101 protein-coding genes, 3 tRNA genes, 5 pseudogenes and 2 CRISPR repeat arrays (2 of these 111 only partly in view) are annotated in these 113,771 nt (G+C 70.7%); of the genes and pseudogenes, 50 read left to right on the top strand and 59 right to left on the bottom strand.

Annotated elements, in window-relative coordinates; all coding sequences use genetic code 11:
• The 7 genes from ACIBTX_RS04015 to ACIBTX_RS03985 all read right to left on the bottom strand — a co-directional run.
• Positions 1-147, bottom strand: the 5' end (the start) of a protein-coding gene (locus ACIBTX_RS04015) for a hypothetical protein (protein WP_357132226.1). 198 nt of this gene lie to the left of the window's left edge; 147 of the gene's 345 nt are visible here — the first part of the coding sequence; it begins with the start codon at positions 145-147; its stop codon lies off the left edge, out of view.
• A gap of 159 nt (positions 148-306) precedes the next feature.
• Positions 307-1,440, bottom strand: coding sequence for a DUF932 domain-containing protein (locus tag ACIBTX_RS04010; protein WP_357132223.1), 1,134 nt, complete (start codon positions 1,438-1,440; stop codon positions 307-309).
• Positions 1,441-1,502: 62 nt separating this feature from the next.
• The gene (locus ACIBTX_RS04005) at positions 1,503-1,940 is read right to left on the bottom strand and encodes a hypothetical protein (protein WP_396832023.1); all 438 of its coding nucleotides are present in this window, start codon (positions 1,938-1,940) and stop codon (positions 1,503-1,505) included.
• Between the two features lie 145 nt (positions 1,941-2,085).
• Positions 2,086-3,753: a ParB/RepB/Spo0J family partition protein gene (locus ACIBTX_RS04000; protein WP_357132217.1), complete on the bottom strand. Its 1,668-nt coding sequence runs from the start codon at positions 3,751-3,753 to the stop codon at positions 2,086-2,088.
• A gap of 761 nt (positions 3,754-4,514) precedes the next feature.
• The gene (locus ACIBTX_RS03995) at positions 4,515-5,702 is read right to left on the bottom strand and encodes a DNA adenine methylase (RefSeq protein WP_357132214.1); all 1,188 of its coding nucleotides are present in this window, start codon (positions 5,700-5,702) and stop codon (positions 4,515-4,517) included.
• A complete protein-coding gene (locus tag ACIBTX_RS03990) occupies positions 5,699-7,084 on the bottom strand; it encodes a hypothetical protein (protein ID WP_357132211.1) in 1,386 nt (461 codons plus the stop codon). Before ACIBTX_RS03990 ends, ACIBTX_RS03995 begins: the two co-directional genes overlap by 4 nt.
• Positions 7,084-9,132 (bottom strand): helicase HerA domain-containing protein, encoded by a 2,049-nt coding sequence (locus ACIBTX_RS03985; RefSeq protein WP_357132208.1) that lies wholly within the window; start codon positions 9,130-9,132, stop codon positions 7,084-7,086. Before ACIBTX_RS03985 ends, ACIBTX_RS03990 begins: the two co-directional genes overlap by 1 nt.
• A gap of 85 nt (positions 9,133-9,217) precedes the next feature.
• Between ACIBTX_RS03985 and ACIBTX_RS03980 the strand changes: the two are divergent.
• Positions 9,218-9,562, top strand: a pseudogene (locus ACIBTX_RS03980) (transposase family protein); the annotation flags it as partial.
• A 335-nt stretch (positions 9,563-9,897) separates the two neighbouring features.
• Positions 9,898-11,088, top strand: coding sequence for a hypothetical protein (locus tag ACIBTX_RS03975; protein ID WP_357132205.1), 1,191 nt, complete (start codon positions 9,898-9,900; stop codon positions 11,086-11,088).
• Between the two features lie 113 nt (positions 11,089-11,201).
• Here ACIBTX_RS03975 and ACIBTX_RS03970 read toward each other — a convergent pair whose 3' ends face one another.
• Together ACIBTX_RS03970 and ACIBTX_RS03965 are read right to left on the bottom strand one after the other, a co-directional pair.
• Positions 11,202-12,458, bottom strand: a complete 1,257-nt coding sequence (locus ACIBTX_RS03970; RefSeq protein WP_357132202.1) for a site-specific integrase — start codon at positions 12,456-12,458, stop codon at positions 11,202-11,204.
• Positions 12,459-12,715: 257 nt separating this feature from the next.
• Positions 12,716-13,273 carry a helix-turn-helix domain-containing protein gene (locus ACIBTX_RS03965; protein WP_396832022.1) on the bottom strand — a complete coding sequence of 186 codons (558 nt, stop codon included), beginning with the start codon at positions 13,271-13,273 and terminating at the stop codon, positions 12,716-12,718.
• Positions 13,274-13,426: 153 nt separating this feature from the next.
• On the opposite strand from ACIBTX_RS03965, the gene ACIBTX_RS03960 reads away from it, so the two are divergent.
• Both ACIBTX_RS03960 and ACIBTX_RS03955 read left to right on the top strand, forming a co-directional pair.
• Positions 13,427-13,618 carry a helix-turn-helix transcriptional regulator gene (locus ACIBTX_RS03960; RefSeq protein ID WP_396832021.1) on the top strand — a complete coding sequence of 64 codons (192 nt, stop codon included), beginning with the start codon at positions 13,427-13,429 and terminating at the stop codon, positions 13,616-13,618.
• Between the two features lie 47 nt (positions 13,619-13,665).
• A complete protein-coding gene (locus ACIBTX_RS03955) occupies positions 13,666-14,364 on the top strand; it encodes a DUF3800 domain-containing protein (RefSeq protein ID WP_357132193.1) in 699 nt (232 codons plus the stop codon).
• 649 nt (positions 14,365-15,013) lie between these two features.
• Positions 15,014-15,616: direct repeats of the CRISPR family, unit length 19 nt; unit sequence GCTGCAACGGAGACCGGCC.
• Positions 15,617-15,997: 381 nt separating this feature from the next.
• Positions 15,998-18,029: direct repeats of the CRISPR family, unit length 19 nt; unit sequence GCTGCAACGGAGACCGGCC.
• 664 nt (positions 18,030-18,693) lie between these two features.
• Here the strand turns inward: ACIBTX_RS03955 and ACIBTX_RS03950 are convergent.
• Positions 18,694-19,905, bottom strand: a complete 1,212-nt coding sequence (locus ACIBTX_RS03950; protein ID WP_357132190.1) for an acyl-CoA dehydrogenase family protein — start codon at positions 19,903-19,905, stop codon at positions 18,694-18,696.
• 1 nt (position 19,906) lies between these two features.
• Positions 19,907-20,359, bottom strand: coding sequence for an SCP2 sterol-binding domain-containing protein (locus ACIBTX_RS03945; protein WP_355048433.1), 453 nt, complete (start codon positions 20,357-20,359; stop codon positions 19,907-19,909).
• Positions 20,360-20,427: 68 nt separating this feature from the next.
• Between ACIBTX_RS03945 and ACIBTX_RS03940 the strand changes: the two genes are divergently transcribed.
• Positions 20,428-21,066 carry a TetR/AcrR family transcriptional regulator gene (locus ACIBTX_RS03940; protein ID WP_355048432.1) on the top strand — a complete coding sequence of 213 codons (639 nt, stop codon included), beginning with the start codon at positions 20,428-20,430 and terminating at the stop codon, positions 21,064-21,066.
• Here ACIBTX_RS03940 and ACIBTX_RS03935 read toward each other — a convergent pair.
• Positions 21,041-21,694, bottom strand: coding sequence for a DedA family protein (locus ACIBTX_RS03935; RefSeq protein WP_396832020.1), 654 nt, complete (start codon positions 21,692-21,694; stop codon positions 21,041-21,043). The genes ACIBTX_RS03940 and ACIBTX_RS03935 overlap by 26 nt on opposite strands.
• Before the next feature lie 170 nt (positions 21,695-21,864).
• On the opposite strand from ACIBTX_RS03935, the gene ACIBTX_RS03930 reads away from it, so the two are divergent.
• A complete protein-coding gene (locus ACIBTX_RS03930; protein ID WP_357395036.1) occupies positions 21,865-23,016 on the top strand; it encodes a histidine kinase in 1,152 nt (383 codons plus the stop codon).
• Positions 23,013-23,654, top strand: coding sequence for a response regulator transcription factor (locus ACIBTX_RS03925; protein WP_357132182.1), 642 nt, complete (start codon positions 23,013-23,015; stop codon positions 23,652-23,654). Before ACIBTX_RS03930 ends, ACIBTX_RS03925 begins: the two co-directional genes overlap by 4 nt.
• Before the next feature lie 24 nt (positions 23,655-23,678).
• On the opposite strand, the gene ACIBTX_RS03920 is transcribed toward ACIBTX_RS03925, so the two are convergent.
• Both ACIBTX_RS03920 and ACIBTX_RS03915 read right to left on the bottom strand, forming a co-directional pair.
• Positions 23,679-24,299 carry a DedA family protein gene (locus ACIBTX_RS03920; protein WP_355048429.1) on the bottom strand — a complete coding sequence of 207 codons (621 nt, stop codon included), beginning with the start codon at positions 24,297-24,299 and terminating at the stop codon, positions 23,679-23,681.
• Positions 24,300-24,421: 122 nt separating this feature from the next.
• Positions 24,422-25,351, bottom strand: a complete 930-nt coding sequence (locus ACIBTX_RS03915; protein WP_357132276.1) for an SMP-30/gluconolactonase/LRE family protein — start codon at positions 25,349-25,351, stop codon at positions 24,422-24,424.
• Positions 25,352-25,461: 110 nt separating this feature from the next.
• Between ACIBTX_RS03915 and ACIBTX_RS03910 the strand changes: the two genes are divergently transcribed.
• Positions 25,462-25,956, top strand: a complete 495-nt coding sequence (locus ACIBTX_RS03910; protein WP_396832133.1) for an Lrp/AsnC family transcriptional regulator — start codon at positions 25,462-25,464, stop codon at positions 25,954-25,956.
• On the opposite strand, the gene ACIBTX_RS03905 is transcribed toward ACIBTX_RS03910, so the two are convergent.
• The 6 genes from ACIBTX_RS03905 to ACIBTX_RS03880 all read right to left on the bottom strand — a co-directional run bounded on the left by ACIBTX_RS03905 (position 25,948) and on the right by ACIBTX_RS03880 (position 32,384).
• A complete protein-coding gene (locus tag ACIBTX_RS03905; RefSeq protein ID WP_396832019.1) occupies positions 25,948-27,216 on the bottom strand; it encodes an adenylosuccinate synthetase in 1,269 nt (422 codons plus the stop codon). The genes ACIBTX_RS03910 and ACIBTX_RS03905 overlap by 9 nt on opposite strands.
• A complete protein-coding gene (locus tag ACIBTX_RS03900; protein ID WP_357171672.1) occupies positions 27,213-28,172 on the bottom strand; it encodes a hypothetical protein in 960 nt (319 codons plus the stop codon). Before ACIBTX_RS03900 ends, ACIBTX_RS03905 begins: the two co-directional genes overlap by 4 nt.
• Positions 28,173-28,182: 10 nt before the next feature.
• Entirely contained in the window at positions 28,183-29,148 is a 966-nt protein-coding gene (locus ACIBTX_RS03895; RefSeq protein WP_357395039.1) for a serine/threonine protein kinase, read from the bottom strand.
• Positions 29,145-29,900 carry an NUDIX domain-containing protein gene (locus ACIBTX_RS03890; protein WP_396832018.1) on the bottom strand — a complete coding sequence of 252 codons (756 nt, stop codon included), beginning with the start codon at positions 29,898-29,900 and terminating at the stop codon, positions 29,145-29,147. Before ACIBTX_RS03890 ends, ACIBTX_RS03895 begins: the two co-directional genes overlap by 4 nt.
• 88 nt (positions 29,901-29,988) lie before the next feature.
• A complete protein-coding gene (locus ACIBTX_RS03885) occupies positions 29,989-31,038 on the bottom strand; it encodes a MaoC/PaaZ C-terminal domain-containing protein (RefSeq protein ID WP_396832017.1) in 1,050 nt (349 codons plus the stop codon).
• A complete protein-coding gene (locus ACIBTX_RS03880; RefSeq protein WP_357171668.1) occupies positions 31,038-32,384 on the bottom strand; it encodes a 3-oxoacyl-ACP reductase in 1,347 nt (448 codons plus the stop codon). The genes ACIBTX_RS03885 and ACIBTX_RS03880 overlap by 1 nt, the downstream gene beginning before the upstream one ends.
• A gap of 54 nt (positions 32,385-32,438) precedes the next feature.
• Here ACIBTX_RS03880 and ACIBTX_RS03875 point away from each other — a divergent pair, with 54 nt between their 5' ends.
• From ACIBTX_RS03875 to purB, 4 genes are all read left to right on the top strand, one after another.
• Positions 32,439-33,731, top strand: a complete 1,293-nt coding sequence (locus ACIBTX_RS03875; RefSeq protein WP_396832016.1) for an acetyl-CoA C-acetyltransferase — start codon at positions 32,439-32,441, stop codon at positions 33,729-33,731.
• Positions 33,732-33,889: 158 nt separating this feature from the next.
• On the top strand, positions 33,890-34,903 hold the full coding sequence (locus ACIBTX_RS03870) for a glycosyltransferase family 2 protein (protein ID WP_357395041.1): 1,014 nt from the start codon (positions 33,890-33,892) through the stop codon (positions 34,901-34,903).
• On the top strand, positions 34,857-37,292 hold the full coding sequence (locus ACIBTX_RS03865; RefSeq protein WP_396832015.1) for a hypothetical protein: 2,436 nt from the start codon (positions 34,857-34,859) through the stop codon (positions 37,290-37,292). The genes ACIBTX_RS03870 and ACIBTX_RS03865 overlap by 47 nt, the downstream gene beginning before the upstream one ends.
• A gap of 60 nt (positions 37,293-37,352) precedes the next feature.
• Complete coding sequence (purB, locus tag ACIBTX_RS03860) at positions 37,353-38,777, top strand: adenylosuccinate lyase (protein ID WP_396832014.1); 1,425 nt, start codon at positions 37,353-37,355, stop codon at positions 38,775-38,777.
• Positions 38,778-38,941: 164 nt separating this feature from the next.
• Here purB and ACIBTX_RS03855 read toward each other — a convergent pair whose 3' ends face one another.
• Both ACIBTX_RS03855 and ACIBTX_RS03850 read right to left on the bottom strand, forming a co-directional pair.
• Positions 38,942-39,505: a YbjQ family protein gene (locus ACIBTX_RS03855; RefSeq protein WP_357132148.1), complete on the bottom strand. Its 564-nt coding sequence runs from the start codon at positions 39,503-39,505 to the stop codon at positions 38,942-38,944.
• A 23-nt stretch (positions 39,506-39,528) separates the two neighbouring features.
• Positions 39,529-40,212 carry a trypsin-like serine protease gene (locus ACIBTX_RS03850; RefSeq protein WP_355245595.1) on the bottom strand — a complete coding sequence of 228 codons (684 nt, stop codon included), beginning with the start codon at positions 40,210-40,212 and terminating at the stop codon, positions 39,529-39,531.
• A 356-nt stretch (positions 40,213-40,568) separates the two neighbouring features.
• Here ACIBTX_RS03850 and purS point away from each other — a divergent pair, with 356 nt between their 5' ends.
• The 4 genes from purS to ACIBTX_RS03830 are packed head-to-tail and all read left to right on the top strand — an operon-like array spanning position 40,569 to position 45,024.
• The gene (gene purS / locus ACIBTX_RS03845; protein WP_007454310.1) at positions 40,569-40,832 is read left to right on the top strand and encodes a phosphoribosylformylglycinamidine synthase subunit PurS; all 264 of its coding nucleotides are present in this window, start codon (positions 40,569-40,571) and stop codon (positions 40,830-40,832) included.
• Positions 40,829-41,512: a phosphoribosylformylglycinamidine synthase subunit PurQ gene (purQ, locus tag ACIBTX_RS03840; protein ID WP_355048413.1), complete on the top strand. Its 684-nt coding sequence runs from the start codon at positions 40,829-40,831 to the stop codon at positions 41,510-41,512. The genes purS and purQ overlap by 4 nt, the downstream gene beginning before the upstream one ends.
• A 55-nt stretch (positions 41,513-41,567) precedes the next feature.
• Positions 41,568-44,264, top strand: coding sequence for a phosphoribosylformylglycinamidine synthase subunit PurL (gene purL / locus ACIBTX_RS03835; RefSeq protein ID WP_357132140.1), 2,697 nt, complete (start codon positions 41,568-41,570; stop codon positions 44,262-44,264).
• Between the two features lie 4 nt (positions 44,265-44,268).
• On the top strand, positions 44,269-45,024 hold the full coding sequence (locus ACIBTX_RS03830) for a 2-phosphosulfolactate phosphatase (protein ID WP_357132267.1): 756 nt from the start codon (positions 44,269-44,271) through the stop codon (positions 45,022-45,024).
• Between the two features lie 255 nt (positions 45,025-45,279).
• Here ACIBTX_RS03830 and ACIBTX_RS03825 read toward each other — a convergent pair whose 3' ends face one another.
• Positions 45,280-47,031 (bottom strand): carboxypeptidase-like regulatory domain-containing protein, encoded by a 1,752-nt coding sequence (locus tag ACIBTX_RS03825; protein ID WP_357171664.1) that lies wholly within the window; start codon positions 47,029-47,031, stop codon positions 45,280-45,282.
• A 427-nt stretch (positions 47,032-47,458) separates the two neighbouring features.
• On the opposite strand from ACIBTX_RS03825, the gene ACIBTX_RS03820 reads away from it, so the two are divergent.
• The 5 genes from ACIBTX_RS03820 (at position 47,459) to amcA (ending at position 52,171) form a co-directional block, all read left to right on the top strand.
• A complete protein-coding gene (locus ACIBTX_RS03820) occupies positions 47,459-47,812 on the top strand; it encodes a sterol carrier family protein (RefSeq protein WP_357132134.1) in 354 nt (117 codons plus the stop codon).
• 168 nt (positions 47,813-47,980) lie between these two features.
• Positions 47,981-49,519, top strand: a complete 1,539-nt coding sequence (purF, locus tag ACIBTX_RS03815) for an amidophosphoribosyltransferase (protein ID WP_396832013.1) — start codon at positions 47,981-47,983, stop codon at positions 49,517-49,519.
• Positions 49,520-49,581: 62 nt separating this feature from the next.
• Entirely contained in the window at positions 49,582-50,736 is a 1,155-nt protein-coding gene (gene purM / locus ACIBTX_RS03810; RefSeq protein ID WP_355048408.1) for a phosphoribosylformylglycinamidine cyclo-ligase, read from the top strand.
• A gap of 126 nt (positions 50,737-50,862) precedes the next feature.
• Positions 50,863-51,966: a cyclophane-forming radical SAM peptide maturase AmcB gene (gene amcB / locus ACIBTX_RS03805; RefSeq protein WP_357132264.1), complete on the top strand. Its 1,104-nt coding sequence runs from the start codon at positions 50,863-50,865 to the stop codon at positions 51,964-51,966.
• Positions 51,935-52,171, top strand: a complete 237-nt coding sequence (gene amcA / locus ACIBTX_RS03800; protein ID WP_396832012.1) for a multiple cyclophane-containing RiPP AmcA — start codon at positions 51,935-51,937, stop codon at positions 52,169-52,171. The genes amcB and amcA overlap by 32 nt, the downstream gene beginning before the upstream one ends.
• Positions 52,172-52,313: 142 nt before the next feature.
• Here amcA and ACIBTX_RS03795 read toward each other — a convergent pair whose 3' ends face one another.
• Positions 52,314-52,529 carry a DUF3073 domain-containing protein gene (locus ACIBTX_RS03795; RefSeq protein ID WP_007454329.1) on the bottom strand — a complete coding sequence of 72 codons (216 nt, stop codon included), beginning with the start codon at positions 52,527-52,529 and terminating at the stop codon, positions 52,314-52,316.
• Between the two features lie 302 nt (positions 52,530-52,831).
• A complete protein-coding gene (locus tag ACIBTX_RS03790) occupies positions 52,832-53,914 on the bottom strand; it encodes a Glu/Leu/Phe/Val dehydrogenase (protein WP_357132126.1) in 1,083 nt (360 codons plus the stop codon).
• A gap of 195 nt (positions 53,915-54,109) precedes the next feature.
• Here ACIBTX_RS03790 and ACIBTX_RS03785 point away from each other — a divergent pair, with 195 nt between their 5' ends.
• The gene (locus ACIBTX_RS03785) at positions 54,110-54,949 is read left to right on the top strand and encodes a hypothetical protein (RefSeq protein WP_357132123.1); all 840 of its coding nucleotides are present in this window, start codon (positions 54,110-54,112) and stop codon (positions 54,947-54,949) included.
• Positions 54,950-55,200: 251 nt separating this feature from the next.
• Positions 55,201-55,410 (top strand): BldC family transcriptional regulator, encoded by a 210-nt coding sequence (locus ACIBTX_RS03780; RefSeq protein ID WP_007073996.1) that lies wholly within the window; start codon positions 55,201-55,203, stop codon positions 55,408-55,410.
• An 82-nt stretch (positions 55,411-55,492) separates the two neighbouring features.
• Here the strand turns inward: ACIBTX_RS03780 and ACIBTX_RS03775 are convergent, their stop codons facing one another.
• On the bottom strand, positions 55,493-55,885 hold the full coding sequence (locus tag ACIBTX_RS03775; RefSeq protein ID WP_357132120.1) for a PPOX class F420-dependent oxidoreductase: 393 nt from the start codon (positions 55,883-55,885) through the stop codon (positions 55,493-55,495).
• Between the two features lie 53 nt (positions 55,886-55,938).
• On the opposite strand from ACIBTX_RS03775, the gene ACIBTX_RS03770 reads away from it, so the two are divergent.
• Positions 55,939-56,718 carry a class I SAM-dependent methyltransferase gene (locus ACIBTX_RS03770; protein ID WP_357132117.1) on the top strand — a complete coding sequence of 260 codons (780 nt, stop codon included), beginning with the start codon at positions 55,939-55,941 and terminating at the stop codon, positions 56,716-56,718.
• Between the two features lie 45 nt (positions 56,719-56,763).
• Here ACIBTX_RS03770 and ACIBTX_RS03765 read toward each other — a convergent pair whose 3' ends face one another.
• Entirely contained in the window at positions 56,764-57,054 is a 291-nt protein-coding gene (locus tag ACIBTX_RS03765; RefSeq protein ID WP_357132114.1) for a hypothetical protein, read from the bottom strand.
• A gap of 178 nt (positions 57,055-57,232) precedes the next feature.
• On the opposite strand from ACIBTX_RS03765, the gene ACIBTX_RS03760 reads away from it, so the two are divergent.
• Both ACIBTX_RS03760 and ACIBTX_RS03755 read left to right on the top strand, forming a co-directional pair.
• Positions 57,233-58,090 carry a 3-hydroxyacyl-CoA dehydrogenase family protein gene (locus ACIBTX_RS03760; protein WP_357132261.1) on the top strand — a complete coding sequence of 286 codons (858 nt, stop codon included), beginning with the start codon at positions 57,233-57,235 and terminating at the stop codon, positions 58,088-58,090.
• Complete coding sequence (locus ACIBTX_RS03755; protein ID WP_363660414.1) at positions 58,087-58,830, top strand: enoyl-CoA hydratase/isomerase family protein; 744 nt, start codon at positions 58,087-58,089, stop codon at positions 58,828-58,830. Before ACIBTX_RS03760 ends, ACIBTX_RS03755 begins: the two co-directional genes overlap by 4 nt.
• A gap of 68 nt (positions 58,831-58,898) precedes the next feature.
• On the opposite strand, the gene ACIBTX_RS03750 is transcribed toward ACIBTX_RS03755, so the two are convergent.
• Positions 58,899-60,242 carry an ABC transporter substrate-binding protein gene (locus ACIBTX_RS03750; RefSeq protein ID WP_363660413.1) on the bottom strand — a complete coding sequence of 448 codons (1,344 nt, stop codon included), beginning with the start codon at positions 60,240-60,242 and terminating at the stop codon, positions 58,899-58,901.
• Between the two features lie 155 nt (positions 60,243-60,397).
• Between ACIBTX_RS03750 and ACIBTX_RS03745 the strand changes: the two genes are divergently transcribed.
• On the top strand, positions 60,398-60,787 hold the full coding sequence (locus tag ACIBTX_RS03745; RefSeq protein WP_363660412.1) for a hypothetical protein: 390 nt from the start codon (positions 60,398-60,400) through the stop codon (positions 60,785-60,787).
• A 40-nt stretch (positions 60,788-60,827) separates the two neighbouring features.
• Here ACIBTX_RS03745 and ACIBTX_RS03740 read toward each other — a convergent pair whose 3' ends face one another.
• Positions 60,828-61,277, bottom strand: coding sequence for a hypothetical protein (locus ACIBTX_RS03740; RefSeq protein WP_357171662.1), 450 nt, complete (start codon positions 61,275-61,277; stop codon positions 60,828-60,830).
• Between the two features lie 128 nt (positions 61,278-61,405).
• Between ACIBTX_RS03740 and ACIBTX_RS03735 the strand changes: the two genes are divergently transcribed.
• On the top strand, positions 61,406-62,110 hold the full coding sequence (locus ACIBTX_RS03735; protein ID WP_357171661.1) for a DUF2786 domain-containing protein: 705 nt from the start codon (positions 61,406-61,408) through the stop codon (positions 62,108-62,110).
• A gap of 97 nt (positions 62,111-62,207) precedes the next feature.
• Here ACIBTX_RS03735 and ACIBTX_RS03730 read toward each other — a convergent pair whose 3' ends face one another.
• Positions 62,208-62,732, bottom strand: a complete 525-nt coding sequence (locus ACIBTX_RS03730) for an SRPBCC family protein (RefSeq protein WP_355048395.1) — start codon at positions 62,730-62,732, stop codon at positions 62,208-62,210.
• A 166-nt stretch (positions 62,733-62,898) separates the two neighbouring features.
• Between ACIBTX_RS03730 and ACIBTX_RS03725 the strand changes: the two genes are divergently transcribed.
• Positions 62,899-63,891 (top strand): hypothetical protein, encoded by a 993-nt coding sequence (locus ACIBTX_RS03725; RefSeq protein ID WP_363660410.1) that lies wholly within the window; start codon positions 62,899-62,901, stop codon positions 63,889-63,891.
• 140 nt (positions 63,892-64,031) lie between these two features.
• Positions 64,032-64,358, top strand: a complete 327-nt coding sequence (locus ACIBTX_RS03720) for a hypothetical protein (protein ID WP_363660409.1) — start codon at positions 64,032-64,034, stop codon at positions 64,356-64,358.
• A 126-nt stretch (positions 64,359-64,484) separates the two neighbouring features.
• Here the strand turns inward: ACIBTX_RS03720 and ACIBTX_RS03715 are convergent.
• The 8 genes from ACIBTX_RS03715 to ACIBTX_RS03680 form a co-directional block, all read right to left on the bottom strand.
• A tRNA-Phe gene (locus ACIBTX_RS03715) sits at positions 64,485-64,558 on the bottom strand.
• A gap of 99 nt (positions 64,559-64,657) precedes the next feature.
• Positions 64,658-64,731, bottom strand: a tRNA-Asp gene (locus ACIBTX_RS03710).
• Between the two features lie 31 nt (positions 64,732-64,762).
• A tRNA-Glu gene (locus ACIBTX_RS03705) sits at positions 64,763-64,835 on the bottom strand.
• 143 nt (positions 64,836-64,978) lie between these two features.
• Positions 64,979-65,779: a polysaccharide deacetylase family protein gene (locus ACIBTX_RS03700; protein ID WP_357132069.1), complete on the bottom strand. Its 801-nt coding sequence runs from the start codon at positions 65,777-65,779 to the stop codon at positions 64,979-64,981.
• A gap of 76 nt (positions 65,780-65,855) precedes the next feature.
• A complete protein-coding gene (locus tag ACIBTX_RS03695; protein ID WP_357171658.1) occupies positions 65,856-66,800 on the bottom strand; it encodes a MerR family transcriptional regulator in 945 nt (314 codons plus the stop codon).
• A complete protein-coding gene (gene idi, locus ACIBTX_RS03690; RefSeq protein WP_357132063.1) occupies positions 66,790-67,413 on the bottom strand; it encodes an isopentenyl-diphosphate Delta-isomerase in 624 nt (207 codons plus the stop codon). The genes ACIBTX_RS03695 and idi overlap by 11 nt, the downstream gene beginning before the upstream one ends.
• Positions 67,410-68,891: a phytoene desaturase family protein gene (gene crtI / locus ACIBTX_RS03685; RefSeq protein WP_363660408.1), complete on the bottom strand. Its 1,482-nt coding sequence runs from the start codon at positions 68,889-68,891 to the stop codon at positions 67,410-67,412. The genes idi and crtI overlap by 4 nt, the downstream gene beginning before the upstream one ends.
• Positions 68,892-68,919: 28 nt before the next feature.
• The gene (locus ACIBTX_RS03680) at positions 68,920-70,062 is read right to left on the bottom strand and encodes a polyprenyl synthetase family protein (RefSeq protein WP_357132057.1); all 1,143 of its coding nucleotides are present in this window, start codon (positions 70,060-70,062) and stop codon (positions 68,920-68,922) included.
• Between the two features lie 64 nt (positions 70,063-70,126).
• Between ACIBTX_RS03680 and ACIBTX_RS03675 the strand changes: the two genes are divergently transcribed.
• Both ACIBTX_RS03675 and ACIBTX_RS03670 read left to right on the top strand, forming a co-directional pair.
• Entirely contained in the window at positions 70,127-71,050 is a 924-nt protein-coding gene (locus tag ACIBTX_RS03675) for a phytoene/squalene synthase family protein (protein WP_363660407.1), read from the top strand.
• Entirely contained in the window at positions 71,047-72,372 is a 1,326-nt protein-coding gene (locus ACIBTX_RS03670) for a deoxyribodipyrimidine photo-lyase (protein WP_357132051.1), read from the top strand. The genes ACIBTX_RS03675 and ACIBTX_RS03670 overlap by 4 nt, the downstream gene beginning before the upstream one ends.
• On the opposite strand, the gene ACIBTX_RS03665 is transcribed toward ACIBTX_RS03670, so the two are convergent.
• Entirely contained in the window at positions 72,373-73,449 is a 1,077-nt protein-coding gene (locus tag ACIBTX_RS03665) for a serine hydrolase domain-containing protein (RefSeq protein WP_357171655.1), read from the bottom strand.
• A gap of 89 nt (positions 73,450-73,538) precedes the next feature.
• On the opposite strand from ACIBTX_RS03665, the pseudogene ACIBTX_RS03660 reads away from it, so the two are divergent.
• From ACIBTX_RS03660 to ACIBTX_RS03620, 9 genes and pseudogenes are all read left to right on the top strand, one after another.
• Positions 73,539-74,523: pseudogene (locus ACIBTX_RS03660) on the top strand (dihydrolipoyl dehydrogenase family protein); the annotation flags it as partial.
• A 113-nt stretch (positions 74,524-74,636) separates the two neighbouring features.
• Positions 74,637-75,014 (top strand): annotated as a pseudogene (locus tag ACIBTX_RS03655) (NAD(P)/FAD-dependent oxidoreductase); the annotation flags it as partial.
• 101 nt (positions 75,015-75,115) lie between these two features.
• Entirely contained in the window at positions 75,116-76,120 is a 1,005-nt protein-coding gene (locus tag ACIBTX_RS03650) for a LacI family DNA-binding transcriptional regulator (protein ID WP_357171652.1), read from the top strand.
• A gap of 294 nt (positions 76,121-76,414) precedes the next feature.
• Positions 76,415-77,794 (top strand): extracellular solute-binding protein, encoded by a 1,380-nt coding sequence (locus ACIBTX_RS03645; protein ID WP_363660406.1) that lies wholly within the window; start codon positions 76,415-76,417, stop codon positions 77,792-77,794.
• A gap of 83 nt (positions 77,795-77,877) precedes the next feature.
• The gene (locus ACIBTX_RS03640; protein WP_357132035.1) at positions 77,878-78,837 is read left to right on the top strand and encodes a sugar ABC transporter permease; all 960 of its coding nucleotides are present in this window, start codon (positions 77,878-77,880) and stop codon (positions 78,835-78,837) included.
• A gap of 11 nt (positions 78,838-78,848) precedes the next feature.
• On the top strand, positions 78,849-79,736 hold the full coding sequence (locus ACIBTX_RS03635; RefSeq protein ID WP_357132032.1) for a carbohydrate ABC transporter permease: 888 nt from the start codon (positions 78,849-78,851) through the stop codon (positions 79,734-79,736).
• Between the two features lie 98 nt (positions 79,737-79,834).
• Positions 79,835-81,496 (top strand): glycoside hydrolase family 13 protein, encoded by a 1,662-nt coding sequence (locus tag ACIBTX_RS03630; RefSeq protein WP_363660405.1) that lies wholly within the window; start codon positions 79,835-79,837, stop codon positions 81,494-81,496.
• Positions 81,497-81,638: 142 nt separating this feature from the next.
• Positions 81,639-84,557, top strand: coding sequence for a discoidin domain-containing protein (locus ACIBTX_RS03625; protein WP_363660404.1), 2,919 nt, complete (start codon positions 81,639-81,641; stop codon positions 84,555-84,557).
• A gap of 133 nt (positions 84,558-84,690) precedes the next feature.
• Positions 84,691-88,395, top strand: coding sequence for a discoidin domain-containing protein (locus ACIBTX_RS03620; protein WP_396832011.1), 3,705 nt, complete (start codon positions 84,691-84,693; stop codon positions 88,393-88,395).
• A gap of 1 nt (position 88,396) precedes the next feature.
• Here ACIBTX_RS03620 and ACIBTX_RS03615 read toward each other — a convergent pair whose 3' ends face one another.
• Positions 88,397-89,197 carry a crotonase/enoyl-CoA hydratase family protein gene (locus ACIBTX_RS03615; protein ID WP_396832010.1) on the bottom strand — a complete coding sequence of 267 codons (801 nt, stop codon included), beginning with the start codon at positions 89,195-89,197 and terminating at the stop codon, positions 88,397-88,399.
• Positions 89,198-89,275: 78 nt separating this feature from the next.
• On the opposite strand from ACIBTX_RS03615, the gene ACIBTX_RS03610 reads away from it, so the two are divergent.
• Positions 89,276-90,130, top strand: a complete 855-nt coding sequence (locus tag ACIBTX_RS03610; protein ID WP_357132017.1) for a DUF2231 domain-containing protein — start codon at positions 89,276-89,278, stop codon at positions 90,128-90,130.
• Positions 90,131-90,702: 572 nt separating this feature from the next.
• Here the strand turns inward: ACIBTX_RS03610 and ACIBTX_RS03605 are convergent.
• From ACIBTX_RS03605 to ACIBTX_RS03550, 12 genes and pseudogenes are all read right to left on the bottom strand, one after another.
• Positions 90,703-91,797, bottom strand: a pseudogene (locus ACIBTX_RS03605) (LysM peptidoglycan-binding domain-containing protein); the annotation flags it as partial.
• A 14-nt stretch (positions 91,798-91,811) separates the two neighbouring features.
• Complete coding sequence (locus tag ACIBTX_RS03600) at positions 91,812-92,258, bottom strand: pilus assembly protein TadG-related protein (protein WP_357132014.1); 447 nt, start codon at positions 92,256-92,258, stop codon at positions 91,812-91,814.
• Complete coding sequence (locus tag ACIBTX_RS03595; protein ID WP_396832009.1) at positions 92,255-92,722, bottom strand: TadE/TadG family type IV pilus assembly protein; 468 nt, start codon at positions 92,720-92,722, stop codon at positions 92,255-92,257. The genes ACIBTX_RS03600 and ACIBTX_RS03595 overlap by 4 nt, the downstream gene beginning before the upstream one ends.
• Positions 92,719-93,165 (bottom strand): TadE family protein, encoded by a 447-nt coding sequence (locus ACIBTX_RS03590; RefSeq protein WP_357171646.1) that lies wholly within the window; start codon positions 93,163-93,165, stop codon positions 92,719-92,721. The genes ACIBTX_RS03595 and ACIBTX_RS03590 overlap by 4 nt, the downstream gene beginning before the upstream one ends.
• 5 nt (positions 93,166-93,170) lie before the next feature.
• Positions 93,171-93,374, bottom strand: a complete 204-nt coding sequence (locus tag ACIBTX_RS03585) for a hypothetical protein (protein ID WP_357132005.1) — start codon at positions 93,372-93,374, stop codon at positions 93,171-93,173.
• 24 nt (positions 93,375-93,398) lie between these two features.
• Positions 93,399-94,268: a type II secretion system F family protein gene (locus ACIBTX_RS03580; RefSeq protein ID WP_357171824.1), complete on the bottom strand. Its 870-nt coding sequence runs from the start codon at positions 94,266-94,268 to the stop codon at positions 93,399-93,401.
• 37 nt (positions 94,269-94,305) lie between these two features.
• Positions 94,306-95,252, bottom strand: a pseudogene (locus ACIBTX_RS03575) (type II secretion system F family protein).
• Entirely contained in the window at positions 95,213-96,748 is a 1,536-nt protein-coding gene (locus ACIBTX_RS03570) for a CpaF/VirB11 family protein (protein WP_357131999.1), read from the bottom strand. Before ACIBTX_RS03570 ends, ACIBTX_RS03575 begins: the two are co-directional and overlap by 40 nt.
• Positions 96,738-97,538 carry a ParA family protein gene (locus ACIBTX_RS03565; RefSeq protein ID WP_357131996.1) on the bottom strand — a complete coding sequence of 267 codons (801 nt, stop codon included), beginning with the start codon at positions 97,536-97,538 and terminating at the stop codon, positions 96,738-96,740. The genes ACIBTX_RS03570 and ACIBTX_RS03565 overlap by 11 nt, the downstream gene beginning before the upstream one ends.
• Positions 97,539-97,540: 2 nt before the next feature.
• Positions 97,541-98,200: an SAF domain-containing protein gene (locus ACIBTX_RS03560; protein WP_355048367.1), complete on the bottom strand. Its 660-nt coding sequence runs from the start codon at positions 98,198-98,200 to the stop codon at positions 97,541-97,543.
• Positions 98,201-98,246: 46 nt separating this feature from the next.
• On the bottom strand, positions 98,247-99,125 hold the full coding sequence (locus tag ACIBTX_RS03555) for a hypothetical protein (protein WP_357132255.1): 879 nt from the start codon (positions 99,123-99,125) through the stop codon (positions 98,247-98,249).
• A gap of 32 nt (positions 99,126-99,157) precedes the next feature.
• The gene (locus ACIBTX_RS03550) at positions 99,158-99,724 is read right to left on the bottom strand and encodes a hypothetical protein (protein ID WP_363660402.1); all 567 of its coding nucleotides are present in this window, start codon (positions 99,722-99,724) and stop codon (positions 99,158-99,160) included.
• A gap of 632 nt (positions 99,725-100,356) precedes the next feature.
• Between ACIBTX_RS03550 and ACIBTX_RS03545 the strand changes: the two genes are divergently transcribed.
• On the top strand, positions 100,357-101,106 hold the full coding sequence (locus ACIBTX_RS03545) for a prepilin peptidase (protein ID WP_396832132.1): 750 nt from the start codon (positions 100,357-100,359) through the stop codon (positions 101,104-101,106).
• Positions 101,107-101,109: 3 nt separating this feature from the next.
• Here the strand turns inward: ACIBTX_RS03545 and ACIBTX_RS03540 are convergent, their stop codons facing one another.
• Together ACIBTX_RS03540 and ACIBTX_RS03535 are read right to left on the bottom strand one after the other, a co-directional pair.
• Positions 101,110-101,736 (bottom strand): phosphatase PAP2 family protein, encoded by a 627-nt coding sequence (locus ACIBTX_RS03540; protein ID WP_357131993.1) that lies wholly within the window; start codon positions 101,734-101,736, stop codon positions 101,110-101,112.
• A gap of 101 nt (positions 101,737-101,837) precedes the next feature.
• Positions 101,838-102,332, bottom strand: a complete 495-nt coding sequence (locus ACIBTX_RS03535; RefSeq protein WP_357392551.1) for a hypothetical protein — start codon at positions 102,330-102,332, stop codon at positions 101,838-101,840.
• Positions 102,333-102,475: 143 nt separating this feature from the next.
• On the opposite strand from ACIBTX_RS03535, the gene ACIBTX_RS03530 reads away from it, so the two are divergent.
• Together ACIBTX_RS03530 and ACIBTX_RS03525 are read left to right on the top strand one after the other, a co-directional pair.
• Positions 102,476-103,273 (top strand): SAM-dependent methyltransferase, encoded by a 798-nt coding sequence (locus ACIBTX_RS03530; protein WP_357131987.1) that lies wholly within the window; start codon positions 102,476-102,478, stop codon positions 103,271-103,273.
• A 191-nt stretch (positions 103,274-103,464) separates the two neighbouring features.
• Positions 103,465-104,364, top strand: a complete 900-nt coding sequence (locus ACIBTX_RS03525) for a CDP-diacylglycerol diphosphatase (protein WP_396832008.1) — start codon at positions 103,465-103,467, stop codon at positions 104,362-104,364.
• Positions 104,365-104,374: 10 nt separating this feature from the next.
• Here ACIBTX_RS03525 and ACIBTX_RS03520 read toward each other — a convergent pair whose 3' ends face one another.
• The 5 genes from ACIBTX_RS03520 to ACIBTX_RS03500 all read right to left on the bottom strand — a co-directional run bounded on the left by ACIBTX_RS03520 (position 104,375) and on the right by ACIBTX_RS03500 (position 110,276).
• On the bottom strand, positions 104,375-106,291 hold the full coding sequence (locus ACIBTX_RS03520; protein ID WP_396832007.1) for an ABC transporter permease subunit: 1,917 nt from the start codon (positions 106,289-106,291) through the stop codon (positions 104,375-104,377).
• A 101-nt stretch (positions 106,292-106,392) separates the two neighbouring features.
• A complete protein-coding gene (locus tag ACIBTX_RS03515; protein ID WP_357171639.1) occupies positions 106,393-107,823 on the bottom strand; it encodes an extracellular solute-binding protein in 1,431 nt (476 codons plus the stop codon).
• A gap of 441 nt (positions 107,824-108,264) precedes the next feature.
• Positions 108,265-109,035: an IclR family transcriptional regulator gene (locus ACIBTX_RS03510; RefSeq protein WP_396832006.1), complete on the bottom strand. Its 771-nt coding sequence runs from the start codon at positions 109,033-109,035 to the stop codon at positions 108,265-108,267.
• 176 nt (positions 109,036-109,211) lie between these two features.
• Entirely contained in the window at positions 109,212-109,514 is a 303-nt protein-coding gene (locus tag ACIBTX_RS03505) for a hypothetical protein (RefSeq protein ID WP_357131972.1), read from the bottom strand.
• Positions 109,515-109,538: 24 nt separating this feature from the next.
• On the bottom strand, positions 109,539-110,276 hold the full coding sequence (locus ACIBTX_RS03500; protein ID WP_396832005.1) for an SDR family oxidoreductase: 738 nt from the start codon (positions 110,274-110,276) through the stop codon (positions 109,539-109,541).
• 240 nt (positions 110,277-110,516) lie between these two features.
• Here ACIBTX_RS03500 and ACIBTX_RS03495 point away from each other — a divergent pair, with 240 nt between their 5' ends.
• The 5 genes in view from ACIBTX_RS03495 to ACIBTX_RS03475 are tightly spaced (at most 55 nt apart) and all read left to right on the top strand, a layout consistent with a single transcriptional unit that may run on beyond the window.
• A complete protein-coding gene (locus tag ACIBTX_RS03495; RefSeq protein WP_357131966.1) occupies positions 110,517-111,341 on the top strand; it encodes a helix-turn-helix transcriptional regulator in 825 nt (274 codons plus the stop codon).
• A 55-nt stretch (positions 111,342-111,396) separates the two neighbouring features.
• Positions 111,397-111,948 carry a sigma-70 family RNA polymerase sigma factor gene (locus ACIBTX_RS03490; protein WP_363660398.1) on the top strand — a complete coding sequence of 184 codons (552 nt, stop codon included), beginning with the start codon at positions 111,397-111,399 and terminating at the stop codon, positions 111,946-111,948.
• Positions 111,945-112,751 (top strand): zf-HC2 domain-containing protein, encoded by an 807-nt coding sequence (locus ACIBTX_RS03485; RefSeq protein WP_396832004.1) that lies wholly within the window; start codon positions 111,945-111,947, stop codon positions 112,749-112,751. The genes ACIBTX_RS03490 and ACIBTX_RS03485 overlap by 4 nt, the downstream gene beginning before the upstream one ends.
• An 11-nt stretch (positions 112,752-112,762) precedes the next feature.
• Complete coding sequence (locus tag ACIBTX_RS03480; protein ID WP_357131957.1) at positions 112,763-113,560, top strand: ATP-binding cassette domain-containing protein; 798 nt, start codon at positions 112,763-112,765, stop codon at positions 113,558-113,560.
• A protein-coding gene (locus ACIBTX_RS03475; RefSeq protein ID WP_357131954.1) for a hypothetical protein crosses the window boundary here: on the top strand, positions 113,557-113,771 show its start. 1,108 nt of this gene lie beyond the right edge of the window; the window shows 215 of its 1,323 coding nt (coding positions 1-215); it begins with the start codon at positions 113,557-113,559; its stop codon lies off the right edge, out of view. The genes ACIBTX_RS03480 and ACIBTX_RS03475 overlap by 4 nt, the downstream gene beginning before the upstream one ends.

The raw sequence follows: 113,771 nt of genomic DNA, 5'->3' as shown, positions 1-113,771 counted from the left end.
CCGGTCGTTGTCGTAGGTCAGCTGATATACGGCCCCGTCGTCGCCGACCACGGTGAGCAGCGCAGGTCCGTCCGTGGTGAACAGGATTCGGTCGACGCGGGCAGGACCGTGCGCCAGGGCCGCGCCGACGGCGAGACGGAACTGCATCCAATCCATGATCACGAACGGCTCCGTGTCCTGCTGTCGGGCGTCGTCGGATCGGGGGCGAGTAGATGTGTGGTTCATGAGGATGGCTCCTGGGCGAATACACGGCGCGCCCGGACCTGCGGATGGGTCCGGGCGCGCGAATGTGCGAGAGAGGTGGTTTCAGGCGGTGGTGGCGGCGAGGTGCAGGGCCTGGATGGCCGTGGCCTCGAGACCGTGGGCGGCGTCAGCGTCGGAAAGGGTCTGGGCGACGGAGGTGACGGCGTGCATGACCCCACCGGCGGTGGGGTCGGCGCCAGCGATGAAGTGGGTGAGGATGTCGCGTTGCTGGTCCTCGGAGTACTTCAAGCGTTGCCCGACGATCTTGAGGGTGGTGCTGGGGTCGGTGATGGGGGTGCCGGCGGCGTTGTCGAGTTCGCGCAGAACCTCGGCGATGTAGTCGGCGTCGAGGAAGGCGGTGACCGCGTCGGTGGTGCGGGAGGTGATCAGGTCGAGGGTGCGGCGGGTGGTCTCCTCGGAGGCGGTGACGACCCCGTCTCCGCCGGTCATGCGGGAGCCGATGTGGGTACGACGCAGGGCGTTGCGGCGGATGACCATGCCGTTGCGGCACACCTCGAAGCGCACCCACGGAGCGATGCTGAACGCACCCGCCCCGGTCTCCGAGTTCGAGATCAGGAACCCGGCTGAGACGATCGGCAGTTCGGAGCCGGCCCGCCCGTCGAACGGGGACCGGTAGCGGGCCAGCAGGCGGGGCGCGGCGACCTGCGCCTGAGGGGAGTAGACCCGCAGGTACATCCGCCGGTCGGTCAAGTCGCAGCCGGCGAACTGGACCCGCACGTTCGCGCGCCGGATCCCGTCGAGAGCGGCGAAAAGGACATCGAGGTTGTCGATGCGGTGGTACCGGTCGGACAGAACCGCCCGCACAATGCCACCGCCGGTGTCATTGCGCAGGCAGCGGATGAGGAAGCTGCGGGGGTCGCGGGCAAGCCAGCCGTTGACGTTGTGGTCGAACAGGTCGGGGTGTTCGGCGGCGAGGCGCCGTAGGTACGCGACGGGGATGCCGAGCTTGTCGGCGAGGCCGGCGGTGGCGACGTCGTTGACTGTGTACGTGCCGGAGGTCATCGTCACCCCCTCCGGGCCGAGTTGCGGCTCGGTGCCGTCCAGGACGAGGTTGCCGGCGACGGCGCGCATCCGTCCGGCGCCGGCCTTGACGTCCAGGGCGCGGGTGGACTGGTCGGTGAGCATTCGGCGCAGCTCGTCGAGTTCGACGTTACGGTGCGCCGGAACAGTGATCATCGAAGACATGAGGGATGGATCCCTTCGAGAAGAGTCTGGAGATGGGGAGTTCGTTGAGGGGGTCAGCGGCCGGCGTCGGCGGCGGTTATGACGGCCAGGCGTAGTCGCTCCCACTGCTCGGGGCCGAGGGTGCCGAGCGCGTGGGCCTCGTCGAGGAGGTCAAGGGCGGCGGCGGTGTCGCCGGCGGTGAACGCGGCGTCGGCGGCGCGGAACGCCGCTTCGCCCTGCTCGCGGCGCAGCTGTCGCCACTGCAAGGGGTTGCGGGCCGGCCCAGCCTGGATCAGCACCTCGGGATGGGTCCGGGCATGGGCGTAGATCCACTCCCACTCGGCGGGGGTGGCGTTGACGATCTCGGCGACGTACCGGCAGCCGTCGCCGGTGACCCGGTGATAGCCGGGCCCGTACTCCTCGAACGCCAGCAGGATCTCCCGCTGGCGGATCAGCGCCAGACGGCGCTCAGGGTCATCGACCTCGGACACCAAGTCGGCGTCAGTGGACACGGGGCTCCAATCGGGAATGTCGAGAGCTGGCGCGGTGAGTGACCTCTTTCCGCTGCGGAGTCGGGTCGGCACGCGAGTCGGCGGGGGCCTACGCGCAGTGCGTGGACCCCCGCCGATAGCGGATCTTCAGATCAGGACTCGTTGCTCACAGGCTCGTCGTCAGGGTCTGCCTCTCGACGTCGGCCAGTTCATCGGCGTCCGAGAGGTCATCGGCCTCGGGGCCCGCTGCCTCCGGCTCCGTCGCCTCGGGCTCGGGCTCCTGCGCGGTGTGCGGTGCGGCGAGCACGTCGTCGTCCGCAGCGACGCCGTCGGCCTGCTCGGTCTCCGCATCGACATCGGCGAAGTCGGGATCCTCGGCGTCTGCGGTCGTGGACTCGTCGGTGTCTTCGTCGTTGGGCAGCTCGTCCTGCGGGTCACGGCCGAGCGAATCCCGCAGCGTCGTCTCCGCCTCGGAGAGGGTGTAGCCGTCGGCGATGAGCTGGTCGAGCCACGCCACTGCCGCCTCGTCATCCAATGCCCACGTCTCGTCGCGGGCCGCGTAGCCGAGGTTGCGTTCCTGGACGCAGATCCACTGCGCCACCAGGCAGCGGCGCAGCTTGTCCTCGCGAGCCATCGCGGCTGCGGCGCCGTCTACGCCACCAAGAGTTGCGTACAGGCCGTCGACGTCGTGGAACCGCAGCCCGTCCACGATGGTGGCCCGAAGTGCCTCCAGGAAGAGCCGCTTCACTGCCCGCGTGGACCCGTATGCGGTGCGGTAGAACTCCCGCCGTACCTCTGCCGCGACTGTCAGACCAGCGAGGTACTCGGCGCGGGCCTGCTCGGCTGCCTCCCGGCGGGCGCGCTCCTCTTCCGTGACCCCCCGACGGCTGCCGTAGCTCAGGCGCTGGTAGCCATGCCGGTCCGGCTCCGCGCAGTAGAAAGTCGTTTGGGCATGGTCGCCGATCTTCTCAACGAACGCTGCGATCCCCGCCAACGTGGGAAACATCTCTGGGTCGAGCGGGTTGCCGTTGGCGTCGGCGAGTTGCGTGGCGGCCACGGCCGTACCGCTGTAGGGGTAGCCCTTCGGCTTGGACGTCACCTTCACCCCGGCGAGCACCAACTCCGCCTTCGCCCGCTCCTTCGCCGCCGCGAAGGTCCGCTTCGACCGCTCGGCGGCGATGGCGTGCCGGAATCCCCAACTCGACCCGGTGCCCTTCAGGATTCGATCCAGGGCTGCCGGGTCCTCGGTGAACTCGGTGAGCGCAGAGGCATCCTCCAGCGTCAGGGTGCCGGCGTCGGCCGCGCCGCGCGCCGCCTGCGGCAACTCCCGCAGCTTCAAGGTCTGCTTCACCTTGGCCATTGGGATCGCCCGCACGGTGGCGATCTGCTCGGGCGACCAGTCCAGCAACGTCAGCTGGTGAAACGCCTCAGCCTCCTCCGTAGGAGTCAGTCCCACCCGGTGGCCGTTCTCGGCAAGCTGCGCGACGATCTGCGCCGCAGCACCTTCGTCGGAGGCGACCCACACCGGCACCTGCTCCATGCCGAGCTCGATCGCCGCGTACTTCCGGCGATGCCCGATGATCAACTGATACGCATCCGGCTGCTCCGGCACCGGAATGACGATCAACGGGCAGAGAACTCCCACGACCGCCATCGAGGCGGCCAGATCGCTCAGGTCCCCGACGTCCGTACGCAGGTTGCGTGGGTTATCGACCAGCTCACGGGGGTCAAGGTACTGGGCCCGGACCAGCAGGCTCGCAGGGTCCGCGAGGGCGGTGACCTCGGCGACGCTGAGCTCGTCCGGTACGGGTCGGGACAACAGAGTGGTCGTCATAACAAAGAACGTCCTTTCCAAGACCACAAGGACGCCCTACCCGGCGCGGGAACGACCGGGTGGGCGGTGCTGGCCCGATCCGCCCGGCCGGCCGATCGGCGCAGCCCCGCACAGGCCCACCCCACGCTCCTTACGACGCGCAGACGCGGCTGCGACGGTGGGCCTTGCGGAGCCAGCCGCGGCCGGCCAGGATCGAGGGCCAGCAACCGCAGCCCGGTCTGCCGCATGAGGGCAAGTCGGGCATCGACGATCAAGCTGCAACCGGTTGCCGACGTTGAGCAGAAGGCCTGCTAGACGCCGAGAGGACGCCCAGCGACCTGATATTGGAGGCCCGGCTGCCCGCCGCCGAGCCGGTTATAAACTTCGACGACTACCGCTGCCTGATTCGAGCGACTTCGTTGATAGTGAGGATGGCTACCTCACCGCCTCAACCGCCGCGCGCAGGGTGCCATGAGCGTGCCGCATTCCGCTAACCCTTGCAGCGTTCCGCGCGTATTTCGATGGAGCGACGCGCCGCTTAAGCGAGGTTATGCGACACGATGGTCTGTCGAGCTTCAGGCTCGAATTTCGCCGTCAATTTCCATCGACGGCTGTTGTGTTAGACCTACCTTGCGGATTCGTACGTCAGGATCCCAGCGGACCTACTGAGGTCGGATCCTGCTGCCGCGAGTGCTGCCCACGTGGCCCAAAGGCGTCAGGCCATGGCTGACATGCGGATTCTGGCCAGCGCGATGATCAGTCGCGCGTAGACCCGCCCGCGATCAGTCGGGCGATGCGGCTAGCAGCCTCTCGTTAGTTGGCACTGTTGCCGGTGGCAGCGTGGTGAGGAGGAGTTCCTGTGCCGGGCCGCGTCCGGTCCGCGAGGAGGCGGTGTAGTTCAGTGTCACGATGCGTTTGCTGATCCGCCAGGACTTGACACCGTTCAGGTCGCGACTGGCCCTCGATGGGTGCATCGCCTTCGCTGCATACAACGCGTTCTCCGTGAGCAGTCGCTCGTCGTAGTCGTACGACAGAATCCAGCGGTACTGCATCTCTTGCCGGAGGTACTCCGCCAGGTGATGATGTTGGAGCGTGCCCATCCAATCGAGATCTTTGCCCGCCTGCGCTGCCTGACCATCAACCGACCCCCGGTAAAGCTTGCCCGATTTCGAAAGGTAAGGCGGGTCGAGGTATGCGACAACGCGGTCGGGGAGCAGCGTCTTATAGTGCGAGGCGACGCCGTGGAGCGTGGTCTTCCAGTCCGATCGCCAGACGTCCGCGATCCTTCTCGTGTCGTAGAGGTGACCGATGTATTCGAGCCGCTCGACTAAGCTCTTGAGGTTGAATCGGCAACCAATGCCGTACTCCGAGGTCTGTGCGCGACCGCCGATAGGGCCGGCCTGACCGTGGAGGATCCCTGAGAAGGTGGTTCGGTTTAGGAACATGCACTTCGTGGCGAGTTCGAGGTCCTCAGTTGAACGACTGGTGCCAGGAGCCGCTGACCAGGCGCGCCAATAGTCCCAGCGTGCCAGTGCTGTCGCCCCGCCAGCGGCGACGTGAGTCGTGTGCTCGTCAGTGATGCGCTCGACAAGCTCCTGCGTGCGTGAGGCAGCCACCTGCCAGAAGGCCGCCACCATCGGATCTGCGTCCGCAAGTAGCGCCCGCTCGACGATGCCTGCGCCGACCAGTCTGAGAGTGGTCGACGCACCGCCAGCGAAGGGCTCTACCAGGAGGTCGACTCGCCTGACTTGAGCGGACCGCTGAGCGGCTGCGATGAGTTCGCCGATCACGTTCGATAGTCCACTTTTGGCGCCCGGGTAGCGCAGCGGACTTTGGTACCGGCCCGCGGCTAGAGAGTGCGTGACCTCGGCCGGAGCATGGTCGATCTTGCGTGGTGTCGTTCCAACCGGAACCAGAATTTCCGCACGCGCCGAACCTTGATCGCGTACGGCAGCTATCACGGTGATCATGGTATCAGGTTGGTGCTGTGGGCCGTTCCGTCGAGACCAAGCCGTTTGGTGGCCACCAGGCGCAGTACGTCGGTGCCGACGCCGATGGGAAACGCTGCCTTCCCATGTGCGGCCGCCACCGGGATGACCCCGTCGATGTACATGGAGGAGCCTGTCCGATCGATAACGTCGAGGATTGCTGGGAGCGTCGGGTAGTCCTTTGGGTCTGGCTGTCCCCCGTTCACGTCGTAGGGCGCACCGGACGGTGGCATGACCGTCGGAACCACTACCCGCCCGTCGAGCGCCCGATAGACGAATTTGCGTCCCCAGTAGGTCTCCTTGCCGTATGCACGAGCATTGGTCGCGTTGGTGACGCGAGCGATGATCTGCTCGTCGCAAACAAGCAGGTCGCCAGGGGTCAATACCTCATGGCGAGCCAACTGACGCGCATAGTCGACCATGGCACCGGTCTTTTCGATACCACAGACGAATGGACCCACGCCCGGTGTGGTTGCAGCCATCGCTTGGAAAAAGTCGAGGGCGCGGCCACGCAGCTTGGCTGGAGGACCGTACACAGCAAGCGGCCCATCGACGATAAAGAGCGTGCTAGGCAGTAGGTCCTGACGGGACTGCTCCCACAGAAGGGTGGCCAGCCCGACGAGCACAAGGAGTTCGACAACCGACATGAGCCGGCCGAGGGCGGACTGGTTGCTTCCCTCCTCGCCCACTTCCTCGTGGATGCGTAGGACATCGGTGGGCAATAGCCAACTGCCGCACGCGTCGCAGGCGACTCCGGCCGGCGGGACGCGGACGTCCTTGCTGCAATTTTCGGTCGGGCAGTTCACGGGCACCGTTGACGCAGGCACGCCCGGCTTGCCGTGTAACAGGAAGAGCAGCTCCAGCAAGGTCTGATTCAGACGGTTGACTTCGACCTTCTTCGTACGGAAGAGCTGGTCGATCGCCTCTCGCCACGAGGTCGCGATGTCTACACCCTCGCGGGTGTAGGCGCCGGCGACCGGGAGGTCGAGCGTCACGAGCGCCGTGTTAACGGCTCTCGCGATCTCGTACGGGTCGACAAACCGCTGTGCCTTTTGCGTCTCAAGGATGCTGAGGTCGAGATACGCAGCCGCAGCTTGCGCGAACCCGTACAGTACCGACGGCAGCCCGTCCCGCACCCGCTCGACAACGTACGACCCGTCAACGGCGAGCGCAGACGACAGCGACGGTGCGGAGGAGTTGAAGTCGCTGCGGTGCCGGACTTGCTTGCGGATCTCCTCGACATCGCGCAGCACCTCGGCCGGGACGTGAAACGTGCGTTGATCAGCGATGGCGCGGACCGCAGCGGTCGAGTGCCCGAGGCGTGAGGCGAGTTCGTGCGTCCCTGCGACGGTCTCGTATGACATCAGGCAGCTGACCCCTCATCGTTCGGAGTCAACGGAGGATCACCTGCGGCCGCGCGGGCTTCGTTGACGAGTTCCAGGTCGTAGCGATCGATTTGCACCGGAACGATGTACGGCGACGACAGGGTCTTGAGCCTTACGTAGCCGCGGTCCTCGGAGGCGATGATGGCGTCGGAGAACGAGCCGAAGTCGTAAAACTGGGCGAGCTCACGAACTTCTTTTGTGTTGTTCAGGTGCGCGACCACCCAGTTGGCGGTGTTGGCCTTCACCTGGTGCGCGACGCCCGAAACCTCTTGGGTCGCGTACGTCATACCGAGGTTCAACTTGCTCGCCTCCTTGGCGAGCTTGACCCAGATGTCTCGATCATCCTTATAGCGGTCCGACGAGAAAAGGTTGTGGGCCTCTTCGAGCATCACCTGAATGGGCGGAGGCTCCTGCCCGGCCGTGAAGACGGAGGTCTGGCGCTCAAGCAGCCGGGCGGTGATCGATTCGCTCAGCGCCTTGGTGATCGCGCTCGCTCCGACGTGAAGGTCGACGATGACGATGCGTCCTCGAACGAGTTCGTCATAGATCTCGATTGCGGGGTCATTCAGCGTCAGAGGGCTGTGGAATGGGCGAAGCGGGTTGAGGTTCTTCCAGCCGCGGACGTTGCGGTTTTGGCTCTTCGTCGTGAAGATCGGCTCCACGCTTGTCCACCGGACGTTCTTCGTGAAGTCCACGGCGTTGGCGTCACCCGCCTCGCGAAGCGCCACGATTGCATCCACGACGGCTTCCACGTCCGAGGCACCCACGGTCACCATGTTGGCCGTCGATCCTGCCTGGGTGAACGGATTACGGCGAAGCTTGTCCGTAATGGCCTGCTGAAACTCGGCCTTCATGTTGATGCGAGCTCGAAACTCAGGCGGCACTTCGAAGCCTGCGCGCATGAGCGCTCCGTAGAGGACGAGTCTCGCACGCTGCGCATGCGTGGTAGCGGACCGATCGTTACGAACGTCCGCGTAGGACGCTCCCGCGAAGTCCTTCACATAGCCCGCGTCGTCGGTGCTGAGCTCGCCGGAGATGAGGCTCTGAACCGCGTCGATCTGGTTCTCGGAGAAAAAGTTGATTGAGAGGGGCTTGACGTGCGGCTGCGACCCGTCCGCTCCGAACTTAAAGATTCGGACATGGTTCGCGCCGATCGCGGCGATCTCGGTGCCGTCCTGGGTGTTCGGGTTCGCGTACTCACCCTGCGGGTCGAAGATCAACTGTCCCACGGGAGGCTTGCCCACTGAGCGCTGACGCTCCGAGATGGCGAACGTACGAGCAATGATGATCTTCGCGGTGTTTGACTTGCCCATCCGGGTCATGCCCAAGAGGGCGGTCTTGTGACCGATGAAATCACGGATGTTGACCTCGACAGCGGCCGTGGCCTGCTTCGATGCCTTCGCCCGGCGACGAGTCGCCGAGTACCGAACAGCGCCGATGCGGACGCGTTCCACGGGGCGATCCGTCGGTTTCAGGTACGACGCGATCGCCGAGAGGCCCTCGCCGACCGGCTTCAGTACCCGGTAGGTGGATGTGGCGTAGAAGTTGTCGACATCGGCGCCGAACTCGAGCACCTTCTGGCCTTCGACGTCATCCTCGTAGAAGGTGCCGAGGATTCTGCAGCGTAGCCCGGTGAAGGAGACGCGGTTCTTCGTGAACGGGTCCATCTCCACGTCTAGCACAACGGACGGCGATGGGTTCTGGCTGTTTGAGAGGGCGGCGCGGAGAGACTCCTCGCGCACGGCGTGAAGGTCACTCTCCATCGACAACGGCGACGTCCCCTCGACACGCAGCAGCAGGACTTCGTCGTCATCGACCTGCGGGGTGTTGATGTCCTGGGCCGTGGCGAGCAGGAACGAGTGCTGGGGAATACCGCCCGCATCGAACTTCCAACTGTCATGCGTGAGCACGATCGCCTCGGTGTAGCCGATCCGGTAGACCGCGCCAATCCGAGTAGATCGATCATCAGCTAACAACTGCGAGTTCAGCAACGAGCCTGCGCCGACACCGGGTATGAGATTGGTCACGCGGGCTCCTCTGCGCGATCGAAATTCCTAGCCTGATGGACGTCTCGTAACGCGGTAGCTGGTCCATGATGGATCGTATCGGCTTCTGGGTGATCACGACGGCCCGCCCGGCGTGGGCTTTCCGTTCACCGGGCTGCAGCCCACTCAGTCCCGCACGCTGGTCCGGCTGGTCATTGAACGTGACGGGGACGCAGTCGATGATGGCCGGCCGGTACGGCAGTAGTCTCTCGACGTCGCCGATCGGGTGCTGGTGGTCGCCGCTCACTGGCACACGAACCTGACTATGCGCCAGATCGGCCCGCTGTTCGGAGGGGGTGTCGCACTCCGCCGCGCGTAGGGTCAGAGAGACACTTGACTTCTACTCGCTTTGGCCCCGGTACGCCGGCGCCGGGTCGACCAGATCGCCATCGTCGACGCCCGCCGACAACCGTAACCGCTGCGTGCCAGCGTCTCACCGCCGCAGGATCTCGTTGATCGAGGCAAACAGGCTCGCAGCGGTGGCAATGCCGACCGCCCACGCTGCGTCGTGCGCGGCCACGACTCCGGCAATCGTGGCACTTGCAGCCGTTACTATCATGGCCCATCGCTGCGGCCCACTCTGAGTAGGTGTCGGTGACCCGGGTGTGCAGGTCATGAACTGTTCGCTCCTTGTTTGCAGTGAGGCTCAGCGCCTTAGGTGCCACCAGCAGACCAGTTCGCGACAGCTCCGTTCTCGACAAACTCGCGGGGCTCCAAAGCTCGCGCCGGTCGGTACGGTCACAAGCCATGGCCCGTAAACAAGCCAGCGCCGCCGATGCCGCCTTGATCGCCGCCACGGGCGAGTGCGGAGCGGCACCTACTCCCACTCAGCTCGAACGGTGGCGTGCGGGGGGTCTGCTGCCGCGTAACGTGCAGCACGGCGCTGGCCAGGGTCGCGGAAGCGTCTCCACCGTCCCGCCCGGGGCCGTCGAGCTGGCGATCTGGCTGACTGCTCACGCCCGCCCGGGCCGCCGTCCCGACGACCTCGCGCTGGAAGCGTTCGCAGCCGGCCTGCCGGTCCCTGAGCCAACCGTCCGTGCGGCCTTGGTTGCGGCGTCCACCGACTTTCGTCTGGATGTCCCGCCAGAGCCAGACACAGGAGCGATGGTCGGTCGCAGCGACTGGATCGCCGAGGTTGCACAGGAGTACGCCGCCGAGCATGGCGGAAGGAGCGTGCTGCTGCCGCGCCGGATTCGCGACATTGACGCTCGCATCGCCGGTGCGGGCATCCCCTTTGCGCTGCCCGAACTGGCTCCCTTCGACAAGGGCACCTACGACACGGAGCCCTACACCAGTCGAGACCTTCTCACCACGGCCGTCGCTGCTGTCTTAGGAGGCACCAGCGAGTTGGCCGAAGGGGATCTCGCCGCGATTTCGCGGGCAATGGCCCCGCCCGGCGCGGCCGTCCCAATTGCATCCATGCTCGAGTACCCCGACGACGCCCCTCGGCTGGCAGACATCAATGATGGGCATGGCCTGACCCTCCTGCCGGCTGGCGACGCGCGCGAGGAGTTGAAGCGGGTCATCGCTGAGGCGTCACTCGCACAGTTGCGAGCCGCCTGGCAGGCCGTTGACGAGATGCAGCGGTGGGCGGTGTCGTTGTGTGACGCCGTCGAGGCTGAGCTCGACGGGCTGGCCGCCAAGCAACCCTTGCCGGCGTACCCAGGTCTTCACGGCTGGTTCATTGGCATCACGTTCGGCCTCAACCGGATGCTGCTGCGCCTTGCCCTGATCGAGCCGGAACCGACCACGAAGGCCCGAGCGGCCACCGCGATGATGTTGCTGAACATGGCCACCGGAATGAGCCGCTTGCGGGTCATGCTGCCCGATAGCAGGTTTGACTTGATGCCGCAGCTCCTGCCGCCGTTCCTGCAGCACCTAGACGAACTCGTCGCTGCGAACCTGCCTGTTAGCTTGCGCCCATCGAAGGTGGTCTGACGACTCCTTGAAGTCGCGCTGGTGCTGCCGGGCGTCGCAGGGCTGGGTCTGCTTGGTGTTACGGTCGGTGTGCGGACCTGCCCCACGTTTGTGGATTGGCAGGTCCTGCTTCTTTATGCTGCTGTCTCTGACCCGTCGCCGTCCCCCGTGGCGTCGGGGTCCGGTGTGATGGTCGTTGGGTGGGTCCGGGTGGTGATGACCTTCTTGCCGGACTGGCCGGTCATGACGCTGTCGATGGCGGTCCTGCCGCGGTCGGGCGCGTCGGGCATGAGGTGGCCGTAGTACTCGAAGGTGATGTCGGGGCTGCTGTGGCCCAGCCAGACCGCGACATCGGTGATCGGTACGCCGTTGGCGAGCATGGAGGAGGCGAAGAAGTGCCGCAGCGCGTGGGTCTTGGAGAACGAGATCTTCGACCGCGTGAGTGCCGGGCGCCAGACCTGGTAACGGAAGTAGTACTGGTACAGCAGGCCGGTGCGGCTGTGGTTAGGAAAGAGGAGCTGGACCTCGCCCTGGCTGCTCTGCCATGCGACGGTGCCGTACTTCTTCAGATGCGCGCGCAGGACCACGGCGACGATCTTGGGCAGCGGCACGGTGCGGCCGGGAGACTCGGCGTCGCGGTGTTTGGTGTACATCTTCAGCTGTAGGCCGGCGTTCTTGCCGCTGTCGCTCTCGCCGTCCTCGGTGATCTGCCGGTTGATGTGCAGCAGTCCTCGGCGGAAGTCGATCTGGTCTCGGCATAGACCCGTCGCCTCGGCGACGCGCAGTCCGCAGCCGGCCATCAGCCAAAGCATCGCGGCGTATCGGGGATCGAAGGCAGCGATGAGCGCTTCGATCTCGGCCAGCGTCGGGACGACGATCTTCTCTTTCACCACGCGGCGTACGTTCGCGCGTCGGCCGGGAAGCTTGGCCCGCTTGGCCGGGTTGCGGCCGAGTTCGTCGTTGTCGACCGCCCATTGCAGCGCAGAGCTTAGATAACCGAAACGTATCTGAATGGTCTGCGGTTGATACTTCTTGGTGTCGCGCATCCACAAGATCCACGCCTGGATGTCGGCGAGCTTGAGCGCGCCGGTCGTCTTCGCCTTGAAGTAGGGCTTGATCGCCTGGTTGAGCACGTACCGGTACTGCCGGATGCTGGAGCTCTCCAGGCCCCGGGAAGTGCCCCACCGCTCGAACAGTGCTGCGACGGTTTCGGTGCCCCGCTCGGCCTCCAGGTACGTGCCCGTGTCGAGTTCACGCTCCTTGCGGGTCCGAAAGTTCTGCGCATCGACCTTGCGGCGGAACGTCTTCTGCCGTTGCCGACGGTCGGGGTCCAGCCAGAAACAGGTGTAGCCGGGGCCATCGGTGCTGGGGCTTATCCATGCTCGTGCCATGAGGGGGACTCCTTGGGGCGGTGCAGGCTTGCCGGGGTCAGGGCGCACGTCATCGCCCCGGATCGCGCACGGCGAGCGGATTGAGGACAGGAGGTATCGCCCCGGTGGCCAGACGTGGCTGCGGGTTGAGAGGGGTGTGCGGAAGCGGCCGCTGGCGAGTGAGGGGCGCTGCGGACCCTCGGGTACGAGTTATCGCTTCGTGACCAAGCCGCAGGTCACGAGTGGTCTGTTAGAACGATGAGCGGTGGTGAGGGTGTTTACTCGAGCCGGTCGAGAAAAGCGTCGATCATCGTGATGAGTTTGTCGGCGGGTGCGCCGTCGGCGGCGGCGGTGCGAACCTCACCCAGTACCTCGCGGACCTGCTGGCGGGTCTTGCGGCGGATCTCGTCGCTGTCGGCGAAGAAGCCGTCGAATGCGGCCTGTGCCCTAGCCAGGAACTCGTCGCGCAGCTGTTGCGGCACGCCGCGGCCGGATGGTTCGAGTGATTCGGCCGCGGTCGCCTCGTAGTGCGCCGCGTCGTTGCCGTTGAGCGCTTCGTCGCCGCGCATCCACCGCAGCAACCGACTCGAGTCGACCACCACGCCGGGCGCGACCTGCACCTGCAGGTCGGCACCGGGAATTAGCAGAGCCTCCGGTGGAACGTCCAGCGCGTAGGCGAAGCGCATCAGCTCGTCCACCGTGACCGGGGTCCGGCGTCGGCCCGCCTCGATGTTCATCAACACCGTCGCCGACATCGCTGGGTCGTCGTACAGCTCAGCGGCCTTGTCCGGGTTCAGGCGCCGCTTCTTCCGAATTTCCTTGAGGCGCAGGCGCACCACCTCGCCCGGCGTTGCCTCACCCCCGAGCCGCTCACTTGTCATGTTCGTAAGTTTTACTCGCCCTGTTGACAAGTTGCAAGCCTGCCCGTCATATTACTTCCCTATACAGCAAGTAGCCGCCCAAAACTTACTGATTAGGCAAGTTATCTGATGATGCGAGAAGACCTGACCGGCATGTGGACCCACGAGGAAGCAGCTCGATACCTGGGCATCCAGCCCCAGACCTTGTACTTCATGAACTACAAGGGCAGCGGGCCCAAGTCGTACAAGGTAGGCAAGTACCGCCGCTACCGCAGGCGCGACATCGACGCGTGGCTCGAGGCGCACAGCTCCGAACGCTGACCACCCCTCAACCACCGTCCCGCCACCCCTGTTCGGAGCGAGCCAGCATGACCACCGGCACCAACTTTGCCCTGTTCTACGTCGACGACTCCGGCAGCGAAGCCCACGGCCTGACCACGTTTAGCTGGATCCGGATCGACCCAGCGCACTGGGCTGGCGCCACCCAGCGTTGGCTCCGATTCCGTGCCGGGGTCTACCGCCGTCATGGCATAGCCGCCGACACCAGGCTCCACGCCACAGACCTCGCTGGTGGCCGAGGAACCTGGGCGCAAGCTTCTGCCGTCAAGACCAGGACCAGGGCCAGGCGCGAAGGCCTCAGCGTCATTCAGGACGGACTGAACGCAATGGCCGCCCTGCCGGGCATCACGCTGGGCAGCGTCTACCGCCGCACCAACGCTCACGGACGCGACTTCGAACGCGACAAGCAAGACCTCTACCGCTGCATGATCGCGAGGCTCGACGCTGAACTACGGGAGGCTGGTGCCTTCGGCGTCGTCGTAGTGGACGGCGACGGCACGAACGTTGGCTACAACCGCGGGCACCGCAGCCTCGACAACGGTCGTGCCCTGATTGAGGACCCCTTCTTTCGGCACGCCAGTACGAGCCAGTGGGTCCAAATCGCCGATCTGGCGGCATGGTCCGGATATCGGTCTTTACGTCCTACCGGACGGAGAGACAAGAGCGCCACGTGGTACGGCCAAATCCTGCGGCACCTTGACAGGGACGGAGGGCCAGTTGAGCTTTGAACGCTCGGCAACCTACCGCGGCGATCCCCGAGTGGCTGCTGCGCTCTTGATTCGATTGACCACCGCGAGGACTCGCGGATCGAGGCAGGCGTCGGTGTCGATCATGAGCGGCCCGTAGCAGCATGGGCGCAGGAGCAGCACCCGCCCCCGGCGCAAGCGGTGTCATAGCCCCCACTCCCGGCAACCTCGATGGGAGCGCAACGTTGAGGCACTCCTTCTCGCCTTGGCCGGCTCGGGGGCTTGACACCGGTAGACGGGGGAGGAGCGTCGCTCCTCGCCCAGCGTGAAACGGGCTGCACGATTCGAGCAGGTCGTTCCGGTACCAGCGCACCAACTCTTTCTGACCTCGCTCGCGCGATTTCAGCCTCTCTTGGCCCCACAAGCCCACTGGGGCGTTGAGTCAGCTAGACGTGACAGCTCAGCCATCGCCTCCACTCTGCCCGTATACGCCTGCGCGTGGCCGTCGCCGACACGCGCTCCGTGCTCCGCGATTTCCGACGGCCGGTCGTTTCCCGGTGCGCGCTTCGATGCAGACGCTGGGCGCGTTAGCGCTCGCGGAGAAGCTCGAGATCGACGGGGCCCTACCGCGGCGGAGGCGCCGCAGCGTCCAATGCGCCGGACTGCATTGCACTCCACCACCTGGCGGCGCCCCAGCCGTACCCGGCCGGTGGAACCTGGGCTGCACGACACTCGCGAAACCGCCCGGTGGAAGCTGCAACGGAGACCGGCCTTAATCGGCCGGTGGAACGTTGAACTCGTGGCCTTCGCGGGTGGCACCCCACAGGCTGCAACGGAGACCGGCCCTACCTGGCCGGTGAAACCGTGACGTTCGTGGTGATGCCCGCCAACTCTTCGAGGCTGCAACGGAGACCGGCCGTACCCGGCCGGTGAAACAACAGCACCCCGGCCGCGCCAGTCGAGACCAAAGTGCTGCAACGGAGACCGGCCGGTGAAACGGGCAATCTCATGGTGACGGAGGATCGCGGACGTGGAAGCTGCAACGGAGACCGGCCGTACCCGGCCGGTGCAACTGCGGCGATTCGCCGGTCTGTGTCGAACTGGCGGGCGCTGCAACGGATACCGGCCGTACCCGGCCGGTGAAACACCCCACGGCCCCGAGTGTGCTGGTCTTCGTCCAGCTCGCTGCAACGGAGACCGGCCGCACCCGGCCGGTGAAACTTCGTGATCACCGCACGGCCTGATGTCGTCCAGCTCGCTGCAACGGAGACCGGCCGCACCCGGCCGGTGAAACCCTCCGCGGCCTGCAAAAATAGGCCGACATGGATGCCTTCAGAGGTGATCTTTATTTGTTATGTCGTTTCTGCCTCGGTTTTTGGTTCGGAACCTCGCGCTTGTGGCGTGATCGCTTATGGTTCCGAGCTGTGGAGGCGTCGCGCCATCGCCGGAGGCGGCCTGCTTCAGTTGTCAAGGTCCGTGGTTGAAGAAAACCTAAACATCCATGGGCGGTGCAGTGTTCTGGCGGCGGCATCTGCCTGGGATCCCCTACCGCGGCGGAGGCGCCGCAGCGTCCAATGCGCCGGACTGCATTGCACTCCACCACCTGGCGGCGCCCCAGCCGTACCCGGCCGGTGGAACCTGGGCTGCACGACACTCGCGAAACCGCCCGGTGGAAGCTGCAACGGAGACCGGCCGTACCCAGCCGGTGAAACGCAGGGCGTTGGCCAGTAGGTCGGGTGGTCGGCGGCGCTGCAACGGAGACCGGCCTTAATCGGCCGGTGGAACGTTGAACTCGTGGCCTTCGCGGGTGGCACCCCACAGGCTGCAACGGAGGCCGGCCCACCCGTTCGGTGAAACCCTCGCAAGGCGGTCGCGGACTCCCGCCGCTACTTCCTGCTGCAACGGAGACCGGCCGCACCGGCCGGTGAAACACACTGACGCCATCCTCAGTGACCCAGCCCAGCTCCTTGCTGCAACGGAGACCGGCCGTACCCGGCCGGTGAAACCGGGTTCGTCGTGGCCCTAGGCGACATGCAGTTCGGGCTGCAACGGAGACCGGCCCCCCCGGCCGGTGAAACGCAGGCGGCCGTGGCCGGCATCACCCAGGCGGTCACGCTGCAACGGAGACCGGCCGTACCCGGCCGGTGAAACCCGCGTGGAGGTGATTTTCCGCGCGCCCTCCAGGGCAGAGCTGCAACGGAGACCAGCCGCACCCGGCCGGTGAAACGGCATCGTCATCTCAGACACCCACGGCAACCTCGTGGAGCTGCAACGGAGACCGGCCGCACCCGGCCGGTGAAACGGGGCCGCGCCGATGATGTCGAGCGTGGGCTTGGTGCTGCAACGGAGACCGGCCGCACCCGGCCGGTGAAACTGGGCGGTCGGCTCCCAGTAGGAGACCGGCGTCATCCGGCTGCAACGGAGACCGGCCGCACCCGGCCGGTGAAACGGAGTCGTGGGCCCCCGACCTGTCGCCCATGAGCGTGCTGCAACGGAGACCGGCCGCGCCCGCCCGGTGGAACCATCCGCACTGCTGACCGCCAGGTGGCGCGACGCGTGGCTGCAACGGAGACCGGCCGCACCCGGCCGGTGAAACCTGCCCAAGCCGGACAACGAGGACACCGAAGACGTGCTGCAACGGAGACCGGCCGCACCCGGCCGGTGAAACCGACGCGTTGCGCGCGGACGTGACGGCGCTGCGAACGCTGCAACGGAGACCGGCCGCACCCGGCCGGTGAAACTGGGACCTCTACGGGGCGGTCATCCCCAAGACCGCGGTGCTGCAACGGAGACCGGCCGTACCCGGCCGGTGAAACCACCGACGGGCCGGAGCCTCGGTTCTTAACCGCGTAGCTGCAACGGACACCGGCCGTACCCGGCCGGTGAAACGTTGCCGGGGGAGCCGTCGGCGAACCGGGCGATCTCGCTGCAACGGAGACCGGCCGTGCCCGGCCGGTGAAACTTGCGTCGTAGCGGGTCGCGAGCAGGAACCGCCAGCTGCAACGGAGACCGGCCGTGCCCGGCCAGTGAAACGGGTCGCGGGGTCGGCGCGCATGTAGTCGTCGAGGTCACTGCAACGGAGACCGGCCGTACCCGGCCGGTGAAACTCGCGGTGCATGGTGCTCGCGGGCCGCCGCTACGCGGTGCTGCAACGGAGACCGGGCCGTACCCGGCCGGTGAAACTACGCGATGACCATGTTGCGGCCCTGCTGCGGCATCCGGCTGCAACGGAGACCGGCCGCACCCGGCCGGTGAAACACGCCAACGGGGCGGCCGCCGGGATGACCAACGCCAAGCAGCTGCAACGGACGCCGGCCGTACCCGGCCGGCGAAACCCGCCGCCTTGTCGTAGTCGGCGTCGCGGGGCTGCCGGCTGCAACGGAGACCGGCCGTACCCGGCCGGTGAAACCGGGTTCGTCGTGGCCCTGGGCGACATGCAGTTCGGGCTGCAACGGAGACCGGCCGCACCCGGCCGGTGAAACATTTGATGATCAGGTTGGGGGTTGCGGCGTTGCGGAAGCTGCAACGGAGACCGGCCGCACCCGGCCGGTGAAACATTTGATGATCAGGTTGGGGGTTGCGGCGTTGCGGAAGCTGCAACGGACACCGGCCGCACCCGGCCGGTGAAACACCGACATCTACGAGCTGGGACGCCTCGACGAACGCCTCGCTGCAACGGAGACCGGCCGCACCCGGCCGGTGAAACCCTTTGCGGCCTGCAAGAATAGGCCGACATGGATGCCTTCGGAGGTGATCTTTGTTTGTTATGTCGTTTCTGCCCTGGTCTCTTGGTTCGGAACCTCGCGCTTGTGTCGTGATCGCTTATGGTTCCGAGCTGTGGAGGCGTCGCGTCATCGCCGGAGGCGGCCTGCTTCAGTTGTCAAGGTCCGTGGTTGAAGAAAACCTAAACATCCGTAGGTGGTGCAGTTTCTCTGGCGGCGGCATCTGCGTGGGAGCCGCCAGGCTTAGCGAGCGATCACACTTCTTGGTGCCGTCGCCGTTTCGGACCGGCGCCAGAATAGCTCGGGGTCTTCGCCGGGAGAGCTGAAGCCGCATCGACACGATGTGTCAGCTGGGTACCGCCGCCGGTTGAGTGACGCGATGAGGCCCAAGCTCCATGACGCTGCGTAGCAAGTTGGGCATCGTCGACCTGTGGACGCGGGGTCGCACGGCGGAAGATCTCCGCCTGGCGTCGGACGGCGTTGAACGTTGCTGGTCATTGCTGGGAGGCCGGGCGACCAGAAGTGAGCCACGTTGGACGCGATGGACCTGCGCGAGTTCTGGGGAAATCCTGGGGAGGCCCCTTGGAGGGGGAGCTTTTCCCCTCGAAGGGAGCCCTGGCAAGGCTGGCTGTAAGAGAGTTTCTCCAGCTCAGATGCGGTGTCCGGAAATCGCCCGGGAGATGACCAGCCGCTGGATTTCGGAGGTGCCCTCGAAGATGGTGTAGATCTTGGCGTCGCGGTACCAGCGCTCGACCGGGTGGTCGCGCAGGAATCCGGCGCCGCCGAGCAGTTGTACCGCCTTCTCGGTGACGGACACCGCGACCTCGCCGGCCTTGAGCTTGGACATCGAGCCCTCGCCCGCGGTGAACGGGCGGTTGTTGCGGCCCATCCAGGAGGCCCGCCAGACCAGCAGTCGCGCGGCGTCGATCTCCATGCGCATGTCGGCCAGCGTGAACGCGACCGCCTGGTTCTCGATGATCGGCCGTCCGAACTGGACCCGGTCCTTGGCGTAGTCCAGGGCGTACTCGTAGGCGGCCCGCGCCACGCCGAGTGCCTGCGCGCCCACGGTGGGTCGGGACAGTTCGAAGGTACGCATCGCGGCCTGCCCGCTGGCGCGTTGCCCGGACCGGGCTCGTGCCAGGCGTTCGTCCAGGGCGTCCTTGCCGCCGAGCAGGCAGCGGCCGGGCACGCGTACCTCGTCGAGGAAGACGTCGGCGGTGTGCGACGCGCGCAGGCCGAGCTTGCGCAGCTTGCGGGTCGCGGCCAGGCCGGGGGTGCCCGGCGGTACGACGAACGCCGCCTGACCGCGCGAGCCGAGTGTGGGATCCACGGAGGCGGTGACCACGTGCACTCCGGCGATGCCGCCGTTGGTGGCGTACGCCTTCTGGCCGGTGAGCACCCACTCGTCGGTGGCCTCGTCGTAGACGGCGCGGGTGCGCATCGCGCTGACGTCGGAACCGGCCTCGGGTTCGCTGCTGCAGAACGCGGCGACGGCGGGCGAGTCGACGTCGCCGAAGCACTGGGGCACCCACTCGACCATCTGGTCCGGGGTGCCGGTGCCGTAGATGGCGGCGACGGCGAGGGAGGTGCCGAAGATGCTCAGGCCGATGCCGGCGTCACCCCAGAAGAGTTCCTCGCTGGCGATGGGCAGGGACAGCCCGGTCGGGTCGGCCCAGCAGGTGGCGAGGAACTCGAAGCCGTAGAGGCCGACCTTGGCGGCCTCCTGGATCACCGGCCACGGGGTGTCCTCGCGTTCGTCCCACTCGGCGGCGGCCGGGCGCACGACCTCGGCGGCGAAGCCGTGCACCCAGTCGCGTAGATCCCGCTGTTCCTCGTTCAGGTCGAGCGAGAACTCGGCCATGTCAGGCCTTGGGGATGTCGAACAGGTTGGCGATGTTGGCGGCGAGGCCGAGGTCGCCCTTGGCCTTCAGCTTGCCGGTCATGAACATCATGACCGGGTTGGCGCCGCCGGAGACGATCTTCAGGAACTCGACCGGGCCCATGGTGAGGCTCAGCTTCGGGTCGTGCTGCGGGGTCTCGTTCACCTCGCACTTGCCGTCGGCGATGGCCACCTCGTAGGTGTCGCTGCCGCCGTCGGGGCGACCGGTGATGATCCAGTGGATGACCGCGTTGGTGGAGCCGGCCCGGTCCGCGCGGAACAGCGACGGCATCCGGCCGAACACCTCACCGAGGACCTTGCCGCGCAGCTCGCCGGCCATCACCTGGGCGATCTTGTCGTCCGGGGTGGACTTGACCAGCTGGGCGAACTCCTTGGGCCCGACGTTGGCGAAGTTGGCCGGGTCGAAGTCAGTCATGAGACGCGCCTTCCGGAAGATTTGGCTACTCGTGCGTAACCCTACGCACGAGTAGGTATGCTCGCAAGGTGTCCACGCCTCCCGCGTTCAAGCGCCTCCCGCGCGCCGTACGCGAGCAACAGATGCTCGACGCGGCCGTGAAGGTCTTCTCCCGGCGCGGCTTCCACGCCGCCAGCATGGACGAGATCGCGGAGGACGCCGGCATCTCCAAACCCATGGTGTACGCGTACCTCGGCACCAAGGAGGAGCTCTTCGTCGCCTGCCTGCACCGGGAAGGGACCCGGATGATGCAGGCCATCGCCGGTGCCGCCGCCCCCGACCTGCCGGCCGACGAGCGGCTGTGGCGTGGACTCAAGGCGTTCTTCGGCTTCGTGGGCGCGCACCGCGACGGCTGGGCGGTGCTCTACCGGCAGGCCCGCGGCGAGCAGCCGTTCGCCGGTGAACTGGCCACCATGCGCGCCCGGCTGGTCGAGGTGGTCGCCGGGATGCTCGACCACGCGCTGCGCGAGGAGGGTCGCGAGATCGCGCCCACCGACCTGGAGGTCGTCGCGTACGCCCTGGTCGGCGCGACCGAGTCGCTGGCCGACTGGCTCGCCGACCACCCGGAGGCCGACCCGGAGAAGACTGCCACCCGGATGATGAACGTGGCCTGGCTCGGCGCCGCCCAGCTTCTGCACGGCGTCACCTGGCGTCCGCCGGTCGACTGACGGCCTCGGCGGAGAAAGCCTCGGTGTCCGGCGTCGCACGGCGGTGGTTGCGCAGCCAGCGGGCCACCTCGACGACCACCGTCACCGTCAGGGCGAGGCCCAGACCGAGCAGGAGACCGCGAAGAGGGTCCTGCTCGAACGCCAGCCCGCCGACGTAGCCGACCAGCGCCGAGTAGAGCCCCCACGAGCCGGCGGCGAGCGCGTCGAAGGCCAGAAAACGTCGCCGGGGGAACCGCACCGCACCCATGGTGAGGGTGACCGCGGTCCGGCCGCCCGGCACGTAGCGGGCCACGGTGAGGATCAGACCACCGCGCGTCGCGATTCCCCGACGGGCCCGGTCGATGGCCCTTGAGCGTCGGCCGTCGGCCGGCAGCCGGCCCAGCAGTCGCGCTCCGCCGCCCCGCCCGATGGCGTACGAGACGTGGTCGCCGACGAGCGCCCCGGCGGCGGCCACCACGATGACCGCGGGCAGGTACGGCGTTCCCGAGGCGGCGAACACCCCGGCCGTGATCACCGCCGTCTCGCTCGGCACCACCGGAAAGAAGCCGTCGAGCACGGCGATGGCGAAGAGGGCCAGGTACACCCAGGGCGAGGACATCGTGTCGTGCAGCAGGTCGAGCAGATCCATGATCCTGATGCTGCTGTCCGGGGCGGCCCCCGCCATCGGCCAGTGGTCAGGCGGGCGACACTACTTAGGTAGCTGTCGGCCCGGACGACGGCTCAGGGTGTTCCCCCACCACACCCCCGTCCTGTGCCGCGAGGCGGGCCGGCCCGTCCACCAAGCCCTACGCTCGCTGCGTGGCATCCACCACCGTCGCCGTCCGGCGAGCCTTCCAGCGGTACGCCTCGCTGCTGCTCGCGGTCGTTGTCGGGGCAGCGGTGTGGGCCAGCGCGGCCGGTGACCTCGGGGTCCGCTCGCCGCTGCCGGGCGTCGTCACGCTGGTCCTCGCCGTCGCCTCCGGCTGGGCCAGCGCTGCCGTGGGTACCCGTCGCTGGCCGTTGTTCCTGGTCGCGGCGGTTGGTTGGCTGGTGCTCGCCGCCGCGGCGGCCGGGGTGGTCGCCTCGTACCAGGCGGGGGTGCGGCTGCGGGGCCGCCAACTTGCCGGCTACCTCGTCGGCGTCGCCGTGGTGCTCGGCGGTGGGGTCGTGGTCGGGCAGCAGGTGGGTGGCGTACGCCGGATCACTACCGCGACCACCGGCAACGTGCTGCTGCTCGCCGTCTGCCTGGTCGGGCTTCCGTTGCTCTTCGGCCTCTGGATCCGCGCGCGTCGGGACACTCTCGCCGCGCTGCGGGACCGGGCCGAACGGCTGGAGCGCGAGCAGGAGGCCCACGCCGACCGGGTCCGCGCCGAGGAGCGGACCCGGATCGCGCGGGAGATGCACGACGTGGTGGCGCACCGGGTCTCGCTCATGGTCGTGCACGCCGGGGCCCTGGAGGTGACCGCCGCGAACCCGGCGACCGTCGAGACCGCCGCGCTCATCAGGACGACCGGCCGGGCGGCGCTCACCGACCTGCGTGAGGTGCTGGGTGTGCTCCGCCAGGCCGAGGCGGCGGTGTTGCCGGAGCGGGGGCTCGACGCGCTGGACGAGCTGATCGGGGAGTCCCGTGCCGCCGGTCTGCGGGTGTCCCGGGAGGACGAGGGCGCGCCGACCGCACTGCCCGCGACGTTGGGGCGCACCGCGTACCGGGTCGTCCGCGAGGCGTTGACCAACGTGCGCAAGCACGCGGCCGACGCCGAAACGGTCGTTCGCCTGCGCTTCCTCCCCGACGGGCTGGAGGTCGTCGTGCGCAACGGTCCGTCCGTGGCCGGGCCGGAGCTGCCCGGTGCCGGGCAAGGGCTGCTCGGGCTGCGGGAGCGGGTGGAACTGCTCGGCGGCCGGCTGGACGCGACGTCCGTCGACGGCGGTTTCCTGGTCCGGGCCCTGCTCCCGTTGGCGGGTGTGGCGTGATCCGGGTGCTGGTCGTCGACGACGAGCAGCTCGTCCGCGCCGGGCTACGGCTCATCCTCGAGGCGGCGAAGGACATCACCGTGGTCGGCGAGGCGGCGAACGGCGCCGGCGCGCTGGAGCAGGCCCACCGGTTGCGCCCCGACGTGGTGCTGCTCGACGTGCGGATGCCGGGCGTCGACGGGCTGACCGTCGCGCCGGAGTTGGTCGCCGCCGGCCCGAGGGTGATCATGCTGACCACCTTCGACCTCGACGAGTACGTGCACGGGGCGCTGCGTGCCGGTGCGGTCGGCTTCCTGCTCAAGGACACTCCGCCCCACGAGTTGGCCGCCGCCGTCCGTACGGTGGCCGCCGGCCACGCGATGCTGGCCCCGACGGTGACCCGGCGGCTGATCAGCTCGTTCGCCGAGCGAGGTCCGGCCCGTCGGGACGCGGCTCGCGAACGGCTCGCCGCGCTCACCGGACGGGAGCTGGAGATCGTGCGGGAGGTGGCACGCGGGCACGGCAACGCCGAGATCGCCAGGCGGCTGACGATGAGCGAGGCCACCGTGAAGGCGCATGTCAGCCGGGCGCTGGCGAAACTGCACGTGGGCAATCGGGTGCGGTTGGCGATCCTGGTGCACGACGCCGACCTGCTGTGACGTGCCCCGGTGGCCGGGCGGCGATCACCGGCGGGAGGCCGCGCGCCGGTGTGCCTGGCGGCGTAGCCACCGGATCCCCTCCAGGCCGAAGGTGATGACGAGGGAGACTCCCACCCCGACCAGTACGCCCTTCACCGGGTCGCGTTCGAAGGCCAGCCCGCCGAAGTATCCGAGCAGGCCGCAGTACACGGCCCAGGTGAACGCCCCGATGCTGTCGTAGAGCAGGAACGCGCGGCGGGAGTAGCCCACCGCGCCCATGGTGAGGGTGACGGCGGTCCGGCCACCCGGGACGTACCGGCTGGTGGTCAGGATCATCCCGCCCCGGCGGTCCACCGCGCGGCGGGCCCAGTCGGAGCTGGCTCGCCGGCGGCTGCCGTCGGGCAGCCGGGCCAGCCGGCTCGCGCCACCGCCGCGCCCGATGGCGTACGAGATGTGGTCGCCGACCAGCGCGCCCACGCCGGCGCTGACGATCACGAGGGTGAGGCTGGGGTGACCGCCGCTGGCGGACAGCACCCCGGCGGTGATCACGGCGGCCTCGCCGGGCACCGCAGGGAAGAACGCGTCGACCGCGGTGAGGCCGAAGATCACCAGGTACACCCATGGCGAGGTGACCGTCCCACGGAGGAGGTCGAGCAGGGCGTCCATGCCCCCATGTTTGATGGCTCGGCGGCGGTCGGTGGCGCTTCGCCGACATTGCGCCGAATGGTCATCCGATCACCCCCTTGGCGCGGGCGACGAACTCCCGCACCTCGGGGGCATGGCCTCGCTCACTGCTTCTCGCTGCTGGGCGGAGGGTAGTGGGCGCCGTTGAAGGTGACTCGCAGCGAGTACACCGAGGTTCCGGCGGTGATGAACAGGTGGTTGCGTTTCGGCCCACCGAAGGCGAGGTTGGCTACCGGTTCGGGTAGCAGCAGCTTGCCGATCAGGGTTCCGTCGGGATCGAAGCAGTGCACACCGTCCCAGGCCCCCGCCCACACCCGCCCAGCGTCGTCGAGACGAATGCCGTCGAAACGGCCGAAGTCGCACTCAGCGAAGATCTTCCCACCGCTGAGGCTGCCATCGGCGGTGACGTCGAAGACGCGGATGTGACTCGGGTCCTGTCGGGTGTCCACCACGTAGAGCTGCTGTTCGTCGGCCGAGAACGCCAGGCCGTTGGGGCGGCTGAAGTCATTCGCGACGACGCGCATGTCGCCCGTCGCAGGGTCCAGGCGGAACACATAACAGGCACCGTCGAACTCGTTGTCGCCTCTGTTGCCCTCATAGTCGTTGTGGATGCCGTAACTCGGGTCGGTGAACCAGATCGTGCCGTCGGCGCGGACGACGACGTCGTTGGGGCTGTTGAGCCGCTTGCCCTGGAAGCCGTCGGCCAGCACGGTGATCGTGCCGTCGTGCTCGGTGCGGGTGACCCGCCGATTGCCCTGCTCGCACGTGACAAGCCGACCCTGGCGGTCCACGGTGTTGCCGTTGGCGTAGCCCGAGCCGTGGCGGAAGACGCCGACAGCGCCGGTGGTCTCATCCCAGCGCAGCATCCGGTCGTTGGGGATGTCGCTCCACACCAGGTAGCGGCCTGCCGGAAAATACGCCGGCCCCTCAGTCTTGCGTGCGCCGCTGTGTAGCAGTTCGACGACAAAGTCGCCGTCGCAGCCACGGAACCGCTCATCCAGCAGGCGGAATTCAGTGGGAACAGTGTCGGTCATCGCCATCCCTCCCCTTGCGCCGGAGCACCATTCGGCAAAGGCACGTGGAAACCATACCTGGTATGGTAGGCGCGCCGGTCAACCGAATTTCGTTCAACGGAGATGCCTCGGTGGTAGATGACATCGACCGCGCGCTGCTGGCGCAGCTGCAGCGCGACGCCACCCAGTCCTATGCGGCACTGGCCAAGGCGGTGGGACTGTCCGCCGGCTCCGCCCATGACCGCGTACGCAAACTGCGCGAACGCGGCGTGATCCGCCGGACCACCGTCGACGTCTCCCCGGCGCTCGTCGGCCGTGGCGTGTCGGCGTTCGTGATGGTCAGTGCCGACTCCTGGATGGGCGACGCCCGGACCCGCGACGCGCTTGCGGCTATTCCCGAGATCCAGGAAGCGCACATCATCGCCGGCGCGGCATCACTGCTGGTGAAGATCCGTACCGCGACGACCGAAGACCTGCAAGCGGCGCTGCGCCGCATCTTCGGGGTCGACGGCGTCACCGGCACCCAGGCCATGGTCGTGCTGGAGACGTTCTTCGAGCGTTCGGTGAGCGTGCTCGACCAGCCCAGCGACCCGCACCCGCCGGACGCCGACGCGCCGCTACGTTGAGACCGAGCCGACCAGGGCCGGCGGGGCGAGCAGCGGACCGCACGGGATCTTGTCGTCGGCGGTGGGCCCGTGCGAGGTCAGCACCACCGGTGTGGCCAACTCCGCGCCCACCGCCTCGGCCCAGTCGGCCGGAGCGTCGTCGTACACCGGGCGGGAGCGCAGCAGGCGGTCGGTGAGCGCGGCCTGCCGGTCCAGGTCGCCGGGCGGGCCGGGGATGAGCCGGTCGCCGGTGTCGTAACGACGGCAGATCCGCAGGTCGGGACCGGCGAGGTCGAGATGGGTCAGCGCCAGGCCGTCGACCCCGCCGGCCGCCGCGAGGGCGTACCGGTGGGCGACGGCGTCGAAGTGGCCGAACCGGAACCGGCCCTGCCACGGGTTCGTCGGGTTGTGTCCGTCGACGAAGGGCAGCGTCGGGTCCTCGGTCACCAGCGGGCCGGGACCGTGCCGGGTGGTGACGGTCCGCAGCACGCCGATCCGGGTCAGCTCGCCGGCCTGTCCCGCCTCGGCGAGCAGCCGGTCGACGTTGGTGAACGTGGTGGTGCTCCACGTCGTGTACGGGTGGAAGCCGTGCCACTCGTCGAGCAGCACCCCCTGCGCGCCCTCGAAGACGCAGGTCCCCGAGCGCAGCGCCCCGGCGAGCCAGGTCCGGTCGACGATGGCGACCCGGCCGGCGAACCCGGTGTACGCGGGCAGGCAGTCCTGCACCGGCGGCGCGTCCAGCGGGCCGAGTTCGGCGGTCAGCCGGTCCCGCAGAACCGTCAACCGGCGGCGCAGCAGGGCAGGACGCCGGCAGTCGCCGACCCGGGGCGCGTCCTCGGGGTGGGCGAGGCCGTACGCGACGGTCTCGCCCACCCCCAGCCCGCAGGAGCCGTGCCGGTCGGCGCCCCGGGCGATTTCCCGGGCCCGGTTGGCGGCCCGGTGGTACGGGGTGGCGAGCAGCGCCTCGGAGTCGACGGTCAGCCGGTCCAGCGCGTCGGCCACCCCGACCGTGGCGAGATGGTCGGCCTCGGCGGCCAGGGCCAGCGGATCCACCACCACGTGCCGGGAGAGGTGCGTCCCGACGCCGGGGTGGAACGTGCCGGCGCCGAACTGCGCGAACGTGTGGTGCCGCCCGTCGCGCAGGACGACGTTGTGCGCCGCCTGCGCGCCCCCGTTGAAGCGGACCACCGTGTGCACCGGGCGGGTGGCGCAGAGCCAGTCCACGACCGTGCCCTTGCCGGCGTCGCCGAAGCCGAGGTCGACCACCGCCACGTGATTCACAGCCGGGTCACCCCGCCGGTGGTGTCGTGGAACGCCGGCAGCGTCGACACCTCGGCCCGCCGACCCCGGCCGAGGCGGGCCAGCGCCTTGGACACCGTGCCGGTGGCGCCGGAGCCGGCGCGGTCCAGGTGGCGCAGGCCCTCGTCCAGGTCGATGGCCTGCTCGCCGAGGCCGATGGTGACCGCGATGGTCTCGCAGACCGCGTCCAGGTCGTCGAGCACGACGGCGTTCTGCCCGAGCAGGTCCCGCCAGAAGTCGAGCACCTTCGTGTTGCCGGCGTGGCTGCTGCCGGCGGGGAGCAGGTAGTAGGTGTCCCACCGCCGGGTCACCTCGTCGACGATCTGGCGCAGCGCCACGTCCTCGCCCAGGTTGTCACCGATCAGGCCGGCCACCTCCCGCGCCTTGACCCGCTGGTACGCCAGTTCGTCGCCGATGACGAACAGGTAGCCGCGCCGGCCGCGCTTCTCCCAGTTGTCGGTGGCGGTGTGCCGGGCCATGAAGTACAGGGCCAGCTCGTACGACTCGCTCATCTGCCCGCCGCCACCACCTTCGAGGACGATCCGGCCGAGGTCGTCGTCCATCCGGTTGTCCGACTCGAACTGGCCCACCTGCAGGGGCACCCGGTCGCAGGTGGCGTCGCCGATCGCGCCGAACATGATCTGCGGGTCGCTGGCGTAGCCCTGCCGTTGCAGGAGCCCGAGCAGTTGCGGCAGCTTGGTCTGCAAAACCCGCGGCACCATGCGCATCGAGCCGGTCACGTCGAAGAGCACCGCGACGGGCGTCGAGCGGGGGTGTTCGGCGGAGTCGCGGCTCTCCCGGGTCGCGTCGCGGGGGTCGAGCGCGGGGTGCACGGTCCGTGCCCCGCTGTCGCTGTAGGAGAACGCGCTGCGGCCGGTGGAGCGCCGGTAGCGGTCGGCGGCGTCGTACACGTCGGTGGACCAGGTTCCACTGCCCATGACAGCTCCTTTAGAGGGTGAAGGGTCGGAAGGTGCGTGGCCCGTAGAGCCGGTCCAGCACCTGGTCGAGTTCGCGCAGCAGGCCCCAGGCGTCGTCGGGCCGGCCGCGCAGGGAGGTCTGCCGGCAGCCCTGCGCGAAGGCGTTTAGCTCACGGGGTGCGCGCGGCCCCATCAGCCAGCTCATGCACGCGCTGGCCATCGCGAGGTCGGTGCCCGGACCGCAGGGCTGCCTGCGCAGCACCTCCTGCGGGTACCAGTCCTCGTGGTCCGGCACGAGCGCCGGGACCCTGGCACCGGCCGGGGCCGAGAAGCACCAGTCGACGAGCACCACGCCGTGGGCGTCCGGCTCGATCAGCACGTGTCGCGGCAGCACCGCGCCGTGCACCACGCCCGCCCGGTGGGCCAGGCCGAGCACCACCAGCAGTCGCCGCCACATCCAGGCCACGTCCCGGGCGTCCAACCCGTCGGGGTACGCGCGCCGCACCGCGTCGAGGTCGTGCAGGCCGGGCGCGGTGGCGAGCACGGTGATCCGCCGTTCCGCGCCGGTCGCGGGGTCGCGGTGCGCGAATTCGTCGACGAGCCGGGGTACGTACGGCAGGTAGCGCGGGTCGCCGCGCTCGGCGATGGTGTGCAGCGCGTGTGCCTCCCGCGCCATCAGGTCGTTGTCGGTGGGGCGTCGGGGGAGCTTGAGCAGCCGGTCGTCGCCGACGTCGTACAGGTCGGCCAGGTCGCCCGAGTGCGCCGGCGTGCCGAGCCGGTAGTCGCCGAGGACGGTGGTCCGCCGGGCCTGCCACCGGGTCGTGACGTGGACGAACGCGTCGAGGGCGTCGGCGCGTACCCCCGGGTCTGTCGGCAGCCGGTCGGGGTGCAGGGCCGCGACCAGCTCGCGGTAGCGGCGGGCCGGCTGGTCGGCGCCGAACAGCTCGGCGTCGGTGCGGGCGGCCGTGACCAGGTCGATGGCCTCGGCGGTCCTCATCGCACCGTCTCCTCGCGGGCCGGTCGCAGCAGCGCCGGGTGCAGCAGCCGGGCGTCGCCGGCCCGGTAGAGCCGGGCGCGGGGGCCGCCCCGGGCACCGCCGCGCTCGGTGCTCGCGCCGGTGCTCTCCACGAAGCCCGGCACGGAGAGCACCTTGCGGTGGAAGTTGCCGGCGTGCAGCGGGTGACCCCAGACCGTCTCGTAGACGGCCCGCAGCTCGCTGATCGTGAACTCGGCGGTGAGAAAACGCGTGGCCAGCGGGGTGTACTCCAGCTTGGACCGGGCCCGCTCCAGCGCGTCGTCGATGATCCGGCCGTGGTCGAAGGCGAGCTGCCGGCTGGTCAGCGCCGTGACCGGCAGCCAGATCGCCTCGTCGGCGTCCGAGCCGGCGGCGGCGTCCGGCAGGTCGGGGGCGAACGCGAGGTGGGCGATCGAGACGACCCGCATCCGCGGGTCACGGTCGGGAGCGCCGTAACTGCCCAACTGCTCCAGGTGTACGCGGCGCAGCTCCTCGCCGCCGAGCCCGGTCTCCTCGGCCAGCTCCCGTCGCGCGCCGGCGGTCAGGTCCTCCTCGGGGCGGACGAACCCGCCGGGCAGCGCCCAGTGCCCCGCGAAGGGCGCCTGGCCGCGCCGGATGAGCAGCAGGTGCAGTTCGCCGTCCCGGATGGTCAGCGCCACCACGTCGACGGTCACGGCGACCGCCGGGTAGTCCCGGGGGTCGTACGCGGCCAGGAAGTCCTGCTCGTCAACCATGTCTCTCTCAATCTGAGAACATCTCGCTGTGAGAACAACTTAGCGCAGACGTGCGCCCCTGCCAACCCCTTGGATCGGCAGGGGCGCGTCAGCGCACGAGACCCACCAGGTGCGGCCGGCCGCCGGAGTCGTGCAGGGCGAACCCGTCGTCCGGCAGGAGGGCGAAGTTCACCGTGCTCGGCAGCGGTACGGGCAGCTTGAAGGCCACCTCGACGGTGTAGGCGTCCGGCAGCCGCGTCTCGAGCGCGGCCAGGCATCGCGCCTTGCTCCACATGCCGTGCGCGATCGGTTGGCGGAAGCCGAACAGTCGCGCGCCGAGCCGGGAGGTGTGGATCGGGTTGTGGTCCCCGGAGACGCGCGCGTACTCGGTGCCCACCCGGGGCTCGACCCGCCACCGGGCGGTGGCCGTGGGCGGTGTCGGACGTTCGCCCCGCTCGCGGCCGCCGGGTGTGCGCTCGCGGCCCAGGTACGTCGAGACGCCGCGCCAGACCTCCTCCCCGTCGACCGAGCCGACCAGCACCACGTCCACCTGCCGCCCCCGGTCGTGCGGGCGCAGGTCCTGGGCGTACGTGGTGAAGTCGAGGGTCTCGTCGGCGGTGATCGGGCGATGGATGGTGATCCGGTTGCCGACGTGCACCACGCCGGTCAGCGCGATGGGGAAGCCGGGCGTGGTCATCAGCCGCAGGGCCAGCGGAAAGCCCAGGATGTGCGGGTACGTCCCGGGCAGCCGGTCGGTGAGCCGGAACCCGCACACCCGGTCGTAGTCGGCCAGGTGGGCCCGGTCGACCCGCACGCCGCGAACGGCGAGCTCGACCGCCGGCAGGTCGTTGCTCTTCCGCCCCCGGCCCAGGCCCGGCAGCGCGCCGAGCGCAGCCCGCCGGTAGAGCGCCCCGGCGGCCGGCATCCGGGCCAGCTCGACGAGCTCGCGGCCACCCGTGCCGGCCGGCCCGTGGCCGCCCAGGTCGGTGGTCACCTCGGTTGCCGACGCGCTCAGGTCGTGTGTCTGCTCGACGCTCGGGTCGGCGTCGGTGGACTCCGGCCGGCGGATCGCGTCCAGGGTCTCCCGCGACAGGATCTCGGTCGGGCCCTCGATCAGCTCGTGGACCGACAGGTCGTCCGGCTCTCTCTTGCGGCCCATCACGCCCCCAGCAGACTCTGGCCGCAGACCCGGACCACGTTGCCGCTGATCGCGCCGCTCGCCGGCCAGGCCAACCAGCCGATCGTCTCGGCCACGTCCACCGGCAGCCCGCCCTGGGCCAGGCTGTTCATCCGTCGGCCCGCCTCGCGGACGACCAGCGGGATGCGGGCGGTCAGCCGGGTCTCGATGAAGCCGGGCGCCACGGCGTTGACGCTGATCCCCCGGTCGCGCAGGGCCGGGGCGAGAGAGTCGACCAGGCCGATCACGCCGGCCTTGCTGGTGGCGTAGTTGGTCTGACCCCGGTTGCCGGCGATCCCGGCGATCGAGGACACCCCGATGATCCGCCCGCCGGCCGGGATCAACTCCCGTTCCAGCAGTACGTCGTTGATCCGCTCCTGACTGGACAGGTTGACGTCGATGACCTGGTCCCACCGGTCGGCGTCCATCCGGCCGAGCGTCTTGTCGCGGGTGATGCCCGCGTTGTGCACCACCGCGTCGACGCGCCCGTGCCGGGTGGCCAGGTGGTCGGCGAGCCGGGTCGGCGCGTCCGGGGCGGTCAGGTCGAGCTGGACCGCCGTACCGCCGATGTCGTTCGCGACCGCCGCGAGGGCGTCCCCGGCCGCCGGGATGTCCAGCGCGACCACCTGGGCGCCGTCGCGGGCGAGGACCCCGGCCAGGGCCGCGCCGATTCCCCGGGCGGCCCCGGTGACCAGCACGACCTGCCCGTCCAGCGGACGGTTCCAGTCGTCCGGGGCGGTCGCCGTGCCGGTGCCGACCCGGACGACCTGCCCCGAGACGTACGCGGACCGGCCGGACAGCAGGAACCGGAGGGTCGCTTCGAGGCTGGTGGCATCACCGTCCCGAGCCACCTGGACGAGCTGGGCCGTGGTGCCCCGGCCGAACTCCTTGCCGATGCTGCGGACCAGCCCTTCCAGGGCCCGCTGGGCGGTCGCCTCGCGCGGGGTCGGGCACTCACCGGGCGGGGTGCCGAGCACGATCACCCGGCCGCTGGGCAGCAGGGTGCGGGCGTGCGGGTGGAAGAAGTCGTAGAGCTGGCGCAGTTGCGTCGAGTCGGTGATGCCGGTCGCGTCGTACCCGAGAGCGCCGAAGCGGTCCTGCCCCTCGGCCGTGCCGCCGTCGCGCAGCTCGACCCCGGCGGCGGTCAGGATCGTCCGGACCGGCTCGGCGAGTCGGCCGCCGTCGGCCGCGCCGAGCAGCGCCGGGCCGGGCAGCAGCGGGTCGCCGGGCTGGTGCCGGCGCAGTCGCGGCGGATCGGGCAGCCCGAGACGCTTCACCAGCGTGCGGCCGGCGGCCGATTGGACGAAGCTCGCGTACCTGTCGGTCATGGGCGTAGCCTACTGGCGAGTAAGGTTCGAGCAACACTCGCGAGGAGGCGGATCGTGCAGAGCATCCGGAGGGTCGCGGTCATCGGGGGCAACCGCATCCCCTTCGCCCGTTCCAACTCCCGCTACGCCGACGCGTCCAACGCCGACCTGCTCGGCGCGGCGCTCGACGGTCTGATCGCCCGGTACGGGCTGGCCGGGCAGCGGGTCGGCGAGGTGGTCACCGGGGCGGTGCTCAAGCACTCCCGCGACTTCAACCTCACCCGCGAGGTCGTCCTCGGATCCCGGCTCGACCCGCACACCCCGGCGTACGACATCCAGCAGGCCTGCGGCACCGGCCTGGAGGCCGCGATCCTCGTCGCCAACAAGATCGCCCTCGGTCAGCTCGACGTGGGCATCGCCGGCGGTGTCGACACCACCTCCGACGCGCCGCTCGCGGTCAACGAGGACATGCGTCGTACGCTGCTCAAACTCAACTCCGCCCGCACGGTCGGCCAGCGGCTGAAGATCGCCGCGAAGCTGCGCCCGCTCCAGCCGTTCAAGCCGGACATCCCCCGCAACGCCGAACCGCGCACCGGCCTGTCCATGGGTGACCACGCCGCCCAGACCGCGCTGCGCTGGCAGATCGACCGGCGCTCCCAGGACGAGCTGGCACTGCGCTCGCACCAGCGGCTCGCCGCCGCGTACGACAAGGGCTTCTTCGACGACCTGATGACGCCGTACCTGGGCCTGACCCGCGACCAGAATCTCCGCCCGGACACGAGCGTGGAGAAGCTCGGCGCCCTCAAGCCGGTCTTCGGCACCCGCGGCCCGGACGCCGAGCAGGCCACCATGACCGCCGGCAACTCCTCGCCGCTCACCGACGGCGCGTCCACCGTGCTGCTGGCCAGCGAGGAGTGGGCTGCCGCGCACAACCTGCCGGTGCTGGCCTGGTTCAGCTGGTCGGAGACGACGGCCGTCGACTTCGTACACGGCGACGAAGGGCTGCTGATGGCCCCCGCGTACGCGGTGCCCCGGATGCTGGCCCGCGCCGGGCTCACGTTGCAGGACTTCGACTACTACGAGATCCACGAGGCGTTCGCCTCGCAGGTGCTGGCGACCCTCGCCGCCTGGGAGTCGCCGGAGTTCTGCAAGGACCGGCTCGGCCTGGACGCCCCGCTGGGCGCGATCGACAGCGACCGGCTCAACGTCAACGGTTCGTCGCTGGCCGCCGGGCACCCGTTCGCCGCGACGGGTGGGCGGATCGTCGCCACGCTGGCCAAACTGCTCGCCGAGAAGGGCAGCGGACGCGGGCTGATCTCCATCTGCGCGGCCGGCGGCCAAGGCGTGACCGCCATTTTGGAGCGTTGAGCGCTCGATCGTCCCTTACCGGGGTGACCGCCAGCAGGCGTTAACGGACTGTTCAGCGGGCCGTCCGCAGGCGGTGGGTTTACCACGCGACGGTGATCGCTGCCGCGTCTTCGACGCAGCGCTGATCACTCCTGCGTGCGGAACGGGGCCGTATCTCCATGGAGTCCGTCGTCCCCGGGACGACCACCCTGTCGGTGGTCATCCCGATGTTCAACGAGACCGCTGTCATCCCGGCCCTGGTGGCCCGACTGCGGCCGGTGCTCGACGCGCTCGGCGTCGACTACGAGGTGGTCGCCGTCGACGACGGCAGCGCCGACAACACCGTGTCGGTGCTCTTCGACCACGGCCGGAACTGGCCGCAGTTGCGGGTGCTCCGGCTCCGGCGCAACAGCGGTCACCAGGCGGCGTTGACGGCGGGCCTGCACCGGGCCGTCGGCCGGTGGATCGTCAGTCTCGACGCCGACCTGCAGGACCCGCCCGAGGCCATCGCCGAGATGCTGCGGGTGGCCCGGACGGACGCTGTGGACGTGGTCTACGGCGTCCGGGCGGACCGCAGCACCGACACCATCTTCAAGCGCAACACCGCCCGCGCCTACTACTGGGTGATGCGGCGGATCGTGGGCGCCGATCTGCCCGCCCAGGCCGGTGACTTCCGGCTGCTCAGCCGGGACGTCGTCGAGGTGCTGCGGCGGCTGCCGGAACGCGCACCGGTCTACCGGCTGCTGGTGCCGTCGCTCGGCTTCCCCAGCGCCGAGGTGCGCTACACCCGCGCGGCGCGGGCCGCCGGGGAGACCAAGTACCCGCTGCGTCGGATGGTCGCGCTGGCCTGGGAGAGCACGGCGAACTTCTCGGCCGCGCCCTTGCGCCTGGCCACCTGGATGGGGATGTCGAGCTTCCTGCTCTGCCTGGCCCTGATCGTCTTCGGCATGGTCGTGCACGTCTCCGGTGCCACCATCCCCGGCTGGACCTCGATGTTCGTCGCGGTGCTGTTGCTCAGTGGGGTGCAGTTGGTCTGTCTCGGCCTGCTCGGCGAGTACGTCGGCCGGATCTACGCGACAGTGCAGAACCGGCCCGCCTTCCACGTCGGGTTCGACTCCCGGGACGGGGTTCCGGGCGCGGAGGCAGATGCACGTGGTCGTGTCGGTGACGACGTTGTCCGCCTCCGTGGCTGACGCCCTGCTGGCCGAGCGGGTCGACACTCCGGCCCCAGCCTCGGCCCCGCACCGGAATGCTCTCGTGCCGATTCTCAGCACGCTTCCGTGGGTGCTCGTGATCGGCGCGCTGCTCGTGGTCTGGTCACGGGGCAGCGTGCCGGTGCCGGACCTCGCGGCGTTCTCCGCGTACTGGGCGTTCGCGCTGGTGCTGCCCGGAACCCTGGTGCACCGCGCGCTGCGCGGCGGTCGCGGCAACCTCCCCGAGGACCTCGGCTTCGGCGCGGCCACCGGCCTGCTGTTGGAGATCGTCGCCTGGGCGTTGGCAGCGGCGACCGGTCAACAGACCCTGCTGCGGTGGTGGCCGCTACCCGTACTCGTCGCGTTCGCCGCCGTGCCCAGGCTGCGCCGGCGCTGGCGGGTCGGCGAGCGCCGTCCGCTGCCGGTCGGTTGGCACTACGGCATGGGCGCGGCGCTGCTGGTGGTGCTGGCCTGGGGGTACGTCCAGTGGCGGATGGTCCCGCTGCCTCCGGTGTCCGGCGGCTACTACCAGGACGTGCTCTACCACCTGGGTCTGGTGCAGGAGTTGACCCGGGCGATGCCGTTCGAGTTGCCGCACGTCGCGGGGGAGGCGCTGCGCTACCACTACCTCTCCGACGCCCACATCGCCAGCGGCAGCATGATCACTGGCATCGCGCCGACGACGGTGCTGCTGCGACTCTGGTTGGTACCGGTGGTCAGCGTGGCGGTGGTGCTCGCGGCCGGGCTCGCCCGCGACCTGAGTGGAGCGGTCTGGGCCGGCCCGGTGGCCGCCCTCACCGCTTTCACCGGTGCGGCGGTCACGCTCGGCTCGCCCGTGGGTGCGTCCGGCGAGATGCCGCTCTCCTACGCCAGCCCCTCCCAGACGTACGTGCTGGTGCCGTTGTTGCTGCTGGCCGGGCTCGTTGTCGACGCGGCCAGGGGGCGTTCCCTCGGCCCGGCCTGGCCGCTGGTCCCGGCGCTCGGGCTGGTCTGTGCGGGGGCGAAGTCCAGCGCGTTGCCGCCGCTGATCGCCGGCCTGGGTCTCACCGCCGTGGTGTTCTGGTGGCGCAAGCGGCAGATCCCCCGACCCGCCCTGGTGGCGTTGGCCTGCCTGGTGGCGGCGATGGCGCTCGGTTTCCGGCTGTTCGCCGGTGGCGGGGCCTCCACCCTGCGCGTGCAGGCGTTGGCGTTGCTGCACTTCGTCGCCCCGTACGCCGAGACGCTCGGGCCGGGTGACGGGATCTGGCCGAGCGCACCGCTGCCACCGGGCATCAACGACGGTGGTGTCCTCGGATGGCTGCTGGCGTTCGCGGTGGTGGGCTGGTGGGTGCTGGGTCAGTCGCCACGGTGGGTGGGCATGGGCCTGCTCCGCGAGCGTGGGCACCGGGCCGATCCGGCGGTCTGGCTGCTCGCCGGCACGGTCCTCGCCGGGGCCGCCACCACCTGGGTGTTCCAGCACCCGTCGATCAGTCAGATCTACTTCTGGATGGGCGTCATCCCGATCGGCGTCGTGCTGACCACCTGGTCTCTCGCTGCGGCTCGGGCGCCCTGGCCGGTGCTGGTGGTGCCCGCCGTGGCCGGCGCGTTGGCGGGGCTCGCCACCGCCGGCACGGTGGTGGGTTTCGCCGTGCCGAGGATCAGCCGGCCCGGCACCCCCACCACCTCGACGATCGAGGGGTGGCTGCGGGTCCTGGGTCTCTCGGCCGCACGGTACGTGCTGTTCGTGGCGGTTGCCGCCGCGCTCGCCGTCGCAGTGTCGGCCCTGTGGGGGCGTCACGTTTCGGCGCCGGCAAATGCGGGAGCAGGTCGTCGGCGAACGGTGACGATCGCCGTGGCCGGGGTCACCGCGGCGCTGCTCGGTGCCAGCGCCGCCGTCGTGCTGGGCGGGACGGTTCGCTCGGTGCTGACCGAGCCGGGGCCGCCGGCCACCGGACCGCAGCCGTACTCGCTGACCGCCGCCGAGATGCGCGCGGCGCTGTGGCTTGACGACAACGCCGCCGACGATGACGTGGTCGCCACCAACGTCCACTGCCGGCCGGTGCGGACCACCCCGCACTGCGACGCCCGGGCGTTCTGGGTGACCGGGCTGGGCGGGCACCGCACGGTGGTGGAGAGCTGGGGCTACACCGACGCGGTGGTGGCCGCGCACGGCGTCGACAACCTGGGGTACGCCCGGCAGAGCTTTCCCGATCACGAGTTGCTCGCGCTCAACGACGGGGTGTTCAGTGCGCCGACCCTGGCCGACCTGGATCGGCTCCGGACGGAGTACGGGGTCCGTTGGCTCTTCGCCGACAGCAGGGCCGGTGCGGTGTCGCCGGAGCTGGCCCGGCTGGCCCAGATCCGGCTGGTCGCCGGCCCGGTGACCGTCTACGAGCTCACCCGATCCTGACCGCCTCCGGGGTCCGGCCCGGTCCAGGCGCCGGTCAGCGGGTGCGGGACAATGAGGTACGTGACGACGATCCCGAACGTGCTCGCCAACCGGTACGCCTCGCCCGAGTTGGTCGCCCTCTGGTCGCCCGAGGAGAAGGTCCGGATGGAACGGCGACTGTGGCTCGCCGTGCTCCGCACACAGCGTGACCTGGGCGTGGCGGTCCCGGACGGCGTGGTCGAGGCGTACGAGCGGGTGCTCGACCAGGTCGACCTCGCGTCGATCGCCGAGCGGGAGCGGGTCACCCGGCACGACGTGAAGGCCCGCATCGAGGAGTTCAGCGCGCTGGCCGGGCACGAGCACGTGCACAAGGGGATGACCTCGCGCGACCTCACCGAGAACGTCGAGCAGCTTCAGGTGCGTGCCTCGCTGGAGCTGATCCGGGACCGGGTGGTGGCGACCCTGGCCCGGCTGGCGTGGCTCGCGTACGAGCACTCCGAGCTGGTCATGACCGGCCGCTCGCACAACGTCGCCGCGCAGGCCACCACGCTGGGCAAGCGCTTCGCGTCGGCGGCCGAGGAGCTGCTCATCGCGTACGACCGGCTGGAGGAGCTGATCGCCCGCTACCCGCTGCGCGGCATCAAGGGCCCGGTGGGCACGGCCGCCGACCAGCTCGACCTCTTCGACGGCGACGCCGACAAGGTGGCCGAGCTGGAGCGACGGGTCGCCGAGCACCTGGGCTTCTCGCGGGTGCTGGACAGCGTCGGGCAGGTCTACCCGCGCTCGCTGGACTTCGACGTGCTGGCCGCGTTGGCGCAGACCGCCGCCGCGCCGTCGTCGCTGGCCACCACGATCCGGCTGATGGTCGGCCAGGAGCTGGTCACCGAGGGATTCAAGCCGGGTCAGGTCGGTTCCAGCGCGATGCCGCACAAGATGAACACCCGTTCGTCCGAGCGGGTGAACGGCTTCGCGGTCATCATCCGGGGTTACCTGTCGATGGTCGGCGAACTGGCCGGCGACCAGTGGAACGAGGGGGACGTCTCCTGCTCGGTGGTCCGTCGGGTCGCTCTGCCGGACGCGTTCTTCGCCGCCGACGGGCTGTTCCAGACGTTCCTCACCGTGCTCGACGAGTTCGGCGCGTACCCGGCGGTGATCAACCGGGAGTTGGAGCGCTTCCTGCCCTTCCTGGCGACCACCAAGATCCTGGTGGCGGCGGTCCGGCGGGGCGTCGGCCGGGAGGTCGCCCACGAGGTGATCAAGGAGCACGCGGTCGCGGTGGCGCTGGCCATGCGCGAGAAGGGCGCCCCGGAGAACGACCTCTTCGACCGCCTGGCCGCCGACGGCCGCCTCGGCCTGTCCCGCGCCGACATCGACACCCTGGTAGCCGACCGCACAGCCTTCGTAGGAGCGGCCAAGTCCCAGGTGGAGCAGGTAACCCGCAGAATCACCAAGGTCGTGGAAACCCACCCCAACGCCGCCACCTACACCCCACCCCCCATCCTCTAACCCCCCCCGGTCCCCCCCGGTCCCCCCTCTTGCGCCCCGCGCCCCCTTCTGGCCCGGTGATCAAGAGGTTCGCGTCAACTTTGATCTCCCTGGTGACGCAAACCTCTTGATCACCCGAGGTGGAGGGGAGGTGGAGGGGAGGGGGAGGGGTGGGGTTTGGGCGGTCAGTCGCCGGTGGGGGTTTCGGCGGCTGTTCGCAGGGTGGGGGCGCTTGCTGGTTCGGCGATGCCGCCCAGGGACTCGGCGAAGGCGGGGTCGGTGGCGGTGTCCGCTGCCACCGCCGGCTGGTCGGGCGGCATGACCGCGGGCATCGTCGGTACGGCGACGACCGCCGTGCCGTACGCGCAGATCTCCATCCACATCTCGCCGCAATCCCGGCTGTCGAAGCGCATACCGATCACGGCGTTCGCGCCGAGCCGCAGGGCCTCCTCGCCGAGGCGGGTCACCGAGTCGGTGCGCCACCGGGTCAGGTTGTCGGGCGCCATCGGGTCGTACGCGCCACCGCGCAGGTTCTTGACCCCCTCGCGGTACGGGTTGCGCGTCCTGGCCATCGATGACACCACCTCACCGAGAATCTGGCGGATCTCGTAGCCGGGCAGTTGCTCTGTCGTCACGACCAGCACGTTTCCGATGCTGTCAGGAGTTGCGCGACCCGATCGGGTGCCGTGTTCACCTGATCGGATGCTGCAAAACGGCGCGGCGCGGACGGCCGGCGCGGGGCCGACCATCCGCGCCGCACGGGCGCTAACCGTCAGACACCGGCCACCGAGGTGATCCAGGCCCGGTTGTACGCGACGCTGCCGTAGTTCTGGATGTTGTAGCCGTCGGCCGTGGAGGCCACGCCGACCTGCTGGCCGTTGTAGAACTGCGGGCCGCCCGAGTCGCCCCGCCAGGCGTTGCCGTTGATCCGGGTGCTGCGGATGGCCTGGCCGCCGTACGCGTCGGTGACGTTGGTGCTGGTCACCTGGACGGTGGCGGTCTTGAGCTGGCTGGACGCGGAGCAGCCGCTGTAGCAGGTCATGCCCCACCCGTAGATCGAGTTGGTCGAGCCGACCGGCGGGTTGCTGCTCGCCAGGGAGACCGTCGAGGTGCTGACGGTGCTGGACAGGCGCATGAGGGCCAGGTCGTTACGGGTGTAGGTGGCGCTGACGGTGCGGGTGACCCCACCGGAGGCGCGGTAGACGCTGCCGACCCGGACGGACATCGTGCCGCTGATGCAGTGCCGGGCGGTGAGCACCCACTGCGCGGCGATCACGCTGCCCGAGCAGGTGAACGAGCCGTTGCTCAGCACGGCGGCGGCCCAGGGGGCGGACGAGACGGTGCCGCCGCCGATGATGGGCTGGGGGCCGGCCGGGGCAGCGGACGCGCCGGACGCGGCGGCGAGGGCGCCGACCAGCGCCGTGCTGATCAGGGCGAGCAGGGGACGAACGCGCATCGGTGGACTCCTTGGGGCGGGTGGGGCCCGGGGTCGCCGGGTGCCCGGGGGCGACGACGGGAGGTCCCCATCGCCGCTGGCATCGAGCCATGTCGATGTACTGTAGGGCTGGCGGACATCGTTTTCAAGAAGCTGATCGAGTTCAGTCAATGTAACGATTCGGCTACCCGCTGCGCCGTATATGCCCTGCTGAGGCGGCCTGTGCCGGGTTGCCGCGCGCGCTCGCCGCCGGTTATGTGGATCACTGCCTGAACTGCGCCCGGCCGGTGCGTCCGCGACGGAATCTGCCAGGTACGCTGGCTGCGCTCGCCCGTTGTGGGTAGGCACCCAACTGCGTACACAGTCAGGAGTGCCCAGTGCCTCGCGTCGTCGTCGACGTCATGCTCAAGCCCGAGATCCTCGATCCGCAGGGCCAGGCCGTCGCAAACGCGCTGCCCCGGCTCGGCGTCAGCGACGTCGCCTCAGTCCGGATCGGCAGGCGGATCGAGATCGACTTCACCGGTGAACCGGACCTGGACCGGGCCCGGGAAATCGCCGACAAGCTGCTCGCCAACCCGGTCATCGAGGACTTCACCGTCCGCCTGGTCGAGACCGACGAGACCGCGGACGCCCGCTCGTGACCGCCCGGGTCGGTGTGGTCACGTTCCCCGGCTCGCTCGATGACGGGGACGCGGCCCGCGCCGTCCGGATCGCCGGCGCCGAGCCGGTCCGGCTCTGGCACGGCGACGAGAACCTGCACGGGGTGGACGCCGTCGTCCTGCCCGGCGGGTTCTCCTACGGCGACTACCTGCGCTGCGGGGCCATCGCCCGGTTCGCCCCGGTGATGGAGACGATCGTCGACGCCGCCCAGGGCGGTCTGCCGGTGCTCGGCATCTGCAACGGCTTCCAGATCCTCTGCGAGGCGCACCTGCTGCCGGGCGCGCTCACCCGCAACCAGCACCTGCACTTCCGCAACCGGGACCAGGTGCTGCGCATCGAGTCGGCCGGCACCGCGTGGACCAACGCGTTCCAGGCCGGCCAGGAGGTGCTGATTCCGGTCAAGAACGGCGAGGGCTGCTACGTCGCCGACACCGCGACGCTGGACCAGCTCGAAGCCGAGGGCCGGGTCGTCGCCCGCTACGTCGGCGGTAACCCGAACGGGTCGCAGCGCGACATCGCCGCGATCACCAACGCCGCCGGCAACGTGGTCGGCATCATGCCGCACCCGGAGCACGCGGTGGAGGCGCTCACCGGCCCCTCGCTGGACGGTCTCGGGTTCTTCACCTCGGTCCTCAAGCACCTGGTGGGGACCCCAGCGTGAGCATCGGTCAGCTCAACCGCCGCTCTGGCGGGCACGAGCGCAGCGAGGAGAGGTCATGACCACCCATCCGGACCCGGTACGGGACACTCCGGAGGCGTACTCCGCCCCGGCGCAGCCGACCGAGCCGCCGGCGCAGCCCACCGCCCCGGCGGTCGCTCCCGCGCAGCCGGCGAGCGCCGACTGGACCGACGGCGTGGACACCGTGCCCCGTGCCGGTGGCACCCCGGGCGAGCTTCAGCCGTACACCGAGCTGGGCCTGCGCGACGACGAGTACGACCGGATCCGGCAGATCCTCGGCCGCCGGCCCACCCAGTCCGAGCTGGCCATGTACTCGATCATGTGGAGCGAGCACTGCTCCTACAAGTCGAGCAAGGTGCACCTGCGTCAGTTCGGTGAGAAGGCCCCGCAGAGCGACCGCCTGCTCGCCGGTATCGGCGAGAACGCCGGTGTCGTGCAGGTCTCCGACAAGCTGGCGGTGACCTTCAAGGTCGAGTCGCACAACCACCCGAGCTTCGTCGAGCCGTACCAGGGCGCGGCGACGGGTGTCGGCGGCATCGTCCGGGACATCCTCGCCATGGGCGCCCGCCCGATCGCGGTCATGGACCCGCTGCGCTTCGGCGCGGCGGACCACCCGGACACCGCCCGGGTGCTCACCGGTGTGGTCGCCGGTGTCGGCGGCTACGGCAACTGTCTCGGCCTGCCCAACATCGGCGGCGAGCTGGTCTTCGACCCGTCCTACCAGGGCAACCCGCTGCTCAACGCGCTCTGCCTGGGCGTGCTGCCGGTCGACCGGCTGCAGAACAAGGCCGCCGCCGGCCCCGGCAACGTGGTCGTGCTGATGGGCGCGAAGACCGGCCGGGACGGCATCGGCGGCGTCTCGGTGCTGGCCAGCGCCACCTTCGACGAGGGCAGCGAGGCCCGTCGCCCGGCCGTGCAGGTCGGCGACCCCTTCACCGAGAAGCTGTTGATCGAGGCGTGCCTGGAGCTGTACGACGGCCAGCTGGTCGTCGGCATCCAGGACCTCGGTGGTGCCGGCCTGACCTGCGCGCTCACCGAGACCGCCGCCGCAGCCGGCACCGGCATGCGGGTCTGGCTGGAGCGGGTGCCGCTGCGGGAGCCCTCGATGGACCCGCACGAGATCCTGGCCAGCGAGTCCCAGGAGCGGATGCTGCTGGTCGTCGAGCCGGACAAGCTCGACGCGGTGCTCAAGACCTGCGAGAAGTGGGGCGTCCTCGGCACCGCGATCGGTGAGGTCACCGCCCCGGAGCCGGACGGCCGCCCCGGTCGCCTGCTGATCACCTGGCGGGACCACCTGGTCGTCGACGTGCCGCCGGGTTCGCTGGTGGACGACGGCCCGGTGTACGCCCGTCCGATGCGTGAACCGGCCGACCTGATCCTGCTCCAGGCAGACCGTGCCGAGACGCTGCCCCGCCCGGCCGACCCGGACGCGCTGCGGGAGACCGTGCTGCGCATGATCGCGTCGCCGAACCTGGCCGACAAGACCTGGGTCACCGAGCAGTACGACCGTTACGTGCTGGGCAACACCGTGCTCGCCCAGCCGGAGGACGGCGGCGTGATCCGGATCGACGAGCAGACCGGGCTCGGCGTGGCGCTGTCGGTGGACGGCAACGGCCGGTACGCCCGGCTCGACCCGTACCAGGGCACCAAGCTGGCCCTCGCCGAGGCGTACCGGAACGTGGCGGTGACCGGCGCGAAGCCGATCGCCGTCACCAACTGCCTCAACTTCGGCTCGCCGGAGGACCCGGGCGTGATGTGGCAGTTCGCCGAGGCCGTGCGCGGCCTGGCGGACGGCTGCCTGGAGCTGGGCATCCCGGTCACCGGCGGCAACGTCAGCTTCTACAACCAGACCGGCGCCGCGGCCATCCACCCGACCCCGGTGGTCGGTGTGCTGGGCGTGCTGGACAACGTGGCCGACCGGGTGCCGATGGGCTTCGTCCCGCGTCCCAGCGGCGACCACGACCAGCTCTACCTGCTCGGTGAGACGAACGTGGAGCTGTCCGGCTCGGAGTGGGCCTGGGTGACGCACGAGCACCTCGGCGGCATCCCGCCGCAGGTCGACCTGCTCCGCGAGAAGGCGCTGGCCGACCTGCTGGCCGAGGCCGCCCGGGTGGGCCACCTCAGCTCGGCGCACGACCTGTCCGACGGTGGTCTCGCCCAGAGCCTGGTCGAGTCCTGCCTGCGGCGTGGCGTCGGCGCCCGGATCGCCGTGCCGGAGCAGTTCGCCGAGGGCTCGATGCCCTTCGTCTACCTGTTCAGCGAGTCCGCGACGCGGGCGCTGGTGTCGGTGCCGCGTGGCCACGACAAGGCGTTCGCGGCGCTCTGCGCCGAGCGGGGCGTGCCGTTCGAGCTGATCGGTGTCACCGACCCGTCCGGCGGGGCGCTCGAGGTGCACGGGCAGTTCCGGATCGGCCTGGACGAGCTGCGCGCCGCGCACACCGAGACGCTCCCGCGCCTCTTCGGTGGCACCGCCGCCGTCGAGGCTGTGCCGTCGGCTGTCACCGAGCCCGCCGTCGCCGAGGTGCCCGCCCCGGCCGCCGGCGTGGCGGGCGCGGTCGAGGCCGTGCCGCTGCCGGCCGCCCCGGCCGAGCCGGTGGACGCGTCGGAGGTGCTCTCCGAGCCGATCGCCTCGGCCGGCCCGTCGCCACAGACCGGGGCTGTCGACCCGATCGGGTCGCAGCAGCCGTCCGAGTCTGGTTCCGGTGCCACCGAGCCGTCGCCTGACGAGCGCTGAGGCGTTGACGGCGGCCGTCTACGGCCAGCCCGGGTCAGGCGCCAGGTTCGACTGGGGCCTGACCGGGGCGGCCGAACTCGGCCGGGTCTGCGCGGCGCTGGTGGTGGTGGACGTGCTCTCGTTCACCACCGCCGTGGAGGTGGCGGTCGCCCGGGGTACGCGGGTGCACCCCTTCCCGTGGGGTGAGCAGGCCGCCGAGTACGCGCTGCGGGTCGGCGCGGTGGCGGCGGTCGGCCGTCGCCGGGTGACAGCCGACCACCCGTGGTCACTCTCACCCGCCGCGCTGAGCGCCGCGCCGACCGTCGCGGACCTGGTGCTGCCCTCGCCGAACGGCTCGGCCATCAGCGCCGCCGCCAGCGCCACCGGGCTACCGGTGGTCGCGGCGTGCCTGCGTAACGCGCGCGCCGTCGGGCGTTGGCTGCGCCGCCAGGGGTACGGCACGACGGACGCCCCGATCGGCGTCATCGCCTCCGGGGAGCGCTGGCCGGACGGGTCGCTGCGCCCCTGCGTCGAAGACCAACTCGGTGCGGCGAGCGTGCTGGACGCTCTGTCCGGGGTGCCGGGCGGTCTCTCCGTGGAGGCGGCCATGGCGCTCGCCGCGCTGGCCAGCACTCCGGACGTACCCGCTGCGGTACGCGGCAGCGTCTCCGGCCGGGAGTTGACCGAGGGCGGCTTCGAAGCCGACGTCGACGTCGCCGTCCAGGTCGGCGTGTCCGAGGTCGTGCCGGTCCTCCGCCAGGGCGTCTTCTCCGCCGCCTGACCCACCCCGCACAGCACCCGCCCCCCGCAGCTCCCGTCCCCGGACGCCCGCCCCGGTGGCACCCATCCCGGCGGCGCCCGCCCCGGTGGCGCCCACGGCGATGATCATGAAGTTATTGCCCCGACACGCCGTGCGCGTGGGCAATAACTTCGTGATCGACGAGGTGGGACCGGGTGGGGGTGGGTGGGGGTTACGGCGAACGGCCGCCCGGTCTTCCGGGCGGCCGTTCGCGGTGCGCTGTGGGTAGTGCTGGTGTTAGTCGTCCAGCCAGTCGAGCCGGCGGCCGCCGCGCTCGGTGGGCGGGGGACTGTCCGGACGGGCCCGGCCACCCTGCTGCTGCTGGCCGTAGCCGCCCTGGTCGTAGCCCCGGTCGTCGTAGCTGCCGCGTTGCTGCGGGGGCTCCTGGCCGTAGCCGCCCTGGTCGTACCCGCCGCCAGTCTGGCCGTAGCCGCCCTGGTCGTAGCCCCGGTCGTCGTAGCCGCCGCGTTGCTGCGGGGGCTCCTGGCCGTAGCCGCCCTGGTCGTACCCGCCACCGGTCTGGCCGTAGCCGCCCTGGTCGTACGCGTTGGTCTGCTGGCCGTAGCCGCCCGTCGGCTCCGCCCCACGACCGCCGCCGTACGGGGCGGTCGGGTCGGGCTGGCCGTAGCCCTGGCCCTGCTCCGGCTGGTACACGCCGGTGGCGTACGGGTCGGCCGGCGCCGGGTACTGGGTGCTGTCGCCGGTGTACCGGCCGGTCGGCTCGTCGAAGCGCTCGCCGTAGCCGCCGGCCGCCCCACCGGCGGGAGCCGGCGGGTAGCCGCCCGCGCCGGCCGGCGCGGTGTAGTCACGGCTGCCGTAGCCGCTACCCGAGGAGGGCGCGCCGCCGTAGCCACCATCCGGGGCCGTAGCGCCGCCGTAGCCCGCGCCGGAGCCGGGTGCGGCGCCGTAGCCGTCCGCGCCACCGCCGTAGCCGCCGTCCGGCGTTGCCCCGGTGCCGTAGCCGCCACCCGAGGCGGGGGCGTTGCCGTAGCCGCCGTAGCCGCCCTGGCCGGGCTCGTCGTCGTAGCCGGTCCCGCCCCAGCCCTGCTGGCCCGCCGCGCCGTAGGGCTGCGCTGGCGCGCCGTACGGGTCCGGCGGGACGTCGTCGACGACCGGGCGGTGCATCATGGTCGGCGCCTCGCTCAGCGCCGCGCCGCCGACCATGGTCGGGTCGGGCGCGCCACCGGGGCGGTTGACCACCCGGGTCTGGTCGTCGGCCCCGCGGAAGGCCCCACGGGCCGCCGGCACCGCGCCGCCGGCACCGGCAGCGCCGGCCGCCGCCGGCTCGTCATCGTCGTCGCCGCTCTCGCGGCGCTTCATCCACAGCAGGACGATCGTGCCGACGCCGGCCGCGACGAGCAGGCCGCCGAGCAGGATGATCAGGTACGAGCCGAAGCCGCCGCCGTCGTCCTCCTTGCTGGCGTTCGCCGGGGCGCCCGGGCTGGCCTCCTCGGAGGGTTGGTCCTCGGCACCCTCCTCGGTCGCCTCGTCGGTGGGGGTGGCGTCGGCGGTGGGCGACGGGGTGGCGCTCGGCGTCACCTCGACCTTGATCTCCAAGGTGATCCGCTGGCCGGTGATGGTCTGCCCGGCGTTCGCGGTGAAGCTCTTGAACGCCTTGATGTTTTCGGAGGACGCACCCAGGTCGATCCGACCGGGAGTGATCGGGCTCTGACTGCTGCCCGTGAACTTGAAGTTGCCACTGCCATCGGCGACGGCGTCGTAGCGGTGACCGGCGGTGTCCTGGAGGAGGACGAACGCGTTCGGCACCGGCTCGCCGTCGGCCTTCTTGACCACCTTGCCGGAGACCGACTTCACCGTCTGGTTCTGCTGCGGCGGGGGCGGCGATGCGGCCTTCGCGGTGAGGTTGACCGTGGTCGAACCCTGTCCGTTTCCGAGGCCGGCGCTGGCCCTGACGGTGACGCGAGCGGACCCGTTCGAAGCGTCGTCCGCCACCTTGAACTTGGCCGTGTAGGTCTTGGCCTCGGTCACGTTCCCCTGCGAGCAACCATCGATGCACTGAAGCTTGGGGTTGTCAGAACTGACAGTTACATCGGCGGGAACTGGTTGGTCGTCGAAGCTGAGCGTGTAGCTCACTGTCGTCTCGCCGCCCGCTTGGACGGTGCCCGGGGAGGCTGAGACGTTTGTGACCTTGGGAGCGGCCATTGCTGGTGTGGCGGGGACGGCGAGCAGAGCGCCGGCAACCAGCGCTGCGACCACACCGGCCCGCTGCTTCCAGGCACGTCGGTGTGTTGACACGTCCACCGCCTTCCGGGCTGACGTCCCTCGACCGGCGGGGCGCCGGGCCGGGGATCATCACGGTACGAATACGCCGTCGGCCACTATGCCTTGTCTCACTGGATCGGCGCGACCCAGGGCCAACGTCAGGTGCTCCACCTGTGGGTCGTATCGTCCCGTCGTGTCCTCTCCGCACAGTAAGTCCGCCGCCGTCGTGGCGGCTCTGTCGGCGCTTGACGAGGGGCGTACGCCCGAACGGCCGGTACTCCGGGAGGCGGTCCGGTCCTTGTTGGCCGTCCTCACGGAGCGCGCCCCCGGCCGATCGGTGGAGGTGCGCGTTCCACCATACGGTGCGATCCAGTGCGTCCCCGGTCCTCGACACACCAGAGGAAACCCGCCGAACGTGGTCGAGATGTCGCCGCAGACCTGGTTGGAGCTCGCCACCGGTCGGCTCGGGTGGGCCGACGCGGTCACCGATGGACGTGTTCAGGTGAGCGGCATTCGGGCGGACATCTCGGCCTATCTGCCCCTCTAGCTGCGCCGATGTCCGAGTGATCGTGACTCTCGGCAGGGAAATCGTGACTATCTGTATTGACGCTGACTCGCGTACACTGTCAGGCGACGAGAGTGGTCCCGGCCGAGAAGTGTGGATCCGACCCGTGATCCCCGCCAGGCCGGTCCAGACCAGCATGAGGGAGCGGTAGTGCCCCGAGGCGACGGCCGGCTGAGCCACGACCTTGACCCCCAACGACCTGGCCCCCAGGATGCCTGCGGCGTCTTCGGCGTGTGGGCCCCCGGCGAAGAGGTCGCGAATCTGACCTACTTCGGCCTCTACGCCCTGCAGCACCGCGGCCAGGAGGCGGCGGGCATCGCGGTCAGCGACGGCTCGGGCGTGGTGGTCTACAAGGATCTCGGCCTGGTGGCCCAGGTCTTCGACGAGCCCACCCTGGCCAGCCTGCGCGGCCACCTGGCGATCGGGCACGCCCGATACTCCACGACCGGCGCGTCCAACTGGGAGAACGCCCAGCCGACCATCCGGTCGACCGATTCCGGCACGACCATCGCGCTGGCCCACAACGGCAACCTGGTCAACACCGCCGAGTTGGAGAAGGAGGTCGCCGAGCGCGGCCTGGTCGCGGACGGCTCGACCAACGACACCTCGCTGGTGACCATGCTGCTGGCCAGCCGCCCCGACCTGTCGGTCGAGGCCGCCGCGCTCGAGGTGCTGCCGCAGCTACGTGGGGCGTTCAGCTTCGTCTTCATGGACGAGTCGACGCTGTACGCGGCCCGCGACCCGCACGGCGTACGCCCGCTGGTGCTCGGCCGGCTGGAGCGTGGCTGGGTGGTCGCGAGCGAGACCGCCGCGCTGGACATCGTCGGCGCGAGCGTGGTGCGCGAGATCGAGCCCGGCGAACTGATCGCGATCGACGAGGAGGGGCTGCGGTCCACCCGCTTCGCCGCGCCCGAGCCGAAGGGCTGCCTCTTCGAGTACGTCTACATCGCCCGCCCCGACGCGACCATCGCCGGGCGGAACGTGCACGCGGCGCGGGTGCAGATCGGCCGCCAGTTGGCCAAGGAGCATCCGGTCGAGGCCGACCTGGTCATCCCGGTGCCCGAGTCCGGCACCCCGGCCGCGATCGGGTACGCGGAGGCGTCCGGTATCACCTACGGCGCGGGCCTCATGAAGAACCCGTACGTGGGGCGGACCTTCATCCAGCCGTCGCAGACCCTGCGTCAGCTCGGCATCCGACTCAAGCTCAACCCCCTGCGGCAGAACGTGCGTGGCAAGCGGCTGGTGGTCGTGGACGACTCGATCGTGCGCGGCAACACGCAGCGGGCCATCGTCCGGATGTTGCGCGAGGCGGGGGCGCTCGAGGTGCACGTCCGGATCTCCTCCCCGCCGGTGAGTTGGCCGTGTTTCTACGGCATCGACTTCGCCACCCGGGCGGAGCTGCTGGCCAACGGGTTGGACAACGACGGCATCCGGCGTTCCATCGGCGCCGACACGCTGGGTTACGTATCGCTTCCCGGCCTGATCGCCGCGACCGAGCAGCCGAAGACCCGGCTGTGTCGGGCGTGTTTCGATGGGGAGTACCCGATCGAGCTGCCGGCCGGCAACCTGATCGGCAAGCATGTGCTCGAAGGGATGGGCCGCCGGGTCGCCAACGCGACGTCGGAGGCCCCGGAGAGCTTCGGCTCGCTCGTCGCCACTCCGGGTGGCGTGACCGCAAACCGCCCGTAGCACCAACCGGCGCGGCCCGGCCACCGCCGGCGCGGCACCGAGAACCACAAAAGGGGAGAACCGTGACGCACGTGTCCGAGCGCAGCGGCGCAGGAAGCAGCCCGAACGGCGCTGGCAGCGACCACCAGCCGTGGACGGGCGGTGCCGGCCGCCAGCGGGGCAAGCGTTCCGTCTCGTACGCCGACGCCGGGGTCTCCATCGACGCGGGCGACCGCGCGGTCGAGCTGCTGAAGTCGAAGGTGCGCGAGACCCGGCGCCCCGAGGTGCTGGGTGACCTCGGCGGCTTCGCCGGCCTGTTCCGCCTGGACACGAAGAAGTACAAGAACCCCATCCTGGCGTCCTCGACCGACGGTGTGGGCACCAAGCTGGTCATCGCCCAGCAGATGGACATCCACGACACGGTCGGCATCGACCTGGTCGCGATGGTCGTCGACGACCTGGTCGCCTGCGGCGCGGAGCCGCTGTTCCTGCTCGACTACATCGCCACCGGCGAGGTCGTTCCGGACAAGGTGGCCGAGATCGGCGCGGGCATCGCCGACGGCTGCCGGTACGCGGGCTGCGCGCTGCTGGGCGGCGAGACCGCCGAGCACCCCGGTGTGCTGCGCCCGGACGAGTACGACATCTCCGCGACCGGCGTCGGTGTGGTCGAGGAGGCCGACATCCTCAGCCCGGAGCGCGTCGAGGTGGGTGACGTCGTCATCGCCATGCGCTCCTCCGGCCTGCACTCCAACGGCTACTCGCTGGTCCGGCACGTGCTGCTCGGCGCCGCCCGGATGCGACTGGACATCGTGATCGACGACTTCGGCCGGCAGCGGACCCTCGGTGAGGAGCTGCTGACCCCCACCAAGATCTACGCCAAGGACTGCCTCAAGCTGATCGAGGAGGCCGAGGTGCGGGCGCTGTCGCACATCACCGGCGGTGGCATCCCGGGCAACCTGGTGCGGGTGCTTCCCGAGCACGTCGACGCGGTGGTCAACCGGTCCACCTGGAAGCCGCAGCCCATCTTCGACCTCATCCAGTCGAAGGGCCGGATCGACGACCAGGACATGGAGTCGACGTTCAACATGGGCGTCGGCATGTTCGCAATTGTCTCGGCCGAGGACGCCGATCGCGCCCTGGCCACGCTGACCGGTCGTGGGGTCGAGGCCTGGCAGGCGGGCGAGATCATCGAGGGCACCGGCAACGTGCAGATGGTGGGTCAGCACACCCGCGGCTGATCACGCTCCGGTGACCGTACGGGCACCTGATCAGGGCTTCACCCGAGTGGCCGGCGCCGCCTAGCCTGAAAGGCTCGGGCTGGGCGGAGGAGGGTGATGGCTGCTGGGGAACCGACGTTCAGCGGGATGCGCGGGCTGGCCGCCGTCCCGTCGTACGTCGTCATGCAGCCCACCACGCTGTGCAACCTCGACTGCGCGTACTGCTACCTGCCGTTCCGGTCCGCCGACCGGCGGATGTCGGTGCCGGTGGCCGAGGCGGTGGCGGCGGCGGTCAACCCGTGGGCGGCCTCCGGGCGCTTCTCCGTCGTGTGGCACGGCGGCGAGCCGCTGGCGGCCGGTCGGGAGCACCTGGCCGCCCTGATCGCGCCCTTCGGGCCCGAGGTCGAACACCACGTGCAGACGAACGCCACGTTGATCGACGACGAGTGGTGCGAGTTCTTCGCCCGGCACGAGATGCGGGTCAGCGTGAGCGTGGACGGGCCGCGTGAGCGCAACGGCGACCGGGTCAACCGTGGCGGTCAGCCGGCGTACGACCGGATCCTGCGTGGTGTGGCCGCGCTGCGCCGGCACGACCTGCCCTTCTCGGCGCTGGCCGTGGTGTCCCGGCCGTCGCCGGGCCTCGCCGCGGAGCTGTACGACTACTTCCTCGATCTGGGCTGCGACGTGCTGGGCATCAACATCGAGGAGACCGAAGGGGTCAACACCCGCGACAACAGCCACGACCCGGCGGCGGTGACCACGTTCTGGGCCGAACTGGTGGCGGCCTGGCGGCGGGCGCCCCGGATCCACCTGCGCGAGGTCGAGTGGTCGCTGCGGTACGCGGCGGCGGTCCTCGACGGCACGGCGGACGGTGTGCTGCCCCGCCGGCTGGATCCGATACCCACCATCGGGCACGACGGCTCGGTGACGGTGCTCTCCCCGGAGTTGGCCGGCTTCACCGACCCGCGCTACGGCGACTTCAGCAGTGGGAACGTGCTGACCACTCCGCTGGCCCGGATCCTGGCCGGTGCCGCGTCGACCTCGTGGGTCGGCGAGTTCCTGACGGGGGTGGAAGCGTGTCGGGTGTCGTGCCCGTATTTCGGCTTCTGTGGTGGCGGTCACGCTGCCAACCGTTACTTCGAGCTGGGGCGTTTTGACGGTACGGAGACCGAGCACTGCCGCAACAGCAAGATCCGCCTATTGGAGGGAGTGTTGGAGCATGCCCGAGATCACCAGTCACCGGCGGCCTGAATGCGAAGCGGACGATGCCCCGGACGACGTCACCGAGCGCGTGCGGGAGGCCGCCCCCGGGCTTGTCGCGCTGTTGCAGGAGGCCGCGGACGCACGGCGGCTACGGGCCGAGGTGGCGGGCGGAGACGGCGTCAGCGCGGTCTGCGCGTGGAACCACTTCGAGAACATCCCGACGTTCTACAACTGGAACAACCGGCCGCGCTAGGGCGGCCGTGATCAGGGGCCTGTCGGCCAGACGGGGTAGTCCCCGGCCAGGGCAGGCCCCTGATGATCGGCACCGATCTCGCTCCCGAAGGACACATGCGTGAGCACGCGGGGGTTACCGCGTGCTCAACTACGTCGAGAGGTCAGCGGGTCGGACGGACCCAGGGATCGGGGTCGTCGTCCGCGTGATTCTCATCATCGTCGTCGACGAACTCTTTTGAGTCGTCGTCGAAGTGGTGCTCAGACTTACCAGCACCCGCCAGTTCGCGCTGCAAGGCGGTGAGGTCGGTGTTCGGGGAGTGGTACTTCAACTCCCGGGCCACCTTCGTCTGCTTGGCCTTAGCACGGCCGCGCCCCATGGCTCGACCCCCTCGCACAGAATGCGGGGCAGCCCGAAGGCGGGCCCCGATGACGTCAGGCATCTCTCGTGGCTCTTACGGTACATGGGGATGCCATCGTTCGGCACCTCGGGTTACCGTCAGCCGGCTCTGCGCGTCGCGGCGATCCGGCCGTCACCCAGTGTACCTGGTAAGGAGCGGAACGGAGAGCACCCGTGACACCGGGCAAAACACGCCAAACTTGACCCGGGCCTCAGCCTACCGAGTCGGGCCGGTACAGGAGGCCCGGAGGCGGATCCCGGTCGATCCGCCTCCGGGATGCCTCAACGCAGGTGGATCGTGCGCAGCCGACCGACCTCGGCCATCCGCCGCTCGGCCAGCCGGTCCGCGGCGACCGCGGGCGGCACGCCCTCGTCGTCCGCCAGGCGCAGGATCTCCCGGGTGGTGTCGTAGATCCGGGTGGCCCGCAGCTTCGCCCGGTCGAAGTTGAAGCCCTCGATCTCGTCGGCCACCTGGATCACGCCGCCGGCGTTGACCACGTAGTCCGGCGTGTAGAGGATGCCGCGGTCGGCCAGCAGCTTCTCGATCCCCGGGTGCGCGAGCTGGTTGTTCGCCGCGCCGGTCACCACCTTGGCGCGCAGCGCCGCAACGGTGTCGTCGTTCAGCGCGCCGCCCAGCGCGCAGGGGGCGTACACATCGATGTCCGCGGCGACCAGCGCGCTGGCGTCGTCCACCAGGGTGACCTGCGGGTGGTTGGCCCGTACCCAGGCCAGGGCCTTCGGGTTGACGTCCGTGGCGACCACCTCGGCGCCGTCGTCCAGCAGGTGCCCGGTCAGGTATTTACCGACCTTGCCCAGGCCCGCCACGCCGACCCGGCGACCGTTCAGGCTCGGCGTGCCCCAGACGTGCTCGGCGGCCGCCCGCATCCCCTGGAACACGCCCCAGGCGGTGAGGATCGACGAGTCGCCGGCGCCACCGTGCTCCACGCTGCGGCCGGTCACGTAGCGGGTCTCGCGGGCGATGATGTCCATGTCGGGCACGTAGGTGCCGACGTCGCAGGCGGTGTAGTAGCGGCCCGCCAGCGACTCCACGAAGCGGCCGTACGCGCGCAGCAGCGCCTCGCTCTTGATCTGCTCCGGGTCGCCCCAGATGACGGCCTTGCCGCCGCCCAGGTCCAGGCCGGCGAGCGCGTTCTTGTACGCCATCCCACGGGACAGGTCGAGCACGTCGGCGAGGGCGTCGTCCTCGCTGGCGTACGGGTAGAAGCGGGTGCCGCCGAGCGCGGGCCCCAGCGCGGTGGAGTAGATCCCGATGATCGCCTTGAGGCCGCTCTGCTTGTCCTGGCAGAAGACGACCTGTTCGTGACCGGTCGATACCGGGTCGTCGGTGCTCGCGAATACGCCCATGACTGGCTCCTACGATGGTGTGCGTTCCTTGTGGGACGCGGACCTGGTGGACCCCGGCGGGGATGCTGCCGGTGTGATCGAGCCTAGTATCGGCCGCCGTGCGACCGCCCGACGTGCCGCCGCCGTCCCACGGTGCGGGGCGCGCGGTCCGCACCGCTGGCCGCGCCGGGGTGCGGTTCATGGGAGGATCGCGCGGTGCCGTCGCTCTTCGCTTCTTACCTGCGCGTGTACGAGCCGCTGACCGCCTTCGACCGGGACCGGCAGAGTTACTGGCGTCGCTATGTCTCGGAGGGACGGGCGATCGCCCCGGTCGAGGGACCCGGCCGGCAGCGGACGGCGGTGATCGAGGCGCTGGGCGCGGGCTGGACCCGCCTACCCGACCTGCCCGAGGAGGCGTACGTCCTGGAGACGGACGACAGCCTGCTGGTCTGCCCCTGGAACCTGCGCATCCGGGTCGCTGAGGCGGCGCTCAACGCCCGGGACGGGGTGCCCCCGGTGCTTGCCGACGCCTTCGTGCCGCCGGTGCTCGCCGGGCAGGCCCGAGCGGTCGTCGACGACTGGCGCAGCGGCGCCCGGGTTCTGGAGCACGGGGTGCCCCGGGTGCACGAGCAGATCGCCACCTGGGGCGTACCCCTGCGGTGGTTCGTGCTCTTCGACCCGACCGAGCGGGACCTCGTCACCCAGCCGGGCCGGCGGGCGCTGCGCTACCGGACGGAGATCTCCAAGGCTCGTCGTCGTTCGTCCCGGGCGTTGTCGGTGCTGCGTAAGTCGGTGGGTGAGGCGCCGATCACCGAGGCGGTCCAGGAGGCGGCGCGCTGGCTCGAGGAGTTCCACCCGGGCTCGGTGGTGGAGCTGGACTACGGCGGCCTCGTCGACCTGCTCTCCGATGAGACTCTCGCCGCCGACGACTCGCCGGAGCTGGTCGCCGGTGGCCTCGCGGGCCTGTCGCGGGGGGAGGCGGACGAGGCGTCGGCCGCGTACGACAAGTTGGTGGCCCGCTGGCGCGCGGTGCAGCTCCTGGAGCGGTGCAACTAGGGCAAATCGCCCCTAGGGGCGCTCCCAAAGCGAGGGTGTCTCGTAGTTGACGCATCACGAACCGTGATCATGAGTCCGAATAAGGTACTTTCTGCCGTGTAAAAGTCGTAAAAATCGGGCATGGTTCATCCGTCCGTCTAGGGACCTTCATCCGTTCGGCCCATGTCGGACATCGGGGACTAGCCGGACCATGGGAGACGCGTCGGCCGGCGGGACCCCGGCCGATGTCTATACATGTGGAGGAGTGACCGATGGCATCGCGAACGCACGAACCAGAGCCGCTGCTCACACCGGCCGAGGTGGCGTCGATGTTCCGTGTCGACCCGAAGACGGTGACCCGGTGGGCGAAGGCGGGCAAGCTCAGCGCCATCCGCACCCTGGGTGGCCACCGTCGATACCGCGAGTCGGAGGTCAGGGCGCTGCTACAGGGCCAGATCCCGCAGCAGCGGCAGGGCGACTGACCCGATAGAGGTTTCCGGAAAGGGGCGGTGGATTTCGATCCACCGCCCCTCTTCATGTCCGCTCAGCTCCGACGGTGGCGCGTCAGTCCGTGTCGGGGCCGGTCAACGTCACCCGGATGCCGACCGTGCCGCCCTCACCGCGACGGAACCGGCTGCCCAGCAGGCTCAGCCGACCGATCAGGCGGTACTTGTGCTTGAGCAGGTCGCGAACCCGGCCCGTGTCGCGGCCACCGTAGAGGCTCGCGTGGGCGGGCACCTCCGCGCCGTGCGGCCGGCCCCGCACGTCGCACGGCGCAACAGTCACCTCGCCGTTGTGGCGGATCCGCTTGACCTTCCCCGAGTCGGCGCGGGTCCACACCGCCAACGCGTCGCCGTCGCGGACCGCCCAGACCGGGGTCGGCACCGCCCGGCCGTCCTTGCGGAAGGTCGTGAGCAGGATGTACTTCTCGGCCGACAGTCGGTCCAGCGTGGTCACGCCGCCAGGATAGGCCGCTGCGGGCCACTGAGCGGCCAGATAGCGTGAACGGCGTGACGGGGGAGCCTGGAATTGGTGACGTTGTCGGTGAACTGCTGCGGGACACGCTCGCCGTGGCGACCGGGGTCGGGCCCCGGCCGATGGTCGGCGGTCGGCTGCCCCGGCCGGTCATCGAGATCATCGAGCGGGACGACGGCCTGATCAACGGCGCTCCGGCGGCGCACTACCTCGACGGGCCGGCCGACTGGCAGCCGTACGACCACCGGGCCGTCGACCGGGCCCGGGGCGAGACGCTTGACGTCGGCACCGGGGCCGGCCGGATCGCGCTGCTGCTCCAGGAGCGCGGCGTACCCGTCACCGGCCTCGACACGTCGGCGGGCGCCCTCGACGTGAGCCGACGGCGTGGCGTACGGCGGCTGGTGCACGCAACGGTGGACACGCACGTCGCCGACGGCCGGCGCTACGACACGTTCCTGCTGCTCGGCAACAACCTCGGGCTGTTCGAGGGGCGCGAGCGGGCCCCGGCGTTCCTCGCCGCGCTCGCCGCGCTGGCCCGACCGGGAGCACAGATCATCGCGCACGGCACCAACCCGTACGGCACCCGCGACCCCGTGCACACCGGCTACCACGAGCGCAACCGACGCCGGGGGCGGCTCGGCGGCCAGCTCCGGCTCCGGCTGCGCTACCGGGAACTCGGCACCGAATGGTTCGACTACCTGGTCTGCTCGCCGGACGAGTTCGCCGAGCTGGTGCACGGCAGCGGCTGGCGGTTGATCGATGTGGACGACCGCGACGCCCCCTACTACCTGGCCACCCTGCGCCTCGCCGGCTGAGCGACGGCTCCCGCGCCGCGACGGACGCGGGAGCCGTCGTACGACTCAGACCTGAACGGTCGGGGGCAGCGGCTCGGGCGGGAGGCCGCCGTCGCCGTCGACGACCTCGTCGGGGGTGCCGTCCTCGTCGAGGTCGACCATGGTGATGTCCACCTTGCCGTCACCGTCGGTGTCGAACTGGAACAGGTCGGCCTTGCCGTCGCCGTCGGTGTCCACCACCCACACGTCGGTCTTGCCGTCGTTGTTGGTGTCGGCGCGCAGCAGGTCGACCCGTTCGTCGCCCCGGGTCTCCACGGTTTCGGAGTCGGTCGTGACGCTCTCCGGTGCCTGGCTCATCTCGATGCGGTCCTTCCCTTGAGTTGACGGGCCGTACGTACCCGATCCCGCGCTCCCCCACGCATCGGCGGGGTACCGGGCTGTCTAGGGTCGCACCATGAGCGAGCGCAGCGGGCCGAGCACCCGGGCCGGCGTGGCGGAGACCCCGCGCGCCCACCGGGACGGACAGGGAGGCGTGATGAACGATCGTTTCGTGGTCGTCGGTGCGGGCACGATGGGGCTCGGCATCGCGTACGTGGCGGCCGGCGCCGGTCACGCCGTCGAGCTGGTCGAGGTGGACGCGGACCGGGGCGCGACCGCGCTGACCCGGCTCGCCGACCTGTGGGAGCGCGCGGTGCAGCGCGGCAGGCTGACCGCCGACGAGGCCGCCGCGTACCGGCAGCGGGTGATCCTGCGGCCGAGCCTCGCCGACGTCGCCCCCGCCCCGGGAGTGGTCGTGGAGGCGGTCCCGGAGCGGCTGGAGCTGAAGCGGGCGGTGCTGCGCGACGCCGCCGCCCTGAACCCGGCCCTGCTCGGCAGCAACACGTCCAGCATCGCCATCGGCGAGCTGGCCGCGGCTCTGGACGCGCCCGAGCGCTTCCTCGGCCTGCACTTCTTCAACCCCGTCTGGGCGATGGCGCTGCTGGAGATCGTGGTCGGCCCGGCCACCGCCGAGGAGACCACCACCGCGGCCGTCGCGCTCGCCGGCCGGCTGGGCAAGGACCCCGTCGTGGTACGCGACATGCCCGGCTTCGCGACCTCCCGCCTCGGGGTCACCCTCGGGCTGGAGGCGATCCGGATGGTCGCCGACCAGGTGGCCAGCCCCGCCGACATCGACAAGGCGATGGTGCTCGGCTACCGGCACCCGATCGGGCCGCTGGAACTCACCGACCTCGTCGGCCTGGACGTGCGCCTCGACATCGCCCGTACCCTCCAGGCCGCGTACGGGGACCGCTTCGCGCCACCGGAGCTGCTGGTGGAGATGGTGGCCGCCGGACGGCTGGGCAAGAAGTCCGGGCACGGCTTCTACCGCTGGGAAGGTGGCGTCAAGCAATGAGTGGTCTGCGGATCGAGGAGCGGTCGGACCGGCTCGTGGTGACGCTGGCCCGACCGGAGAAGCGCAACGCCATCGACGCCGACCTGATCGCCGAGATGCACGAGGTCTGCGCCGAGTTGGAGGCCCGTCCCCGGCTGCTGCTCCTGACCGGCGGCGCGGAGGGCATCTTCGCCGGTGGCGCCGACATCGGCCAGCTCCGCGAGCGGGGCCGCACGGACGCCCTGGCCGCGATCAACTCGGCGGCCTTCGCGCGGATCAGGGCACTACCCATGCCGAGCGTGGCCGCCGTGGACGGGCCGGCGCTGGGCGGCGGCGCGGAACTGGCGTACGCCTGCGATCTTCGGGTGTGTACGGCCCGGGCGGTGTTCGGCCAGCCGGAGGTGCGGTTGGGCATCCTGGCCGGCGCTGGCGCGACCCACCGACTGCCCGCCCTCATCGGCGAAGGTCGGGCCAAGGAACTGCTGTTCACCGGCCGTCGGGTGGACGCGGCGGAGGCCCTGCGGATCGGTCTGGTGAACCGGGTGGTGGACGAACCCGGCGAGCTGCTGACGACGGCGCACGGGCTGCTGGACGAGATGGCCCAGGCCTCGCCCCTGGCGTTGCGGCTCACGAAACTGGCCGTCGACGCGCCCGCCGCCGCGCACCCGCAGCTCGACCTGGTGAGTCAGGCGGTGCTCTTCGAGGACGAGGAGAAGCACCGCCGCATGACCGAGTTCCTGGAACGCCGCCGGGCCCGCTGACGCGGCAAACGGGAACGGCCGCACCGGCTGTCGAGCCGGTGCGGCCGTACGCGGTCCGCAGGTACTGCTCAGTGCCGGATCTGCACCCCGCTGTCGGCGAGCGCCCGGATCACCTGGGCCGACTCACCGAAGCCGATGATCAGGACGGCGTCCGCGCCGAACTGCTTGATCTCCTTCGCGCCGCCGGAGAAGTCCACCGGCGCGGCCTTGGCGTCTGCCGGCGGGTCGTACGTGAGCAGCTTGAGTCGGTCACCGGGAATGCCGGCCTTCTCCAACTCGTCACGGACGGTGGCCTGCAGGCCCTCACCGTAGGAGTCCTTACGGGCGACGATGACGATCTTCTGCGACCCGTCGCGGAGGACCACGTCGGCCAGCGCCCGGCCCTGGAGGCTGTCCGGCGGGGCGGTACGGAAGTAGAGGCCCTTGTCCTCGACGTCGGTCAGGCCGGCGTCGGTGTTCGACGACGAGAAGAGGATCTTCCCGGCCTTGACCACGTCCGGCAGCACCTCGCGGGAGATGCCCGACGCGCCCGCGCCGATGATGATGCTGACCCCGTCCGCCACGTGTTTGGCGACGGTCGCCTTGGCTACCGCCGGGTTGGTGCCGTCGTCGCCGTCCTTCCACGTCACCGGCTTGCCCAGCACGCCGCCCGCGGCGTTGATCTCCCGGATGGCCAGCGCCGCGCCGGCCGCCATCGGCGGGTACGCGATCGCCAGGTCGCCGGTCTTCGGCAGCAGACCGCCCACGATCAGCGGCTTCTGGTCGTCGGCGTCACCGGGGCGCGGCTTCTTGCCCTTCGGCGGCGTCTTGGTGCTCGCCGCCGACTCGGAGCCCGCGCCGACGAACTCGGTCTTGCCGTCGTTGAGCTGTTGGCCGTCGAAGGTCAGCGTGGCGTAGCTCGCGGTGGCCGGCTCACCCTTGTCGGTGAAGCCGGCGCGGGTCAGCGAGACGCTGCGGTACTCGATGTCCTGCCCGGCCCGGGCCAGCGTGAGGCAGGCGGCCGGGGTCTCGCAGCGCTGTCCGTTGTTGGTCACGCCGACGATCTGCTTGGCGATGGCCGCCGGGTCGGTGCTGCCGGCCAGTTGGGCGGCGAGCACACCGATGACCACCGCGTCGTACGTCTCGGCGGAGTAGAGGTAGTCCGTCAGCGCCGGATTGACGGACCGTAGCCGGCCCTTGAAGTCTTCGGGCAGTGGGGTGAGTGGCGTGGTCCCCTTCATTCCGTCGACGAGGTCGGCGCGTTCCTTCAACTCCGCTGGGTAGGAGTTGAGCATGTTGCCGTCCGTGCCGTAGAGGCGCACCTGTTGGGCGCTCCCCTCCTGGGCCTTGTCATCCCCGCAAGCGCTTGTGGCGAGCAGGATCGTCGCGCAGGCAGCCAGTGTGGCCACCCGCGAGCGGCGTGATACGAGCATGGTCGTCCTTCCTCCGGCGAAGGTCCGCTGCGCACATTAGCGTGCCCGGGCCGGTCGCGGGACCGTGGAGGCGGCGCAATGCGTAGGTAGCTCACTGTGAATACACACAGTGACGGAAGTGCCGTGGCTTGACCCCCCGTCCTACTGTGCGCTGCGTGACGGACCTACCACAGCAGACGTTCGACGACGCGACCGCCGTGCTCCGATCGGCGCTGGCCGGGGACGGGGACGCCGTGACGGGTACGTTCGACGCCGTCGTCGACCGGGCCGGCCTGTCCGGGGCGTACGGGGTCGCCTGGTGCCTGGCCGCGACGATGGTCGGTGACGCGCCGACGAGCACCGGATGCGCGCTGGAGTTCCCGGGCATCGAGCAGGCGGACTACGACACCCGCTGGGTGGCCCGCTTCGTGAGCGCCTACGCCAACCGGGACGTATCGACCGGCGAGGCCCTGTTCGGCGCGGCGGCGGCCGACGGGCTGCTCTCCGACTGCCTGCTCACGCTCGCCGGCTCGACGATCGCCACCCTGCGCAGCCGCGCCGTTTGAACGCGGCACCCGCTTCGGGTGCCGCGTCCGCGCGGGCCGTTCAGAAAGCGTGGTACGCGACCAGCGGCTCGTACTCGTAGCGCAGGTTGTCGAAGCGGACCCGGAAGTTGACCCCGTCCCGGACGTTCGTCGCGACGACGGTCCAGCCGGAGTTGGCCGGCAGGTAGGTCCAGTAGTTGCAGTTGCTGGTCTTGTCGATGAAGATCACGCAGGCTTCGGTGGCGTACGCGCTGGTGTTGCGGACGTTGATGTCGCGGCAGCGGGTTGTGGTGCGGTACGGGCCGGCCTGGCCGCCGTAGCCGCCGGTCTGGAAGAACGAGCGGACCGCGCCGCCGTAGCAGGTGGCGAGCGGCGCGAAGAGGTTCGGCCCCGAGGTGAAATCGGTGGAGTCGGCGCTCGGGGTGGCCGTGGCGGCCTGGGCGGGTGCGCCGGTGGCGAGCAGCGCGGCGGCCGTGGCGACGGCGAGCAGGCGAGCGGTCGGGGATGACATGCAGGCGGCCTCCGAAAACAGTTAACTGACTGTCCGTATTGGACGTACGAGCTGACCGTGACGATGATACTGATCGATTAATCGCGGCGTGGTCCGGGATCGTCGGTCGGGTGTGATAGCTCTGGGGCATGTCCGAGGCCATGCTCAGCAAGGTGCGCAAGCTGCTCGCCCAGGCCGAGGATCCGGCCTGCACTCCCGCCGAGTCGGCGGCGTTCACCGCCAAGGCGACCGAGCTGATCGCCCGCTACGGCGTCGACAGGGCGCTGCTCGCGGTCCGCGACCCGACCAGCGACCCGGTCGGCGACCGCGTGCTCGACATCGTCGCCCCGTACGCGCGGGACAAGGTCGGCCTGCTCGCGGCGGTCGCCGAGCCGCTGCGCTGCCGCTGCGTCCGGCGTAAGCAGGGCAACGGCTTCGTCGCCCACCTGTTCGGCTTCGCCAGCGACCTCGAACGCGTGGACCTGCTCTTCACGTCGCTGCTCGTACAGGCCGCACACGGGCTGGCGGCCACGGCGGTGCCGGCGGACGACCATCCGGCCGCCTTCCGGCGCTCCTGGCTCGCGGGCTTCGCGGAGGTGATCGGGGGGCGGCTCTGGGCGGCCGAGTCCGCGGCGGCCAGCGAGTCAGGCGCCCCGTCGATGGCGTTGGTGCTGGCCGACCGCTCCGACCGGGTGCAGCGACGGCTCACCGAGGAGTACCCGCGACTGCGTACCGCTCCGGCTCGTCGCCTCGGCGGCACGGGCTTCGGCTCCGGCGCCGAGGCGGGCAGCCGCGCTCACCTGGGCGGCCGTAATCTCGACACCGGCCGGGTCGGTCGACAACTCGGCCACTGACCCCGGCCCGGCGCAGCGCGGCTTGGCGCGGCCGGGCCCGGCGCGGCCCGGCCTGGATCAGCCCGGCTCGGCCTGGATCAGCCCGGCCCGGCGCGGCTCAGGCGGTGTGCGGGCCGCCGCGCGACACCGTGGCGAGATAGCGGGTCAGCAACTCGTGCCAGCCCGCCGTGAGCGCCTTGCGATAGCCCTCGGCCGCCTCGCCGTGCCGGTCGAAGTGCCGGTGCTCCAGCTCGACCCGGGTCCGTTCGGGGCCGTCCGGCAGGAACAGCACCTCGACCTCGCTCGCCTTCGCCGGATCCGGCACCGGCACCCGGTCCGGCCCGAGCTGCCAGGCGAAGACCAGCCGTCGAGGCGGATCCCACGTGAGCACCCGACCCCAGTCGGCCCGGAAGCCGTACGGGCCGATCTCGTAGAGCATTCCGCCGGCCCGGGGCTCCATGCCCAGCTCGGCGAGAGCTTCCGGACCGGACCAGGTGTACTCGGTGACCCACCACTCGGTCAGCTCGTCGGTGAACACGGCGAACGCCCGCTCGGCGGACCCGGGGACGAGGAGACTGCACCGTAAGGAGAAGCGCTCCAGGTCCTGCCGAATGTCGGCCGGATCAGCCATCCCCTGTCCCATAGGCCCGGACCATACCGGCTGATGCCCGGGTGTGCAGCTTCCGCAGTGCCCTTTTCCAGACAGTGGGTTGCCGAGTCGTCACGCACGGGATGGCCCGCCGGAAAGCGGGTAACCGCGCCGGACGGCCCGGACCACCGGGTTCGGCGCACGGGCGGAGCGGGAGAGCATGAGCGAGAACGCGCAGCAGCGACGGCCGGAGCGGGACGCCGACGCCGGAGACCCGGACGTGCTCCTCGACATCCCGAAGGTCTCGGTCGACTCGATCCGGCTGGCCGTGGACGGGCTGGACGCCGACATCTCGCTGCGTGCCCGGCTGGCCAACCTGCTTCAACTCGACGCGGGCGTACGGGTCCACCTGCACGGCGTCGAACTGGACATCGACGGGGTACACGCCGAGGCGCAGCTACGGGTACGACTGGAGCAGTTGGTGACACTCCTGGGCCGCGCGCTCGACACCATCGACAACAACCCGCAGGTCATCGAGTCTCTCTCGCGCGCGGGCGCTGGCGCGCTCGACGACGTGAACCGCAGTAGCGAGCAGTTGGCGGCCCGCGCCGCCGAGATCACCGCTCGCGCACAGCACGGCAACGTCCGCGACGAACTGGCCCGGCAGGCGGGTGTGCCCGGCGGGGGCGGCGACCAGAGGCGGGTACGGCCGGTCCGCCCGGTGAGTCCGTCGGCCGGTGCGCCCGTCTCGACCCCCGCTCCGGGCCCGTCCGGCGCTCCCGCCGGTGGCCGAGGTGACAGCGGGCAGCCAGAGGGCGGCCCGTCCGGTGGTGGTCCCTCCGGCGAAGGTCCGAGTAGGGGCGGCCCGACTGGGGCGGGTCGGGCCGGCGGTGGCCCGGAGGCGCGCGGGGAGGGCGGCCAAGCCGGTGGCGGCCCCGCTAGTGGCGGGCCAACAGGTGGTGCCCAGGGCGGCGGTCGGCAGGGTGGTGGTGGTCAGCACGGCGGCGGCCAGCAGAGTGCCGGTCAGCACGGCGGCGGAGGTGGCGGGCAGGTTGGCGGTGGCGTCGCGGGTGGGGCGCAGGCAGCGGCCCAGAACGCGGCGCAGCTCGCCGAGCAGGCGAGCGAGAGCATCCGCCAGGCCGGGCGCAGCGTGTGGGAGGCGATCCAGGGTGGGATCGCCCAGCACCGCCAACAGGGCTGCGGGGACCAGTGACACAACATCGAGATCTTGGACAGTTTCCGTTCGGCCCGAACTGTGCTGTCCAAGATCTCGTACCCGCCGCGATCGGGCCGTGGAAGTGCCGTGCGATCTGTCGGCGATTGCGACCTTGACGCGCAATCGATGATGGCTGCATGAGCCTGGATGACGGTGACCCGGTCTTGATTGCCGTGAGCCTTGCGGCCGTGGTCCTCGGCCTCGCCTGGGCTGTGCTGGGCGCGCGGGTGGCCCTCTCACGGCGGTTTCCCGCAGCCTGGGTTCGACTGGTACGCCCGACGCCGATCCAGCGGGCCCGGCCCGTGCGGATGGGCTGCGCCCAGGTCATGAGCGGCGCGGGCCTGGTCGCGTATGGCGCAACGTTCCTCGTGCCCATGCCCTATCCAGTGGGAGTTGCACTGATCGCGGTGTTCCTGTTGCTTCTGCTGAGTGCGGCGGGATCGGTGGCGCTGCTGCGCCGCTAGCCGCGCATGGTGGTGGGCCGGGCAGCAACCAGGGGCAACGGCGACGGACGCAGCGAGGGCACAAAAGCAAGATCCCCACCTGCGTATTCGCTGGTGGGGACCTCTGTAGCCCGGCGAAAGGCTATGTGGCCAGGGGCGGGGTCGAACCGCCGACCTTCCGATTTTCAGTCGGACGCTCGTACCAACTGAGCTACCTGGCCGTGTTGCTCGGCTCATGCTACCCGCCAGCAGATTGAGCTGCTGACAGGATCACACGCTCCGATACGCAGAACGCCGCGCGAGGCGCGGCGTCAGCGCTGCGGTCCTGACGGGACTTGAACCCGCGACCTCCGCCTTGACAGGGCGGCGAGCACTCCAACTGCTCCACAGGACCTAGCTTGTGTTGCTCCGGCTTGCGCCGGTCGTGCCCCCAACGGGATTCGAACCCGTGCTACCGCCTTGAAAGGGCGGCGTCCTGGGCCGCTAGACGATGAGGGCGGCCCCGCCATCATTGCACATTCGCAACTTCAAGCGGACTTGCTCCCATCCGGCCCCGCCGGAGGCTTGGAAAGCATACGTGATGCCTGGCCGGTCGACAAAACCGGTATGGCCGGGGCCGTCGGGGAGCGCATAACCGCAGGTCAGGGTCCATCTGCCTTGAGCCGGGTGATGCCGTAGCGGTGCTTCAGGTCGGCGATCAGGTGCGGGCAGGCGGCGAGCGTCGCGGCCCGGTTTCCGCCCCCGTCGTGCAGCAGCACGATGGAGCCGGGACGTGCCGAGTTGTGGACCCGGTTGGCGATCGTGGTGGCGGTCGGCTTGTCCCAGTCCTGCGGGTCGACGGCCCAGTGCAGGGGGTGCATGCCGAGCTCCTTGGCCACCGCGAGGACCTCTGGCGTCCACCGGCCACCGGGTTGGCGGTAGAAGGGCACCGGCGTGCCCGGGGCGGCCTTCTGGATGGCCTTGTTGGTGCGGGCCAGGTCGGCCTTGATGTCGGCGACCGGTCGACGGGCGAGGTCGAGGTCGTGCCGCCAGCTGTGGTTGCACAGTTGGTGGCCCTCCCGGACGATCCGCCGGATCAGCTCGGGGTGCCGCTGGGCCTCGAGGCCCACGACGCAGAAGGTGGCCGTCACGTGGGCCGCCTTCAGTTGGTCGAGCACCTTGGGCGTCCAGGCGGGGCTGGGCCCGTCGTCGAAGGTCAGCGCCACGGGCCGTACGCCGGTGTTGCGCCGGAGCCCGGCCGGGAGCTTCGCCGGCAGCGGTCGCAGCGGCGGTTTCGGCGGCTTGGTGCGGGTGGCGCTCGGGGTGGGCGTCGGCGTGGGGCTGGTGGTCGACTCGACGGGCAGCGGCGGCCCGGCGACGTGGATGGCAGTGTCTGGCTGGGCGCAACCGGACAAGACCAGCACCACGGCGAGGACGGACGCCAGGGCGGCGCGGGCTTGCATCTGTTCGCTCCCGGAGGGTCGGGGTGGGCGGACCACTCCGACGGTAGTGGAAGCGGCCGGGGAGCCGACAGGTCGGTCAGGCCTCTCGCGACTGGTCCAGCGAATCGCGGACCGCCACCGCCAGTGAGACCGCCTCGGCCAGGTCGACCGGCCGGACCACTCCGGCGGGCAGGCCATCGGCCCGCCAGCCCGGCCCGGCGGCGAGGATCAGCAGCGGGCGGCGGGGTGCGGCGAGCAGCGCGCTGAGTTGGTCCGGGTCGGCGGTGGCCCGGGTGTGTGACCAGAGGACCACGGCGGCCGGTCCGGTCCGGTTGACCGCCTCGACGAGGGCGGCCACCGGCACCCGGGCGCCCAGCATCCGGTAGCCCACCCCGGCCTCGGCGAGCGCGGCGGCCAGTGCCTCCAGGGGCAGGGTGTGCTGCTCCTCGTCGGCGCAGGAGAGCAGGATCCGGGCGGGCCCGGCGGGCGGGTTGGCCCGGCTGGCCGCGGCGAACGCCTCCGACACGCACCGGGAGACCAGGTGCTCCACCTCGATGAGGCCGGAGGTGGCGACATGCCGTTCGCCGATGCCGGCGAGCACCGGCCGCAGCAGGGTCTCCCAGGTGGCGACGACCCCGCTGGCGGCGATCGTGTGCGCGATCGTCTCGTTGATCACCGCCGCGTCCAGGCGCATGGCAGCGCGGGCCAGGCCCCGGGCCGCCGGGCCGGCGCGGCCCACCCCGATGGCGCCGCCGCCGTCGCGGCTCGCCGGACGGATCCGACCCCGGGGGACGGTGTCCAGGTGCGTGCGGTCCGGTCCCTGCCGGGCCCATTGAGCCGCCTCGGCCGGGCTGACGCCCTCGGCGGTCAGCCGCCGCATGGTTTCGAGGCGGGCCAGGTCGGCCGGCGTGTACCGGCGGTGATGGCCGGGCACGTGCTCGCTGGGCCCGAGCCCGTAGCGCTGGTGCCAGGTACGCAGCGTGGTGACCGCGACCCCCAGCCGGCGCGCCACGGCGCCCGCGCTCAACGCCTCATCGGCCACCCGACCGCTCCACCGCGTCGTCCGCCGGCGATCCGGGCGGGGTCGTGGTGGTGGAGCCGGGGGTGTCCGACGAGGACCCCGAGGGGCGCAACAGACGGTTCACCACCCCGCCCAGCCAGGGCGCGTACGAACGAGGGTCCCGGTCGAGGTCGGCTTCCAGGGCGGCCGGGTCGGCCCAGCGCAGCTCGGCCACCTCGTCCGGGTCGGGGCGCAGTGGCGCGACGGGCCGGAACTCGCCGCGCAGCACGTGGTCGTACTCGAACTCGACCCGACCGGTGGTGGGGTCCTCGGCGTAGTAGACGTAGACGCCCACCTGGGTCAGCTCGACCGGACCGGTGCCCAACTCCTCACGCAGCCGCCGGTTGGCCGCCTCGGTGAGCGACTCGCCCGGCCGGGGGTGGCCGCAGCAGGAGTTCGCCCACCGCAGCGGAAAGCGGGTCTTGACCGCGGCCCGTCGTTGTAACAGCACCTGGCCGTCCGGGTCGACGAGCATCACCGAGAATGCCCGGTGCAGTTGCCCCGGTGGTTGGTGTGCGGCGGCGACGGTGGTGTCTCCGTGGGCTCGCCCGTTGTCGTCGACCAGCTCGACGAGGTGGTCCTCGCGACTGCTCATCGTCCCTCCCCCGTGATCCGGCCGGCGGCCAGCTTGCCAGAGATCAACACCATCGGTACGCCCACGCCGGGTTGGGTGCCGGAGCCGACGAAGACGACGTTCGGCAGGTGTCGGTGCAGGTTCGACGGGCGGAACGGCCCGGTCTGGAAGAGGGTGTGCGCGGCGGCGAACGGTGTGCCGGCGGCCATGCCCTGCTCGGCCCACTCGGCGGGGGTGATCGCCCGCAGCACCTCGACGCCGTCGCCGAACCCGACGTAGCCGCGCTCCTCCAGCGTCGCGATGAGCTGGTCGCCGTACCGCTGGGTCAGGTCGCCACGCCACTCGAAGGGCGCCCGATCGAGGTTCGGCACGGGCGCGAGCACGTAGTAGGTGTGCCGATCCGCTGGTGCCACCGACGGGTCGGTCCGGCTGGGATTGGTGACGAGCAGCGACGGATCGGTCATCAGCTCACCCCTGCGGATGACCTCATCGAAGGTGCCCTTCCACGCGCGTCCGAAGTGGATGTTGTGGTGGGCGATCTTCGCATAGCCCTGCCGCGAGCCGACGTGCAGGACGACGCAGGACGGCGAGTAGGTGAGGCGTCGCGCGGGCGCGGCGGGCAGCAGGTCCCGGTAGGCGACCGGCAGGTCCGGGTTGAGCACCACCACGTCCGCCGGCACCAGCTCGCCGTCGGCGGTCAGTACGCCGGTGGCCCGGCCGTTCGCGGTCTCCACCCGGGTCACCGTGGTGTCGTACCGGATCTGCACGCCGTGCTTCTCGGCCGCGCCGGCCATCGCGCGGGAGACCGCGTGGATGCCGCCCCGGGGGAAGTAGACCCCGGCAACCGAGTCGAGGTACGCGATGACCGCGTAAATGGCCAGCGCGTCGTGTGGGGCGAGCCCGGCGTACATCGCCTGGAAGGAGAAGATCCGCTGGGTACGCGGGTCCCGGAAGAACTGATTGATCTTGGTCTGGAGGCGGCGGAAGGCCCCACCGGTGAGCAGCTTGAGCAGGTTGCCGGTGAGCAGGTCGGTCGGCGCGTCCAGGTTGCGCTCGATGAAGTCGGCCCGCTCCAGCCGCCACAGCTCGCGCGAGTAGTCGACGAAGCGCAGGTAGCCGTCGGCCTCCCGGGGACCGCAGACCCGGGAGATCTCGGCGGCCATCCGGGTGGTGTCGGTGCGTACGTCGAGGGTCGACCCGTCCGGGTAGTACGCCCGGTACGCCGGGTCCAGCGGGGTCAGGTCGAGCCAGTCGCGCAGCTCCTCGCCGACGGCCCCGAGCGCCTCGGCGATGAGGTCGGGCATGGTGAGCACGGTCGGGCCGGTGTCGAACTCGTACCCGTCCACGGAGAGTCGGCCCGCGCGCCCGCCGGGGACCGGCTCGCGCTCCAGCACCGTCACCTGCCGGCCGCTGCCGGCGAGGTGCAGCGCACAGGCGAGCCCACCCAGCCCGGCGCCCACGACCACCACCCGGTCCGTCCGTCCCGTCACCGTCCGCACGTGACCACCTCCTCGAGATCCTCGGTCATCAGGCCCGCCGACTGGTGGCAGCGGTGGCCAACCCGGTCAGCGCGGTACGCGCCGTCCGGTCCACGGGCGCGCTGTCGAGCGCGGCCAGGGCATCGCCGACCCGCTCGGCGATCATCCGCTCCACCCGGGCCACCGCACCGGTCGCGGCGACCACGTCGGCGAGCCGTTCGACGGGTTCGCCGTCGGTCTGCTCCAGCGCCCGGAGCTGGCTCGGCGTGGCCAGTTGGCGGGCCAGCATGAGCAGCGTGGTGGGCTTGCCGACGCGCAGGTCGTCGCCGGCCGGTTTGCCGGTCGACTCCGGGTCGCCGTAGACGCCGAGCAGGTCGTCGCGGAGCTGGAACGCCTCGCCGACGGCCAGGCCGTAGCGGGTGTACGCGGTGACCAGCGCGTCGTCGACCGTCACCCCGGCCAGGCGGGCGCCGAACAGCAGCGGTCGCTGCACGGTGTAGCTGGCGGTCTTGTAGCGCGCTACGCGCAGCGCCCGATCGACCGACCAGCTTTCCGGGTCGTTCTCGCCGAGCACGTCCAGGTACTGCCCCGCGACCGTCTCGACCCGCATCTGGTCGTAGCAGCGGCGGACCTCGAACAGCCTCGCCGGGGTGATGGCGGTGCGGGCGAGCAGCTTGTCGGCCCAGACCATGCAGAGGTCGCCGATCAGCACGGCGGCGGCCTCGCCGAACCGGTCCGGGTCGCCCCGGTGACCGGCGGCGACGTGCTGGGCGGCGAGCGCGACGTGTGCCGTGGGCCGGCCGCGACGGGTGGTGGAGGCGTCCATCACGTCGTCGTGGACCAGCGCGAAGGTGTGCAGCAGTTCGAGCGCGGCCAGCGCGGGCAGGACTGCGGGGAGCGGTTCGTCGCCACCGACGGCCCCGCGCCAGCCCCAGTAGCCGAACGTGGACCGGATCCGCTTTCCGCCCGACAGCACGGCCGCGCGTGCGGCGGACGCGAATCCGCCCATGGCTGCGTCGATCTCGGTGAGTGTGTCGACCTCGGCGGTGAGGAAGGTGGAGAGGGTCTCGTCGACCGCGGTGATCAGGTCCTGGGTGTAAGCGGCCAGGACAGCGCGGACCGGGTCGTCCCGCTCGCCTGGCTCCGTCGGCGCCACACGTACCGCGTTGCCCGCAACTGCGTCGTTGGCCATGTGGACGAGCGTACCCTAGGGTACGAGTTGCGTCGATTGGTGCGTCGATATTTGAGGAGGGCCCGTGGACACCGATCTCACCGCTGCCTATGACCGGTGCCGTGAGCTGCACAAACGTCACGGCCGCACCTACTATCTCGCCACCCGGCTGCTCCCCGCGTGGAAACGGCGACACGTGCACGCTCTCTACGGATTCACGCGGTACGCCGACGAGATCGTCGACAGCACCGAGGCCCTCCCACCTGCCGAGCGGGCCGCCCTGCTCGACGACTGGGCCAGCCGGTTCGTGGCTGGCCTGCACGGCGCGTCGGTTGACGACCCGCTGCTGCCGGCCGTGCTGCACACGATCGCCATCTTCGATCTGGACCGGGACGACTTCGCGTCGTTTCTCAAGAGCATGGCGATGGACCTGACGGTCACCTCGTACCCGACATACGACCACCTGCTCGACTACATGGAGGGTTCGGCGGCGGTGATCGGCACGATGATGTTGCCGATCCTGGGCAGCTCCGACCCGGCGGCGGCCCGCGAGCCGGCCCGGCAGCTCGGCTTCGCCTTCCAGCTCACCAACTTCATCCGGGACGTCGCCGAGGACCTCGACCGGGGCCGCACCTACCTCCCCGACGAGGACCTGGCGAAGTTCGGCGTCACCCGCGAGGAGCTGATCGAGGCCCGCGACCGAGGGCAGGGCACGCCCCACACCCGCGAGTTGATCGAGTACGAGGTGACCCGGGCCCAGGCGCACTACGCCGCCGCCGCGCCCGGCATCACCATGCTCGCTCCCGCCTCGCAGGCGTGCATGCGCACGGCGTACGCGCTCTACGGCGGCATCCTCGACGAGGTGGCCGCGCAGGACTACGACGTGTTCGCCCGTCGCGCCCTGGTGCCGCAGCGGCGACGGATGGCGGTGGCCGCGCGTGCTCTGCTGACGTCGACGGGTACCCCGGTCACGATCCCGGGCCCGACGGTCCAGCCGGCGGCCCCGTGAGCGGGGGCACCGCGGTCGTGCTCTTCACCCGCGACCTGCGGGTACACGACCACCCGGCGCTGGCGACGACCTGCGCGGCGTTCGACCGGGTGGTGCCGTTGTACGTGCTCGACCCGACCCTGGCCGGGTTGTCGGCCAACCGCACCCGGTTCCTGCACCAGGCGCTCGCCGACCTGCGGGACGCGCTGCGCGAGCGCGGCGGCGACCTGGTGGTGCGGCGCGGCGACCCGGTGGCCGAGACGATCGGGCTGGCCGGCAAGGTCGGTGCCACCGCCGTGGCGCTCTCCGCCGACGTCAGCCACTACGCCCGCCGGCGGGAGCGCCGACTGCGGGCCGAGTGCGAGCGGCACCGGCTGCACCTGCGGCTCTTTCCGGGGCTGACGGTCGTCGAGCCGGGCGCCCTGCGGCCCGGCGGCGGAGGCGACCACTACCGGGTGTTCAGCCCCTACCACCGGGCGTGGGCCGCCGCCCGGTGGCGCGAGGAGTTGGCCGCGCCGCGCCGCATCGTGCTGCCCGACGGGGTGAGCGTGGGCGGGTTGCCGGCGCTGCCGGCGGGGGAGTCACCGGACGCGGCCGTCGGCGGCGAACGCGTCGCCCGGCAGCGGCTCGCCGACTGGCTGCCCGAGCTGGGCCGGTACGACGACCAGCACGACGACATGGCCGGCGACGACACCTCCCGCCTCAGCCCGTACCTGCGCTTCGGTTGCGTGTCGCCGATGTCGGTGGCCAACCGGGCCGGCGACCGGTCCGGTCCGTTCGTGCGGCAGATCTGCTGGCGCGACTTCTACTACCAGGTCACCGCCGCGTTCCCGCAGATCTCGACGGCCGCGTACCGGCGGGGCGCCACCGAAGAGTGGCGCTACGACGATGACGCCCGCACGGCCTGGGCCGAGGGCCGGACGGGCATGCCGATCGTGGACGCCGGGATGCGGCAGATGCGGGCCCAGGGTTGGCAGCACAACCGGGCCCGGCTGATCACCGCCGGTTACCTCACCAAGCACCTGGGGCAGGACTGGCGGGCCGGCGTACAGGTCTTCTTCCGCTGGCTCCTCGACGGCGACGTGGCCAACAACTCCGGCAACTGGCAGTGGGTCGCCGGCACCGGTAACGACACCAAGCCGTACCGGGGGTTCAACCCGGTCCGGCAGGCCGAGCGGTACGACCCGGCCGGCGACTACGTACGCCGGTGGGTGCCGGAGTTGGCGCAGGTGTCGGGCAAGGCCATCCACCAGCCGTGGAAGCTGCCCGACGACCTTCGCCGCACGCTTGACTATCCGCCGCCGCTCACCGTGCCCGGCACCGATCCGGTCTGGCTGCGCTGATCAGAGGCAGGAGTGCAGCACCTCGGCCAGCTCGTCGACCCGGTCGTGTTCGGCGAGCTGTGCCGTGACGTACGCGAGCGTGTAGCCGCGTACCGGGTCGGCCCAGGCGCTGCTGCCGCCGAGCCCGCCCATGCCCCAACTGAGGTCGGGTTCCCACTGCATGCCCAGCGTCCACCGGACCCGGCGGTCCAGCACCACGTCCGGGCCGTCGTACTGGACCCGGGTCGCCTCGTCGAGAAGGGCGGGGCTGAACAGCCGTACGCCGTCCAGGACGCCGCCGGCCAGCAGACCCGCGTAGAGCCGGCCCAGGCCGACGGAGGTGGCGTGCAGGTTGACCGCCGGCATCTCGGCACCCCGCCACAGCGGACTGTTCAGCACGGCGAGGTCCAGCCCACCGGCCGGGTTGCCCAACGCCCTCGCCCGCAGGGTCTCCGGCTCGCCCAGCTTGCGGATCGGCCACTCCGGGTCGCCGTAGCGCAGGTCCGCGCAGCGCCGTTGGTCCGTCTCGGCCAGCCCGAACCCGAGGTCGAGCTGCCACGGGCCGGCGATCTCGTCGGCGAGGAAGCGGCCCACGCTGCGGCCGTCCACCCGGCGGACCAGCTCGCCCACCAGGTGGCCGTACGTCCAGGCGTGCTCGCCGGCCAGCGTTCCGGGCGGCCATTCGGGCTCGGCGGCGGCCAGGTCGCCGGCGAGCAGCGCCCAGTCCGCGACCGCGCTGGCCGGCCGGGGCACCGGGAACGCCGGCAGCCCGGCGGTGTGCGACAACACGTGCCGCACGGTGGCCGGGGTACGGAACTCCGGCCAGTACCGCTGCACGGGCGAGTCCAGGTCGACCCGGCCCCGGTCGACGAGTAGCAGCAGGCACAGCGCGGCCACCGGCTTACCGACCGAGTAGACGTTGACCAGCGTGTCCGGTCGCCACGGTTGGCCGGACGGCCCGTCACCGGCGCGGAACCCGCCCACCAGGTCGACCACCGGCTGGCCGTCGTACCAGATGGTGAGGCTGGCACCGGTCTCCCGGCCGGCGGTCAGCAGGTCGTGGAAGCAGTCCCGGACGGGGGCGAAGCGTGCGTGCATCGGATCACCGTAGGCGCTCCGGAGCGGTACGCCCGCCGACTTTCCGGACCCCGGTGGTCGGGACGGTGCCGTTGGGGGATGCTGTTCCGGTGGCGGAGCCGGAGCTGGTGGATGTTGTCGTGGTGGGCCTCGGGGTGGGCGGCGAGGAGGTGGCCGAGCGACTCGCCGAGGCCGGCCTGAGCGTCGTCGGTGTCGAGCGGGACCTCGTCGGCGGCGAGTGCCCGTACTGGGGCTGCATCCCGAGCAAGATGATGATCAGGGCCGCCAACGCGCTCGCCGAGGCGCGTCGGGTCGACGGGCTGGCGGGCACGGCGCAGGTCCAGCCGGACTGGGCGCCGGTGGCGAAGCGGATCCGCGAGGAGGCCACCGACACCTGGGACGACAAGGTCGCGGTCGACCGGTTCACCGGCAAGGGTGGCCGGTTCGTCCGGGGTAGTGGCCGGCTCGACGGCCCGGCGCGCGTCCGCGTCGGCGACCAGGTGTTCCAGGCCCGGCACGGCATCGTCCTGGGCACCGGCACCCGGCCCTCGGTGCCGCCGATCGACGGCCTGGCCGACACGCCGTACTGGACCAACCACCAGGCGATCGAGGTCGAGGAGCTGCCGGAGTCGCTGCTGGTGCTCGGTGGTGGCGCGATCGGGCTGGAACTGGCCCAGGTCTTCGCGCGCTTCGGCGTCCGTGTCACCGTGGTGGAGGCGTTGGACCGGGTGCTGGCCGTGGAGGAGCCGGAGGCTTCCGACGTTGCCGCCGCCGCGCTGCGCGCCGACGGCGTCGAGATCCACACCGGGGTACGCGCCGAACGGGTCGACCATGACGGTGACCGTTTCACGCTGCACGGCGGTGGTGGGGCGGAGTTCACCGCCGAGCGCCTGCTCGTCGTCACCGGGCGTCGGGCGCACCTGGAGGAGTTGGGGCTGGACACCGTCGGCGTCGACGCCGAGCAGCGTTACCTGCCGGTGGACGACCGGATGCACGTCACCGAGGGCATCTGGGCGGTGGGTGACCTGACCGGCGAGGGGGCGTTCACGCACATCGCCATGTACCAGGCGGCCATCGTGGTGTCCGACGTCCTCGCCCACTACCGGCAGGCGACCGCCGGCCCGGACGCGAGCGGGACCGCCAGCGTGGTCGGCGGTGCGATGGGTTCCTCCAGTTCGCTGGCCGCCAGCGGATCGAGCGGCTCGGCCGGTACCGTCCCGCGCGCCGACTACCGCGCGCTGCCCCGGGTGACCTTCACCGATCCCGAGGTCGGCGCCGTGGGGCTGACCGAGCGGCAGGCCCGCGAACGCGGGATCAACGTGCAGGTCGGGTTCACCAAGCTCAGCAGCTCGACCCGGGGCTGGATCCACCGGGTCGGCGACGAGGGCTTCATCAAGCTCGTCGCGGACGCCGACCAGGGCGTGCTGATCGGCGCGACGTCGGTCGGCCCGGCCGGTGGCGAGGTGCTGTCGGCGCTCGTGGTGGCGGTGCACGCGGCCGTGCCGCTGAGCCAACTGCGGCACATGATCTACGCGTACCCCACGTTCCACCGTGCCATCGAGGACGCGCTGCGCGATCTGTCCTGACGACGAACCGGTTGAAGCCTGGCGAGCTGCGACAGTTGCACCGCAAAATCTGACCGTTTCACGGTTCATTTCTTTCATTTCTGTGACGTACGATTGCGGCCGTGACCAAGCGGTTGACTGAAGTTGCCAAGAAGGCGGGCGTCAGCGAGGCCACCGTCAGCCGGGTGCTCAACGGTCGGGACGGTGTCTCCGAGGCGACCCGGACGGCGGTGCTGACCGCGCTCGACGTGCTCGGCTACGAGCGGCCGACCAAGCTGCGCGGTGAGCGTGCCCGGCTGGTCGGGCTGGTGCTGCCCGAGTTGCAGAACCCGATCTTCCCGGCGCTCGCCGAGGTGGTGACCGGGACGCTCGCCCAGCGCGGCTACACGCCGGCCCTGTGCGCCCGCACCATCGGCGGCGTGTCCGAGATGGACTACGTCGAGATGCTCCTCGACCACCAGGTGTCCGGCGTGATCTTCGCCGGCGGCTCGTACGCGCTCGCCGACGCCCGGCACGACCACTACCGACGGCTGACCGACCGGGGCCTGCCGGTGGTGCTGGTCAACGCCGGTGTGGACGAGCTGGGCTTTCCCCGGGTCTCGACCGACGACGCGGTGGCGGTGGAGCAGGCGTACGGGCATCTGCGCTCGCTCGGCCACGAGCGGATCGGGATGGTGCTCGGCCCGGAGGGGCACGTGCCGTCCCGCCGCAAGCTGGACGCGATGGTGCAGGCCGCCGACTGGAGTGACGCCGAACGGGAGTGCGTCGAGCGTTCCAGCTTCTCGATGGAGGGCGCCCGGGTCGCCGCGACGAAGCTGGTCGAGCGGGGCGTGACCGGCATCATCTGCGCCAGCGACGTCCTGGCTCTGGGCACGATCCGGGCCGCCCGGCGGCTGGGTCGTGCGGTGCCGACGGACATCTCGGTGGTGGGCTTCGACGACTCCGCGTTCATGACCTGCACCGATCCGCCGCTGACCACTGTCCGGCAGCCGATCGAGACGATGGGACAGGCGGCGGTGGACCTGCTGGTGACCCAGATCGAGGGTGCCGGCGTCCTGCAGGACGAGCTGCTGTTCGAGCCGGAGCTGGTGGTCCGCGGCTCGACCGCGCCCGCACCCCGCCGGTGATCGCGCTCCTGGCCCACTGACCGACCTTCCCCGAAGGCCGTCGACCGCTCTCGCGGTCGACGGCCTTTTTGGTGCGCAAGTAGCCGCATAACGGGCGCAATCCCGCATCCTGTCGTCGTCTGTCGCCCCGATGTCGAGTCCTTTCAAAACCTCGTCGACACCTTGCTGAAATGAGTCGTGCTCGTTACAGTGACTCCACTCACACCTGGCTTCGGCGCAGCTACAGGGCGTCAGGTCGTATCACCGCAGATCAGCGCATCTCATGGAGACACCCGTTCCCGAAGGGATGGACAGATGTCCGTACCGCAATACCGAAGGGCTGCGACGCTGGCGCTCGTGGCCGGCCTGGGGTTCAGCCTCACGGCATGCTCCACGAAGAGTGACGACAAGGACTCGACCGCCGGCGGCAAGGTCACCATCACCGTCGACTGCCAGCCGGTCGGCGCGCAGAAAGAGCTGTTGAAGAACTGGAACGACGACGTTGCCGAGTTCCAGAAGCAGAACCCGGACATCGTCATCAAGAGCGTGAGCGTCGGCGAGCAGTGCAACAACCCGCCGGACTTCACCGCCCGCCTGGCCGGCGGCACCGTGACCGACGTGTTCTACGGGTACATGACGGATCTTCAGCAGGTGCTCGACTCCGGTCAGGCGATGGACATCTCCCAGTACGTCAACAAGGACACGATCTCCACCTGGGACAGCGTCGACCCGGCGCTCAAGGAGGTCTTCACCGACGGCGGCAAGCTCTACGCCGTACCGGTGAAGAACTACTCGATGGGCCTGGTCTACAACAAGGTCCTGTTCCAGCAGGCCGGGTTGGACGTCAACAACCCGCCCAAGACGTGGGGCGAGGTCCGGGCCGCCGCCAAGAAGATCTCGGCGCTCGGCAACGGCATCGCCGGCTACTCGGAGTACAGCGCCGGCAACACCGGCGGCTGGCACTTCACCTCGCTGCTCTACTCGCAGGGCGGCCAGGTGCTCACGGCCGACGGCAAGAAGGCCGACTTCAACAACCCGATGGGTAAGCAGGTCCTGCAGAACATCAAGGACATGCGGTACGGCGACAACAGCATGGGCTCCCGTCAGCTGCTCCAGTGGGGTGACCTGCTCACCAACGCCGGTGCGGGCAAGGTCGGCATGTTCATCGGCGCGCCGGACGCCACCCAGGCGATCGTCAGCCAGTTCCAGGGCAAGTTCCAGGACTGGGCGATGAGCCCGCTGCCCGGCCAGGACGGTCCGGCGAAGGGCACGCTCGGCGGTGGCGAGGGCTACTTCTTCAAGAAGGACCTCTCTCCCGAGCAGGTCAAGGCCGGTCTGAAGTGGGTCGCGTACCAGAAGCTGACCCCCGGCAAGGGCCAGTTCGACTACGTGCGCGCCAAGCCGCAGAACTATCCGGTGGGTCTGCCGCAGCCGCTGCTGTTCGCCAACGGCAGTGAGGTGCAGAAGCAGGAACTCGAGCTGCGCAAGGCCAACGCCAACGTCGACACCACGAACTTCGCCCTCTTCGAGGCGACCCCGGTGCCGATCAAGGGCGAGCCGCGTAACGCCCAGGCGATCTACGCGGTGCTCGACGCCGCGATGTCCGGGGTGCTGACGAACCCGAACGCGAACATCGACGCGCTGCTCAAGACGGCCGAAGAAAAGGTCAACCAGCTCCTCGCCGCGGAGAGCTGATCCGCAGGTGTGGGGGCCGTCGCACCGGCCCCCACACCCCGGCGCCGTACCGTCCGCCCCACCGATCTCCGCAGGAGTGTGCCGTGGCGATCACCGCCGCCCCCCAGGCCCCCGGGAAACCGGGCCGCCCGATGCCGTCGTACGCGGCAGGGCCGAAGCAGCGTACGAGCCTCGGCCGCAAGGTACGGGACAACCTCACCGGGCACGCCTTCCTGATCGGCGCCGTGCTCTGCTTCCTGGTCTTCTCCTGGTACCCGATGGTCCGTGGCGTCGTCATGAGCTTCCAGCGGACCCGGCGCGGCGAGACGACCTGGGTGGGCTGGGACAACTACACCCGCCTCCTCGCCGACCCCAGTTTCTGGCCGGCATGGAAGAACACCTTCTACTTCACGCTGCTCGCGCTCGTGCTCGGGTACGCGGTGCCGTTCTTCGTGGCGATCCTGCTCAACGAGTTCCGGCACGCCAAGGGCTACCTGCGGATCCTGGTCTACCTGCCGGTGATGCTGCCGCCGGCCTCGGCCCTGTACCTCTTCAAGTTCTACGCGTACGACCCCAGCGAGGCCGGGCTGTTCAACGCGATCCTCAAGGCGCTGCACCTGCCGACGTCGCAGTGGATGCAGTCGCCGGAGATGACGATGCCGGCCATGGTGATCGCGTCCACCTGGATGAACATGGGCGGCGCTGTGCTGATCTACCTGGCGTCCCTGCAGAACATCCCCGGCGAACTGTACGAGGCCGCCGAGCTCGACGGCGCCGGGATCTTCAAGCGGATCCGCCACGTGACGATCCCGCAGACCCGGCTCATCCTCGCGCTCCTGGCGATGATCCAGATCGTCGCCACGATGCAGCTCTTCATCGAGCCACTGATCCTCGCCAACGGCGCGGGCGCGGAGGACTCCGCGACCACCGTGGCGTACCTCATCTACCAGCACGGGTTCTTCCAGAACGACCTCAACGGCGCGGCCGCACTCGGCGTGCTCATGCTCGTGGTGCTGGCCGGCTTCTCCGCCGTGTACGTGCGGCTGACTGCGAAACAGGACTAGGACGGCGCGCAATGGCACAGGACTCCGGAACCCGGACCCTCATCTCGCATGCCCAGATCAGCCGAGGGCGCGGGCGGGTCATCTACTGGACGCTGCTGGTCGTCGTCGTGACGGCGTTCACGCTCGTCTTTATCGGGCCGCTCTACTGGATGGTCACCGGCGCGCTCAAGTCCGGCCAGGAGATCGCGCAGACCCCACCCACGCTGTTCCCGAAGGACCCGCAGCCGCAGAACTACATCGACGCCTGGAACAACCTGGAACTCGCCAAGCTGCTGTTCAACACGTTCTACTACGCGATCGGCGCGGTGCTGTTCCAGCTCGTCCTCGACGCGGCCGCCGCGTACTCGTTGTCGAAACTGCGACCGATCTTCGGCAACGTGATTCTCGGGCTGATGCTCGCCACGCTGATGATTCCGGCAATGGTGCTCATCGTCCCCCAGTACGTGACCGTTATCGACCTGCCGATCCTGCACATCAACCTGCTCGACTCGCCGTTCGCCATCTGGCTGCCGCTGGTGGCGAACGCATTCAACATCTTTCTGCTGAAGCGATTCTTCGATTCGATTCCCGAAGAATTGATGGCGGCGGCCCTGGTCGACGGGGCGACGTCGCTGCGGACGCTCTGGTCGATCATCCTGCCGATGTCCCGCCCGATCCTCGGCGTCGTCGCGATCCTGGCCATGACGGCGGTCTGGAAGGACTTCCTCTGGCCGAAGCTGGTCATGCCCTCACCGGAGACCCGGACGGTCAGTGTCGGCATCTACTCCTTCGCGGGCGGTACGCCCATGAACATCGTGATCGCCGCGTCGGTCATCGCCGCCATCCCGACCGTTATCGTCTTCCTGATCTTCCAGCGGAACATCATGTCTGGCCTGACCGCCGGCAGCATCAAGGGATAGCCACCACCGAAGACAGCGGAGCGAACAACGGCCGTTCGTCCGACACACAATCGCCACCGGCGTACCCGGCGACGTACTGACGCAGAAAGCAGGTGCTCGTGTCCACAGCAGACAGCAGTCCGTGGTGGCGTGGAGCCGTTATCTATCAGGTGTACCCACGCAGCTTCGCCGACGGCAACGGTGACGGCATCGGTGACATCGCAGGTATCCGCTCCCGCCTGAACCACCTGTCCGCGCTTGGCATCGACGCGATCTGGTTCAGTCCCTGGTATCCGTCGCCGATGGCCGACGCCGGGTACGACGTGTCCGACTACCGCGACATCGATCCGGTCTTCGGCACGCTCGCCGAGGTCGAGGCGCTGATCGCGGAGGCGCACGAGCTGGGCATCCGGACGATCGTCGACGTGGTGCCCAACCACTGCTCCGACGCGCACCCGTGGTTCCAGGCCGCGCTGGCCGGCGGTCCGGGGGCGCCCGAGCGGGACCTGTTCTGGTTCCGCCCCGGGCGGGGCCCGAACGGCGACCAGCGGCCCACCGACTGGGTGGGTGAGTTCGGCGGCGAGACGTGGACCCGCACCACCAACCCGGACGGCACGCCCGGCGACTGGTACCTGCACCTCTTCGCCCCCCAGCAGCCGGACTTCAACTGGGACCACCCCCGGGTACGGGCCGAGTTCGAGGACATCCTGCGGTTCTGGTTCGACCGGGGCGTCGACGGCATCCGGATCGACTCCGCCGGCCTGCTCGTGAAGGACGGGACGCTGCCCGAGGTCGAGCCGGACCGGCCGCACCCGTTCCACGACCTCGACGGGGTGCACGACATCTACCGGGGCTGGCGGCGGGTCGCCGACTCGTACGCCGACCGCGCGCTGATCGGTGAGGTGTGGTTGCCGGACCGGCAACGGTTCGCCAACTACCTGCGCCCCGACGAACTGCACGCCGCGTTCAACTTCGACTTCCTCGGCTGCGCCTGGGACGCCTCCGCGCTGCGGGAGAGCATCGACGGCACGCTGAGCGCGCACGCGCCGGTCGGCGCGCCCGCCACCTGGGTGCTCTCCAACCACGACGTGACCCGGCACGTCACCCGCTACGGCCGGGCGGACACCACGTTCAGCTTCGCCGCGAAGCGCGAGGGGATCCCCACCGACCTGGAGCTGGGCACCCGGCGGGCGCGGGCCGCCGCGCTGCTGTCACTGTCGCTGCCCGGCGCCGCCTACGTCTACCAGGGCGAGGAGCTGGGGCTCTGGGAGGTCGAGGACATCCCGTACGCGATGCGGCAGGACCCGATGTGGGAACGCTCCGGACGGGTCGACCCCGGGCGGGACGGCTGCCGGGTGCCGCTGCCCTGGGCCGGTGACGAGCCGCCCTTCGAGTTCAGCCCCGAAGGCTCGGCGGCGCCCTGGTTGCCCCAGCCGGCCGACTGGAAGGACCGGACGGCGCTGGCGCAGACCGGCGACGCGGCCTCGATGTTGGAGCTGTACCGGGAGGCCATCCACGTCCGGCGCGCCGAGGCGGCGCTCGGCGCCGGCGAGTTGACCTGGCTGCCCGCCCCGGACGGCGTGCTGGCCTTCAGCCGCGGCGGCGGCTTCCACTGCCTCGTCAACCTCACCGACGCGGCGGTGCCGATGCCCGTCGACGGGGAGGTGCTGCTGGCCAGCGGCCCCCTCGACGACGGGCTGCTGCCGTCGGACACCGCCGTCTGGCTGCGTACCCCCGACGAGGCCGACGGACCGCGCGCGGACGCCGCCGCCCTGACCTGATCCGACGTGGTGCCGGCGGTCCCGTCCCGACCGCCGGCACCACACCACCCGCCCACCGCGCCCACGAAGGGAGTACGAGGGACCGCCACACCGCACCGACACGGGGGACCTGGCCTGCCTGACGAAAGGGAGAGCGCAGCTCATGGCCAACCACACCACCGGCACTCCGCCCCACCTTCGACACCCGGCCCGGGCAGGGTTGGCCGCCATCGCCGCCACCCTGCTCGCGGCCACCACCCTGACCACCCTCGCGGTCACCGGCAGTGCCACCCCGGCCTCGGCGGCCGGGTTGTCCCCCTTCGACATCTCCGGCCGGGGCGCCACCGTCCCCTTTCTTGAGCAGGAGGCGGAGAAGGCCGCGCACAACGGCACGAAGATCGGCCCGGACCGGCGCTACGGCACGCTGCCGTCGGAGGCGTCCGGCCGGGAGGCGGTCACCCTCGACGCCGTCGGTGAGTACGTCGAGTTCACGCTCACCGCTCCGGCCAACGCGGTCACCTTCCGGTACAGCCTGCCGGACAACTCCTCGGGCACGGGCCGGGACGCCACCATCGACCTGCGGGCCAACGGCAACCTGCTGAAGTCGGTCCCGGTCACGTCGAAGTACGGCTGGTACTACGGCGGCTACCCGTTCAACAACAACCCGGGCGACACCAACCCGCACCACTTCTACGACGAGACCCGGGCGTTGTTCGGCAGCACCCAGCCGGCCGGCACGAAGATCCGGTTGCAGGTCTCCTCGACCGCCCAGTCACCCACCTTCACGATCGACCTGGCCGACTTCGAGGTGGTCGCGCCGATCGCGAAGCCCTCCGGTGTCATCGATGTGGTCACCGACTTCGGCGCGGACCCGACCGGCGCGACCGACTCGACCGCGAAGTTCCAGGCGGCGGTCGACGCTGGCAAGGCCCAGGGCCGGGCGGTCTGGATCCCGACCGGCACGTTCACCCTCTGGGACCACGTGGTGGTCGACGGGGTGACCCTGCGCGGCGCCGGCCCCTGGTACTCGGTGCTCGGCGGCCGGCACCCCACCGACCGCAAGCGGGCGGCCGGCATCTACGGCAAGTACGTCCCCGGCGGCGGCTACACCGGTGAGATCCGGTCGCACGAGGCGAACGGGCCGAGCCGCAACGTCACCCTGCGGGACTTCGCCATCATCGGCGACATCCGCGAGCGGGTGGACGACGACCAGGTCAACGCGCTGGGCGGGGCGATGACCAACTCGGTGGTGGACAACCTCTGGTTGGAGAACACCAAGGTCGGCGCGTGGATGGACGGGCCGATGGACAACTTCACCATCCGCAACAGCCGGATCCTCGACCAGACCGCGGACGGGGTGAACTTCCACACCGGCGTCACCAACTCGACGGTGACCAACACGTTCGTCCGCAACACCGGCGACGACGCGCTCGCCATGTGGGCGCAGAGCGTGCCGAACGTCAACAACTCGTTCACGCACAACACCATCGGTGTGACGCTGCTGGCGAACCACCTGGTGAGCTACGGCGGCCGGGACATCAAGATCACTGACAACGTGACGGCCGACTCGTTGACCAACGGCGGCGGCATCCACGTCGCCAACCGCTACCCGGGTGTGCAGGGCGACACCGCCGTCCGGGGCACCTGGACGATCGCCCGGAACACGTTGATCCGCAACGGCAACTCGGACTACAACTGGAACTTCGGCGTCGGGGCGATCTGGTTCTCCGCCCTGAACGAGGCGTTCCAGCAGGCCACCATCAACATCACCGACACCGACATCCTGGACAGCTCGTACGCGGCGCTGCACTGGATCGAGGGTCAGACCAGCGGCATCAACCTCACCAACGTCCGCATCGACGGCGCCGGCACGTACGCGCTCCAGGTGCAGGCACCCAGCCAGGTGTCGTTCACCAACGTGCGGGCCACCAACATCGCCCAGAGCAACCCGATGCACAACTGCGTGGGTGGCGGCTTCCAGATCACCCAGGGCTCGGGCAACTCGGGCTGGTACACCTCGACCCCGTACTGCGGCCCGTGGCCGGAGCCGCAGTGGGGTGGTGGGCCCAGCACCCCGCCGACCACCGGCCCGACCACCGGCCCGACCACCGCGCCGCCCACGACCGCGCCGCCGACCACCGCGCCGCCGACCACCGCGCCCCCGACGACCCCGCCGCCCACCGGTGGGAACCTGGCGCTGAACCGGTCGACGGTCGCGACCAGCACCAACCAGAGCTACACGGCGGGCAACGTGGTGGACGGCAACGCCTCGACCTACTGGGAGAGCGCCAACAACGCCTTCCCGCAGTCGGTCACCGTCGACCTGGGCGCGGTCCGCTCGGTCGACCGGGTGGTGCTCAAGCTGCCCGCCGGCTGGGAGCAGCGCACCGAGACACTGTCGGTGCTCGGCTCCACGGACGGCTCGTCGTACGGCACGCTGGCGTCGTCCGCCGGTCGGGTCTTCGCACCCGGCTCGGGCAACACCGTGTCGATCGGGCTGCCCTCCGGTGACCGCCGCTACATCCGGGTCACCGTGACCGGCAACACCGGCTGGCCGGCCGCGCAGCTCAGCGAGGTCGAGGTGTACGGCGGCACGCAGACCACGGCCCCGCCCACCACCGCGCCCCCGACGACCACCCCGCCCCCGACCACGCCGGCCCCCACCGGCAACCTGGCGGCGGGACGGTCGATCACCGAGACCAGCCACTCCGACGTGTACGCCGCGCCCAACGCGGTGGACGGCAACGCGAACACCTACTGGGAGAGCGCCAACAACGCCTTCCCGCAGTCGCTGACCGTCGACCTGGGCGCGACCCGAACGGTGTCCCGGGTCGTACTGAAGCTGCCGCCGTCGTCGGCCTGGCAGACGCGCACGCAGAACCTGGCGGTGCTCGGCTCCACCGACGGCTCGGCGTTCAACACCCTCAAGGCGTCCGCCGGCTACACCTTCAACCCGTCCAGCGGCAACACGGTCACCGTGACCTTCACGGCGACCAGCCAGCGGTACCTGCGCCTGACCGTCACCGGCAACACGGGCTGGCCCGCCGGTCAGCTCAGCGAGTTCGAGGTCTACTCCAGCTAGGCCGACGGCCCCCGCCCGACCAGGGCGGGGGCCACCGCACCGTCCCCCACCTGTCGCGGCACGACGGGCGTACCCCTGCGCCCGTCACCGGGCAACGCACCCCACACCACCCCCGAAAGAGGTGTAGCGACCGATGTCCAGAAACGGCCCCACCCGAGGCACCCCGCGAACCGGCTCGCCCGGTTCGACCGTCCGAGCCGACCGATCGCCGGCCCGCCGCCGACTGCTCGCCGGCACGCTCGCCGGACTGCTCCTCGCCGCCGCTCCCGCCGTCACCCCCGCGACCGCGGCCCCAGCGGCGACGCCCGCCTCCGCACCCGCGGGTTCCGCCCGCGCGGCCCTGCTCGCCGGGCTCTCGGCCACCATGAGCGCCAGCAGCTACAACCAGAACTACGTGGCGAGCAACGCGAACGACGGCAACGCCTCGACCTACTGGGAGAGCGCCAACAACGCGTTCCCGCAGTGGATCCAGGCCGACCTGGGCGCGACGGTCGGCGTGGACCGGGTCGTGCTGAAGCTGCCGCCGTCGTCGGACTGGCAGACGCGTACGCAGACGCTGTCGGTGCTCGGCTCCACCAACGGCTCGTCCTTCAGCACCCTGAAGTCGTCGGCCGACTACACCTTCAACCCGAGCAGCGGCAACACCGCGACCGTCAGCTTCACCGCCGCCAGCACCCGCTACGTCCGGGTGCAGGTCACCGGCAACACCGGCTGGCCGGCCGCGCAGCTCTCCGAGGTGGAGGTGTACGGATCCAGCGGCAGCACCGACACCCAGGCCCCCAGCGCCCCCGGCAACCTGGCGTACACCCAACCGGCCAGCGGGCAGATCCGGCTCACCTGGTCGGCGTCGAGCGACAACGTCGGGGTGACCGGGTACGACGTCTACGCCAACGGCGCGCTGCGCGGCAGCGTCAGCGGCTCGACGCTGACGTACACCGACAGCCAGGCGGACAGCGCCACGGTCTCGTACTACGTGCGGGCCAGGGACGCGGCCGGCAACCAGTCATCGAACAGCAACACGGTGACCCGTACCGGCACCGGCAACCCGCCCACCGGGAGCAACCTGGCGGTCGGTAAGCCGATCACCGCCTCCGGGTACGTGCACACGTTCGTGGCGACCAACGCCAACGACAACAACGTGGCCACCTACTGGGAGGGCAACGGCAACCCGAGCACGCTGACCGTGCAGCTCGGCGCGAACGCCAGCCTCAGCCAGATCGTGCTGAAGCTCAACCCGGACTCGGCGTGGGGTACGCGTACCCAGAACATCACCGTGCTCGGCCGGGACCAGGGCTCGTCGAGCTTCACCACGCTGGTCGGCGCGACGAACTACACGTTCAACCCGGGCAGCGGCAACACGGTGACCATCCCGGTCTCCGGCGCGGCGGCCGACGTACGCCTCTCGATCGCCTCGAACACCGGCGCCCCGGCCGGTCAGGTGGCCGAGTTCCAGGTCTTCGGCACCCCCGCGCCGAACCCGGACCTCACCGTCACCGGCATGTCGTTCAGCCCGTCCGCACCCGTCGAGACCAGCACCGTCACGCTCTCGGCGACCGTGCGGAACGCCGGATCGGCGGCCTCCGCCGCGACCAACGTCAACTTCTACCTGGGCTCCACCCGGGTCGGCACCGCGTCGGTCGGTGCCCTCGCGGCCGGCGCGTCGACCACGGTCAGCGCCAGCATCGGCACCCGCGACGCGGGCAGCTACCCGCTCAGCGCGAAGGTCGACGAGTCGAACACCGTCGTCGAGCAGGACGACACCAACAACAGCTACTCCAACCCCAGCCCGCTGGTCGTCAGCCCGGTCGCCACCAGTGACCTGGTCGCCTCCTCGGTCGCCTGGTCGCCGGGGAACCCGTCGGCCGGCAACACCGTCACGTTCTCGGTGTCGATCCGCAACGCCGGCAGTGTGGCGTCGGCGTCCGGTTCGCACGGCATCACGCTCACCGTCCTCAACGACTCCGGCACCGTGGTCCGTACCCTGACCGGCTCGTACTCCGGTGTGATCAACGCCGGGGCCACCGTCGGCCCGGTCAACCTGGGCACCTGGACGGCGGCGAACGGCAAGTACACCGTCCGGGTCGTGCTCGCCGCCGACGCCAACGAGCTGCCGGTCAAGCAGACCAACAACACCTCCGACCAGCCGCTCTTCGTCGGGCGTGGCGCCAACATGCCGTACGACATGTACGAGGCCGAGGACGGCGTGGTCGGCGGCGGCGCGAACGTCGTGGGCCCGAACCGGACCGTCGGCGACGTCGCCGGTGAGGCGTCCGGCCGGCGTGCGGTGACCCTGAACTCGACCGGCGCCTACGTCGAGTTCACCACCCGGGCCAGCACCAACACGCTGGTCACCCGCTTCTCCATTCCGGACGCGGCGGGCGGCGGGGGCATCAACTCGACGCTCAACGTCTACGTCAACGGCACGTTCCACAAGGCCATCGACCTGACGTCCCGCTACGCCTGGCTGTACGGCAACGAGACCAGCCCGGGGAACTCGCCGAGCGCGGGCGGACCGCGGCACATCTACGACGAAGCCAACCTCATGCTCAACTCGACGGTGCCGGCCGGCAGCAAGATCCGCCTGCAGAAGGACGCGGCCAACACCACCACGTACGCGATCGACTTCATCAACACCGAGCAGGTCTCGCCGATCGCCAACCCGGACTCGGCGCGGTACGCCACGCCGACCGGCTTCACCCACCAGGACGTGCAGAACGCCCTGGACCGAGTCCGGATGGACACCACCGGCAACCTGATCGGGGTGTACCTGCCCGCCGGCAACTACTCCACCTCGTCCAAGTTCCAGGTGTACGGCAAGGCGGTCCAGGTGACCGGCGCGGGCCCCTGGTACACCCGGTTCAACGCGCCGTCCGGCCAGGAGAACACCGACATCGGCTTCCGGGCCGAGAACTCGGCGGCCGGCTCGTCGTTCAAGAACTTCGCGTACTTCGGCAACTACACCTCGCGGATCGACGGTCCGGGCAAGGTGTTCGACTTCTCCAACGTGTCGAACATCGTGATCGACAACATCTGGGCCGAGCACCAGGTCTGCCTCTACTGGGGCGCCAACACCGACTACATGACGATCCGGAACTCACGGATCCGCAACCTGTTCGCCGACGGCGTCAACATGACCAACGGCAGCACCAACAACCTGGTCAGCAACAACGACGCACGGGCCACCGGCGACGACAGCTTCGCGCTGTTCTCGGCGATCGACGCGGGCGGCGCCGACATGAAGGACAACGTCTACGAGAACCTGACGTCGACGCTGACCTGGCGGGCCGCCGGCGTGGCCGTCTACGGCGGCTACGGCAACACGTTCCGCAACATCTACATCGCGGACACGCTCGTCTACTCCGGCATCACCATCAGCTCGCTCGACTTCGGCTACCCGATGAACGGCTTCGGCGCGAGCCCGCCGACGAAGTTCGAGAACATCTCGATCGTGCGAGCCGGTGGACACTTCTGGGGCGGGCAGACCTTCCCGGCGATCTGGGTGTTCTCCGCCTCGAAGGTGTTCCAGGGCATCCGCGTCAGCGACGTGGACATCGTCGATCCGACCTACAGCGGCATCATGTTCCAGACCAACTACGTCGGTGGGCAGCCGCAGAACCCGATCACCGACACGGTCTTCACCAACATCTCCATCAGCGGCGCCCGCAAGAGCGGTGACGCCTACGACGCCAAGTCCGGCTTCGGCATCTGGGCCAACCCCATGCCGGAGTCCGGGCAGGGTCCCGCCGTCGGGTCGGTCACCTTCACCAACCTGCGGCTGAGCAACAACGCGGTGGACATCCAGAACCCCACGACGACCTTCACCATCAACCGCAACTGATTCACCCGGTAGCCGACGCCGCCGGGAGGTCCCACCCTCCCGGCGGCGTCGTGCCGTGCCGGCCCTCGCCCGCAGCGAACCGGGCCGCGCCGGCCAGCGCGTCGGTGGCCAGCGAATCCATCCCGTACGCCAGTTCGGTCGCCAGCGCCTCCGCCTCGGGCCGTCCGACGCCGGCCAGCAGGGCCGCCCGGTCGTTGCGCAGGCAGGTCTGCGGGTGCCGCGCGATCGCCGTCGCCAGTTCCTCGGCCGCCGCCCGCGCCTGGCCCGTCGGCACCACCCGGTTGACCAACCCCATGGCGTACGCCTCGTCGGCCGGCACCGCCCGCCCGGTGAGGATCAGGTCCATCGCGCGGCTCTCCCCGACCAGTCGAGGCAGCCGGACCGTGCCGCCGTCGATCAGCGGTACGCCCCAGCGGCGGCAGAACACTCCGAGCGTGGCGTCGGATTCGGCGACCCGCAGGTCACACCAGAGCGCCAGTTCCAGACCGCCGGCCACCGCGTACCCCGAGATGGCCGCGATCACCGGCTTGCTGAGCACCATCCGGGTGGGACCCATCGGGCCGTCCCCCTCCGGCTCCACCCGGTTGCCTCTCGGCGTGCCGATGGCCTTCAGGTCGGCTCCGGCGCAGAACGTGCCGCCCGCCCCCCACAGCACGGCGACCGCCGCGTCCGGATCAGCCTCGAAGGCGCGGAAGGCATCCGCCAACGCCCGAGCGGTAGCCCCGTCGACAGCGTTCCGCGCCTCCGGCCGATCCAGAATCACCGTAGTGACAGCCCCGTTGCGCTCCACCCGCACACCCATCCCGCCAGCATGCCCGCCCCCGGCAGGTTTGTCGTCAGCGACCGGTTTGGGAGGGGGATCGCCGGGAAGTCGGTACTCGTGCGAGCGCTATTGACGAAAGTTGAGCAGGACTCCCGGCTGGACCGCGCGGGTGACCGGTTGCAGAAGGCTGTCCTGGGGACGCTGCGACCGCGGCGACTGCGGGACCTGCTGCACGGCGTGACGCTGGGGCACCCGCTGCACCCGGCCATGGTGCAGGTGCCGGTCGGGGCGTGGATCAGTGCCGCCGTGCTGGACCTGATGCCAGGGCAGCGCCGACCGGCGACCGTGCTGGTCGGCTTGGGGACGGTCAGCGCCCTGCCGGCGGCGGTCGCCGGGTTGAACGACTGGGCGGCGCTCTCCCGGGACCAGCGCCGGGTCGGCCTCGTGCACGCGGCCGCGAACACCGTCGGTGTCGGCCTCTACGCCGGCTCACTGGCGGCGCGGCTCTCCGGGCGGAGCGGCGTCGGCAGGGCGCTCGGGTTCCTCGGCCTCTCCGCCGTCAGCCTCGGCGCGTACATCGGCGGGCATCTGGCGTACAAGCAGGGCGCCCAGGTCAACCAGAGCGTGTCCGAGCTGCACCGGATGAGCGACGGCTGGCACTCGCTGGCCGACATGGCCACCCTGCCGCAGCGCACGCTGATCACCCGAGAGGTGGACGACGACATCTCGGTGATCCTCTACCGCCACGGTGACGAGGTCACGGTGATGCTGGAGCGGTGCCCGCACCAGAGCGGGCCGCTGGGCGAGGGCGAGGTCCAGGAGATCGACGGCCACGCGTGCGTGGTCTGCCCGTGGCACGGCAGCGCGTTCCGTCTCAACGGCGGCGAGGTCATGCAGGGTCCCTCCGGCAACGACCAGCAGATCCTGCCCACCCGCATCCAGGACGGCGTGCTCCAGACCCGTCTCCCCTGACAGCCTGCTGCGGGGTCGACGACGACCGGTCGCCCTCGACGCACTGATGCCACATAGTCATCTTGATGACTATGTGGCATCAGTCTGTGTGGGGTGTCCGCTCCCGGGCGCGCGTGGGCCGCGCGTGGGCCATGGCGCTCGGGGGTCGGCCGCGCGTGGGCCGCAGCTCCCGGGCGTCGTTCGAGCGGAACTCGGCGAGCGGGGCTGCGACCTACGCGTGCGGGTTCGGCTCAACCCCGCCGGTGCCGACCGCCCTGGACGCCGTCGTCGTCGTCCCATTCGCCGACCGCTCCGGCGCTACGACCGGGCAGGGCCAGCGGCGTGCCGGTCGGGGGGCCAGTGGGCGGGGCGGGCGTCTCGGTGGCCGCCGCCGCACGACGGGCGGCCCAGGCGACGCCACTGCCCGCTCGACCCGCGTCACCGCTCCAACCCGCGTCACCGCTCCAACCCGCGTCACCGCTCCGACCCGCGTCACCGCTCCGACCAGCGCTGCCGCTCCGACCAGAGCCGCCGCTCCGACCAGTGCTGCCGCTCCGGGAGGCGCGGCTCTCGGTGGTGGAGCTGCCGCCGACCCGGGTTGACCGGCCTCGCGGGGTACGGGCGGCCGCAGTCAGCCGGGGTGCGGCGCCGGCCGTGGCCGGCCGACGGCGGAGACCGAGGACCGCGCCGATCTGGGCGCCGACGATGCTCGCCACGGCCAGGACGGCGGAGACGGCCAGCGGTCGGTTCACCCGGTCGGTGGTTCCGGCCCGGGCCGCGCCGACGGTCATCGTGGGTGCCTCACCTGTCGACTCCGTACCGCTGGGTGGCGCCTGCTGCGCGCGGTCCGGGGCCGACCGCTCCGGCACCGACCGCTCCGGCGCCGGTCGCGCGGGCGGTGTGGGCGCGGCGGGTCGACCGACGAGTTTGCCGGTCGCGTGCGAGCGTGCGCCCTGGTCGGTGGCCTCCGCCGGGAGCCGGAGCAGTTGCCCGGGACGAATCCGGTCCGGGTCGTCCAGCCGGTTCAGCTTGGCGAGTTGCCGGTAGTCGTCGAACTCGTCGAGGTACCGCTCGGCCACCTCGCCGAGGTAGTCGCCCCGGGCAACGCGGTACACCGGCGCAGCCTGGTCGCCAGGGCTCGGCCCGCCCGGCGCGACAAGTCCGAGCGGCCCGCTCCCCAGGGCGTCGCGGTGCCCGCTCGCGGCCAGGCCCAGCGGGGTGCTCTCGGTGAGCCGCGTGGTGGTGGCCGACGCGCTCGGCTGGGCGTACGCCGGACCGGCATAGACCGCGGCGGCGCTGGCGGCGGCCGGGCTGGCCGCGAGGATCAGGGCGACCGAACCGACCAGCGCGGCGGCGGCCTTCTGCTGGCGGCTCATTCCGGGCAGCTTCGGCGCCGGCCGGCGCAGGGTCTGCGCGCCCAACTCGACGAGGACGGAGAAGGTGAACGTGGCCCAGCCGAACCAACCGGCCAACGCCAGGGCCCGCAGGAAGAGCTGCCCGTCGTCCCGGCTGGTCAGGGTGGTGCCCACCTCGGCGAGGGTGGGCAGATGGTCGGGCAGGGGATTGCCGGCGAAAGCGAGCAGCGCGACCGGCGCGCCCGCCACCAGGGCGCAGAGCACGACGAGCGCGCCGAGGCCGGTGAGGACGCGTCCCGTCCGCCGTACGACGGACCGACCCGATGCGGACATGGCTGCCTTCCTTCCTATGGGACCGGGGGTGGGGCTGTGGTGATGGCCCGTGCGGTCGCCTCGCCGGTGATGGTGACCTGGTCAGCGAAGCCGAACAGGCCGAGCATCGAGCGGCGGTAGGTGATCGTGAGGCGTACCCGGACGACGACCTCCCCGGCGATCTGCGGGAAGCTCACGGTGTGGCTGGTGGTGGAGCCGACGGCGGTGAGGTATTCGGCGACCGCCACGCGGGCCTGCGGCTGGTCGATCCGCGTCGGCCCACCCTCGATCGCGGTGGCCCGGTCGATGGCCTGCCCGCCCGCGCGGGCCGCCTCAGCGGCCAGGTTGTCGGCGCGTTGCAGCGTGCGGAGCTGGCCCGCGCCGTCGAACGAGAGTCCCACGATGGCCAGTACGCCGATCATCGCCACGGCCAGGAAGATGCTGACCCGGCCGTGGTCGCCGGAGAGCGTACGGAGGTTCATCGTCGGCTCCGGTAGCGGTCCAGGGGCGAGGTGAAACTGGCCTCGATCTTGTTCTCGGTGGGCATGCCCGGTAGGGCGTTGAGTCGTAGGTCGCGGAACGACACCCGGCACTCGACCGTGACGGTGACCGTCGCGTTCTGGCCGAGCGCGCTGCGGTAGGCGTCGTCGAATCCGGTGTCGCTGTTGCCGACCCTGCCGCCGAACGTCAGCTTCGGAGCGGCTCCGCAGTCCAGTCCGTGCCAGTCCAACTGCTCCTGGGCCGCCCTGCGGGCCTGTTCCTTCGCGTCGGTCGGGTCGCGGGAGATCGACGCGGCGCGGGCCGCGTCGTGCGCGGCGGCGTCGAGAGCCTCCGCCGCCACCGCGCTGCGTCCGGCAACGCCCGCCAGCACCATCAACGCGATGAACGCGGGCGCGAGCACCGCCACCTCGATGGAGACCGAGCCGCGCTCGGTGGTCCGGCTCACGGCGCTGTCACCCGCTCCACCGGCCCGTGCGCGGTCTGCCCGATCTCGAAGTCCATGCCGGGTACGACCGACAGGGACCGGCCGGTGACCGTGCAGGTCACGTCGACCTCGCTGGTCACACAGCTCGGACCGCCGGCCTTGTCCCAGCCCAGCAGCCAGCTGCCGCTGGTGGACAGGAACTGCTTGGCGCTGGCTACTCCGGCGCCGTCGGACGCGTTGTACCGCCGTTCGGCGTTGACCCCGCTCTGGGCGGCGTTCAACGCCGTGGCACGAGCTAGGAAGACGGCCGCCACCTGGAGCGACGCGAACAGCAGCACCAGGATCAGCGGCATCACCACGGCCAGCTCCACCGGATTCGCGCCCCCCTCCCGGTCGCCGGTCACGAGACGACGCCGGGCAGCGGAAACCGCCCGGCGCCACCTCGGGTACGTGACTCGGCGCATGCCGGCTACTTCGGGTTCGTGTGGCCCGGGATGGCCTTCATCCAGTCGTTGGCCTTGCCGAGGGCCAGGCCGGTGACGATGGTGGCCACGAAGACCAGGCCGAAGATGATCACCGCGGTCGGTACCGGGCTGTCGCCCCGCTCGCCGTCCCGGCGTAGCTCGGCGAAGCGCGTCGTCACCACGACGTGCAGGTAGGTGAGGATGGACATGGCGTACTCCTTCTCGGGGTCGGATCAGACACGGGCGATGAACGGGTAGACGACGAAACCGAGCAGCACGAAGACGAGGAGCGCGCCCGGAATGTCGAGCTTGCTGGTCACGCCCTCGGCGCGGGCCAGGTTGTCGGTGCGGATCTGGTCGCGTAGCGAGTCGGCCCGGCTGCGCAGGGTCTCGTGCACCTGCGCGCCCTCGCTGCCGGAGGAGCGCATGATCGCGCCGACGTCGCCCAACTCCGGGATACCGATCTTGTCGGCGAGATCGCGCAGCTCGTCCCAGGGGGCGTGCATCTGCATCTGGGCGATCCGCAGCGCCTCCTGAAGGCGGTCGAACACCCAGCCGTCGCAGACCGCCGCGGCCCGCTCCAACGACTGCACCGGCCCGTGCGCGGCGGAGAGCTGCAACGCCACCAGATCCAGGTACGTGCAGACGGCCTGGCGGAACTCGTCGCGGGCGGCGTCCGCCTTGGTCAGGACCGACCGGTGCGCCAGCAGACCGGCGACGAACGCCATGCCGAGGCCCCCGAGCACCGGTACGACCAGCGGCAGCGAGATGCCGAGGACGAACAGCGCCACCCCGAGCAGGGTCGGCGTGGCCAGCCCGATCAGCGCGGACAGCAGCACCGACAGCGCGTACTGCTCAGGGGTCTGGCCGATCAGGGCGAGCTGCCGGTGCGGCGGTCGTAGCCAGCGGGACAGCCCGCTGAGCCAGTCCAACCGCCGGGAGGCGGGAGTGGCCGCCCGGCCGGTACCCGGCGGCTGGTGCAGGCGGCGCAGCGCCGGACCGAGCGCGGGAGTGGCCGGCACCAGCTCGCGGATCACCAGGAACAGGCCCAACCCGATCGCCGCCCCGCCGGTGACGGCGACGCCGAGGAGCCAGTTGACGATCATCGCGGGCCTCTTGCCGGCACCGTGGCGCTCGCGCTCACGCGACGACCTCCTGTGGGTCGGGCGCCGGCAGGAACCGGGCCGGTCGCTGCGGCTGACTCATCGAGCGGACCCAGGCCAGCAGGCCGATGAAGGCGATGCCGAGCGCGGCCATCACCACCTGACCGGTCGGGGTGCCGTACGGCTCGATGTACTCGGTGTTGATCAGGCCGTACGCCAGCGTCGCCAGCGTCATCCCGGTCAGGAACCGGACCGCGAACCGGGGCTGGGTGCGCTTGGCCTCGATCTCCCGGCGGGTCGCCACCTCGGCGGACGCCGCGCCGGCGATCGAGCCGAGTACGTCGCCCAACCGCTCGCCCCGGTCGGTGAGGTGCAGGATCAGGGCCGCCACCACCTGGTCGCAGACCGGGTCGCCGATCTCGTCGGCGAACGCCAGCAGCGCGGAGCGGGCCAGCCAGCCGGCCTGCAACCGGGCGGCGAGCAGTCGTACCTCGTCCTCGATGCCGGGTGGCACGCTGCCGATCGTGCTGATGATCGCCTGTTGGAGGCCCTGGCCCGTACCGGAGACGTCCTTGAGCCGGCGGGTCCACTCGCCGACGGCCTCGATCCGGGCGATCGCCCGCTGCTCGGCCTTGCCCACCGCGAACAGCCACGGCGTACCGGGTACCGCCACCGCCACGAGCAGCCCCACCACCGGTAGCCCGGTCAGCAGGAACGCCAACGCCCCGGCGACCACCGCGGCGAGCAACAGCGCCTGGTAGGACCGCCGCTCGGCGGGCGTGGCGCCGGAGCCCCGCCAGAGGCGACTCAGGCCGGGCCCCGCTCCCGGGCCGGGGCCCGGGGGTCGACGGGTGCCGACCAGCGCGACCACCGCCAGCAGGAGCCCCGCCACGCAGGCGGCCCCGGAGACCACCGCGATCAACTCCAGGCTGTTCCCCATCAGGTCACCGCCGGGCCAGTCGGGTCTGTCGGGGCCGCCGCCACGCGCCCGTACCGGCCTCGATCCACCGGGTCAGCAGTCGGGAGTCGTACCCCACGCGGAGCAACTGGTCGCGGACGCGTTCCGGCAGGTGCCGGGGGACCGCGCGGCCGTCCGGACCGGGACCGAAGACGGTGGTGGTGGTGATCCGTCCGGCCTCGCCGGCCCCGATCACCTCCTCCACGTGCGAGACGAACCGGTGCTTACGTCCGCCGATCGCGCTCTCGTCCTCGACGGTGACGTAGACGATCAGGTCGAGGGCGTTGCCGGCCATCCGACGTGCCTGGTCGACGGTCATCTCGCGGCCGTGCGCCAACGCCAACTCGACGATCCGCTCGCCGACACCGGCGGCCGTACGGGCGTGGATCGTGCACATCGAGCCCCGGCTGGTGGTCATCGCCTGGAGCATCGGCACGATCTCGCGGGACCGCACCTCGCCCACGATGATCCGCAGGACGCCCATCCGCAGCGACAGCGGGATCAGGTCGGCGATCGTCACCTCGCCCGCCGGACGGCCGTCGAAGCCGCGCTCGCCGTGCCCTTCCCGCGCCTCGAAGCTCATCACCGCCCGGTGCCGTTCGCGGCGGCGCGCCGGCAGCAGTTCCCGGCTCTCCTCCAGCAGCACGTACGGCTCGTCGGGCGGGATCTCGTTCATCAAGGCCCGGATGATTGTGGTCTTTCCGGCGCCGGCCAGCCCGGCGACCATGATGTTCAACCCGGCGCGCATCGCCGCGCGCAGGAAGTCACGCAGCAGCGGGTCGATCATCTCGTCCAGGTCGCCCCGGCTACCGGCGACGTCGTCGAGGCTCACGTCCAGGGTGTTGTGCTTGCGGATCACCGCGTACGGGCGGTGGCTGACCAGGAACACCGCCGCCAACCGGCTGCCGTCGGGCAGTTGCAGGTCGAGGGTGGGCTTCACGGTGGACAGGGACCGCTCGGTCGCGCCGGCCCGCCGCGCCGCCGCCTGGAGGATCTCGACCAGTTCGGCGTCGCTGTCGGCGATCGGCTCGCCCCAGTCCACCCCGCCGCCGTGTCGGGTGATGCGCACCTGGTCGCAGCCGAGGATGTGCACCTCCTCGATGGTGTCGTCGACCAGCAGGGTCTGTAGCCGGCCGAGTCCGACCAGCTCGGCGGTCACCTGGTCGAGCAGCAGACGCTCCTCGCCGGCGGCCATCGGCGTGCCGGCCCGGCGGACCGCGTCGGCGTACTCGGCGACCACCTGGACGGCCAGCCGCGCCCGCTCGGTGTCCTCCTCGTCGACGGTGAACTCCCGCCCGCGCTGCCACAGGGTGAGTCGTTCGGTGAGTTCCCGGCGCAACTCCCGGACCACCTGGAAGTCCATCCGGGGTCGAGGGGCCGTCTCGGGCGGCGGCGTGGGCGTCGGCTGCGGCATCGGCGGCACGTGGTGGTGCCGGCCGTTCGCGGGGGTCAGCGGTGGCGCGGTGGACGTCGCGCCCGGCGGCTGCTGGCGGGGGTCGGCCGAGACGGGTTCAAACCGCATCCGGCACCCCCTGCTGTACCGGCCAGGCCAGCCGGGCGCGTCGCCGTTCCAGCAACGCCCCGACCGGCACCTCCAGCGCGGTCGCCGCGCGCAGCAGCGGCCGTCCGGCCCGCACGGTCCCACCGAGGCCGAGCACCCCCGCGGTACGCGGGTCGTGCGGCAGCCGGGCGATCACCGGCAGCCTCAGCCCGCGACTGATCTCGGCGCGCCCGTGCCCGTCGCCGACCAGCAGCAGCCGCAGGGTGCCCGGCGGTACCCGGTGCTCGGCGAAGTCCCGCTCGATCGTGGTGACCACCGCCCGCGTCCCGGACAGGTCGGGCAGGTTCGCCCGGGTCACCAGCAGCACCACCGAGGCGGCCCGCAGCAGTGGCCACGGTGGGCCGTTCACGTGCAGTCGGCCGCAGTCGACGAGCACGTCGTAGCCGGGTGTGCCCCGGTCCAGGGCGTTGAAGTAGTCGGCGAAGCGCTGCCAGAGCGGGGTGACGCTGCCGGCCTGCGTCGGGTCGACCAGACCGGGCAGCAGCAGCCGTTCCCGGCGCGGCGCGTCCAGGTCGACCAACTGGGACCAGAACGCGGTCTCCAGGTTGCCGTCGCGCAGCTCGCCGACGGCCAGCTCCCCGATGCCGCGCGGACCGTCCAACTGGCCGCCCAGATAGCCGGCGAGGATCGACCCGCCTGCCGGGTCGCACTCGGCGAGGACCAGCCGGCGGTGCCAGGTCAGGGCGCAGGCCAACGCCGAGGTGGTCACGCCGGGCGAACCCTTCGCGGACACCAACGCGATGATCGCCATGGTCAGGCCGCCTCGATCAGCACGACGGCGACCCGCTCCTGGGCGGCGAGCGCCACCACGGCGGGTACGTCCCGGATGAGGAGCGCCAGGTACAGCACCTTCTCGTCGTCCGTCGGGCTGACCATGTCGATGACGGTGGCCGTGAACCGGGTGCCCGCCGTGGCGGCCGCCCCGGTGGCGTCGTCGTCCGGGGTGCTGACCAGCAGCACCTTGTCGCCGGGGTGCAGCGCGCGGGCGGGCACCTGGGCGGTCTTCAGGCCGAGCGCGATCTGCTGCTGCCCCGGGCCGAGCAGCGGGTCGTCGGTCACCTGCCCGAGGGTGAGCAGGGTGCCCGGCACCAGCGCCACGGCGGCCCGCTTGCCGACCACCTCGTCCAGCCGGCCCGCCGGCACGGGGCGTAGCCCCTGGCCGCCGGCGACCTGCACGGTGATCAGGTCGGCGGCGGTGACCTCCCGGCCCACCTCCACCGGTCGGGCCACCGCGAGGTAGCTGCCGGTGGCCCGGACCGAGGTGACCGCGAATGCGGCCCCCAGCCCACCGAGGGCGATCAGGAGTACGGCGAGACCCAGCAAGCCTGGACGGACGCGGCGCTGCCGGACCACCTTGGGCGGGCTGACCGGCGCGTCCACCGGTCCGGTCGCGTTACGCGTCGCCACACTCACCGTTCGATCTCCATTCGTGGCTGGGGTGCTCGCAGAACCGGGTCGCTCACCTGGTCACCACCTGGAGCTCCCTGATCTGTACCGGCACGGTGCCGCTGGTCCGGGTCTGCGCGATCGGGTCGCCCTCGACGCCGTTGTCGGTCCACCAGCGGACCGTCCAGTACGTGGTGGCACCCACCCGGTAGGTGCCCGCCTTCGGGTAGCCGTGGTCGTAGCCGCAGTCCGGCGAGGTGCGGCCGGCGCGCTTGCCCTTCGGGTCGTACGGGGTGCCCGGCTTGGTGCAGGTGACCGTGTCGCCGTTGCCCATGTTCCAGACGATCCGGTTGACCTTCGCCTCGATCGAGACGGTCAGCCCACGGTCGGTCGCGGAGGCGTTCAGCGGCCCGAAGTAGCTGGCGCTCGGGGTGGCCCACATCCAGACCGGCAGGCCGACCAGGCCGGGGCCGATGTCCTTGCGGGGGGCGACCTTGAGCCGCGCCGGCAGCAGCTTGATCGACGCGAGCGCCCGGCGGGCCAGCTCCTCCGGGTCCGGCGGAGCGCCGAAGCCGGCCGGCGGCCCGTCGAGCGGCAAGGTCCGCTGCGCGCCGAGGTCGCCGCCGTTGCAGGTCTGGACGTACCACTGCTGGCCCTCGGGTGCCGACGGTTGCGGCACGGCGAGCTTGTAGTAGCAGCCGTCGCCGTTGTTGAACCAACCCAGCAGGTCGTCGTAGCAGGGGATCGTCCGGCCGCCCCACTGGCAGACGCCGCCACCCCCGCCGCCGCCGGAGTCTCCGCCGCCGTTGTCCCCGCCGCCCCCCGGGTCGCCGGGGTGGCCCGGCTCGTCGTCCCAGACGTTGCAGTCCGGTTGGCCGGGCGGGCACTCCACCCCCGGGCCCGCACGGCGGGCGGCGGAGGCCGGCAGGGTCGTGCCGACCACCAGCAGCATCGCCACACCGACCCCGGCGAGGAGCCGGCGGCTCAGCACGGCTGGTCCTGGTGCGCGACGCCGGAGCTGATCAGCCAGCGGCCGTCCGGATAGCGGGTGGCGGTGGCGGTCGCCAGGTGCTTGCCGCCGCCGCTGCCCGGCACCACCCGTTGGTCCTTCGTGTAGACGAGCCGGTAGCCGGTCGCGTCCAGGCAGTCCTGGATCTCCACGGTGGCCGGGTCCGAGTCGAGGTCGACGGCGATCACGGTGGGATCGGATCGCAAGGTCCCGGTACGCATCGCGCCGTGCTCCTTAGCGTCGCGAATGGACAATTGCACCCGGGTCAGCAGTGGATCAGCGAGAAATCTGGACAGTTCCGGCGCGTGCGGATCGCCGCGCCCACTCGCCGTGCGCGAGGCCGCGAGATATCCGGAGTACGCCTCGAGCGCCGCCTTTTCGGCGGCCCCGCGTTCGACATCCGAATCTGCCCGTACCCCGTCGGCACGCTCCGACGTCGGGTCGTCGACCGCCTCCGGCCCGCTGCCGCAGGCGGTGGCCGCCGCCGTCGCCACGATCGCCAGCAGGCAGGTTGTCGCTCGCCTGAACTGCCGTCCGACCACCGCCGAACCCTCCTCGTGACAGCCCGACGTGGCGACGAAGCGCCGGTGTCGAGCATGCGAAAGCGCGCCCGGATCACTTCATCCGGCCGTTCATTGGCGCTTCTGCATTCACCGTTGCGGATCTTCTACAAATGCGAGGTCCTGTGTTGTCCGATCATCGATGTGAGGCTTGCGTCACACTCAAGGGGCGAGCATAAGCTCACGCTCGCCGATGCAACAGAGGCAATTCATGCGAACACTCTGAGTGATGATGGGTGGTGGTGGCAGGTGTCCGTGCGGCGCTTCGGATGGCTGTCGGTCGAGGGGTCGCCAATGGCCCGGCCTCGTTGGCGCGGGCCGATCCGTCCTGACCCCTACGCCCCTTACGAGAATGGGACATCGCAACCGGAAGCCGGCATGTGGCCAGCGTCGCGGCTCGGCGGCGACCGCACATCGTGCGGGCCGATCCGGGGCGGACGGAGTCGGTGGGGGACGTCGCTTTCCGCGCCATCCGCTACACCCGAGCGAACGTTCAGTCACGATCCGTGTTCACCTTTCGGGGTGGTCGCGCGACGTTCGGCGGGGTCGACGTGGCGCTGACGGCCGAACCGACCGACCAACCGTCCGCCTCCGGCGGTCCTACGGTCACCGAGGTGGGGCCGGTGCCGGGTACCCGTCGTCTCCGGCTCGCACCCGTGCTGGCAGCCCTGCTCGTCACCCCGCTGGCGCGGTTGGCCGTCGTGCGTCACGCCGTACCCTCGGACGCCGCCAGCCGGACCGGGTGCGACGCCTGCGGGGCCGCGATCAGCCTGACCAGGCCGTGGCCCGCGCTCGGTCCGGCGGCCCGGTGTGGTCGGTGCCGCGCCCGGGTCGGGCCGCCGCCCGGCACGATCGAGGTGGCGGCCCTGGCCGCCGTGGCGCTGCTCGTGCTCGTCGGCCCGCCGCTGGGCGCGTTGCCGGCCGTGGCCTGGTGGCTGGGCTGGACGCTACCGGCGGTCTTCGTCGACCTGGCCGTGCACCGGCTACCCGACCGGCTCACCCTGCCCGCCGCTGGCGGAACCTGGCTGCTGCTCGGCGTGGCGGCGCTGGCCGACGCCGGGGCGGGTCCGTGGGTGCGGGCCGTCGCCGCCGGTACGGGTCTGGCCCTGTTCTTCGCCGCCAGCACGTTGCTGCTCGGTCGCCGCGGCTTCGGGCTGGGCGACGCCAAGTTGGCGCTCGGCGTGGGCGCGCTGCTCGGCTGGTACGGGTGGCCCGTCCTCGTGCTCGGGCTGCTGCTCACGTTCGGGCTGTCCGCGCTGGTGAGCCTGGGGCTGCTGGTGGCCCGACGGGTCCGCTGGACCACCCACCTGCCGTTCGGCCCGTTCCTGCTCCTCGGCACGGCGGGCGCCCTCCTGGCGACCTGAGGGTTACGGGCGGGGTCGGCCGGCCAGGTCGGGTATTCGACGGCGGGCGTCGGTGCGGCGACGTAGCGCCTCGGCGGCCGGGCGGGCCAGCAGCGGGGTCGCGACGAGGGCGACCAGGGCGCCGAGCAGCAGGCCCGCGGCCACGTCGTGCGGGTAGTGCACGCCCACGAAGACCCGGGAGAACGCGGCCAGCAGGGCCAGTGGCAGGGCGAGCAGCCCGAGCCGCCGGGAGAGCAGCAGCGTGGTGACCGCCAGCGCGCCGGCGAGGGTGGCGTGGTTGCTCGGGAACGAGTAATCACCCGGCGGTGGGCAGGTGCCGGCGATGATGGCCCGGCCCACCGTCCGGCACGGCCGGTCCTCGTCCACCACGGTCTTGAGCAATTCGCTGCCCGCGTACGCCAGGAGAGTCGGCAGCGGCGCGACGAGGGCGAGTGCCCGGTCGTGCGGGCCACCGGCCAGGCGGCGCAGCGCGGCCACCACCAGGAGCGCGCCGAGGAGCAGGATCACCCCCTCGGTGGCGTGCCCGACGAACCACTGCACCGGGTGCGGGGTGCCGGCGGCGGCATCGACGATGTCGCGGTACCACTCGGCGCTGATCTCTGGGACGTCCGTACTGCCGTTGTCGGCCATGAATCACCTCTCCACACGTTCATACCGCGTTCACCTTGGAGACATCTTGGAAACGCGAACGTGGGGCAGGTCGGTCCAGCACGCGATGGGCTGGCCGGGGCTCAGGTCGACGCGGCTCCCTCGGCCGCGCGCTGGGTCGGGCCGGGGCCGCCGGCCATGCGCTCCCGGACGGCCTCCAGCGCCTCGAAGGCGTACGCCCAGTTGTGGCACTTGAAGCTGCGCAGGCCCTCGATGACGGTGTGGCAGTCGGCGCAGTGCACCCCCGCGATGGCGTCCGGGACCTCGGTGTTGACGTACTTGTGGTCGCCGAGGATGACCTCGGCGATCATGCCCTTGTCGTGCAGTCCGGTGACCGCCGAGGAGACGATGTCGTACCAGGTGATCCGCCGGCCACACTTCGGGCAGTCCGGCTCGTCGCCGCTGACCCAGAGCGGCGCGCCGATGGTGCGCGTCGGCATACCCAGCAGCTTCTCCAGACGCCGGACATCCGACTCCGGCGTGGTCCACCGGTGTCGGCCGGGCAGTGACGCGGGCGAGTCGTACACGGCGCGGAACAGGTCTTTCTCGACCCGTACGGTCTCCCGTTGACTGGTCATCGGCGTCCCTCCTCGTGAGTGGGTGCCCCCACCGTGGTCGGCGCTGACCAGGGGTGCAGCCGGATCAACGACACGAGGGGGCGGCGGGTCGTCGGCTCAGCTGCTACACATCGAGATCCGACCGTGCGTCGAAGGGATCCCTCGTGACCGAGCAGCCGACACCCGACACCACCGACGTCACCGCCCGCCCCAACGTCGCCCGGATGTACGACTACTTCCTGGGTGGCAGCAACAACTTCGCCGCCGATCGGGCCGCCGCCCAGCGGGTGCTGGAGATCTTCCCGGACACCGCGGCGGCCGCCCAGATGAACAGGCAGTTCCTGCGCCGGGCCGTCCGGTACGCCGTCGGGCAGGGCGTACACCAGTTCCTGGACATCGGCGCGGGGCTCCCCACCCAGGGCACGGTGCACGAGGTGGTGCGTGCGGTGACGCCGGACGCCCGGGTGGTCTACGTGGACTACGACGAGGTGGCCGTCGCGTACGCCAGGCGGTTGTTGACGGACGTGCCCGGCACCGCCGTCGTGCAGGGTGACCTGCGACGGCCCGACGACCTGCTGGCCGACCCGGGCGTGCGGGGCACGCTCGACCTGGACCGCCCGGTGGCCGTGCTGCTGCTCGCGGTGCTGCACTTCGTTCCGGACGGGGACGACCCGTGGGGGGCCGTCGCCCGGCTGCGCGACGCGACCGTGCCCGGCAGCCACCTGGCGTTGTCGCACCTGACGCTGGACGGCATCCCGGCAGAGTTGGCCGAGCGCGGTCAGGCCGTTTACCGCAACAGCAGCGCGCCGCTGGTGCCGCGCACGCACGCCGAGACGCTGCGCTTCTTCGCCGGGTACGACCTGGTGGAGCCCGGTCTGGTGGAGACCACCCGGTGGCGGCCGGACGGGGAGTCCGAGGTCGTGGAATCGCACGGGTATGCCGGGGTCGGCGTCCGCCGCTGACCCGCTCTCGCCTTCGGCGGCCGGCCCCGGAGGGAGTGGTCAGGACACGATCAGGGGACTCCGCCGCCAGCGTTCCGCTGAGGTGTGAAAGTTTGTCCTAATCTCGGCACGTTCCAACCTTCCCGTCCGAACCCTGACCAGGGACTTCGGGTCGGGCAGCGTCCTCGGACCGGCCTGGGTGGAGAGTGGCGATGAGCGGCAGCAGACGGATCGATCAGATGGCCCGACGGCAGTTCGTCAAGTTGTCCGGGGCCGTCAGCGCGGGCGGGCTTCTCACCCTGGCCGGGGCGGACGGCGGAATGGCCGACGGTGGTGACGGCTCACCCCAACCCCCGCCACCGCCGAACCCGGGTGGCACGGCCTGCCCGACGCCGTCGGCGCTGTGCGGCTATCCCACCGACACCGGCGGCCGGTTCGACCTCTGGGACCGGGTCCAGGTCTGCCTGGGTACACGGACCTCACCGCCGACCAACTGCCTGCGCACCACGTCCATCTACGTGGTGCTCAACGGCGCGCCGCCGAACACCCACAACTATCTGCTCGTGCCGACCTGCCGGGTGAAGGGCATCGAGTGCCCGTTCATCGCCACCGCCGCCGCGCCGAACTACTGGTTGGACGCCTGGATCAACGCGCAGCCCGGGCAGCCCTCGCACGTGGTGTACCCGAACATCGGGCTCGGGATCAACTCCGCCGACGCCCGCCAGCAGGACCAACTGCACATCCATCTGGCCGGAATCCACAGTGGAATTCAAACTCAGCTCAACTCGTACGACAACGTGATCAGCAACAACCCGGCGAACTGGCGGAACCAGATCGTCCCGATCTGGGGGCTGACGAGCGGGGGCGCCCCGGCCCCCCGCTCGTACCGTGTGCTGCACGTGTCGAATCTGAACGACAACCTGTTCACGCTGCTGCGCGACTTCGTCGTACGCCCGACCGGGGCGAACATGGCCAACCAGGCGATGGCGGTCACCCCTCGCCTGGTCGGCAACGGCGGGTTCTACGTCATCAACAGCGAGCCCGCACTCCAGACCCCGCAGGGCCAGCCCGGCGGTACGGGCACCGTCGACTTCCTGCTCGCGTACACCTGATTTCCGCCGGTCAGCCCTTCACCGCCCCGGCGGTGAGCCCTTCGGTCAGGAAGCGCTGCCCGAGCGCGTACATGATCACCACGGGGATGCTGACGAGCAGCGAGGCCGCGGCGAGCTGTCCCTGCGGTACGACATCTCCAGCGATCATCGACTGCATCCCCACCGGCAACGTCTTGTACTCGTCCTTCGTGATGAACACGAAGGCGAAGAGGAACTCGTTCCAGGCGTTGGTCAGGGTGAAGAGGGCGACCGCCAGCAGTCCGGGCTTGGCCAGCGGCAACACCACCCGGCCGAACGCCTGTAGGCGGGTGCAGCCGTCGACGAGCGCGGCCTCCTCCAGCTCCACGGGGATCGAGGAGAAGTAGCCGACCAGCAGCCACGTGGCGAACGGAAGTGTGAACGTCGGGTACGTCACGACCAGCGACCACAACGAGTCAGTGAGTCGCACGCCGATGAGCATCTGGTAGAGCGGGATGAACAGCAGCGCGCCCGGCATCACGTAGGTGAGCAGCACGGTGACGGTGAACCCCTGCGCGCCACGGAACCGCAGCCGGGCCAGCGCGTAACCCGCGAGAGCGGCGCAGACCAGCGCCACCGCCGTGGACGCCGCGGACACCAGCAGGGTGTTGAGGTACCAGCGACCGAACGGCTGGTTGGCGAAGAGCCCGGTGAACTGCTCCGTGGTCCACGGCGTCGGCCACAGGTCGTCCGTACGCATGACGACCTGGCCCTCGGACTTGAAGGCCGTGACGCCGATCCAGTACAGCGGACCGAGCACGAAGAAGAGCAGCCCGGCGAGCGCGACCCAGGAGCCGAAGCCCGACACCGCCGAGGATGCCCGGCGACCGCCGCGCGACTGGAGGGTCGACACCACCCGGCCCACCGCCGCCGCGATCAGCAGGATCACCCCGAGGATCACCGCCGCCTTCCAGAAGATCTGCGGCGACGCCCAGATCAGCAGGCCGGTGACCACCGCGGTGATCACCCACGGCAGGGCCTTGCGCGCCCGCGTACCGACCCGCAGCGTCGCGCGTCGTGCCCGGGGCAGTTTCGCCCCCGAATCCTGTCGCAACAGCCGGACCAGGAAGAACACCAGCCCGCCGATGACCGGCAGCATGACGAGCGTGACCGCCGCGCCCGCGCCGTACTGCAACTGCAGGATCGCCTTCGAGTACGCGACGAGCACGTACGGCGCGGTCACGTCACCCGGACCACCCTGGGTGAGCAGCCAGACCAGGTCGAAGTTGTTGAACGTCCAGATCGACGACAGGGTCACCGTCACGGTGATCACGTGGCGCAGGCCGGGCAGCGTCACGTTGGCGAACCGCTGCCACGCCGACGCGCCGTCGATGGTCGCCGCCTCGTACAGGTCGGCCGGGATGGCCTTCAGGCCGGCGAGGAAGCACACGGTGAAGAAGGGCACCCCCTTCCAGACGTTCACCATGATGACCGACGGCATCGCCAGCGACGGGTCGGACAGCCAGCCCGCCGGCCAGCTGTCCACCAGGTGCAGGTCGACCAGCAGCGGCCCGATTCCGGTGGCGGTGAGCAGGTTGTTGACGCTGCCGAAGATCGGGTCGAGCAGCGCGCGCCAGCTGAACGCGGTCACCACGGTCGGCACCACCCACGGCACCAGGAGCAACCCCGCCAGCACCGCCCGCCCGCGGCGTCGGTGGTGCAGCAGCAGGGCCGCGGCCAGCCCGAGCACGACCTTGAAGATCTCGGCGTACGCGGTGAAGACGAACGAGTTCACCACGCCCGTGTGGAACTGGTCGTCGCCGACGAGGTGCAGATAGTTGTCCAGGCCGACGAACACGGACTCCTGCCCGTGCCGTTCGGTGGTGCTGGTGACGATCGATCGGGCGATCGGTACGAGCACAAGGCCGCCGACCAGCACGGCCATCGGCGTCAGGAACAGCGCCGCCATTCGCCAGTCACGACCCAGCCGGCGCTGGGTCGGCGTGAGGGAGCCGGATCCCGGCGGCGAGGAAGCCCTCGCCGCCGGGACCCGCGCGGGACGGAGCGTCCTCACTGCGGCAGCCCCTGCTGGTTGAAGATCTGCACCATCTTCGTGTGGGCCGCCTTGACGGCCTGCGCGGGCGCGGTGCCCTGCACGACCTGCTGCATCATGTCGGTGAGGACGTAGGCCGAGCCGACGGCCTGCTGGCCGGCGCTGGCCTTCTGCGGGAAGGTCAGGCCGTTCTTCGTGTTCAACGGCAGCTGCAACTGGGTGATCTTGCGCAGCATGGGGAACGCCGGGTCGCCGCTGGTGAAGAACGGGTCCGCGTCCCAGACCTTCTCCCAGGCGGGCATCACCAGACCGGGTGCCTCCTTCGCCACTCCGAGCAGCGCGGGCGCGCTGACCAGGTACTGCGCCAGGAGCTTGGCGAGCGCGGGGTTCTTGGCGCCCTTGAAGATGACGAAGCCCTGTGACTGGCCGAGCAGCAGGGGGTTGTTGGTGGCCGGTCCGATGCAGTCGGAGAACACGTGGGTGTTGGCGTGCACCGGGTTCTTCTTGGTCCGCGAGTCCGCGTAGACGCTGAACTGGTTGCGGGTGTAGCCGAGGATGCCGGCGAGCCAGTTCTCGTTGTTGCTGGTGTCGGTCCAGCTCGCGATTCCCGGCGGCAGCATCGGCTTGTACTTGGAGTTCGTGTAGATGTCGCCGAGGAAGGTCACCGCCTGCACCGTCTCCGGCGACTCGAACGTGACCTTGCGGCCGTCGTTGGAGGCGATCGACCCGCCGTACGCGTTGATCAGCGCCTCGATCATGCCGTTGGCGTCGCCGGACCGGTTGATCGTCATGCCCCAGCCGAACCGGCGCTTGCCGGGATCGGAGATCTCCAGGCAGACGTCCCGCAGCTCCTCCCAGCTGTAGATGTCCTTGGGCGTGATGCCCTTGTCCTGCATCCAGTCCTTGCGCAGGAACGACCCGATCCCGATGAAGTGGTACGGGATCGCGAACCACTTGCCGTCGAAGACGCAGTAGTTCTTGGCCTCCGCGCACGGCTCGCCGTACTTGGCGGTCAGCGCCTGGACGACGTCGGTGACGTCTTCCAGGTCGCCCAGCGCCTGGAACTGCGCGACGAACCGGGAGTCGGTCATGAACGCCAGGTCACGTGCCACCCCGCCCTTGACCTCGGCATCGATCTTGGCGACCACGTCACCCGCGTCGGCCTGGACCAGGCTGTTCTCGATCTTGGTGCCGGTGGTGTCGGCGAACTTCTTGATCGAGCTGTCGAGGGCGTCGTTCGCGGCCGTCGAGTACAGCTTCTGCGACAACATCCCCATCGAGGAGCCCTTCATCGACGCGGCGGCGTCGATCAGCTCCTGCGGAACCTCGGCCTGCACCTTGGTCGGCGATTCGGAGGTGCCCCCACACGCGGCCAGACCCGCCGCGCCGAGCACTCCCACCCCCATCCCCAGCACGCCGCGTCGAGACCAACCCGATTTGTCCTCCATGGACACCCGCCTCCTTCATCTCGCCGCGCACGGCCGCACGCCGAAGGCGTACCCGGCGAACGCCGCGATCGTCGTGTTTCCAGTTGGGCTTCTGTGGTGGCGACCACGGAGGGTCGCCTGTCGAGATCAGTTCGCTCGTCGGTCGCCGTCACGGCGAGCGGGCCAGCCGGCCGCCGCGGGACGTCCGCTCACGCGTGCTCCGTCCGAGCCACCCGAGATCTGTCGGGTGCCGCACCTCGGATGGCGCGACGTGGTCGAGGCGGTCGGCGACAGGGTCGAGACAGGGGCGCTGACGTTCCGGTTCGGTCGTGTCACGAGACCACCGCCGTTCGAGATTTCGAACTAGGTTCGATATACCGCATCGAGTGGTGCGACGCTAGAGCAGCCCGGTCACCGATGTCAATGTTTCGATGCTGTTTCGAACCGAAAGCGGGAGTTTTGCTACCGGGACTGGGCCCGATAGCCCATGCGCGTCGACAGCGCTGCCGCGCCCTCGCGAACCAACCCGGCCCACTCCACCTGCACCTGCGGCGTCCACCGGATGATCGGCGCGGACAGGCTCATCGCGGCGATGACGGCCCCGGAGTGATCCCGGATCGCCGCCGCGACGCAGCGCATCGCGCTGTCCGACTCGCCGACGTCGACCGCGACGCCCTCCGCCCGGACCTGGTCGAGATGCGCCCGCAGGAGGTCCGGGTCGGTGATGCTGTCCGACGTCATGCCCGGCAGGGGATCCTTCAACAGGACCGCGTCCAGGTCCTCCGGATCGAGGGCCGACAGCAGCACCTTGCCGACCGCCGTGCAGTGGGCGGGCAGCCGCAACCCGACTCCGGACACCATCCGAACGGGGTGGATGCTGTCGAACTTGACGAGGTAGACGACATCCGCGCCGTCCAGCACCGCCACGTGAACCGCCTCGTCGCAGGCGGCGGCCACGTCCCGCGCGACACCCTGCGCCTCGCGTACCAGATCGAGCCGACCCGCGAACGCCGCGCCCAGCTGGAACAGCGGCATCCCGAGCCGATACTGCACCGGTTGACCCGGCACGGAGATCAGGTACGAGCGAGCCTCGAGCGTCACGAGCAGCTCGTGGACGGTCGTGCGCGGCAGGTCGAGCCGCTCCATCACCTGGCGGGCCGACAGTTGGGGGCAGTCCAGGAACAGTTCGAGGACGTCGAGTGCGCGGATAACTGCCGGTACCACACGGGCCATGTCGCTAGTCCCTTCGAAATGCCGGACCCGCGTCAACGATCTCCACACGGACCAGCACCTGAAGAGGATAGCCACGTGAGCCGTCCGCGCCAGGCTCCGGACCAGGCGGGGACGGCAGGCGCCACCTTCCGGGCGCGCCGCGGCGCACTTCCGGAAGGTGGCGTCAGGTGTCGATGTCAGCTGGTGTGTTGCAGCACCGGGACGATCCGGAAGTCGACCGTGGCCTGGTCGATGGTGGCGTGCACCGGGGAGCCGGCCATCTCGGTCATGATCCCCGAGGCGCTGCGCCGGCCGTCGGCGGCCGAGTCCCACGCGACGATGTCGGTGATGGTGCCGTCGTCGGCCTGCATGATCCGACGCCACCGGAAGCCGGGCTGCCGTCGCAGGTACTCGTTGATGTCCTCGTTGGCGTCGACGAAGTCGGCGCCGGTGAGGCCGGCTACGAGCCGGAACGTGGTCATCTCGAGCGCTTCGCTCATGGGTGCCCTCCTCGTGGTGTGCGCTCAGCCCTGCACGGTGGATCGCATGGTGATGTCGTTGACGTCGACGCTGTCCGGCTGGGCGATCGCGTAGGCGATGGCGTCGGCGACCGCCGAGGCCGGCATCCCCAGTTCCTGGGCCGCCGCGTGGGCGGCGGCGCGCACCTCGGGGGAGCCGCCGTGCTCGGTGAGCTCCGAGTGGGTGTAGCCGGGGCTCACCAGCGTCACCCGGACGTCCCGGCTCTCCTGGCGTAGCCCCTCGGTGAGGGCCCGGACCGCGTACTTGGTGGCGCAGTAGACGGCCGCCGTCGCGTCGACGCGGTACGCCGCTGTCGAACCGATGTTGATGATGTGTCCCGTACCGCGCGCCCGCATCAGTGGCAACGCGGCGGCGATGCCGTAGAGGGTGCCGAGCAGGTTCACCTCGACCATCTGCTCCCACTCGTGCACCCGCAGCGCGTCGAGGGTGGAGAGAGCCATCACGCCGGCGTTGTTGATCAGTACGTCGACGCGGCCGTGCCGATCGTGAGCGGCCTTGACGAAGGAGAGCATGCTGTCCCGGCTCGTCACGTCCAGCTCGTGGTGGTCGGCTGCGCCACCGGCAGCGCGCAGCTCGTCGACGAGCGCGGCGAGCCGGTCCACCCGCCGGGCGCCCAGCACGACGTGATGGCCGTCGGCGGCCAGTCGGCGAGCCGTCGCAGCGCCGATGCCGCTGCTGGCCCCGGTGATGAGAATGATCTTCGAGTCGGTGCTGTCTGCCATTGCTTCCCCCGTCGTCCTTCGGACCTGCGGCCGAGCGCCGCTGCTCAACGATGCGGCCCGTGCACGACCCCTGGAAGGGTGTGGCTTCCTGGGTGCGCGACACCTCGGCGGCGCATACGTCCTCGTCCAACTTCGGTCCGCTCGGTCCCGTACGCCCTCGGCCGGAAGCTGTACGGCGCGGCGACCGGCCCCGCGAAGCCGGCGGCTGGCCCGGTGTCGCCGGGTTCTAGGCTGGTCGACATGTCCGATTCAAACCGGCTTGGGGAATTCCTTCGGGCCAACCGCGCCCGAGTGGACCCGAAAGGGGTCGGGCTGCTCGGGAGTAGCGACCGCCGGGTACCGGGACTGCGCCGCGAGGAGATCGCGGTCCTGGCCGGGGTGAGCGCCGACTACTACGCCCGCCTGGAGCAGGGCCGGGAGCGCAATCCCTCCGCACAGGTGCTCGACGCGATCGGCCGGGCCCTACGCCTCGACCAGGAGGCGCGCGGTCACCTCTTCCGGCTCGCCGGGCTCCATCCGCGCCCCGGCCCGGAAAATGCTCGGGCGTCCGTCCACCCCGCCCTACTGCGGCTGTTGGACGCCTTCCCCATCTCCGCCGCGTACGTGCTCAGTCCCGCGTTCGACGTGCTGGCCACCAACGGCGTGGCGGCGGCCCTGCTGTCCCCGTTCACCGGCCCGACCAACATGGTCCGGGTGCTGTTCCGGCATCCGCAGGCCCGTACCGTCTTTCCCGACTGGCCGACCCTGACCGAGAACGTCGTACACGCCCTGCGACTCAACGCCGGTCTCTTCCCGGGCGACCCCCGGATCGAGGCGCTCGTCAGCGACCTGCGACGGGACTCGCCAGAGTTTCGCGCCCTCTGGGCGGACCAGACAGCGCAGGGCCTGACCCGCATGTTCAAGGTCATCCAACACCCCGAGGTGGGGCGGATCGAGCTGACCTACCAGACCTTCGACGTCCGGGACGCTCCCGGTCAGCAACTGCTGGTCGGCACGCCCGAACCGGGCAGCCGCAGCGCCAAGGCGCTGGCCACACTGCCGGCATCAGATAGCCGAGCAGAGTGACGACGGTCACAGGAGTGGGGGACCCGATCGCGCGGGGACGGTCGTCTTACCTCACGTGAGACGAAGCCTGGACGCGACGGACGAGCAGGAGCTCGTCCGTCGCGTGGCCCGCGGTGACCGGCGGGCCTTCGACGAGCTGTACCGGCGTACCGCGCCCTGGTTGGAGGTGCGCCTGCGTCGCCGGTGCGCGGACCCGGACGTGGTCGCCGACGTCCTCCAGGAGACCTACCTGACGGTGTGGCGGGCGGCCGGCAGCTTCGCCGGCGACCAGGTCAGCGGCAGCGCGGTCGGCTGGCTGTGGACCATCGCCGCGCACCGCCTGGTGGACGCGTTCCGGCGTCGTTCGCGGCAGGCCCGGGTGCCGCAGGTGCATCCGGTCGAGACGGTCGTGCCCGCCGCCGAGGACGAGGCGCTCGCCGGTCGGGTCGGTCAGGAACTCGAACAGGCCCTCGCCGTGCTGCCGCCCGAGGTACGCGCGGTACTCCGTGCCACCGTCCTGGACGGCTTCACCGTCCGCGAGACGTCCGTGCTGCTGGGCGTACCCGAGAACACCGTCAAGTCCCGGATCCGCCGCGCCCGGATCGTCCTGCGGGAGGCCCTGTCGTGACCACGCATCCCACTCTGAACGACATCGACCGCTACGCCGACGGCGATCCCGGTCTCGACGAGGCGACCGTCTGGTCGATCGAAGTGCACCTGGAGAGCTGCGCCGACTGCCGCGCCCGCCTCGCCGGCAGCACCACCATCGAGTCGCGCGCCCTGGTCGCCGAGGTCGCGGCAGCCGTCGACCGCGCGATCGCCGCCGGCCCCACCCCACGATCAAGGGCCTTCCTCCGTACGCCGCTGCGGCAGCGCTGGTTCGTGGCGGCACTGCTGCCCTGGGTCGCCATGACCGCCGGCGTGCTCGGCACCGCGGCCCTGCTCACGTACTTCCTGTCCGAGCTGCCGTCGATCGTGCTGCTGCTCGCGCCCCTCGCGCCGCTGCCCGGGGTCGCCGCGGCCTGGAGCAGACGCGGCGACCCGGCCTGGGAACTCGTCGTCGGCACCCCCTCGGCCGGTCTGACGATGCTCCTGCGCCGTACCGCCGGGGTGCTCGTCCTCGTCATCCCGGTGCTCGCCGTGCTCGCCGCCTACGGGGCCAGCCGGGTGAACCCCGCGCTGATGCTGCTGCCGTGCCTCGCCTTCACCGCCGCCACGCTGCTGCTCGGCTCCCTCGTCGGCGTCCGCCGCGCCGCAGTCGGGCTGATGGCCGCCTGGGCCGCCGCCGTGATCGCACCCAGCCTCGCCGCCGCCGAGTTGCCGGTGCTCCTGGAACCGGCGGCCATCGGTGGGTGGGCCGTCGTCACGGTCGTGCTGGCCGCCCTGACCCTCCTGCGCGCCAACAGCTTCCGGCGCCTCACCTCGTTCTGAAGGGAACCACCATGCGAGCGGTGAGCCTGGCCGAGACGGCCACCACCATCCACCCCTGGGCCATCCACGCCGAGGCGCTGAAGGTGCGGGCCGGCCGACACCTGGCCGTCGACGGGCTCGACCTGAGCCTCGGCACCGGCGTCCACGGCCTGCTGGGGCGCAACGGCGCGGGCAAGACGACGTTGATGCGTGCCCTGGCCACCGTGCTCAAGCCGTCCGGCGGCCGGCTCACCCTGCTCGGCAGTTCGGTGGACGGCCGCGCCGACCTGCGCCAGGCCCGGCGTTCGCTGGGTTACCTGCCGCAGCACTTCGGCTACTACCCGCGCTTCACGGTGCGCGAGTTCGTGTCGTACCTGGCCTGGTTGAAGGAGATGCCGAAGTCCGACATCCCAGCGGCCACGCAGCGCGCGATCGACCGCGTCGGGCTCAGCGCCAAAGCCGACGCCCGGCTCCGCACACTCTCCGGCGGGATGCTCCGCCGGGCCGGCGTCGCCCAGGCCATCGTCAACGATCCGCGGGTGCTGCTGCTGGACGAGCCGACCGTCGGCCTCGACCCCGAGCAGCGCCTCGACCTGCGCGAGCTGCTGCGCGACCTGGGTACGGACGCCTGCGTGCTGGTCTCCACCCACCTCGTCGAGGACGTGGTCGCCGCCTGTACCGAGGTGGTGCTGATCAACGAGGGTCGGTTGGTGTGGCAGGGCACGCCCGCCGGTCTGGCCGCCGAGGGCGACGAGCGCCATCCGGGTGACAGCCCCGCCGAGCGCGGCTACTCGGCGCTGCTCCGTCGCCACGAGGCGGCCAGCCGATGAGCGTCCTGCGGATCGAACTCCGGCGCTCCGCCGCAGCCGGCGCCGCGCTCCTCGTGGTGGCGGTCGGCGTCGCCGCCCTCTACCTCGCCCCGGGCCGCTGGTCGGAGGGGTGGATGTCCCTCACGCTCGCCGTCAAGGAGTACCTGCTCCTGCTCTGGCCGATCGCCCTCGCCGCCGGAGCGTGGCAGGGCCGCCGCGAACACCGGGCCAA

This window comes from Micromonospora sp. NPDC049359, assembly GCF_044466585.1.
GTDB lineage: Bacteria > Actinomycetota > Actinomycetes > Mycobacteriales > Micromonosporaceae > Micromonospora.
Note: the sequence above shows the minus strand (reverse complement) of the source record. Positions and strands in the feature narration are given on the sequence as shown.

Bases quoted from the DNA above. Each gene is read 5' to 3' on its own strand.
- amcA (WP_396832012.1), top strand. From the start codon at position 51,935: ATGCCCGAGATCACCAGTCACCGGCGGCCTGAATGCGAAGCGGACGAT.
- ACIBTX_RS03645 (WP_363660406.1), top strand. From the start codon at position 76,415: ATGTCCGTACCGCAATACCGAAGGGCTGCGACGCTGGCGCTCGTGGCC.
- ACIBTX_RS03480 (WP_357131957.1), top strand. From the start codon at position 112,763: ATGCGAGCGGTGAGCCTGGCCGAGACGGCCACCACCATCCACCCCTGG.
- ACIBTX_RS03570 (WP_357131999.1), bottom strand. From the start codon at position 96,748: ATGCGGTTTGAACCCGTCTCGGCCGACCCCCGCCAGCAGCCGCCGGGC.
- ACIBTX_RS03535 (WP_357392551.1), bottom strand. From the start codon at position 102,332: ATGACCAGTCAACGGGAGACCGTACGGGTCGAGAAAGACCTGTTCCGC.
- ACIBTX_RS03750 (WP_363660413.1), bottom strand. From the start codon at position 60,242: ATGCTCGTATCACGCCGCTCGCGGGTGGCCACACTGGCTGCCTGCGCG.
- ACIBTX_RS03885 (WP_396832017.1), bottom strand. From the start codon at position 31,038: ATGGGCCGCAAGAGAGAGCCGGACGACCTGTCGGTCCACGAGCTGATC.
- ACIBTX_RS03680 (WP_357132057.1), bottom strand. From the start codon at position 70,062: ATGGCCAACGACGCAGTTGCGGGCAACGCGGTACGTGTGGCGCCGACG.
- ACIBTX_RS03720 (WP_363660409.1), top strand. From the start codon at position 64,032: ATGAGCCTGGATGACGGTGACCCGGTCTTGATTGCCGTGAGCCTTGCG.
- ACIBTX_RS03500 (WP_396832005.1), bottom strand. From the start codon at position 110,276: ATGGCAGACAGCACCGACTCGAAGATCATTCTCATCACCGGGGCCAGC.
- ACIBTX_RS04010 (WP_357132223.1), bottom strand. From the start codon at position 1,440: ATGATCACTGTTCCGGCGCACCGTAACGTCGAACTCGACGAGCTGCGC.
- ACIBTX_RS03585 (WP_357132005.1), bottom strand. From the start codon at position 93,374: ATGTCCATCCTCACCTACCTGCACGTCGTGGTGACGACGCGCTTCGCC.
- ACIBTX_RS03735 (WP_357171661.1), top strand. From the start codon at position 61,406: ATGTCCGAGGCCATGCTCAGCAAGGTGCGCAAGCTGCTCGCCCAGGCC.
- ACIBTX_RS03615 (WP_396832010.1), bottom strand. From the start codon at position 89,197: ATGGGTGTGCGGGTGGAGCGCAACGGGGCTGTCACTACGGTGATTCTG.
- ACIBTX_RS03665 (WP_357171655.1), bottom strand. From the start codon at position 73,449: ATGCACGCACGCTTCGCCCCCGTCCGGGACTGCTTCCACGACCTGCTG.
- ACIBTX_RS03975 (WP_357132205.1), top strand. From the start codon at position 9,898: ATGGCCCGTAAACAAGCCAGCGCCGCCGATGCCGCCTTGATCGCCGCC.
- ACIBTX_RS03515 (WP_357171639.1), bottom strand. From the start codon at position 107,823: ATGGAGGACAAATCGGGTTGGTCTCGACGCGGCGTGCTGGGGATGGGG.
- purL (WP_357132140.1), top strand. From the start codon at position 41,568: ATGACCACCCATCCGGACCCGGTACGGGACACTCCGGAGGCGTACTCC.
- ACIBTX_RS03780 (WP_007073996.1), top strand. From the start codon at position 55,201: ATGGCATCGCGAACGCACGAACCAGAGCCGCTGCTCACACCGGCCGAG.
- ACIBTX_RS03955 (WP_357132193.1), top strand. From the start codon at position 13,666: ATGACCACCGGCACCAACTTTGCCCTGTTCTACGTCGACGACTCCGGC.
- ACIBTX_RS03950 (WP_357132190.1), bottom strand. From the start codon at position 19,905: ATGGCCGAGTTCTCGCTCGACCTGAACGAGGAACAGCGGGATCTACGC.
- ACIBTX_RS03740 (WP_357171662.1), bottom strand. From the start codon at position 61,277: ATGTCATCCCCGACCGCTCGCCTGCTCGCCGTCGCCACGGCCGCCGCG.
- ACIBTX_RS03760 (WP_357132261.1), top strand. From the start codon at position 57,233: ATGAACGATCGTTTCGTGGTCGTCGGTGCGGGCACGATGGGGCTCGGC.
- ACIBTX_RS03870 (WP_357395041.1), top strand. From the start codon at position 33,890: ATGGAGTCCGTCGTCCCCGGGACGACCACCCTGTCGGTGGTCATCCCG.
- ACIBTX_RS03625 (WP_363660404.1), top strand. From the start codon at position 81,639: ATGGCCAACCACACCACCGGCACTCCGCCCCACCTTCGACACCCGGCC.
- ACIBTX_RS03525 (WP_396832008.1), top strand. From the start codon at position 103,465: ATGAGCGGCAGCAGACGGATCGATCAGATGGCCCGACGGCAGTTCGTC.
- amcB (WP_357132264.1), top strand. From the start codon at position 50,863: ATGCGCGGGCTGGCCGCCGTCCCGTCGTACGTCGTCATGCAGCCCACC.
- ACIBTX_RS03990 (WP_357132211.1), bottom strand. From the start codon at position 7,084: ATGTCATACGAGACCGTCGCAGGGACGCACGAACTCGCCTCACGCCTC.
- ACIBTX_RS03915 (WP_357132276.1), bottom strand. From the start codon at position 25,351: ATGACCGACACTGTTCCCACTGAATTCCGCCTGCTGGATGAGCGGTTC.
- ACIBTX_RS03495 (WP_357131966.1), top strand. From the start codon at position 110,517: ATGTCCGATTCAAACCGGCTTGGGGAATTCCTTCGGGCCAACCGCGCC.
- ACIBTX_RS03565 (WP_357131996.1), bottom strand. From the start codon at position 97,538: ATGGCGATCATCGCGTTGGTGTCCGCGAAGGGTTCGCCCGGCGTGACC.
- ACIBTX_RS03865 (WP_396832015.1), top strand. From the start codon at position 34,857: ATGCACGTGGTCGTGTCGGTGACGACGTTGTCCGCCTCCGTGGCTGAC.
- ACIBTX_RS03920 (WP_355048429.1), bottom strand. From the start codon at position 24,299: ATGGACGCCCTGCTCGACCTCCTCCGTGGGACGGTCACCTCGCCATGG.
- ACIBTX_RS03620 (WP_396832011.1), top strand. From the start codon at position 84,691: ATGTCCAGAAACGGCCCCACCCGAGGCACCCCGCGAACCGGCTCGCCC.
- ACIBTX_RS03510 (WP_396832006.1), bottom strand. From the start codon at position 109,035: ATGGCCCGTGTGGTACCGGCAGTTATCCGCGCACTCGACGTCCTCGAA.
- ACIBTX_RS03970 (WP_357132202.1), bottom strand. From the start codon at position 12,458: ATGGCACGAGCATGGATAAGCCCCAGCACCGATGGCCCCGGCTACACC.
- ACIBTX_RS03900 (WP_357171672.1), bottom strand. From the start codon at position 28,172: ATGGGCAGTGGAACCTGGTCCACCGACGTGTACGACGCCGCCGACCGC.
- ACIBTX_RS03590 (WP_357171646.1), bottom strand. From the start codon at position 93,165: ATGCGCCGAGTCACGTACCCGAGGTGGCGCCGGGCGGTTTCCGCTGCC.
- ACIBTX_RS03765 (WP_357132114.1), bottom strand. From the start codon at position 57,054: ATGAGCCAGGCACCGGAGAGCGTCACGACCGACTCCGAAACCGTGGAG.
- ACIBTX_RS03635 (WP_357132032.1), top strand. From the start codon at position 78,849: ATGGCACAGGACTCCGGAACCCGGACCCTCATCTCGCATGCCCAGATC.
- ACIBTX_RS03935 (WP_396832020.1), bottom strand. From the start codon at position 21,694: ATGGATCTGCTCGACCTGCTGCACGACACGATGTCCTCGCCCTGGGTG.
- ACIBTX_RS03945 (WP_355048433.1), bottom strand. From the start codon at position 20,359: ATGACTGACTTCGACCCGGCCAACTTCGCCAACGTCGGGCCCAAGGAG.
- ACIBTX_RS03540 (WP_357131993.1), bottom strand. From the start codon at position 101,736: ATGGCCGACAACGGCAGTACGGACGTCCCAGAGATCAGCGCCGAGTGG.
- ACIBTX_RS04000 (WP_357132217.1), bottom strand. From the start codon at position 3,753: ATGACGACCACTCTGTTGTCCCGACCCGTACCGGACGAGCTCAGCGTC.
- ACIBTX_RS03600 (WP_357132014.1), bottom strand. From the start codon at position 92,258: ATGAACCTCCGTACGCTCTCCGGCGACCACGGCCGGGTCAGCATCTTC.
- ACIBTX_RS03995 (WP_357132214.1), bottom strand. From the start codon at position 5,702: ATGATCACCGTGATAGCTGCCGTACGCGATCAAGGTTCGGCGCGTGCG.
- ACIBTX_RS03555 (WP_357132255.1), bottom strand. From the start codon at position 99,125: ATGCTGCTGGTGGTCGGCACGACCCTGCCGGCCTCCGCCGCCCGCCGT.
- ACIBTX_RS03795 (WP_007454329.1), bottom strand. From the start codon at position 52,529: ATGGGGCGCGGCCGTGCTAAGGCCAAGCAGACGAAGGTGGCCCGGGAG.
- ACIBTX_RS03850 (WP_355245595.1), bottom strand. From the start codon at position 40,212: ATGCGCGTTCGTCCCCTGCTCGCCCTGATCAGCACGGCGCTGGTCGGC.
- ACIBTX_RS03730 (WP_355048395.1), bottom strand. From the start codon at position 62,732: ATGGGACAGGGGATGGCTGATCCGGCCGACATTCGGCAGGACCTGGAG.
- ACIBTX_RS03505 (WP_357131972.1), bottom strand. From the start codon at position 109,514: ATGAGCGAAGCGCTCGAGATGACCACGTTCCGGCTCGTAGCCGGCCTC.
- ACIBTX_RS03520 (WP_396832007.1), bottom strand. From the start codon at position 106,291: ATGGCGGCGCTGTTCCTGACGCCGATGGCCGTGCTGGTCGGCGGCCTT.
- ACIBTX_RS03890 (WP_396832018.1), bottom strand. From the start codon at position 29,900: ATGGTTGACGAGCAGGACTTCCTGGCCGCGTACGACCCCCGGGACTAC.
- ACIBTX_RS03790 (WP_357132126.1), bottom strand. From the start codon at position 53,914: ATGGGCGTATTCGCGAGCACCGACGACCCGGTATCGACCGGTCACGAA.
- ACIBTX_RS03960 (WP_396832021.1), top strand. From the start codon at position 13,427: ATGATGCGAGAAGACCTGACCGGCATGTGGACCCACGAGGAAGCAGCT.
- ACIBTX_RS03755 (WP_363660414.1), top strand. From the start codon at position 58,087: ATGAGTGGTCTGCGGATCGAGGAGCGGTCGGACCGGCTCGTGGTGACG.
- ACIBTX_RS03700 (WP_357132069.1), bottom strand. From the start codon at position 65,779: ATGCAAGCCCGCGCCGCCCTGGCGTCCGTCCTCGCCGTGGTGCTGGTC.
- ACIBTX_RS03880 (WP_357171668.1), bottom strand. From the start codon at position 32,384: ATGACCGACAGGTACGCGAGCTTCGTCCAATCGGCCGCCGGCCGCACG.
- ACIBTX_RS03725 (WP_363660410.1), top strand. From the start codon at position 62,899: ATGAGCGAGAACGCGCAGCAGCGACGGCCGGAGCGGGACGCCGACGCC.
- idi (WP_357132063.1), bottom strand. From the start codon at position 67,413: ATGAGCAGTCGCGAGGACCACCTCGTCGAGCTGGTCGACGACAACGGG.
- ACIBTX_RS03895 (WP_357395039.1), bottom strand. From the start codon at position 29,148: ATGAGGACCGCCGAGGCCATCGACCTGGTCACGGCCGCCCGCACCGAC.
- ACIBTX_RS03855 (WP_357132148.1), bottom strand. From the start codon at position 39,505: ATGGTCGGCCCCGCGCCGGCCGTCCGCGCCGCGCCGTTTTGCAGCATC.